We start from the raw sequence: 106081 nt of genomic DNA, 5'->3' as shown, positions 1-106081 counted from the left end.
ACAAGGCGTTACCATACAATCAGCACCAGCGTCCAAAGCTTCTTGGATGTGCATTCCTGCCATTTTAAAAGATTGGGTAGAGGCATAGCTGGAAAGAGGCCAACCGCAGCACTGTGTACGACCTTTATAATAAATTGGCGTTGCGCCTACCGTAGAAAACACATTTTCCATCCCTTCTGGGTGAAAAGGATCGTCGTAAGGCATGGATTTTTGTGCGCGCAGGAGATAACACCCGTAAAAAGCCGCGCACTTTAGTCGAGTTAGCTTGTGAGTGACACGTTTTTTAATTTCCTCTAAACCGTAATCTGTTATTAAGGCATAAAGTAGATGTTTGACTTGTGTGCTTCCGCTATAGGGCACACAACCTTCTTTTTCGAGCAAGCCATTAACTTGAGCAATATAAGCTGGGTTTGTTTTCTGGCATTCTTTCAAGCGCTCGTCAACATGACCAATAACACCTTGACAGGTACTACAGTGGGTTATCAATGGCAAATTCAATTCTTCTGCTAAAGCAATATTGCGAGCATTGACAGTATCTTCCAAAAGTTGAGAATCTTCTTTAAAGGTGCCAGAACCGCAGCAAGCAGCTTTTTTTAGTTCAAAAAGTTCAATGCCTAATGCTTTGGTAAGAGCAAGAGTTGACTGGTGAAGCTCTCGGCAAGCTCCTTGAGCAACACAGCCGGGGAAGTAAGCGTATTTCAAAGTATGGGATAGCATAGGAGTTGGTTAATTAGGAGCAGTCGCCTCCGACAATAACTGTTTTATCATCGCTCGTTTGTGTTGGTTACAAGGCTAATGATTCTGAAAGTGCATATCCTAAAAAAAATTAGTAAGAATTGCAAAACAGAACTCTTTACACCATGAAACGGAAGCGTCATCTGCCTTGTTGAATAACTGCTCAGGAACAAGGGAAGAATTTTCTTTCTTGAAAATCCTCTGACAGTATACGCGCGATCGCGCTTTCCGATAAGATGTATATGCCCAAAATCATGTAAGCCCACAAAGAGCAGATTCTAGCAACTGGGTAAGGAAATTTATTTATGAGCCAACCGGACATTTTTGAAAAGGTCAAGAAAATTGTAGCTGATCAACTCAGTGTAGATGCTGCGCAGGTCGTGCCACAAGCCAATTTTGCCAACGATCTGGGTGCTGATTCCCTAGATACCGTTGAACTAGTTATGGCTTTGGAAGAAGAGTTTGAGATCGAAATCCCTGATGAAGCCGCTGAGAAAATTACAACAGTTCAAGAGGCGGTGGATTACATCAACAAGAAAGTTGCTGCATCTACAACCTAAAAGAGCATTAGAGAGTGGGGAGAGTGGGGGATAGACGGAGAAATTTACAAAGGTAAAAGTTAGGTATTTTGTATTTGGTCATTTTGCGTTCAGCCGATGCTTAAATTCTAAAACGACCAAACAAGCTTAAAAACTTGAGAATTTTATCAAAACCTACCCTTAAAACCTCCCTTACTCCCCTTTACTCTCCTTTTGCCTCTCTTGGTTCTACTACATCCTCTTAACCTCTGCTCCTACACAAAGAGCAATTTTTGAACTGAGTTATGACAGATTTGAAACGTAAACGCGTTGTTGTAACTGGTGTTGGCGCGATTACACCCATTGGTAATACACCAGCCCAGTATTGGGAAGGATTAATAAGCGGACGTAACGGGATTGGCGAAATAACTGCCTTTGACGCCTCTCGTCATACCTGCCGTATAGCTGGTGAAGTAAAAGACTTCAATCCGCTTGAGTACATGGAACTCAAAGAATCTAAGCGCATGGATCGCTTCTCGCAATTTGGGGTTGCGGCTGCAAAACAAGCGCTAAAAGATTCACAGTTAGTGATCAATGACCTAAACGCAGAACAAGTTGGCGTTATCATTGGTTCGGGCATTGGTGGTCTTAAGGTTCTAGAAGATCAGCAAACAATATATTTAAATCGTGGTCCTGATCGCTGTAGCCCCTTCATGATACCCATGATGATCGCTAACATGGCGGCAGGTTTGACAGCAATTCATACCGGTGCTAAAGGGCCAAATTCCTGCTCGGTAACTGCCTGCGCTGCTGGCTCAAATTCCATAGGAGATGCTTTTCGCCTCGTTCAAGGGGGATACGCCCAAGCAATGATCTGTGGAGGTACCGAGGCAGCAGTTACACCGTTGTCAATTGCTGGGTTTGCCTCTGCTCGTGCACTTTCAACCCGCAATGATGACCCTGCTCACGCTAGCCGTCCATTCGACCGCGATCGCGATGGATTTGTTTTAGGCGAAGGTGCAGGGATTTTAATCATAGAAGAGCTGCAACACGCCCTAGCTCGTAAGGCTAAAATTTATGCGGAAATTGTTGGCTACGGCATGACTTGTGATGCTTATCACATGACCTCACCAGTGCCTGGTGGAAAAGGAGCGGCTAGAGCAATACAACTCGCACTTAAGGACGCAGGACTAACCCCAGAACAAGTAACATATATCAACGCCCACGGTACCAGTACATCAGCTAATGATTCAACTGAAACTGCGGCTATGAAAGCAGCTTTGGGTGACCATGCTTACAAGGTAGCAATTAGTTCCACCAAGTCAATGACAGGCCATTTGTTGGGGGGTTCTGGAGGCATAGAAGCAGTCGCAACCGTACTCGCGATCGCTAATAAAATCGTTCCACCAACAATCAATTTAGAAAACCCTGATCCAGAATGTGATCTCGATTACATTCCTAACCATAGCCGGGCTCTAGATGTTGAAGTGGCACTGTCAAATTCTTTTGGTTTTGGTGGACACAACGTCACCCTAGCCTTTAAAAAATACCCCTAAAGTCGGAGATTTAAAATTTGGGATTTTTGTATTCCGGCATAAGGCATGGTTAGTAGCTGGTGGTATTTTCAAATACAAACAGCCAATAGCCAAATTATCCCTTATACCGAGAATCTTCTCTACTTTGTTAAAAGAGTTTTAAATGCTCAAGCATATTTCAGTCCCTTTTGCAACTGATATGCAGGGGAAACTTTCATAAAATAAATTTAAAATCCTTAAAGATTCTACATTGAATACCTTGTTTGTCAACAAGTACCAATGGGATGATGAGGATACTACCTTGGGGAAATCTAAAAATAATTAGATGAAGAAAGCGAGAACTCTCTTGTGTAGGTTTCAGCCCCAGAGCTTATCTCGAGGGCTTGCCTTTAAACATTAGAAGTTTTGGACAGTTTGTCCTCGCTTTGTGCCTCCCCAAAAGTGGAAGCTAAAAGAGTGCTAACCCGTCTTAAAGAACAAGAGATTATGGCTGTTGCAACCCAAACCCTTGAAGAACTTTGTATCAACTCAATCCGCTTTTTGGCAATTGATGCAGTAGAAAAGGCAAAATCTGGTCACCCAGGACTGCCAATGGGCGCAGCGCCAATGGCGTTTGTGCTATGGGACCGCTTTTTGCGGTTTAATCCCAAAAACCCCAAATGGTTCAATCGCGATCGCTTTGTTCTATCTGCTGGGCACGGCTGTATGTTGCAGTATGCCCTACTCTACCTGACAGGTTACGACAGTGTTACAATCGAGGACATTAAACAGTTCCGTCAGTGGGGTTCAAGAACACCCGGGCATCCAGAAAACTTTGAAACACCAGGTATTGAAGTAACCACAGGACCTTTGGGACAAGGAATCGCTAACGGTGTTGGGCTCGCAATGGCAGAAGCACACCTAGCTGCAAAGTTCAATAAACCAGACGCTAAGATTGTTGACCACTACACCTATGTTATTCTGGGTGACGGTTGCAACATGGAAGGAGTTTCTGGGGAAGCTTGTTCTTTGGCAGGACACCTAGGATTAGGCAAGCTGATCGCTTTGTATGACGACAACCACATCTCTATTGATGGATCAACGGATATTTCCTTCACAGAAGATGTTGCTAAGCGCTTTGAAGCTTACGGTTGGCACGTTCTACATGTAGAAAATGGCAATACAGATCTAGACGCAATTCATAAAGCGATTGAAGCTGCCAAAGCTGTTACCGATAAACCTTCTTTCATTAAGGTAACAACAACTATCGGTTATGGCTCACCTAACAAAGCAAACACTGCTGGTGTACACGGGGCTGCTCTTGGTGGTGATGAAGTTAAACTCACCCGTGAAAACTTAGGTTGGGAATATCCACCTTTTGAAGTACCAGAAGATTCCCTCAAGCACTGGCGTAAAGCTATTGAGCGAGGTGCAAACCTAGAACAAGAATGGAACAAAGCATTTGCTGAATACAAAAGCAAGTATTCTCAAGACGCTGCTGAGTTTGAACGGTTGCTCTCGGGTAAACTTCCTGAAGGATGGGATAAAGCACTACCCACCTACAAACCAGAAGATAAAGCGATCGCCACTCGTAAAACCTCCGAAGCTACCCTCAATGCTCTCGCTCCAGCTTTACCAGAGCTAATTGGTGGTTCTGCTGACCTTACGCACTCCAATAATACTGAACTTAAAGGAGCAGGTGACTTCCAAAAAGGACAGTATCAAAACCGTAACGTGCGGTTTGGTGTGCGCGAGCATGGTATGGGCGCTATTTGTAATGGTATTGCACTGCACGGTTCAGGGCTGATTCCCTACTGTGCGACTTTCTTAGTCTTTACTGATTACATGCGGGCAGCAATTCGCCTGTCAGCTTTGTCACAAGCGGGAGTCGTTTATGTGATGACTCATGACTCAATTGCTTTAGGTGAAGATGGTCCAACACACCAACCTGTTGAAACTGTAGCATCTCTTCGGGCAATTCCTAACCTTACAGTTATTCGTCCCGCCGATGGTAACGAAACTTCTGGGGCTTATAAGGTAGCGGTTGAATATGCTAACCAACATCGCCCAACGTTACTCATTTTCTCTCGGCAAAACCTACCTCAGCTAGTTGGTTCCTCTATTGAGAATACTGCTAAGGGTGGTTACATCGTCACTGATAGTGAAGGAACTCCCGACATTATCTTGATTGGTACCGGGAGTGAATTACACCTTTGCACCCAGGCTGCTGAAAAACTCCGCGCTGAAGGTAAGAAAGTTCGTGTTGTCTCCTTAGTTTCTTGGGAATTGTTCGACGAACAGTCTGCTGATTACCAAGAATCTGTATTACCCAAAGCTGTTACCAAACGGTTAGCGGTGGAGGCTGGTTCTAGCTTCGGTTGGCTCCGTTACCTTGGCAGTGAAGGTAAGATAATTAGCGTTGATCGATTTGGCGTTTCGGCTCCTGGTAACGTGATTTTGGAAAAATTCGGTTACACCGTTGATAATGTACTAGCAAAAGCTAAAGAATTGTTGGGTTAATTAGCAACAGATATTTTGTGTTTTATCTAGGGTGGGATATATTTCCCACCTTTTTTATTACTTGAATATTCAGAGAATGCATAAAATAGTAGTCAGACTATTCAGGATTAAGCTAAATTTTTAAGTGTGAGGAAAATTTTAAGTATAAATAATTACAAGAATATCGGATTAATCATTAGTCGAACCACTAATGACTAATGACTAACCACTAAAGATTAATGGCTAAAAACAAAAATGCGTACTTTTCTAAAACAAACTTTTGCTAGCTTAGTTGGAAGCTTACTAGGATTGCTTATATTTTGCGGAATCGGAACTACTGGAGTCTTCTTGCTACTACTAGCTGTTGCATCGAGAGATACGAGTCCACAAGTAAAAGATAAATCAGTACTGGTTTTCGACTTATCTACAAATATCAGTGACAGTGTACCTACCTCTAAGGGATTGTTGCGTAAAGCATTATCAGATGATGATGATAAACTTTCACTCCATGCAGTTCTAGATGCTTTGGAGAAGGCACGGCAAGACAAACGAATTGTTGCTATTTACTTGGATGGTAGTCGAGCAGGTGGGAGTTCAACAGGCTACGCTACCCTTAAGGAAATTCGTCAAGCTCTTGAAAAATGTCGTGCAGCAGGAAAGAAAATTATAGCATACGGATTAGATTGGGGACAACGGGAATATTACTTAAGTTCAATAGCAGATACAATTGTGGTTAATCCTTTGGGTGAAATTGAAATCAAAGGGTTAAGCACACAACAGATGTTTCTAGCAGGAGCATTCGAGAAGTACGGTATAGGTGTTCAAGTGGTACGAGAAGGAAAATTTAAGGGAGCAGTTGAACCGTACATACTCAATAAACTGAGCCCTGAAAACCGTGAGCAAACTCAGAAGTTGTTGGATGATGTTTGGAGAGATTGGCGACTTACGGTAGGCTCAAGCCGGAAAATAGAGCCTCAAAAGTTGCAGGATATAGCAGATAATGAGGCTTTGCTATTGGCAGATCAAGCTAAAGCTAATCGTTTCGTCGATAAAGTAGGGTATTTTGATGAAGTGGTGGCTGATCTCAAGCAACTAACTGGTAGTAAACAGGAAGATAAAACTTTCCGTCAAATCAGCCTTAGTGACTATGCAGAAGTTCCGGGTAACTCTTTAGGTGTAGACAAAAATTCAAAAAATCGGATTGCTGTTGTCTACGCTGAAGGGGAGATCGTGGATGGCAAAGGTAGTGATGGAAATATAGGAGGCGATCGCTTCGCGAAAATCTTCCGCCGATTACGACATGATAACAGTATAAAAGCTGTTGTGTTGCGGATTAACAGTCCTGGTGGTAGTGCAACCGCTGCCGAAGTTATGCAACGCGAAGTGCGGCTGACTCGTGAAGTAAAGCCAGTGGTGGTTTCAATGGGTGATCTAGCTGCCTCGGGTGGCTACTGGATCGCAACTCACTCGAATCATATTTTTGCCGAACCAAATACAATTACAGGTTCGATAGGTGTTTTTGGCGTATTGTTTAATGCTCAAAAGCTAGCAAGTAACAACGGTATTACTTGGGATACAGTGAAAACCGCCCAGTACGCTGACACTCAAACAGTTTCTCGCCCTAAATCCCCGCAAGAATTAGCACTTTACCAACAAAGTGTTAATCGGATTTATAATATTTTTCTTAGTAAAGTAGCCCAAGGTCGCAAACTGCCACAAGAAAAGGTCGCAGAAATTGCCCAAGGACGAGTGTGGTCTGGTACTGCAGCAAAGGGAATTGGTTTAATAGATGAAATTGGAGGCTTGGATGCGGCGATCGCATATGCGGCTAAGCAAGCAAATCTTGGGGATGATTGGCAACTAAAAGAATATCCTAAATTTGGAACCTTTGAAGAACGCTTGTTTGGACAGATTCCTCAAGAAGTACACGCTGCTTTAGGGCTAGATAAAGCACAACTTAAATCTGCTGACCCCCTAACCGCTGAGTTCCATAAACTACAACAGGAAATCTCTATTCTGCGCCATATGAATGATCCTCGTGGCATTTATGCTCGCTTACCCTTTAATTTAAGGATTGACAGATAAGTCTGAAGAGGGAGCAACCCCTGCGGGGAAGTCAAAAGTCAAAAGTCAAAAGTCAAGGAGCACGGGGAGCGGGAAAACACAATCAATTAAATACTTTGATTGCCCAATGCCCAATGCGCAATGCCCCATGCCCTTGATAGTGACAAAAGGAACCTAACAGTGTAAAGTAATGTCAAGTAACCTAACAATGGATAAAATTTTTCACAACCCTCTATGGATAGAAAAACTAAACGCCTTTTGTTGCTTGTTATTTCTTGTAGTGTAACCGGTGTAATTTTAGGAGGCACCACAGGTTGGGCACAAAGCAATATGTGTCTACAAGCCAATAGCGTCACAAGCGAGTGCCTGACACAAAACCCAACCATTAAAACATTAGAGGGGATGAGTACTGGATTACTAGCAGGCTCTGGGGCAGCTTTTGGTGCAGCATGGCAACTTCGCAACCAGGACTAAATAAGTCTTAGGGCTTACACGCTTTATTAAGTCGGCTCTTAAACTAAAAAGATAAGAATCTTAACTAAAAAGGTCTGACAAAGCGTGCATCAGTCAGTATTAATCATATTATCTCTAGTAAGTTTTCTTCTGATATCTCCAGTAGGCAAAGCTGGTATTGCTGAAGCTGCTACTCCTGGTGGCAGGGAAGCGCCATCGTTTACCTTAAGTTCCCAAAAATGGAAAAACAGAGTCCTCTTAGTTTTTGCACCAACGACGGGGAGCAGTGCTTATCAGCAGCAAATGGAGCTATTTAACAAATATAAGCAAGATTTTGCTGAACGAGATTTAGTTCTCATTCAGGTTTTGTCAGAAGGGAAAAGTTATGCTAACGGACACCCAATAGACTCGGCTTCTGCAAGTAAGTTACGCGCTCGCTTTGGTATTGCCAAACAAGATTTTCGTGTTGTCTTAGTCGGTAAAGACGGAGGCACTAAGCGTACCGATAGTAATCCTATACAAGCACGTACTATTTTTAACGAAATAGACGCTATGCCTATGCGTCAGCAAGAAATGGAAAGGAAAAGCAGGTAAAAAGCCGAACATCGCTGGGAGCAATTTTGTACTAAGTGATGTGCTATAGTACATGCGAACTATTTTTACGCTAAAATGTCCAATTTAATTCTATTTTGGCATCGTCGTGATTTACGTGTTTCAGATAACACAGGAATTGCTGCTGCACGACAGCAAAGTGCAAAAGTTGTAGGTGTGTTTTGCCTTGATCCGAATATTTTAGAACGAGATGATGTCGCACCAGCTAGAGTCACTTACATGATTGGCTGTTTGCAATCACTACAAGAGCGATATGCTCAAGCAGGTAGCCAATTATTAATACTTAAAGCGGATCCAACTCAAGCAATTCCAAGGCTAGCGGCAGCACTAGGAGCTAAAGCTGTATTTTGGAATTGGGACGTAGAACCATACTCTCAAGTGCGCGATCGCACAGTACTCGATGCTCTTAAAGAAAAAGGCATTCAGTTTTTTGAACACAATTGGGATCAGATCCTCCACGCACCGGAGGATATTCGCACTGGCTCTAACGCCGCCTACACAGTATATACTCCTTTTTGGAAAAACTGGATTAGTAAACCCAAAGCTAAACCAGTAGAAATAGAAAATTTTGTCGGTTTGACACAACAAGAAAAGGATATTGCAACCCAAGTAGGGGTGATTGAATTACCTTCAGCAAAAGATTTAGGTTTCTGCTGGGATGGAGAACTAGTGATTGCACCAGGAGAAATAGCAGCGCAAGAACTGTTAGACGAATTTTGCAATTATCGTATTAATGAATATCAAGAACAGCGAAATTTTCCAGCCGTTGATGGTACATCGCAACTCAGTGCTGCATTAAAATTTGGTGTAATTGGCATTCGCACCGTTTGGCAAGCCACGATAGACGCGCTACAAAACAGTCGCAGCGACGAAACAACAGCTAGTATCCGCGCATGGCAACAAGAGTTAGCTTGGCGCGAGTTTTATCAACACGCAATGTATAATTTTCCAGAGTTAGCAAACGGTGCTTTCCGGGAAACCTTCAAACGCTTTCCTTGGGAAACTAACGATGAGCATTTTCAAGCTTGGTGTGATGGTAAAACTGGTTATCCCATTGTTGATGCAGCAATGCGCCAGATGAACGAAATAGGCTGGATGCACAACCGTTGTCGGATGATTGTTGCCAATTTTTTAACCAAAGATTTGCTAATTAATCCCCAATTAGGGGAAAAATACTTTATGCAGAAGCTGATAGATGGAGATTTATCTGCTAATAATGGTGGTTGGCAATGGAGTGCTTCTAGTGGGATGGATCCTAAGCCAGTAAGGATTTTCAACCCTGCTAGTCAAGCACAAAAGTTTGACTCAGAAGGTGAATATATCCGCCAATGGGTTCCCGAATTACGTTCTGTAGATACGGAATATTTAGTTACTGGAAATATTCCATACGAAATGAGAGATTCTCTTGATTATCCTCAACCCATTGTAGATCATAAACAACAGCAACGGATGTTTAAAGAGCGTTATCAACAGCAGAAACACCAATAGTTGTGTTAGTATAACAGTGAAAACACTGGGGAGACAGTATGAAAGACAAAAGGTTAAATGTCAGGATGTCTGAACGAAGATTAAATAAGCTACGCTTATACGCTGCAAATAAAGATAAAACAGTTACTCAGGTTGTTGAAGATTGGGTTGATCGTTTACCTTTACCAGAATCTAGCAATTCCTCAAGTACCTCGAAGCTTTGAGAAGAAAGAATTCAGGAGTCAGGAGTCAGGAGTCAGGAGTCAGGAGCTATTGGAGAGTGCATGAGTAATGGAGTTAAAATCCCTACCCGATTGATTCTGAATTCTGACTCCTTCTTTAAATATAAAGTTTTGTAACAATCAGCACTTCTCGCTCGAAAATTCTCAGTTTGCTTTTGAAGAACTAGGTGAACGCACTAGTTCAGTTTTAAATGTGTATCGATTTCAGGGAGCAAAAGCCGTTAAGTTCCATGGCAAAGATTTTTCAGCAAGATGATTTCCTATATGCTGTCACTGGTATACAAATATTTTAACCCTTGCTTTTTGACCAATTGTGTTTTCATATTAGCGCTGGTTTCGATAATGGCTGCCTTAGTTTTCTCTGTTTCACCTCACAATCAACAAGCTCTCATTATTTACACAGACTCATCAGGAGTCAGATAACCTTGATAAACTGCCTTCTCCCCATGCCCCATGCCCCACGCCCCATGCCCCATGCCCCATGCCCATTACCTTATCCAAAGTTAACTTTTAGCAACGACAAATCATCTTCAAAACTGGCTTTAGAGCTTAGGTTGATCAAATGTGATAGAACTTCCTCAAGGTTATGTGACTTGCCATAACGGGTGAGTAGATCAATAAAACCATCAAGACTCCACATATGACCATTTGGTAGCTGAAATTCATATATACCATCGCTAAAAATGTATAAAATAGCGCTTATATCAATATCATAGACATCTTGAACAAAGTCAGCATCGGGTAATAAGCCAATGGGGGCATTTAGAGAGTTTAAGTATTTAATGTTGATTTCTTGCGAATTTACGGATAGTAGTACCCCTGGAGGATGACCAGCGTTAGCGTAAACAAGCTGACGTTTGCGGCGATTGTACACACCATACCAGATTGTAAAGTATTTCTCGCTGTGTTTACTCATCTGGAAGTGATGATTAAGAGCCTGAAGAACTTCTCGTGGTTGATAAAAGTTAGTTTTGGGTAGAGATTGCGATCGCAACAGATTCAGCACAGAAACCGAGAGTAAGGCTGAACCTACTCCATGTCCTGAAACATCTAACAAATAAATCACCAAATGCTCATCATCAAGCCAATAATAATCGAAACAATCACCGCCTAATTGTATTGAAGGAATAAACAGCGCGTCTGTGTTTACAGATCCTATAAGCGGTGAAGGTAGAAGCGATCGCACATAATCGGCGGCTTCTGCTAATTCTGTTTCTAAAATTTGCTTTTGCGTTTGTAGATCCTGATTTAGGACTTCTAAAACTTGCTTTTGGGTATGTAAATCTTGATGCAATTGGTGCAGTCGTAATCCTGCTCTTACTCTTGCCTTTAATTCATTCATCTCTATTGGTTTAGAAATAAACTCATCTGCTCCTGCATCAAGTCCCCTAACTCGATCTTCCTCTTCTCCTGGTGCTGCTCCTTTAGCAGTCAGCAAAATAAAAAAAGTTGTTGCTAACTCTGGATCTGCTTTAATTTTACGGCACACGTCTAGTCCATCTAGTTCCTGCATCATCCAGTCACAGATAATCAGCGCAGGACGTACATTTTGTGCTGTTGTGATTCCTTCCTCGCCATTGCTAGCTACACTAATCTCGTAACCCTGATTTTGAAGTGTTTTTTTCAAAATCGTTCGCACAATCGGGTCATCATCAATAATTAGAATTTTAAAATTTTTTTCGGTCATAAAATTTAAGAATTTTTAACTTACTAAGGGTGTTTTTATTCCTTACTCATTAACAAAGCATGAATCTGGTTAAGAGATTCTTCTATCTTAGAAATTAAGTTAGTAGTACCTCGACGCTCTCGACTACGGGCTAGTTCTTCTAGTTTCTGTGAGGCTATGTTTATGGTTATCGCTCCTATGTTAGCGCTAGCACCTTTGAAGTAATGAGCTTCTTGCTGAAAACGTTCGAAGTCATTATTATTAATTGCCTCTTTAATTGTTTCTAAATGGGTATATGAATCTTCAACAAACATTTGCAACAATTCCATCTCAAACTCCAAGCTGTGGCCAGAAATTTGGTGTAAATGTTCCCAATCAATTGCAATTTCATGTACAATAATATCTCCGATATAAACTATTTCTTCAGACACTTTCTCTTCCTTTTGTTTATGTATAAACTTTGCCCAACGCTCTAGAGTTTGCGCTAAGATTTCTTTGCTGACTGGTTTACTAAGATAGTCATCCATACCTATATCTAGACACATTTGTTTATCCTCTTTCATTGCATTAGCTGTCATAGCAATGACGACAGGACGAAGACGTTTAGTAAAAGAGCTTTGGTACCTACGATGAATTTCTCTTGTGGTTTCTAAACCGTCAAGAATTGGCATTTGGCAGTCCATAAGAATCAAATCGTAAGGAATTTTTTCTAACAATTGCAAAACTTCTTCTCCGTTAGCAGCAACATCAGCTTCATAGCCTAAGTTCTGGAGCACCTTAATGGCGACTTTCTGATTCACGAGATTATCCTCAGCCAGCAAAATTTTTAACTTCAATTTAGTAGAAGGCTGTGAACCGATTTCCCTACGTCTATCTATGTCTCTCTGTTTTTCCTGGGGTTGAGGTTTACTTCCGAATAAAGTCATCATCGTATCGAAAAGCCGGGAGGGCTTCACAGGTTTGACTAAATAAGCGGCAAATCCTATTTTCAGTGCTCGTTGCACGTCATCCCGTTGATTAGTAGATGTAAGCATAATCAGAGGCACATGAGCGATCGCAGAATTTGCCTTAATTTGTTCTCCCAACATCAAACCATCTATATTAGGCATTTGCATGTCAACCAAGACGACGTCGTAGGGTGCTTTCTTTTGGTGAGCCATCTCAATAGCAATCAGCGCACTACTTGCATCCACCGCTTCCTCAACCAGCATTCCCCAACGAGTAGCTTGATAATTGACAATTTTGCGATTGGTAGTGTTGTCATCCACTACTAATAAGCGTCGATTGGTGAGAAGCAGATGATCCTCTTTCGATTCGAAAGGCTGAAGTTGCTTTGCAAAAGGAATCTTAAACCAGAACTTAGATCCACCTCCCAGTTGACTTTCTACCCCTATTTCTCCTCCCATCAAAAGTACTAACTGCTTACAAATAGCTAATCCTAAACCTGTACCACCATACTTACGAGTAGTAGAAGCATCCACTTGGGAAAAAGGAGTAAAAAGTTTCCGTTGATCTTCAGGGGTAATACCAATACCAGTATCTATGACGGAAAATAGAATTGTTGCAGTAGTTGGCTGTTGTGAACTTAATTCTACTCGTACTATCACCTCTCCAGTGCTGGTGAACTTAATAGCATTACCTGTAAGGTTCATCAAAATTTGCCGTAAACGACTAGCGTCTCCTTGAAGGTTGATAGGGACGTCATTATAGATGAGTGCTGCAATTTCCAATCCTTTGTTATGAGCTTGGGGAGCTAGTAATTCCAGTACGTCTTCAACACAGGTAGAAAGGTTAAAATCTAAAGTTTCTACAGCCATCTCCCCCGCCTCAAGTTTAGATATATCCAAAATCTCGTTGATCAGGGTTAATAGAGCATCTCCACTAACGCGAATTGTTTCGACAAAATCTTGTTGCTCAGAAGTTAGTGGAGTTTCTAATAAAAGTCCAGTCATTCCTAGCACAGCATTCATTGGAGTGCGGATTTCATGACTCATGTTTGCTAAAAAAGAACTTTTGGCTTGAGAAGCTAACTCAGCTTCACGACGCGCAACTTCTAGCTCTTTTCTCTGACGAGTTTCTGCTTCTAGCATTTGCGCTTGGGCTATAGCAATACCCACTTGATCAGCTAGTTCTCGTAAAAGATGAGTTTCAAAGCTTGACCATTGACGTGAGTTAATACATTGATGTACGATTAGCAGACCACAAAGATCTTCTTTGATCAAAATGGGAACGACCAAATAGGCTTTGACCTTAAACTCTTGCATTAATTGCACATGAGTTGCTTGTAATTCTCCTAAGTCAAAATCAGCAAGCTCTGGTACTTTGCCTTGACGATATTGCTGTAAACAGTATTGCTGTATATATTCTGCTTGAAAATAAGCATCAGTAATGCTTTGCCCTTTTATTGTAGGACAACCAGAAACAACCGCTTCTGTGATAATATTTCCTGATTGGCCAGGCAAAATTTGATAGATTAAAACTCTATCTAAATTAAGAATCTTTTGTACCTCTGTAACTGTGGTTTGGAGGATTTCTTCTATTTGTAACGATTGGCGAACCTTGAGGGTAATTTCGGTAAATAGTCGCGATCGCAAATTGTGACGATGAAGTTCTTGCTCTGCTTGTTTGCGCTTAATATATTGACCAATCTCGTTACCAATAGAGTTCATAACCATCAGCAAATCATCGTTACGTTGCAGAAGTTCTCTATTGAAGAACGTCATAACGCCAATAATTTTTTGTCCACTATGGATAGGAAAACCAAAAGCTGTTTGGAATCCAGCTTCGGCAGCTAAGGAATCCCGCAGAAAGTTTGGATCACGACTAACATTAATCAACCAAGCAGATTTTTTAGTACTCCATACATTACCAGGTAATCCCACACCTAGTGCAAAAGTTGTTTGGCGAGATTGTTTTACAAACTCTTGTGCGTTAATAGATGCTCTTTGCCAAATATCAAGACAGCGCAAAACATTTGCTTGTTCATTCACTAGCCAAATTTCGCCCAAATCCCACTCTAAACTCTCGCAAATTGCTTGCAGAATCCGAGGAGTGGCTTCGGCGATTGTCGAAGACTCTGCTAATACGCTAGTTACAGCATATTGGACACTTAAATGTTGTTCAGCTTTTTTACGTTCAGTGATATCAATACCAGTACTGATAACGTATTCTACTGACCCCTCATCGTCTTGCAGCATGGTGTTTGTCCACGCAATCAATCGCCGATTTCCATCCTTGGTACTCCAATAGTCTTCGTAATCCTTCAGTCCATAACCAGCTCGGAGCTTCTCAAAAACAGCTTTGATTAATTCCTCTTGTTCAGGAACTAGAAACACATTCCAAAAATACTTACCTCTGACTTCATCAAATGAGTAACCTGTTGTTTGTTCGCAAGCTTGATTAAAACGGACAATTCGCCCTTCTAGATCTAAAACAATAACCAAGGCGCTAACTGTATCCAGGACTGCTGAAATAAAGTTACGTTCTTTATGGAGTGATTCTTCTGTCAACCTATGCTCAGCAAACTCACGATAGATACACGAGTAAACCACAGCAAGAATTACTAAACTCAGGCAGATGGCAATCGCAATTGTTACAGTTAATTTATCAGCATTAGCTTTCACTGTTTCAATCTGTTGGTTAAACAACCCCTTTTGCTCATTATTCATCTCATTAATGAGCTTGGAAATCTCATCCATCTGGTTCTTTCCCTGGGACGGTGAGTATCTTAAGAGATACTGCTGGCGCAAATCAATTGCTTGCTTAAATTGTTCTAGCTGTCGAGCTATCAGGGGTTTAAGGGTTTTGAGATGTTTCTGCTGATTAACTTCATCTACTGCTAAATGGCTGAGATTATCAATTATCGGCTGTACTTTTTTAAGTCCTAATTGATAAGATTCTAGGTAACGCTTTTCTCCTGAGAGAATGTAACTACGTTGTCCAGTATCAACAGACTTAATATCGGAGAGCAGTTTATCCAGAGTATGAATTTTCTGTTGTGTGTTTTTTATCTCATGACTATTTTCGATCAATACTTTTGTCTCGTGAAAGCAAAGTGTACTAATCAAAATTAGAATTCCTGACGCTAACCCAAACCCTCCACTAATTCTTTTTAAGAATTGCCTACGTTTTTTACGTGAGTGTTCAGCATTACTATTGACCAGTAGCAAATTTGCTAAATTGCGCCTTAAGTCCATTTGTTTAATAACTTGACGACCTAAAGCTCGTAATCCTTCAATCTGTTGTGGAGACAGTTTTCTCGGTACATAGTCAATCACGCACAAAGTTCCCAATGAGTATCCTTCAGCATTAGTTAAAGGAACACCAGCGTAAAAGCGAATATTTGGATCCGACGTAACCAGAGGGTTTGTGTCGAACCTTTGATCAATTGTGGCGTCATCAACAATGAAAACGTCAGATTGTAAGATCGTGTGGGCACAGAATGCGTGTTCACGGGGTGTTTCTGATACTTCTAAGCCGACTCTTGACTTAAACCACTGGCGGTTTACATCAACTAAGCTGATTAACGCAATAGGAGTTTCACAAATATATGATGCTAAACGAGTGAGGTCATCGAACGCGACTTCAGCCGGAGTATCAAGTATTTTATACTGCAAAAGCGTCTCGATTCTTTGTGCTTCATTATCAGGTAGTGGTGCTTTCATCCTTGATTATTATTCACGGCTGAAATTAGTCAGTATGGGAAGTAAATAAACTTATTTTGTATTTCAATTAATGACAAGAGTTTGCCTAAAAGCGTTAGCGTAATTTTACTCAAAACTTTTGCCATTTTTAAATTGAGTCTGATTTTTTGACTGTAAATTTACGGTTCCGCTCTAATACTAGGTAACTCCAAGAAATAAATGGCCCAATTAACTTTTTAACTGGAACTATGAGATTCATCTCGAAGAGGTATAACTAGAACAAACCCAGCATAGTCGGCATAAGTACTGTTGACATCTATACTGTTGAGTTAGGAAATTAAACAGAAAAAATCACTATTGAAATGAAAATTACAAAAAAAAGGGAACGGGGAACAGGGAACAGGGAACAGAGAAATAAATATAAACTCCAGTTGTGGGTTTAAAGCCCACTTAAAAAAAGATGTTTTGCAACCTTGTAAGAGAAACACTTCAACGAAAAGCCACCCGCATTGTCAGGAATGTTTATGGATTGGTGAGCGCTCTGCTAAGTCTTTCAAGTGCATTAATCCGGCTTGTGGTGCTGCACGAGATGCAGATCATAACGCCTCGAAACTCACAGCACTAATTGGGGCAGTTTTTGTAAACCTGCCTGGAAATCCGACGGGTTTGTGTTGCTCGCTCAGTTGTAAGAGGGAGCAGGGAATATTCCTCTTTCATGCAAGGCTTGTGAAAAATTTTTCATTGGGACTGCCTTCTGCCCTCTGCCCTCTGCCTTTCTTGCTGACTCCTGACTCCTGAATTCTGACTCCTTGTCCTATTTATTTTGGTTTTGCCGAAAAAACTGCTAAATGTAACGGATTGCAACGTATAATTAAAACGATAAAATAATTAAAAAATATTAAAGAGCAGTAAGGTTACATGCGAGTAGCGATCGCCGGAGCAGGTTTAGCAGGACTTTCCTGTGCAAAATATCTTACCGACGCAGGTCATACTCCTGTTGTCCTAGAAAGTCGAGATTTAGTGGGGGGGTTGGTAGCGGCGTGGAAAGACGCTGACGGCGACTGGTACGAAACCGGGTTGCATGTCTTTTTTGGCGCTTATCCCAATATATTGCAGCTCTTTAAAGAGCTCAATATTGAAGATCGCTTGCAGTGGAAACAACACACTATGATCTTCAACCAGCCTGAGAAGCCAGGAACTTACAGTCGTTTTGATTTTCCTGACTTGCCAGCACCGTTTAATGGAATCGTGGCAATCCTACGGAACAATGATATGCTCAGCTGGGGTGAGAAACTCCAACTCGCTAAGGGATTAGTTCCGGCTATGCTTCGGGGGCAAAAATACGTCGAGGATACTGATAAGTATTCATTTTCTGAATGGCTGAAGCGACAAGGTGTAAGCGACGAAGTACAACAAGATATATTTATTGCAGCATCTAAATCGCTTAACTTTATTAATCCAGACGAAATCTCAGCTGTAGTCCTCCTGACAGCGCTTAGAGCCTTCCTTCAAGAAAAGAATGGCTCAAGAATGGCCTTTTTGGATGGCTCTCCTAATGAGCGATTGTGTAATCCGTTAGTAGAGTATATTACCGCCCGTGGTGGAGAAATACGGTTAAACTCACCGTTAAAGGAAATTCAAACAGATGAAAGCGGGAACGTGACTGGGTTTTTGATTCGGGGTTTGAATGGGGAAAAAGATTACTTATTAACGGCTGATGCTTATGTCTCGGCTATGCCAGTTGACCCATTAAAGGTAATGTTACCTACTCTATGGCAGAAGATGGAGTTTTTCCAAAAACTGGCAGGGCTAGAAGGTGTGCCTGTCATCAACTTGCAGCTCTGGTTTGACCGTAAACTGACAGATATTGACCAATTGCTATTTTCGCGTTCGTCTCTACTGAGCGTTTACGCTGATATGAGTAATACCTGTAGAGAATACGCTAATCCTGACCGCTCAATGTTAGAATTAGTTCTTGCTCCAGCAAAAGATTGGATCTCAAAATCCAATGAAGAAATTTTGCAGGTCACTCTTGCCGAGTTGGAAAAACTTTTTCCTACACACTTTGGGCAAGAAAATCCAGCAAAATTGCTCAAATATCATGTAGTTAAAACGCCCCGTTCAGTTTACAAAGCGACTCCAGGTTGTCAGCAATACCGTCCTGCACAGGAAACCCCAATTCCTAACTTCTTTCTAGCGGGAAGTTACACAATGCAACGTTACTTAGGAAGTATGGAAGGTGCCGTACTTTCTGGTAAGCTGACAGCGCAGGCGATCTCTGCCTCGAACTTAACTTCGGGCGTTTCTGCTGAAGCACTCTCGACGGAAAATTCTTCAAGCCTGCAACTGCAAACCCTTCAGTCTGCAACGAATGCTGCAACTGCCTGATTCCCCCTTATGCATGAAAACGACGATTTCTGTGGAAGAATCTTACCAACTATGTCGCCAGCTCATAGTGAAGTACTCCACAACTTTCTACGCCGGAACACTACTGATCAACAAGCAAAAGCGCCCAGCTATTTGGGCGATTTATGCTTGGTGTCGCCGTACAGATGAACTGGTGGATGGTCCTGCAGCTGCTATGACCACGTCAGAAACTTTAGACTTGTGGGAGCAGCAATTAAAATCTATTTTTGCAGGACGCCCAGTGGATAATTTTGATGTGGCTCTGGTAGATACCATCCAACGTTTCTCTATGGAGATTGAGCCCTTTCAGGATATGATTGCTGGTCAACGTATGGATTTGTACCGGAGTCGCTATCAAACCTTTGAGGAGCTATATTTATACTGTTATCGCGTTGCTGGTACAGTAGGCTTGATGTCAACGGCAGTGATGGGGGTTGATACTTCCAGAAACACAGCTCCGTGGAATAACAATCAACAGCCCTATATTCCTACTGAGGAAGCAATTACCTTGGGAATTGCCCATCAACTTGCCAACATTCTACGGGATGTTGGTGAGGATGCTCAGCGAGGGCGGATTTATATACCCTTGGAAGATTTGGCGCGATTCAACTACACGGAACAAGACTTATTTGCTGGAGTCATTGATGACCGTTGGCGTTCTCTAATGCAGTTTGAAATCCAACGGGCACGTGAATTCTACTCTAGGGCAGAAAAGGGAATTACTTACCTCTCTACTGATGCCCGGTTACCAGTATGGGCTTCTCTAATGCATTACAGTCAAATTTTGGACGTAATTGAACGCAATAATTATGATGTGTTCAATCGACGAGCTTATGTGCCTCAGTGGCAAAAATTACGTAGTTTGCCTCCGGCTTGGCTGCGATCGCAAGTCCTATAGCCATTGTTAGTAGTTAGTTTTTGGTGACCTGCTGCGTTGTTTTGACAAACAATTGGCTCTTATTAGGAACCCTCTTGGCAGTTCCTCTTGGTTAAACCTCCAATTTTGGACTGCCTCATCACTAACTACTAACTTTGTTATTGACATTTCCCAAACACGTGTGATACTATAGTATTCCAACACGCATGGAGAGGTGGCTGAGTGGTCGAAAGCGGCAGATTGCTAATCTGTTGTACGGCAGGCAACTCCGTACCGAGGGTTCGAATCCCTCCCTCTCCGTTTTTGAACATAGAATTCCTCAAAGAGTAGGGGCGGACATTAGTCCGCCCTTACTAATTTGTATGTTGCAAATCTTTAAGTAATTGAGCTTAACTGAGCTATTGCAGGTCAAGCAACTAGCTTCTTATCTTTAATTATCAGGGTTTTCCTATTCCCCCTTAATACTCTAGGAGGATGTTATGATTTATCCTTTAGAGCAAGGAAAGATTCGACTTATATCTTAGTCAGCACCCCGACCTGAAGGACGGGGCTTCTCCCAAGGGGAGACGCCGGAGGCGAACGTGCCTTAATCTTTAGGGATAGCTGACCCGCTTAAGTGCAAGAGCGCACTACGTTAAAGGGAAGCGTTTAAGTCCTACCTACAGAGCAAGAGCCAGTTTGTAGCTCTAGAACCAAGTGGTTAAACAGGTTTACCGGGTTAAGCCAGTGCTGCTTGGAAAGTACCGCCCTCTAACTTTGGCAAGGCTAACATCACCCCTTTTGGGAGGCTCATTTGAGCAAAACCATTATGTGTACAGGTGAGCAGCGCGCAGAAAGAGGGTTTCCCTCATAGAGCGACTGCGAACCCGAAGGGCTGAACAATTTGAAACGGTAATTGTCCCGTTGAAAGTACAACACAATAGTACACCGAGTTAAGTAAGCCCAAGGCAGTAGTGGTAAACAAAAAAATATAAAGCCGTCCTACAAGGACGGGGTTTCTACCCATTAATTTTGATGAAGATAAATTTTAGTTTGAAACTCTACATATAACAGGAGTAAGAATATATGCAAGGAATTCGTGCTGCCTTTGCCCTAACTTTAGCTACGTTAGTCACAGGTTTTCTAACAGCCGCTTGTGAAAACACAAGCCCTAATAATACCGCTGACAATGGCGGTACTGCCAGTCCGGCAGCCAACACCACCACAACAAGCACTACTAAGGGGTTAAAAATTGGTTCACTGCTACCAGCAACTGGTGATTTGGCTTCTATTGGACAACAGATGGCTGGCGCAGTTCCTTTGCTAGTAGAGAGAGTTAACGCTTGTGGTGGAGTGAATGGATCACAAGTTACCCTCGTGTCGGTCGACGATCAAACCGATCCTAAAGCTGGTGCATCTGGGATGAATAAATTGGCAACTTTAGATAAGACGGCTGGTGTGGTTGGTTCTTTTGCAAGCAGCGTTTCAACTGCGGCAGTTTCTATTGCTACGCAAAATAAAGTCGTTCTCATTTCTCCTGGTAGTACCAGTCCTGTGTTTACAGAAAAGGCAAAAAAAGGCGACTTTAAAGGCTTTTGGGCACGCACAGCTCCTCCAGATACATACCAAGCCCTAGCTTTAGCTCAACTTGCCCATAAAAAAGGTTATAAGCAAGTTTCTACAGTCGTAATTAATAATGACTATGGAGTTGGCTTTGAAAAAGCATTTGTCCAAGCTTTTGAAAAATTGGGGGGAACAGTCGTTAATAAAAATAAACCTGTTCGCTACGACCCCAAAGCCACTACCTTTGAAACAGAAGCTTCAGCAGCTTTTGCAGGAAAGCCAAATGCAGTACTGGTTGTGGCTTACGAAGAAACCGCTAGTTTGTTGTTAAAATCTGCTTATCAGCAAGGTCTAACTAAGGGTGTGCAGATTCTGCTTACAGATGGTGAAAAGTCAGATACTTTTGCGGAAAAAGTCGGCAAAGGTCCTGATGGTAAGTATATAGTGGCTGGTGCTATAGGTACTGTACCTGGTTCTAACGGTAAAGGATTAGAGGAGTTCTCTAAGCTTTGGCAATCCAAAAAAGGAGTGCCACCAGCACCATATACTGCTCATGCTTGGGATGCAGCTGCTTTATTGGTGTTGTCAGCACAAGCCGCGAAGCAAAATACAGGTGTTGGTATAGCTAGCAAACTTCGTGAAGTTGCTAATGGTCCTGGTACAGAAGTTAGTGATGTTTGTGAAGGGCTTAAGTTACTTCAACAAGGCAAAAAAATCAACTACCAGGGCGCTAGTGGTAACGTAGACGTTGATCAAAACGGCGACGTCGTCGGCGTTTATGATGTCTGGACAATTGGAGATGACGGCAAAACCAAGACGATAGACAAAGTGAGTCCGAAGTAGGGGATTGGGGATTGGGGATTGGGTACTGGGTAGTGGGTACTGGGTACTTCGTTTAATTCTTCCCCTGCTCCTCTGCTCCTCTGCTCCCTGCTCCCTACTCCCTACTCCCTGTTCTAAAAGCCTCGGAAGTTGTAAGCAAGTCCTAGCAATAATCCCACATCGGTGTCGCTAAAGAATGCTGCGTTTACAGCAGCTGTTGCTGTAAATTGACGGTTAAGAGGTACATCTATACCACCAGATACTAGGAATGCGGCTTCTGTGTTGTCGCCAGTTTTTATCGCTGCACCACCTCCGATATATGGTGCGAATGGTAGTGGTTCGCTAAATGCATCTGCTGAGCGGATGTTAAAGTCATAGGTAATAGGTAGTAGAATCACTGGATCATCGCCAAGCACTGCGGCTGGTCGTACTGAGAAGATTCTTGTTAGACCAATTTTACTTATGACGGTAAAGTTACCATCGCCTAAAGCTGAGCTGCCGCTTAAACCAACGTTTCCTGCAACACCGACATAACTGGCACCACCACGAGTTACTCTACCTGGGGTAACATTGATATCTGCTTGTGCCACACGAGAAGCAGATTGTTTGACTGTGCGTGTTGCACTAGGGAAAGATGATTGAGAAGTTGGTTGTGTGGACTGGGAAGAAAATGCCACTGATGAGGTTGCTGTTGTCCCTGGAATTGGGGTAACTACACGACTAGCAGTTTTCTGTTGAACACTTGTGGAAAACTGCATCTGTGATTGACCTAAATCTGATGATTCGGGCTCTGGCTTAGCTAGTGTAGCTATGGATTGTACTGAGGTTTGAGAAGAGACTGATGGGGTGAAAGCTTGATGGACTTCCTCAGCAGCTATATTGCTAAAAGGTGCTTCCGTTTCTGAAGCCTGAGTTAAGTGGAAAGTGCTTGTGCTTTTCGCAGTTTGGGCTACGGTGGATGAATTGTTTCCTAAGACTGCTAAAGCGGAAAAACTCAGTAACCAAAAAACTCCCTTGGGAGAAACAATAGTATTCACATTCACTCCTAAAAGAATATTGCCAAATAGAGATGATAAGTTTTTAGCCAATTTCCGGCAACTCTCAAAATTTAGCACCAAAATTTAGTTTCCACATCTATAATTCGACGGGAACTGAGGTTTTATATCTCCCTGGGAAAAAAACAAGGATTCAAACAAGGGCGTATCTTGCCCCACGGTCTCAAGATACACTGGGCAAGAGTAACAATAAATATAACTACTTTATTCATGCTTAACATATTAGCTTACACGTTATAGCTGTGAATGTCAATATTATGGTAATAATATTTATTTTTCATGAAAACTTGATAAAATGCTATGAGAATTTAACAATTCATGATACTTTAACTTTTAAGGCTATATCTATATCCTTTGTACAAAATAGTTTTCAAAGAGCTTAAAGGTGTTTTACTGTTACAACAGTAAAAACTTTGTAAAAAGGCTTGTAGTCCACGTTACCCTTACGGTTAACGCTATTTGCGACTAATGATGATTATATGTGCGGATTTGATTAATATCTGATGGGTAGAAAATGTAAAAGCTGGCTTATATCAACTGAATTTTGGGAAATTTATCCGCTAAGTCTGCTGTTTGACCGATTGCTAACGGCACTATCTCTTAGGGTAGGTGAAATAGTAGTGAATATCTCATAAAGATAAATTTTTTCTCTAAAATTCACGATCTTAAGCAGATAAATTGCCTTAAAGAAAACTTTAATAATTTAGCTGACTTGTATGCCTGATTTGTCATAAGTTTAATTTTTACAGACTCTAGATCCAGGGAAATTTCTATGGCTGCTGTATGGTTGCTGAATATATTAAGTCATTTCCGGTTGACTGATTGACAGCAGTATGATCACATGATTGCGTTATCCTTGGGGCAATCGAGTTTAGTACTGTCTAAAAAGCAATCTGTAATAACCACTTTCCAGTGAGTAATTTGAATAAACTCTCTAGCTCGGAAAAAGGATAAAAATTAAAATAATCTTTTTATTCTGTAAATTTCTCCCGAAGTCTCAGACTCAACCTGTTTAATTAGTCATCAGCTAAAACTATTCTCTACTATGCAAAAAGTTAAAATTCTGAATATAGAAATTAACAATTTATCAAAATCAGAATTTTTAGAAACGTTACGGTCTGGAGTTGTATTTACTCCAAATGTAGACCACTTAATGAAACTCCAAAAGGATTCAGAATTTCTGGAGGCATACAGTATTTCTGATTACAAAGTTTGTGATAGTCAAATCCTAATTTATGCTTCTCGTTTTCTAGGAAATCCTCTTAAAGAAAAAATATCGGGTTCCGATTTTTTTCCTGATTTCTACAATTACCACCGTAAAAACGAAAATATAAAAATTTTCCTTTTAGGCGCACGTGAAGGAGTAGCAACTACAGCGCAAACTAAAATCAATAAAAAAGTAGGAAGAGATATTATTGTGGGAACTTATTCCCCACCTTTTGGATTTGAAAAAAATGAGGAAGAATGTCAAAAAATATTGAAGATGATTAATAGTTCTGGTGCTACAGTTTTGGCGATAGGATTGGGTGCGCCAAAGCAAGAAAAATGGCTATATAAGTACAAAAATGAACTATCATCAATAAAAATATTTATGGCATTAGGTGCAACTATTGATTTTGAAGCAGGCAATATCAAAAGAGCACCAAAATGGATGAGTCAAATAGGATTAGAATGGCTTTTTAGACTAGTATCTGAGCCGAAAAGATTGTGGAAAAGATACTTAATAGATGATATTTTTTTCTTTTTTCTAATTCTAAAACAAAAGCTGAATTTATATGCAACTAAAGATGATCACGATAATAGATCAGTCTTGCAAGTAGCTGATAAATGATAGCATAAAATCCTTCCTGATCAGGAAGGATTTTATACTTGAATATGTACTTTACAAGTTATTACAGCAGTTTTCACCTAAATGAACCACACCGTTTGTAAGGGCGCAAGGCCGCAGCGCCCCTACGACTGTGGTCTAATTACCTGAAAATTGCTGTAACTTTAGAAATTTCTAAAATTACGAAATAACTAGAACGTACAGTTAATACATACCTGCTTTGTCTGCGACTTTATCTAAAATTCTACCTAAAGCTGCTCCTGCGGCTTCGCAAGAAAAATGTTTTTGGGCGTAGTCTTTAGCTCTTTGAGCAAGTTTATTGCGTAACGCTGAATCATTCCATAACAATGCGATCGCGTCCATTAGCTCATCAACAGATCCTGGTTCAACCAATAAACCTGTCTCACCATGCTGAACATAATCTTCTGCACCAAGACAGCGTGTTGCGATAACAGCACGACCCATATGCATAGCTTCTATGATTGTGACAATCCCTGCGCCTATGGCTTGTGGCTTTGGTAGTAAAGGTACAACACTTAATCTTGCCTCATGCGCTATGCGCAGACACTCTATTCTATCAATACCAAATGGTGTTTTGACTCCAGGTGGAATGGTTAATCCTTGTAAAGCTTTTGGACTTGAGCCCACAACTGTTGGTATCTTGAGCTTCTCCACTGCTTGAAATAAAGTAGGAAAGTCCCGATGGGCGGAACCAAGTGAAACGATAAAAGGATTTGTTGTATTCTCTGGAGCAGTTACAGGAAGTTCTTTTTCATGAATAGGGATAAATTCTATACGATTTAAAGGTATACCTAACCATTTGTGGTAAATATCAACTTCACGGCGTGTATGAACAATGAAGTAATCAATCTTGTTCAAACTTAGTTGGGCTAACTTACGTTTCACGCCACTATAGTAAGAGCCAATATTGAATTGCCAAGCAACTACAGGAATACGCTTACCAGTGATGCACTGTTGTATCCCTATCACAGCTGGTAGCTGAGGAAAAAGTGTGATCACCCCTCCCTCCGTACTTTTCATTGCTTTGAAACCGTGTTCCCAATAGATCAACCAATCCCTAGGTCCAGTTACAGAAGACTTCTTATTGTGCCAATTTTGTAATGGTACTGGACGCGGGACTATATTAAGTTCGTGTCGATCTCCTGGAACGAATTTGGTCAACCAGGGCTCGTTGGGCAAATTATATTGATTAAATTGAGGAGCAGCAACTGTCCAATACATAAGTTAATAAAGGTGATTGATTGATAAAAAGCAAACAGGTGCAAGATGTCCTGTTTTCATGCCTGCGGACTTTTGACACGATTATACAGTATCATATGATACTATATAATTAGTGCCTGTAACCAGATACTGTATATAGAATCTAACTCTTGATCAATTAACCAGCTTTTAACACTTGATTATGCGCAGCTTATATATCTGATTATTAAATTTTTGTCAGCTACTAACATTGCACGCGGTCTTACACTTGCGATTATAGGGAATAGAGATTATCAACGGAACAAATTCCCTTTAAAGATTAGATAAAGATTAGGTAAAATGAAAAATACATTGATAAAGTGATTTTTTTATCAACACCTAGGATACGTCAAAAAAATAATACTATTTAATTAAGTGAGATAGAAGTTTTACGTAAGCAGACTGATAATAAATCGCAGGTTCAGTCAGTTCCCAAATATTAGCATTGGCAGGGGTTTTACTTGTGTTATTTTCGTCAACATAGGCTTTCATTGGTAAGTTTTTATCAATACTTATTGAACCAGTATAGTTTTTGTTAGGTCCCCCTGGAACATAACCAGGAGCTGGTCCACATCGGCGATCCCCTGGAGCTTTGTCAAAAACCTTTTGTCCAAACCAAGCATGGTAATATCGATTCACTGAGTAGCTAGCGCCATATTTATACATATTACTCAAGTAAACTATTCCAAAAGGATTAACCCCATGAAGATAATGTAGATGATCTAAAGCTCTAGTTTCGTAAGACCGAGTTTGAGATGGGTTAACTTTATACAAAGCTGCGTCAAAGTTGGTATTCCCAATGTTGGCTTTAACTAAGTTACTACCCCAATGATACTGCTCGTTTGGCATATAAGCACGGTAGGGATCAGTTTCACCATCTTTTGTATCGCCATAAGCCTGGGGATTGTTCTTGATCTTTTCTGTAAACGTGCTGATAATTTTATTTTTAATTTCGGCGTCTCCGTTTTTAAAACGCGTGTATTGCAGCAAAGCATCACCCTGATGAGACTGATATTGCGACCAGGTATCATCATGGAATGCACTAAGTTGATTGATGTTCTGGCGGATATAGTCGGTATATTCCTGCTGCTTGTCCAACATAGATAGATAAATTGCAGCAACAACTCCACTCCCAATTTGCTCCTCGGGTTTTCGATCAGCATCACCAGACTTAATTTCCTGGGTATCGCAATTGGTGTTTATAGGATTGTTCCTAAACCATTTCCAAGCAGATCTGGCGCGTTGCGCAAGATCGTAACTATAACTTTGAAGTTGCGGGAACTTACCAAGAACAAGGCTAGCATGGGCAAACATACCGCTTGTCGCAATGGTTGAAGAAGAACATTTGGGAGCATAATATCGGGGACGGGTATCCTTACCAGGAGAAGCTGCATCCTTAAAATCAAGGGTACCAACTTTGATAAAAACTCCACCGTCTTTATCCTGCATTTTTTTGAGCCATTCCAGCTCAAACTTCACTTCATCAAGAAGATCAGGAAAATGATTACCAGACTCTGGTATATTAAAATCGTCAGTCCATATTGAAGGATTTTCCTGATAAGCGGTTAACAGTTGATGGACGACAGGTTCAGCAAACGTGACATATTTATTAGTGTCGCCAGCATCCATCCAACCACCGCTAACATTTCTAGCTGTTGCTGGATTGTTTTTATCGGTAACTAAGCGTGCTTCAGTATCCTGTCTTGGTTTCATAAAACCTGGTGTGTCAGTCCAGCAAGCATTTGCATAGGGTGGTTTCTTGGCAAATCCGCTACGCTGGTAAAAAAACATCTTTGTAGCGACCTTTAACGGGGTTTTATAAACTTCGTCCTGAATTTTAAAAGAAGGAGACTGAGTATTTTTCTTTGGATCAACAATCACGTATGAACCAGGAGTGGTGACTTTTGAAAAGTCAAACCACCAAGCTTTATCACCGGATTGTTTATGAGTCTCACCGTTATTCCAAACAGAAGGGACTCCAGAGAAGACAGTACGATTTGTTTTTATGTTTTTAACAATAAGGGTATGAGAAGGGGTAATCCCTTTATGAGCGTTAAACCCTGCTTGCGGATCCGCAATCACAGCGATTTTAGTATCTTGAGGTCGATAGCCAAACTGATCCACCATAATATAACTATATGGTTGCATAGATGCAGCACAGCCATGATTGACAAAAATAACCGCTGCGATCGCAGTCAATAAAACCTTTAGAGCATATCGAATAATTTTTTTCATCCAATAATCCTACACTATGTCAGAACTTGACCTAGATTGTAGGAACCATTTTAGATAAATGCTGATATCTTTCAACAGGTATGCCAGCTTTAGCAGATATCATGACAGCCGCATGGTGAGGCTGAATTTCTGCAAAGAACTTTTCGAGCTGTTCATCTGACATAGGCTCAGTGTCCCAGTATTCATGGACAATCTTTTGAGAATCATGATAATGCCCTGATTCTTCTTTAAGAAAATGATCAACAAATACTCCATATAGTACATACTCAGCAAGATTCCATGAATTAGCTAGAGCTTCAAGCCACTCTTTGCCAGAAATGCTTTCTAACTTTTGATATAACTTGAATACGTTATCACGTTTCCAAGTAACCACTTGAGCAATATAGCCAGGATCCGGGTAGACATTATTAGGTATACCAAGCAATTTATTTGCAGCTTGATGTCCTTTCACATGAGCTGGTGCATCGTAAGAATGTTCTCTAAAAAGCCTAACTAAGCCTGAGCGTATAAAGCTTGTTTCAAGGTTGAAAGGGCGTATAAACGTTACATCTGAATCAACAAATACCAAAACGTCTTCTTCTACACATTGAGCAGAGGATATTTTGACAATTTGCTGTACGATCCAATTGCGGAGAGGAAGGCTTTTGAAACTGAACCAACCGTTTTTGAAACCAGATATGCGTTGAATCCACCAAGGTAATAACGATTGTACAATATGAATTTTCGTATAAGGACTTTCTAGCTGGCGGAAAAGTTCTAGATCCCGACGTTCTACAATAATGTGATGGGTAACTGTTGGTGATACAAATTGCTGTATACTCCAAGATAGTAAGCGGCATCTTTCAAAATCTGGAGCATAGCTAGGAGTAACGATGGCAAAATCAAAGTTCTTCATTTAGCAAATGTAGTTAAAATTGGAAGTAAATGAAAGGTGAGGAATTGTGAGAGCCTAAAATCAGTAATCCCAATATCAAAAAACACATGAAAAACATGCCTTTAAAACTAGTTAGCTTTAACTTGAAGCCTTGACTTAACTTATTACCCCAGAAATCTACTAAAACTAATAAGGGAAGACATAAAAATACTGAAGTCGCATACCAATTAATGCCTACAGTAGAGGTTAAACAAAACAATTTTTGGATAATACCTAGTGAGACAGAGAAATTGGTTGACCTAAAGAAAACCCACGTTAGACACACAAACGTCAAGGTGAGCAGCCAAGCAATTATTTTGTATGGGAATGAATTGAGTATATACTTTTTTTGTACATTGTCTATATAAAATTTATGAATTGCCAAAGCAATACCATGCAAGCCACCCCATACAACAAAATTCCAACTCGCACCATGCCACAAGCCTCCTAATAACATTGTAATTAAAAGGTTAATATACTGCCTTTTCTTTCCTTTACGATTACCACCCAAAGGAATATATAGATAATCTCTTAACCATGAAGAAAGAGAGATATGCCATCTTCTCCAGAATTCTGTGACACTTTGAGAAATGTAGGGAATATCAAAGTTTCTTGGAATATCAAATCCCAAACATTTTGCTGAGCCAATTGCCATATCAGTATAACCACAGAAATCGCAATAAATTTGCATAGCATAAGCTATGACTGCAAGCCACAGTGTGATCGTACTATAAGAGAGGGGATTTTCAAAGACAACGTCTACAAAAACTGCTAGATGGTCAGCAATCAAGACTTTTCTAACTAGACCCAATAAAAAAATTTGTATACCAAGGCTTACATTGTCTCGCTTAATAGTGATATCATGTCTAATCTCCGGTAAAAACTGCTTTGGTTTTAATATTGGGCCTGCAATTAAATGGGGAAAAAACGCTACCAGAAGTGCAAAATCCCAAAAGGTCTTAGCTGATTTGTTCACTCCACGGTAAATATCAATGGTATAACTCATTACTTCAAAAGTAATGAAAGATATTCCTACTGGCAGGATAATACTCAATAAAGGAAGCTTAATATTCAGAGGATTAAAAAGAAAATTTGCTGAGTCGATGAAAAAGTTAAAGTACTTAAAAAATCCCAGGACACCTAAGTCAAATACTATACTTGCTATCAACAATTGATTTTTTTGTTTGTTATCTTTACTACCCTCAATTTTTAAGGCTGCGTAATAGTTTACACCAGTTAATAGCAACATTAAAATGGTAAATCTGTAATCCCAATACCCATAAAAATAATAACTTGCTAGTACAAGAATAATTCTTTTAATTGAATTTGATTTTATAAAAATCATCAATAAAAGAATAACAGTAAAGAAAATAAAATATTCTATGCTGGAAAATATCACTTTGCTATCTTCTCCTTCAAAAGATTTGTCAGACTTTCAGCAATGATCTCATGACCTATTTCGTTTGCGTGTCCTGTTCCTGGGATAGTGTTATTAAAACCGAAAGCTGTCTGGTGAGTTAATTCATAAGATTTTAAAAAATCTTTCCTGGGATTGACGAATTTCACATTATGTTTTTGACTAAATGTCTCTAGCAAATTCCCTATTGGAGAAGGCTCTTCATTCAGATTATTGTAGTGAATAAAAGGAAGATACAAAATCACTAATTTATCTTGATATTTATTTTTTAGTTGCTGAACTACCCAATCTGCAAGAGGGGTATAGTCTTGCGATCTTAATATTTTTTGAAAATCTTTCTCTTTATCTTCTTTTTTTCCTTCTTTAACAAAGAAATTTTTTAAGTTATCTCCGCCAACTCTCACAACTGAATAGTTGAGGAGAAAACTAAGTTGTGGCGTTTTTTTGAGAAGAAGCTTTGATAAAGCATTATCGCTAGAAAAGTCTTTTATATATACTATTTTGTAGTTATTATTGTCTTTTGTTACATAAAATTGCTTTCCTTTATCTACCATAAATTGAGTAAAAGATACATCATCAATCTGTACAACCACGAGATCTGGTTGAATAGTAGACTTATAAAAGTCAGCAAGGTAAATAAACTGAGCAGGTGAAGCGCCATCTCTGCCAGCGTTGACGGTAGTTACTAATTTTGATTTAATATGATTTCTTAGTTTCTCTTGTAGTAAATGAGTGTAAGTTTTGTCGTCTGCTACCTGAACGGCTTTTGTATTTGAATCCCCTAGAGACAAAATTCTATATTCATTTTGAGCTTTTGATGAGATTTCATCTCCTCTCATTCCTAAGCTGTTGATTTTTGTCCTGCTAAATCCTTCTTTCCCAACGACAGAAGTTCCTGGCTTATTAATTCTTCCCATTACTGGGTGCTGTGTAAATCCTGGGCTTTTTTCCATTGTCGTTTGTAAGATAACTTCCCACGCACATAGTGCACACATAATTGCTGCTGCGCCTTTGAGAATAATTTTCATGCTGGGTTCCTAATTTTTTTAAGCGAAATAAGCCCTTTAATTTAATGGTTATCAAAAAATGCTTCTATACAAGAATATAATATTCTATGTTAAAATATTATAAATTTTTTAAAAAGATATTTCTCAGGAGGCAAAGAGTATTACAGTCACTACGGACTATCTTTCTCTAAACTTTATTCAAGGTGTTTATATTCCTGATAAGGACTTCCTAGTAAACCTGAAAAGGTTCCACATCCTCTATATATTCGTAGTAAGGCTTTGACAAATATATGTTTCTGGAAGGTGAAAGATGGAACAAGAAGCAAGACTCCGATCAAAATCAATGCACTACCCTTTGCTACACGTATTGCTTGGACTTTAATTAAAGGTTCAAACTCTCTTTCACATAAGCTGTGTGTACCCCAAGTTCGATAACCCCGTAGTAAAATCCACTTCATATTGGTACGGCTGTCGGATATCCATTCGTAGACTATAGCGTTGTCTGCCCAGACCATTTTGTATCCCATATGGTAGAGACGCATAAAGAAGTGGCAATCTTCTCCACCAGTTATGGCAAAACGATGATCAAATACCTGCTCAAATTTCTTAAAAATTTCAGATCGTACTATTACATTATTAGTAAATGCGACTTTCAACAGACAACCTGTAGGATAACGACCCGATTCAAAAAACTTTCCTCTTACAACCCAAGCAGGTGCTTCCTTTGTAAAATGGGGTAAGACAGGTCCAGTTACGACATCAGCATTATAAATCCTTTGAACAGATAAAAGTTCACTTAACCACGATGGCTCGGGAACTTCATCATCGTCTATGAAAGCTACAAATTCTGCATCGTCACTAACATTGGCGATCGCTTTATTCCGGACGTATGAAATACCGCGCTGTGGCTCAATATAGTATCTTAGAGACCATTTAAAGTTTGGGGTGATTTTTTCACAAACTTCTTTAGCAGACGCGTTCGCATCATTATCTACTACAACGACTTCTATATTGATCGTACTAGTGCTAACATTTAGGTGATTAATCCCTTTTAGTAAGCGTTGTAATCCTTCCGGACGTTTATAACTTGCTATACATATAGCAACTAACATCTTTGTATAACCGTTAGAAATAGTGTTCATTAGATGCTGTTACATCAATCCATTCTTCTTCAACAAATCTATTTCGATACTCAATCTTAGCTACCTCGTTCTCAACTGCTGTTGAGAAAATCACCATCACATAAACAATCCAAAAATTACTGTTACTTGCGAGTAAAGTACTTTCTGTAATGTTGTATGCCATAAAGTAAGTCAGATATAGTAATGGCCAGACTCCTTCTAAAGTTTTTGTTTTACGTAGCAAGCTGATTGCTCTGAAGCACCCGATCACAAAAGATACTAAAAATAGTCCTAGTCCCGCTATACCTAATTCTGCCAGGAGATCCATGAAACCATTGTGGGCATAAGGGCATTCCCACCCAAGAGTACGCCAAACGTAAGCTGAAACTTCGGTATCCCACCCTAACCAGAATCCATTGAAACCATAACCGAATAATGGGCGTTTTGATATCATCTCTATCATCACAGCCCATATATCCGTACGCCCTGTCAAGCTTAAATCTTTCCCTAAAGCACCAGCGATAACTTCCAAGTTATCAAATAGTAACAGACCTGTGCCACCGGTTACAAGTACCACAAGGATTAATAATGGTACCACGTGATTGTATTTACCTCGTAGAGCTTTGTAGAGAGGCAAAATCAATGTCATTGTTATACAAACAACAAGAGCTGATTTAGAGGTCGAAAGTATAATTAATACAACTGAAAGAATAAAGCCTGCCCAAAAAATCCAACGGCGTTTGGGTTCAGAGGTAGAATCCCCAGTAGCTAGTAACAAAAAAACCATACTACTGAAGGCCATAAGACGACCTAGTATGTTCTTGTGCGTCATAATACCGCGCCAAGCTCCTTCGTGAACTCCTCCCTCTTGATATGTCATTAGTCCATAAGATGGCACTGCAATTGCAGACACAAAGCTCAGTACAATAATGACACCTAATGGCCAGGCTAATAAATGCAGCTGCTCTCTTAAGCTGTAACGTGTAGATACATATGCTCCAAAAACTGTAGAGCCTACCAGCAGTAAAGAGCGACGCGGTGTCATTTCTGGGCTCATTGTCCACTGTATCGATGCTACAGCTAGTGCTACTAGTAGCCAGATAAAAATTTCTTTGGAAGCAACACGTGTAAAAGTCTTGCTCCTTGCAACTATTAGCACTAAAGTAACAGCATAGATGGTCATAAACAAAATTGGAGTGAATGGATCCACTGGTTGACCACCAGTTTCTTCATTGTCTAAAAGAGATGGTATTAGGGCAGCTGTGGAGAGGAAAAAACCAAAGCTCACAAAAACCCTTTCTGCAAAACTTTTAAGTCTGACCATAGCAGTGACGTTTGTGTTCCTTAAGTGCTTGTGCACTCACGCAAAAATATGATTTAATAATAAATACTTCTCAATTCTTATGTTGCTCAACCGTTTTCTTGGAAAAATGAAGAGACCATAAAAGCTGACCCGTTCCTAGCCCAAGGACTAGGAAAATTTTAACAGAGGAACCTTTCTAGATCCTAGTCTATCGCAGTCAGGTTGTGTCAATTTAGACCCTTCATTTACGACTCGCTTAAGTACTAGAGTGGGCAATGTTCGGTCAAGGAATATTTGAGTTTTGCAACTCTTGCGGTCAATTTATTTTTCGGTATGGACATAACATGCTTATAAGACGTACAACAGTAAAAACACTTGATCCTAATGAAAGGATACATGGACAAATGGTTACTTTTCTCTATAAGCAAAAGCTTTAAGCCATCTTTTACTTAATCTTCATGATTATGAGCTTTTGATAAACTTTTGATGAACGATAGGAGTATGACGGAGTAGGCAGGATATGTTGTATTGTAGAGACAATTGCCATAATGATTAGTTATATTCTAGATTACCATAGAGAGCATGTAAATGAGATTAACTCAGTTTAAAACTCGCCTAAGATAACAAAATCTTCGATATTAATCGCACTTTTTGAACAGTGATTTACTGTATGTCTTAGTTAAACTGTATCGAAATACACATTGCTAGCTGACTGTTAGTGCTTAAAGATCTATTATGATTGCTATTAGCTACAAACCAGTTTACAGACAAAAGAAACATTTATCAACAAGCCGCTATTGTACTTGAAACTGTTGGGAATAACAGCACAATGCCAATTAAGGAACAAAACCTCCAGCAGCAAAGAAACAATTCTTATCCAAAACAGATGATGCCATCTTGGAACAAGAGAATACCAGAAGCTGAAGAACAGAATGCCGGTTTAGGTCAGGTTACAGCAGTATTACGTCGTAAAATAGCTGTGATTGTTAGCGTCACAGTTATTGTTACTACCGCAGCAGCAGCTTGGACTTCAACTCGCACTCCAGAATATGAAGGAAAGTTTCAACTGTTAGTTGAACCTTTAAAATCTTCGGAAAATGAATTATTGGTTCTACTATCAAGAACGTTACAACAGAATGTAAACGAAATCACAAAACAAAACAAGACAGATCTAGATTATCAAGCTTTAGTTGAAGTTTTAAAGAGTCCGAAAGTAGTGGCTCCAGTAGTGAGTAAACTTCAAAGCCAATACCCAGATATAAAGTACGACCAACTTGTTGGTAACGATGTGGATGGAAAAGCTGTTTCTCGAATAGGTACACTCAATATTAATCGTATAAAACAAGGCAAAGAATTATCTAGAGTTATAGAGGTTCGCTATCGAGAATCCAATCCCGACAAAATCCAAACTGTATTAAGCGAGATATCGCAAGCTTATCGCCATTACAGTTTAGAACAGCAGCAAACGAATTTAAGCCAAGGAATTAAATTTGTTGATCAGCAAGTTCCAAAAGTACGACAACGTGTTAGTAGTTTACAAAGAGACTTGCAAGCTCTTCAGCAGCGTTATGGAGTGTTTAACCCTGAACTACAAGGTGACCAACTGCTGAAAAGACAGGATGAAAACGTAGCACAGATAAGAGAAACTGAGAAAAAACTAGCTGAATCTAAATCACTTTATGCTTCTTTACAAGGTCAGTTAGGAATGCAGCAAAATGAAGCGATCGCTGCATCCGCTTTAAGTGAGTCCCCCCAATATCAGCAGATACTCACTCGTATCAGAGACATAGAAGCAAAAATCGCTACAGAATCAGCTCGCTTTCGGGAAGACAGCCCAATTATACAGTCTTTGCGTGAGCAACGAAATCAGCTCTTACCTTTACTGAATCAAGAAGCGAGAAATGCTGTAGGAAATAGCATCAGTAACGCCAGAAATCTTCCACAGGTTGGGACTTATCAAAATACTGTTCGAGTTGAACTTATCCAACAACTCGCTAACACTGCTAACCAAATTCGTTTACTAGAAACGAGTCTTCAAGCTAACTATCGAGCGCAACAGCAATTAAATCAGCAAGTTAAGGAATATCCTGTTGTTTCAAGACAGTATTCTAACATGCAACGAGATTTGCGTGTTGCTACTGATACACTAACCCAAATGCTAGGTAAAAAAGAAGCACTGCGGTTAGATGCTGCTCAGCAGGAAATCCCTTGGGAGCTAATTATGCCTCCTACAATACCACGTGATAAAACAGGCAAACTGATAGCAGTGTCACCTAATCATCCGCGTGATATTATCTTAGGTGCAGTTGCGGGGTTACTTTTGGGTATTTTAACTGCCTTTTTCATAGAAAATGCAGAAAGTGTTTTACATGATTTTGATGAAGTAAAACGTGCAACAAAACTATCTGTGTTAGGGAATATCCCTTTTGAGAAAGATCTCAAAAAAGAACTTAAAAAATTACAACTAGCAGATGTAAGCTATCAGACTAGAAAAAAAGGAACAGGGGAGGATGTCAAACGTACTGTTAAATCTCGCCAAGAAGAGGCATCAACATTCAAACTAGCTTTTTACTCTCTTTACAACAAAATTCAATCTCTGGGATATGAAATACCTATCCGTTCAATGGCTATTAGCTCAGCTGGAAGCAGTGTAGGAAAGACAACAGTTGCAGCAAATATAGCACAGATAGCAGCAGAAACTGGTAAAAGAGTATTATTGATAGATGCCAATTTACGCAATCCCCAACTGCATCATAATTTAGGTATAGTAAATGCGAAAGGACTGAGCGAAGTACTTTCAGATGGACTAGATTTAAATGATGTGATTGCACAATCACCCAACGATGAAAATCTCTTTGTTGTCACAGCAGGTCAAGTACCTCAAAATCCTACTAAATTGTTCTCTTCCCAAAGAATGCAACGCTTTGTGGAAAAGTCACAAGAGGAATTTGACTTAGTCATTTATGATACATCAAAACTGATGGGTTCTTTAGATACCCATATCCTAGCTCAACGCTTGGATGCAATTGTATTGGTTGTGGGTTTGGGTAAAACAGATCGTAACGCTTTTCATCAGGCGTTGGATGAACTCAAAACCTCTCGCCTTCCAGTTTTAGGTATAGTGACAAATCATCCCAAACTATAATCTGCCTTACAAGTTCTAAGTTTGAGAGAGTACAATTGGCAGCTTAACCTAGCAGTTCCTAATTGGTACTCATCACAAATTTTCTTCGTCAAAAAATAGTGAATTTCATACAGAAACTAACCGAGCAAAGTAAGAAAAAACTATCTAACCAGTTCATTCGTAATCTCAGCTGGTTAGGCATATCAGAAATAGTCTATAGAATAATCCGTCTGGGATTGGTAGTCATTGTAGCCAAGTTTTTGACTCCTTACGACTATGGTCTAGCAGCAATCTTGATGACAGTGAGAGAATATTCGATAACATTTGCAAACGTAGGTATCACTGCAAAAATTATTCAAGCTGAAGAAAAAGAACTAGAGGATTTATGTAACTCTGCTTATTGGTTGAACTGGACAGTTTTTGGAAGCCTATTTATTCTTCAGTGTCTTGCGGCTTTTCCTATTTCTTTGTTATACAAAACTCAAGACATTATCTTACCAATTTGCGTCTCAGGATTAGTGTATCTAATTTGGCCTGTGACAAGTATTCAAAGAACTTTAATTCAGAGGGAAAATCGCTTTAAAATTATAGCTGTTACTGATAGTACGCAAAACTTGATAACTACGTCACTTGTAGCTTTATGTGCAGCCTTAGGAATGGGTGTTTGGTCATTTGTTACCCCATTAGTATTAGGTGCACTTATAGAAACTTTTATGTACTACAGATATCATCCCTGGCGTATTAGTAAAAAATTTACGACAAAACATTGGGGTGAGATCTTTACTTTTGGAAAAAATATTCTTGGTGTTAACTTATTTAGAACATTAAGGAATAACTTAGACTATTTAATTGTTGGACACTTTATAGGTGTTAAAGAATTAGGAGTCTATTTCTTTGGATTTAACACAGGGTTAGGCATTAGCTTAAGTATTATTAATTCCATAAATTCAGCAATACTCCCCCATCTATGTTCATCACGCAATGATTGGGCTGTATTCAAAAAACGCTACTTTAGTAGTTTGAAAACTATCGCTTTGGTGATTATTCCTTTTGTTTTATTACAGTCCAGCTTAGCTCCTTTTTACGTACCAATTGTTTTTGGTGAAAAATGGATAGCTGCTACTCCCATTTTGATATTGATCTGCTTATCCGCAATTCCCAGACCTTTTGCTGATGCTGCTTCACAACTACTAGTAGCGATAGATAAACCTGAATTAGATTTGCGTTGGCATGTTATATTTACTGGCATATTTACAATGGCAGTATTAATAGGAGTTTATTGGAACGTCATTGGCGTGGCTGCATCTGTTCTGCTAGTCCACATGATATGTTTGCCCATATTTACCATTTGGGCTTCAAATTATGTTTTTCCAAAAAGCAAGGATTTATAGGAAGTCAGCACCCATGACTTAAAATCGTCGGCTTCAGGCGACGAGTTTAGGTTTCAAACCAAAAGGAAAGGTATAAGTATTTCGACTAAATACCTACACCTTTACCTTCCTTCTTTAAGAATCCGCCTTTTTTGACTACCTCCTATACTTTTTAAAGCCAGCGCCTCTATTTGGCGATAAAAAGGTCGTGGGATCACAAACAGTAAGTAAGCAGCAGCTAAAGTGATGAATGTGCGGCGTGGCTCCTCAATGATGATGCGCCAGTGGGTGGATAATGCTTGGTGAGCCATTTTCACAGATGTGGGACCTGCTTGCAGACGTACAGCCCAACGGGCTAATTTCCTCAACTCGTAGGCTTTAGCAGCATTTCCATGCTGAGCAATCAAATCTGGAGCATAGGATCGCGTCTTTTCCAAGACTTTTTCCAAATCCTCTATCTGCTTACTTAAGTTTGTGGAAGCCCCTTGAGAATTGACTCGGTACTGCGTTAAAGGTTGAGGAATACCCTCTATTTGCCAGTTAGTTTGCAAAGCAATCCTTAGCCAGCATTCCACATCCTCAAAATGACGCAGTTGCTCATCAAAATAACAATTTTCCTGAAATTTAATTGCTGCAAAAACCTCTTGCCTAATCACTGGAGCGGAGCCATTACCTATTGGGTTACGGCGAAGTATCAGTGCGGGTGTAATGTCTTTTAGTTTAGGCATTTGGTAAATACCTAAAGGTTTTCCTGCTTCATCAACAAAAGCAGAACGACTAAAGCTTAACCCAACAAGCGGAGAATTTTCCAGATGTTCAACATGTTTTTCCAGCTTTTCTGGTGACCACAAATCATCTCCATCTAAAAAAGCCAAATATTCTCCTTGAGCATTGCGAATTCCTGTATTACGCGCTGCACATACTCCACCATTTTCTTGACGAATAATTTTAATTCTGTTATCTGCAAATTGCTGACAAATTTCTATACTTTTATCAGGAGAGCCATCGTCAACAATCAGTAATTCAAAATTTTTATAAGTTTGAGCCAAAACTGACTCTACTGTAGCAGCTATATATTTCTCTACTCTGTAAACTGGGATTATTACAGAAACTAATTTCATCTTACAAATCCTTTTTAAATGCCTAATTTTGGGAAAAACATAATTTTAAGCCCAATTTTTAAACAAGGGCAAGCAAATCATGTGGGCTAACCAAACAGATGTAGCTAAACCAAGGAGATTTCCGTACACATCGATCCAGTTTAACCAGTATCCACAGTTTCGTAAAGCCTCCAGTTCTTGTTCTTCTGCCTGAATAATTTTCACGACAATTCCTTACCTGTTCTTCAAGGCACCTCACCTATGAACCCATCATCCTCTAGTTCATCAAAAATTTACGAAACCTTTTCATTATAAGGATTAAGTAAAGTCTATTTTCAATAGCCACTAGTGTAAGGTTTTAGGTATATACGTACAAGTCGATCTAACCGTGGATAGACCAACTTCGTATAATTCTTTTATATTCTAAAGAGAAGATTATATGTATATACTGTATACTGAAGAAAATTTCGTTTTCTCGACCCTAACTCATTAATATGCTGTGACTTTTAAGGCTCGTTGAAAAGGTATTTGCTGTTATTATTATGATACTTCCACAACTCCTTTTATCGAAGAAACACGGGGCATATAGACACTGCGTAAGCGGTATATTCATGTAGGCAAAATTAAGAACGGAAATCAGATTTGTAATGAAGATTACCTTAGTATGTCAAGATATACCCTATCCACCAAATCATGGAGCACGGGTAGATATATGGCGCAGGATAAAAGCCTTCTCTAAGGTTGGTGTGCAGATTCAACTTATATCCTGGTATCGCAACTCACCAAAACCAGAGGAAATAGTTGAGATTGAGAAGTATGTAAAAGAAATTCATTTGCTTCCCTTTAAAAGTGGAGCAAGCGCTATTGTTCGGAGGTTAATTGACCTATTGACTTATCCCTTGGAAGTGACCTCCAGAATTGTTAGGGGAAAAGAGTTAAGCAAGCTGGTCAAGGATGTTTCTGTTTTTCAGCCTCATGTCATTTGGTTGGATGGTATTCATGCTGGGGAGTTTGTTACTGAACTTAGCGAACACTTAAATATACCTATCATTACTCGCTCTCACAATATAGAACATCTATACTATCGTCGTTTACTCGGTTCAACCAGAGACTTTCGCTGTAGACTAAAAAGGTATTTTTCAGTTTCTCACTTGGAGGGGTACGAAAAAAGTTTACTGAAAAATAGCGCTTTATTTTATGACATATCGGTAGATGACCTCAAGTTCTGGCAAGACCAAGGCTTTACCAATGGGCGTTATTTACCGCCTATAGTTGAGTTTTCCTTAGACAAGAGTCTAGAAACAAACAGCAAGCATGAAACAGAAAACTCGGAGTATGATATTGTCTTCTTAGGCAACCTTTATACCGATAACAATGTAGCTGGTATAGTTTGGTTTATTACTCAAATTTTACCTCTTATTCTTTCTAAATTACCCAATGTTAAAGTGCTAATAGCAGGTTCAAATCCTGTTAAGGAAATTAGGAAGCTATCTCAGGAACAAACAGGAGTGCATTTGAGTATTAATCCTGTATCCTCAGCAGCAGTTTACAATTCTGGACGTGTTCTTATTAATCCGGTTTTAGTAGGGAGCGGTGTCAGTATAAAGTCTATAGAAATGCTGAGTGCTGGTAAACCTATTGTCTCTACACCTCAAGGCGTAGCTGGTTTACCAGAAGAGGTGAAGAAATATTTTCAAATCGCTGAGAGTGCTGAATCTTTCGCAGGAGAAATCATCAACTTGTTGACAAATTCTCAAAAGGTTAATATTGATAGAACATTGCTGGAATCGCTATTCGGATATGAGATTATTGAAAGCGTTGTGTCCGATATTAAGTCTTTACATTTAATTAATAATCCACCTAAATGTTAATTAATTGAAAGGGAATACCTAACGCACCTTGAATTTGTGGCGTTGCGTTAGGGACTTCGTCCTAATACAGCGTACATTAAAATTTTTAACATAGGAGATCACCACCGGCATCTCCCTTGCGAGTGGGCTTTACAAACCGGGAAACCTTTAATTTTATTAACCAAATAGCCAGCGAATTTTTTTCACTATCTTATCTACGTTTTTCGGGCGGGATTGCTGCATCAATAACCAGTTAATGACTGGTTCGGCTAACCCTTGGGGCATAAAAGCAACCCACAAGAACCAAAAACTCAAAATCAGTTTTCTTTTCCAAGATGAGTACCCTGAATATTTCCAGGTAGCCCAACAACCTTTCCAAGCTAATCCTAGCCTAGAATCATAGGGGACTGGATGATTTCGGGGATCTAGGCGCAAAGAAGCTATCCTACACCGCAAATGGAAATAATTGCGAGAATCGACACTATTAGTCACAGCATACCCAAATTCATTAGCTTTTTGTGCCAAAATCTCAAACTTCAGAAAGTCGTGCTTGATTGACTTCCAACATTGCTCAGCTTGTATTTTATTCCTCCCAGATAAAGACCACGCATTAATGGTATGTTTCCGATATCCCCCAAGTGGTTGTTCTATAGATAAGATCTGTCCATAGAAAGGTATGAGAGTAGTTATATACCCGTCAGCGCAGATGCGAAAATTCATCTCTGGCATTGGCAGAATTTTAGTCAAAGCCTCTCTAGAAAAAGCATTGCCGCTGGTTACCAACCCACTGTAGCTTCCTTTTGATAGCAAAATCGGTAATACATTGCCACTATCAAGCTGAATTTCACTACAGGGGTAGATATCTAAAAATTTTCCTACCGTATCAACCAACTCTAAACGATATTGGACAATTGCTAAACCTGGTTTCCAGATTGCAACCACTTCCTGGGCTGTTTTTGGAAAAAGATAGTCATCCGCATCTAAAAAGATAATTATCTCTCCTTTAGAAGCTTGAAAGCCGACATTAAATGCCGATGCTTGTCCACCATTGTTCTTTAATATGGGAATAATTTGCGTACCGTAGCTATTAATAATTTCTGGAGAGTTATCTGTAGAGCCATCATCTACCACAATCACCTCTGTGTTTGGATAGTTTTGGCTTAATGCACTATCAATTGCTTGCCTTATAAATTGGCTATAGTTGTAATTGTTAATAATAATACTTACTAGCCGCTTAACCATAAAATTCCACTTTATAAGGTTTAAGTATAGGAATATACACCTATCGGCGTATAGAATTTGCTTAATAAATTACTGAAAATCCTTAACTTTTAAGACAATGCACATGAACACCAAAAGCAGTCTTCGGTTGGTGCAAACCCTATACGAGATTGGCCAAAACTATTTGAAATTAAGCAGAGTTCCTGATGTTTATAATTTGCAGCTATATGCTTTGACCTTAAAGAATATCGAAATTATTATACACTAAATCTGCTAAATTAATAACCTAAATTTGCGATTACTTCAGCAATTGACTGAGATATAAAAGGCAATATCAAGCGATTACTAGCATTTGCTTTACCTTCCGTAAATACAACTACTAAGTAGGGTTTTTGATCTGGTAATTCTATATAAGCAGCATCGTGGCGAACTTGACTTGTCCAACCGGCTTTTGACCAAATTTGGGCATTTTTAGGAAGACCACCCCCCAAAAATCCAGTTATCTGATCTTCTTCAACGTTAGTCGGCAAATCCAATACGTCTCGTTTCATGAGCGCCATCATTGTTTGCGATCGCGCACTAGATACTGCCACCCCACCAATAATACTATGCAGTAACCTAGCAGTAGCATTTGTTGTCAACATATTGCGATTTTCTAACAACTCGCCCACAAAAGCCCGTTCTCTCCCATAAGGACCATCGCACCAAGTTTTCTGGCAGACGTTAACTGTCTCCATTTCTGGCCAACCCAAAGACTGCAAATAGCGATTAACAATATTGCGCTGATACTTCCAAGTCTCAAAAGGTCCGATTGGTAATTCTGGCCCTGATGTAGTGCCAGTCAAGATATCCACAACTAAGCTAGTAGCATCGTTACTAGACTCTGTAATCATATCACGAATTGCTCTTTCTAATTCCTTGGTTGTGGAAATCATATTTTTATCCAGCCATTCCTGAACAGCCACCAGATAAAATAACTTGACAACGCTTGCAGGATAAATTCGATCAACACCACGATAATTAAAACCACGGTAGCGGTGATTCCAAAAATCTCCAGGAGTCACAGCACCACCTGTATTTACTAATACAGGTGGATCGTAGACAATCCATGTCATAGCAATTTGATTACGAGCTAACGTTGGAAATGCTTCCCAAGTAGCCTCTAAAATGCTATTACCCAAATTTTCGAGTTGTTCGTCTTTTTTTAAAAAAATCATTGTTCTTTCAAGGATGTCACTGAATTTAAATTCCACAATCCACAATCCAACATCAGGAGAGTATGAGTGTCTAGCCGAACTAAACTTATATGATTCTCCCAATTGCGATCGCTTGGCAACTCAAGCTGCAACTAAGCGACATTTGCGGATAACATCAAGCAATGTACAGACTGCCGATGCAACGTCTATACAAGTGTGTTTGTGTGAAGATGATTATCCTGCGTGGTTGTCACTTTCAGATTTTAGTTTGTTACAAGCGAGCAGTAAACCTTATCAAGCTAAATCATTTTCTGAAGCCGAGATTCAAAAACTCCTCCCAAAGGTCATCGACTTCACACAAAAAGCGATGCAAAAATCAAATCATTACCTTTGGGGTGGTACGATAGGGCCAAATTATGACTGTTCTGGGTTGATGCAAACTGCATTTGCTTCTGTAGGTATTTGGTTACCTAGAGATGCTTATCAGCAAGAAGGCTTCACCCAGCAGGTTCATATTGACCAATTACTCCCAGGAGACTTAATATTCTTTGGCACTTCTCAAAAAGCAACTCATGTGGGGCTGTATTTGGGAAATAATAGTTATATCCATAGTTCAGGAAAAGATATAGGGCGTAACGGTATTGGAATTGACCACCTTTCGGAACAAGGAGATGAGGTTAGTCAGTCATACTATCAGCAGCTACGTGGTGCTGGAAGAGTGGTCAGAAGTTACGAACCCGGAAGCGCTGAGGACGCAAAAAAAATATGAGGAGTGGCTTAGTTAAGAGTGAGATTGTTGAAAACAATGGGGGGATTTCGTCGAGTGTCCCAAGCGTTTCAGTCGTGGTACCAGTGTATAACGAAGTTGAAAGTTTGCCTCATTTGCTGGAGGCGATCGCAACAGCTTTAGCCAAGAGTCAGTTAACTTACGAAATCATTTGTGTAGATGATGGCTCCACAGATGACTCAGCGCGGTTCCTCAAAGAACAGGCGCTTTTACGTAATGATTTAAAAGCAGTCCTGTTACGTCGCAATTACGGTCAAACTGCGGCAATGGCTGCTGGGTTTAATTACGCACTCTCGCCAGCTATTATTACTTTGGATGCTGACCTTCAAAATGACCCAGCAGATATCCCCACTTTATTGGCAAAGTTAGAAGAAGGCTACGATTTAGTAAGCGGTTGGCGGCAAAACAGACAAGATGGTGCAATGAGACGATTGCTTCCTTCTAAAATTGCCAACTGGCTAATCCGACGTACAACTGGAGTAGATATTCATGATTATGGCTGTTCTCTCAAGGCCTATCGTACAGAAGTCGTACAAGATCTCAACCTTTATGGGGAACTGCACCGATTTATTCCAGCTTTAGCGTATATTGAAGGAGCAAGAATTACAGAAATACCCGTACGCCATCACGCCCGTCGTTTCGGTAGGAGTAAATATGGCTTGTGGCGGACATTTCGTGTATTGATGGATTTGTTAACAATTTTGTTCATGAAGAGGTTCCTGACAAAACCAATGCACGTTTTTGGGCTTTTAGGTTTAATGTCGATGGTTTCAGGGACGGTGATTGGAGTTTACTTGACTTGGGTAAAATTTGGTTTGGGCCACAACATTGGTAATCGCCCTTTGCTAGTATTGATGGTTATCCTACTAGTGACGGGAGTGCAGCTATTTTGCTTTGGGTTATTAGCAGAGTTGCTGATGCGGACTTACCATGAATCCCAGGGAAGACCAATATATCGTGTGCGAGAAGTAGTGACCAATCGTAATAAATGATGCGACAATATTAATATTTAGCCAATAGTCAATAATCCTAGTATTATTGACTATTGACCCTGACAAATAACTTCCTTCTACTGTGAAAGTATTTCGTGCGTCTGACTTTCCACTACGGCGGGACTACATGCCGATCTTATTTACAGCAGGCTTATTGTACTGGTGCGGGATGGCTGCATTATTGCCAACTCTACCGCTCTACCTTGATAGTGTGGGGGCAAATAAGCAACAAATTGGGATTGTTATGGCTAGTTATGCCATCGGATTGTTGCTGTTCCGCCCGTTTTTGGCTAAATTAGCAGATGCACGTGGGCGTAAGATTGTTTTGCTCATTGGGATGATAGTAGCGGCGATCGCACCTCTTGGCTATTTATTCGTTACATCTGTTCCCGTATTATTTGCCTTACGTACCTTTCATGGCATTAGTATCGCGGCTTTCAGCACTGGGTTCACTACGTTAGTAGCAGAGTCAACACCCCAAGACAAGCGCAGTGAGACAATTAGTTACATGACTCTGGTAAACCCCCTTGGCATGGCAATTGGCCCTGTTTTAGGCAGTTATTTACAAGCCGAGAGTGGTTACAAAATTTTATTCTTAATAATTGCTGAACTCGCTATTGTGGGGATGTTGGGTACATTACAAGTCCTTAATCCACCAGTTCAACAACAACAGGCAAATAGTGCTAAAGACGAGCCATCTTTGCGTATCTTGGCTAGTCCCAGAGTCAGAGTTCCAGCCTTAGTATTGTTGCTAGTTGGTTCGGCTTTTGGTGCTTTAAGCTGCTTTGTCCCATTATTCATCAAATCAATTAACGTTAATTTAAGCCCTGGTTTATTTTACTCAGTTGGGGCAATTTCCAGTTTTGGTATAAGAATGTTTGCTACTCGTGCCAGCGAACGCTTAGGTCGTGGTTTATTCATTACCCTCAGCCTAGTTTCTTATACTTTGGCTATGGTGTTGCTTTATTATGCAAACAGCCCAATTTCGTTATTGTTCGCGGCGCTACTTGAGGGAGCCGGTGGTGGTACGTTAATTGCTATGATTGCCACAACAATGGCAGAACGTTCACGACCAAAGGAAAGGGGTCGAATTTTTGGTTTGTGCATAGGCGGATTTGATTTCGGTATCGCTCTATCTGGTCCATTATTTGGTTTTCTAGCTGAGCGACTGGGATACCGCAATATGTTCGGTTGTGGTGCTGTTGTAACCTTAGTAGCGCTACTTTTGTTCTTGATTTTCTCTAATAAAAGTCTATTTAGTTCTTTACGCTTTGCTCTTGGTCTAGGTCAAGATACCTACGGCTTGAAACAAATGAAAAACTAAAAATTAAAGATGTGGGGATTATCTCACATTTTTAATTTTTAGTTTTCAATTAAAAAACGGGCGAGGAGGGATTCGAACCCCCGACACCGTGGTCCGTAGCCACGTGCTCTAGTCCACTGAGCTACACGCCCTTGACAGAAATATATAGTAGCACACCCTAAATAAATAATGCAAGAAAATTTTCCAATTAATTCAAAATTAACTCATCTGGATAATCAGGGCGGAATTCAGATGGTAGATGTGTCTAGTAAACCAGTTACTGTACGCCAAGCAGTAGCTTCTGGTCAAGTGCGTATGCTGCCTGAAACTTTTAGGGCTATTGAGGCGGGTAATGCACCCAAAGGAGATGTTTTAGGGACTGCAAAACTAGCTGGGATTATGGCGGCGAAACAAACAGCGTCCCTAATTCCCCTGTGTCATCCCTTACCCTTGCACAAAATAGAAGTTGAAGTCATACCTGATCCGGAACTCCCAGGTTATCAAATTCAAGCTACAGTAAAAACCAAAGCCGAGACAGGTGTGGAAATGGAAGCGCTAACTGCTGTCTCTGTAGCTGCACTTACCCTTTATGACATGGCGAAAGCTTTAGAAAAAACGATTCAGATAGAGTCAATACGTCTAGTAAGCAAGACAGGCGGAAAATCAAGCGATTGAGAAAGTCAATAACCCCACCGCAAGGCGGATGGGGCTTGTAAGAGGCAAGTCTTACGTGTTTTTGTAGTTGGATTGGATTAACTTCAGCCATTTTGAGTCATCGCTAAAGAACATACTTATCCTGGCAGGTGGATGTATTTGCTACCTCTATCAAACGTATTAATCCCGTACTGTCAAATTTCATAAAATCTCTCTGGGATTCGCTACATGTGAGTAGATCGAATGCGATCGCACCCAATCCAAACAAATCAGTACGAAAAAATTTTCAGAATACGTAGATATTAAAACCCTTGCAAATGGATAAAAGAACATCACGTCTATATAATTTTCCCGATGCCTTGTCATCTACCCGCAGATCTCTCAGGAAGCATTTTTCAGTATTTTAAATCATTTTTTATACCAGTAGTTTAAGTAATAAACATGAAGTTTTTTCGTGTCTTTAAACAAGACTACTACTAACAACAAATAACACATTAAATTATTGGTTTGACTTAGACAAAAAATATTTACAAAAAAATCATTTATGCTTTAACGAATAAGCTAGAAGGTTCCCTTTTTTCTTGAGTTAATAAGTACCTGTTATAAACCGCATACAAGTATAAAATATTATTATTTTAGTATGAAAAAATACATTTAATCCTGTCCTCTGCTGACTGCTGACACTCCGATGCTTAGGAAGGCTGTCAGACAATAGTATACTGAGCCTAATTTATTTCTAATGCAACGTTAGAGGTATTGATAACTTTTATATATCTTTAACTTGTTACTAATGAAACATTTACGTGTATAATTTTCCTGTCGCTTAAATCACACTATTAGCAGATGCAGATAACAAATGCATATGCTTTTGGAGGGCAACGTACACTTACACCTATCTCGGAATCAATAGTATTTATGCGTGTAGCAATAATTGGATGTGGCTTTGTAGCTGACTTTTATATGAGAACAATCAGCTTATACCCTAATTTAGAGCTAGTGGGGGTAATGGATCGAAATAGTGCTCGCGCATCAAAATTTTCTACCTTTTATTCAGTTCCTAAGTACAACACTTTACAAGAAGTGCTTTCTGATCCTAAGGTTGATATTGTCTTAAATTTGACGAATCCTAGCAGCCATTACTCAGTATCTAAGGCTTCCTTAGAAGCTGGTAAGCACGTCTATTCCGAAAAACCGTTAGCAATGGATTTTTCAGAGGCAAAGGAACTTGTAGAGATAGCAGAAAAACAGGGGTTATATATTTCCTCTGCGCCATGTAGTCTTCTAGGAGAAACAGCCCAATCAATCTGGAAAGCTTTGCGAGAACAGCAAGTGGGAAAAGTTCGACTTGTGTATGCGGAAATGGATGATGGACTAATTCACAAAGTACCTTACAAGAAGTGGGTTAGTAAATCAGGCACTCCTTGGCCCTACAAAGATGAATTTGAGGTTGGCTGTACCCTAGAACACGCTGGATATTATATCACTTGGCTACCAGCATTCTTCGGACCAGCAGAAACTGTGACTGCATTTTCTGATTGTTTGGTTCCAGACAAACTCTCTGATGAAATATTAGATGTGCAAGCACCAGATTTTTCTGTAGCTTGCATTAAGTTTGCTTCTGGTGTAGTTGCAAGACTGACCTGTAGCATTATCGCACCTCACGACCACGAACTAAAAATTATTGGGGATGAAGGGATAATTAGCGTAAAAGATTGCTGGCACTATGAAGATCCGGTTTATGTTCAGCGGCGGTTAACCCTTCGACGAAAAACAATTGAGAATCCTTTTAAACAAAATTATCCCCTTGTACGCAAGATAGGTAAAAAAGGCGAATACAACGGTCGCAAGCATATGGACTATTGTCGGGGTGTTGCTGAGTTAGCAAATGCTATTGCTGAAAAATATCCTCCTTACCTGTCAGCTAAATATTGTCTCCATACCAATGAGATTGTCTTGGCTATCCAAAACGCTTGGACTACTGGAGCTCCATATAAGGTTACAACGTCGTTTCAGTCTATAGCGCCTATGCGATGGGCGAAGTAGTCAATCAATTGCTACTTTGTTATTGGCATTTATTGGGTAACGCTTGTGCTGTGCTTCACTCAGCCTACAATTCTCCTTAACCAAGAACTATTGGGACAGGAGTCGTTGATTAATCAATGTTCAATAAAACATTTAGAATTGTGAATGTAGTATGTCATCTCAGTCAAAAACTGTTCGTTGGGGAATCCTAGGTACGGGATTAATAGCTAGACTATTTGCTGAAGGATTGCGCTCTTTACCTGATGCTCAATTGTTAGCAGTCGGCTCAAGAAAACTAGCAACTGCTCAAGAATGTTCTCGTCAACTGAATATACCAAGAGCATATGGCAGCTATGAAGAATTAGTTAAGGATCAAGATATAGATATTGTTTATGTTGCCACCCCTCATTTCAGGCACAAAGAGGACTGTATCCTCTGTCTACAAGCAGGTAAAGCTGTCCTTTGTGAAAAACCTTTTACAGTTAATGCTCAAGAAGCACGTGAAGTCATCGCCATAGCCCGTGAAAAACAATTGTTTTGCATGGAAGCAATGTGGATGCGCTTTATGCCCTTGATACAGAGAGTCAAAGAAATGATTCATGATGGTGTCGTTGGCGAAGTGCGGATGTTAAAAGCTGACTTTGGCTACCCTGTTGAGTTTAACCCCGAAAATCGTTTTTTTAATCTCAAATTAGGTGGAGGTGCTTTACTGGATCGGGGGATCTATCCTCTTTCTTTGGCGTTTCAATTGTTAGGTACACCATCTCAGATTGTTAGTCAAGCTTCAATTGGTCAGACTGGGGTTGATGAACAAGGAGCAATTCTTTTAAGCTATCCTCAGAATCAATTAGCCATCCTATCGACGAGCCTACGTTCTCAAACCTCAAATGAAGCAGTTATTATCTGTACGCGGGGGCAAATTCGCATTCACGCACCGTTCTTCAAACCTCATCAATTATCAATTAGCTACTTTTCTGAACCAAGTTCTTCTTCCTCTGCTTCGCAGTCTTCAGGATTAAAGCAGAAATTACCATCTTTTATCCAACAAAACAAACTCTTAAAGCGCTCGTACCTAGAGTTGAAGAGCTTTATCTCGCGCAAGCAAGCAAAAAACATTGTGCAACTATATGACGGTAATGGCTATAACTACGAAGCGGCTGAGGTGATGCGGTGTATAAGAAATGGCGAAATAGAAAGTAAGATTATGCCTCTTGATGAAACACTCAAGATTATGGAGACTATGGATACAATTCGTGGTCAGTGGAATTTGAAATACCCGTGTGAGTAAGATTTGTCGGGTTTGCATCTACTGAATTATCAAAAAACTCGGGTCTCAAACCCCGTTCTTCTAGGACGGCTTCGTGTTAAAATTTAACGATGTCAGTACAAGACATTTAAATAAAACCTACTCCCGGACTGGGAGGAAGTCTACGCCCAAAACACTGTAAGGAGACACGCCAAGTGCTACCCTTCGGGAAGCCTCCCTCCGTTCGTCTGCAAGCCGGGAAACCCTAGTCGAGCACTGGCTTATCAGTACGCCCTTGAGGCAAACGTACTGAGCCTGGGAACTAGCAAAAACAGGATATTAAGACTGAAAGGTCTTAAGAATCTTCGTCTCTTTAGAGCGGAGAGTGTCAAAGTAATGTTGAAAGATTACTATAAGCTTGTAAATCTATGCCTCCTCGTTGGCCTCGTAAACCAGACCGCAATGATCCAGCTTATCGCAAGCTAGATGACCGGATGAATTTTGCTATTCATGTAGCGATCGCCGCCGCTATTAATTCTGGGCTGTGGTTTTTCCACAACCTAAGATCTGCTAGCTGGGAGTGGTTACCTTGGGTAACAACAGGCTGGGTAGTGGTTTTATTGGTACATCTGATTTATATTGCTGCGATCGCGGACTACTCTGAGACACCTACCAAATCCACCTGAAGATGGACTACATCCGCTAGGGTGATTGTAACCTGTGGTGGTATTTAGTGCAGTTGCTAAGCGCAATAATATTAAATAGAGTAAGACACCTTACTCACAATTTAGGATTATTGTTATGGCTAACACCAACACTACAGAGCTACTAGAAGCCCTAGCATCTGATATAGGCGAAAACGTTTACATGGATGTTGCAAAATGGCATCTTTATCTATCAGATGCCAAACTGCATACTGTAGTTGCTGAAAAGATGTATCCTCTAATTACATCAAAATCCGTAGAAGAAGACCAAGTCATTAAAGTATTGCAATCTATCCCAGTTAAAATTGGCGGCGGAAGGCGGGAACTTTCCATACTGGATTTTCTGCCGATACAATGCCAAGTCCATCTAATAGATATTTTAGAAAAATATCAGAGAGAAATCTAATTCATTTCAAAATTTGCTTTAGTTGTTACAAATCAGGAGGCGATCGCTATGCTTTTACAAATTAAAGATTCAGGTGAATTGGTAAAGATTTCAGATGTTCAAGAATTGATTAATCCTAATAGGGATACTGTTCAGGCAAAAGAACAACAAGGTGAAGAAGAACAGCAAACAGATTCTTATAAAAAAGAAACCCTCGTTTTTCCCTCTGGTGAAAATCTACCACGTTGCTGGATAGATGCCAATTATAGAAATGCGACCGCTTAAAGGGTACTGGGGATTGGGGATTGGGTACTGGGTACTGGGTACTGGGTGCTAGGGACTGGGATTTTCCCGATCGCTAACACCATTCCAAGGCTTTGGTGCGTTACGGACTTAGTCAAGGGCGCATCCTACGCCCTTACCAATTTTGACTCAATTTCAGACGAGTTTAAATCACGACCTATAAAAACTAAGCGAGTTTGTCTGGTTTCTTCGGGTTGCCAAGGGCGATCGTAATATTGATCAAAGCGTGTACCTACGCCTTGAATCACTAAGCGCATAGGTTTATTTGGTGCTGCAACAAAGCCTTTAATTCGGTAAATTTCCTGCTGCTGTACCAACTCTTGTAGCTGAGAAACCAACTTTTGGGGGTCAAAGTCACGATCTAAAATTAGATGAGTTGAAGTGATCTGTTCGTCGTGCTCGTGTTCTTCTTCAATGTCGTGGTGACTAGGACGAGTGTCTAGATTGTCTTCTACTGCGGCTTGTAAACCCAGTAGTACCTCTGGGGAGATTGTCCCTTGATTGCTCTCTACAATTTTAACTACCCTAGGCAATTCTTGTTTAATTAACTGCTCGACTTGAGCTTTTGTTTGTTCATTTACTAAATCAATTTTATTCAACACCACCAAATCGGCGCACGCAAGTTGATCTTCAAACAGTTCTTGCAATGGTGTTTCGTGTTCTAGACTATCATCTGCTTGCCTCTGGGCTGCTACTGCTTCTGGATCGCTAGCAAAGGTTCCAGCCGCTACTGCGGCACAATCCACTACAGTAATGACGGCATCAACTGTAGCACTAGAGCGAATTTCTGGCCAGCGAAAAGCCTTCACCAAAGGTTTTGGTAATGCTAAACCAGAGGTTTCAATTAAAATGCAATCGATGCTATCCCGGCGCTTGAGTAACTGTTGCATGGTAGGTAAAAACTCTTCTTGCACAGTGCAGCATAAGCAGCCGTTCGTTAATTCAAAAATATTGGCAGCATCTTCATCGGTTCTCTCGTCCTCTGGACAAATCTGACAAGATTTCAACAATTCGCCGTCTATACCGAGTTCGCCAAATTCGTTGACTACAACCGCGATGCGGCGTCCCTGATTGTTTTGTAGTAGGTGGCGGATTATGCTGGTTTTACCGCTACCCAAGAAGCCTGTGATCACTGTAACAGGAATTTTTGCTGCCATTTTGAATTTCAATGATTTACAAATCAGTTATCGGTTTGACTGTTCACTGGTAACTGTTCACTGATAACTGTTAAAGACAGTAGGGGCAACTCTCCTAAGATTGCCCTAGCACTTAGGGTAATCCTAGGGGTGCTGCCCCTACAATTCACTATTATATGGGTTTGTCGTTTTTTTTAATCGGCAGTTGCTAATTCTGTACTGCCTGCTGAACGACGGCGTGTTAAGCTGTTGAAGAGCATTAGACCAATGGCTTTAACTAAATTGCCTTCTAATTCTTGGAACATTTTCATGTTCATACCAAAGGCAGCGTTAGCTTCATCGACGATGCGATCGCACGTTGCATCATCAACTGGCAGTTCATCCAAAGCTTGACGGTACTTAGCTTTAAATGCCTTTTCGTCTGGTATATTATCAAATTCATAGAAAGCAACACCTTGCCCATCAGCCATATTCATTGCTGTTTGAGCAATACCTTTGAGAATTTGTCCGCCAGATAAATCACCAAGGTAACGGGTGTATGAGTGGGAAATTAAGAGTTCTGGTTCTTTTTCAGAGATTTCGCGGATACGCTTTACGTAAGCTTCTCCTGCTGATGAGAGTTGGATTTGCTCTCGCCAGTTAGGACCGTAGTAATATGTAAGGTCTTGCTCTAGGGAATGTTTACGATTGAGTTGCTCAAAGTAAATTTTGGAAACAATAGGATGATTACGATGCTTCTCCATCTCCTCTTCCATTGCGGAATAGATGAAGTAGAAGTTAGCAACTAGCTTCCGATAAGAATTTTTCTCTACAACTCCTTTTAAAAAACATTTGACAAAACCGACATTTTCTGCCATTGTGTGGGATTTTTTAGTTCCTACACGCAATTTTGACGCTAAATTGCTGCTCATGCTAAAATTCTCAACTTTAAAAGGTTAACGCGCTGCCAGCTTAATTAGCTGACGGCAATAAAAGCCATTAAAAGGCTAGAGTAGAGCTCTTTAATGAGAATTGTCTACGAAAATATGTCAAGTTGTCATAATTTGTATTTTTTCGCAACAATAGGCAGCGATTCTCTCTTCGCCTCAGTAGTGGTTCAGTACAATAGATGTATATGAGTATGTAGAAACTCTAGCAATGGATTCGCGTTCTGGCAATGACTTCTCCTGACATAGTTACACTCCCTGCTTTAAAGTTCCCACATCTTTAAGTTTTGTATTATTCCCTAACTTTCACCACAGATGGAGAACTCTGCTTCCCTGCTCCCTGCCCCCTACTCCCTCTTCTCAACCTTGACATTCCAATTACGACCTCATACAATCGTCGATTATTCTATAGTCAAAAAATTCCCCTAATCTTTACAATTACTTTACGAAAATAGTCAGTACTTTTACAAAGAAGTAACCAGTGAGTATAAATTTGTAGAAACAATTTTAGATAGTATATAGTCGTGATAATAAAGTTATCACAAAGCAATTGTTAAACAAATATAGAACGTGTTATTCTCCAGTGTGGCTGTGTGGAGTATTTTAACCTATGGTTTCATCTATAATTCAGGCTCCGTGCATTCTTCAAGGTTCTGTCTCAAAAGCAGAAGATAATTTTGCGCCCAACCTAATACCATTACCAGCAACTCCTCTATTCGGTACAGATGGTATCCGTGGAAGAGTTGGTGATTTGCTAAGTGCTCCTTTAGCATTACAAGTTGGTTTTTGGGCAGGTGTTGTTTTACGTACACATGCAGGCGAAGCAAGACCAGTTATTGTCGGACAAGACTCAAGAAACTCCAGCGATATGCTGGCTATGGCTTTGAGCGCAGGGTTAACCGCAGCAGGTTTAGAAGTTTGGTATTTAGGATTATGCCCAACTCCCTGTGTTGCCTACCTCACAAGTATTAGTGATGCTATAGGCGGAGTTATGATCTCTGCTAGCCATAACCCACCAGAAGACAATGGGATTAAAATTTTTGGTGCGAACGGCGCTAAGTTACCCCAAACATTACAGTCAGAAATTGAAGCGATGTTGCGGGGGAAAGCGTCATGTGGAATTAATATTGGTAATTACGGACGGCATTACTTACGCAAAGAGTTAATCAAAGATTATGCCGAAGCATTAAAAAACCCGTTGTACGGTGCAGTTGATCTTCAAGGAATGAAGATTGTCTTAGATTTAGCATGGGGGGCAGCAGTTGAGTTGGCTCCATCGGTATTTAGAGAAATGGGAGCAGAGGTGATCTGCTTGCATAGCGAACCAGATGGCGATCGCATCAACGTTAATTGCGGTTCCACTCATCTAGAAACTCTTCAAGCAACAGTTAAGGAATCTAAGGCTGACTTAGGCTTTGCCTTTGACGGTGACGCGGATCGCGTTTTGGCGGTAGATAACACTGGACGACAAGTAAATGGTGATTATATCCTCTACTTGTGGGGACAGAGTTTACAGCAAAAGCAAGAATTGCCAGATGATTTAATAGTTTCCACTGTAATGGCAAACTTGGGCTTTGAAAGGGCGTGGAAACAACTAGGCGGCAAATTGATTCGCACAGCAGTGGGTGATCAGCACGTTCAAGCAGAAATGCTACGGACAGGAGGAATGCTGGGTGGCGAACAATCTGGTCATATTCTCTGCCGTCATTATGGCATTACCGGAGATGGTTTGTTAACAGCCTTACATTTAGCAGCTTTAGTGCAACACAAGGGTGTTTCCCTCTCAACAATGATTGATCAAAGCTTTCACACATATCCGCAACTGTTACACAATGTTAGGGTAGAGGACAGATCAAAGCGTCTGGGATGGAAAGACTCTCAAGAGATACAACAAGCGATCGCTCGCGCTGAAGCTGCAATGGGTGATTCTGGTAGAATTTTAGTCCGTGCTTCTGGTACCGAACCAGTGATCCGAGTGATGGTAGAAGCCGAAGCAGCGGAACTTGCAAACTACTGGACAAATGAATTAGTGTCACAAGTTCAGCAGTATTCAGCTGCATAAAAGCAAGTAACAGAAAAAATGCTTTTTTCCTGTAGGGGCGAATCGCTGTTCGCCCCTAAACCTGTGTTGGTACCTGCGTGATTTTTTTATTTACCAATAGGTATACATAGTGCGTTAATGTAGTGTAGCGCATTGTTACTGCCATGCTGACATCAAAGTTAAAATCCAAAAAATCCAAAAAATCCAAAAAAACAAAAAAGCATTCAACACAGGAAACGCCAACTCTTAGCCTTAAAGAACGTGCTGCAAAAAAGCGCAAAGCTGCTCAAGCACGTCAAGAACTTATCAAATTGATCACCAACAGCATTTTTGTTGCAATGTTCTTAGGCATTCCTGCTGCTTTTGCAGGAGGAATTAAAGCAGTTCTTCCCACTATATTAGGAGTTATCTGCTTATCCCTGTCTTATAAATACCCTAGAGAAGCTCTTTTTGCATTCCTTATTTATATACCTTTTGGAGGAACTATCACTTATTACCTTGGTAGTAGCCCTGTACTCCAATTGGCAAAAGATACCTTTTACGTTCCAGCACTAATAGGAATTTGGCAGAATTGCCGTAAGCAAAATCTTCCCTTGATTATTCCTCAACAAATTAAAACTCCACTCTTCATTTTATTAGGATTTTGTCTGATAACGCTGCTGTTTGTTAATGGTGCACAGCAACTTTTCCCAGATACTTCTGTATGGAGGCAACAACAAGCTAACGAAAAACCCTTCCTCATGGGAATTCTAGGGTTAAAAGTATTTTTAGGTTATTTGCCACTCATTAGTTGTGCATACTACCTAATTCGTAAAAAGAGGGATTTTCTACTTTTATCCCGGCTACAGATTGCCATGATCATTGTTTGTTGTGTGCTGGGCTTAATTCAATATCTTTTACTACTAAAGGGAACATGTCAAGGCACACGAAATTTAGAAGGAGCCGCTTTATTTAAAGCATCAATTGCAGCACGCTGTTTTATTGGTGGGTCTTTAGTGTATAGTCCTGAGCAAAATATGATCCGCTTACCAGGAACTTTTGTTGCGCCTTGGCAATGGGCTTGGTTTTTAATTTCTAGTACCTTTTTCACCTTTGCCACTGGTTTTAGTGACCCCTCGTTCATTTGGCGGGTTATTAGTTTAGGTTCTACAGCATTGGTATTTATCAATGCTGTTATCTGTGGTCAGAGAATTGCTTTAGCCTTAGTGCCTATCTGTTTCGTTGCGCTACTGATACTGACTGGTCAAATTGTCAACCTTAAACGATTTCTCCCTATAGGAATTGGACTTGTTCTAATTCTAGGATATGCAATGGTAAGCAACCCTGACGTTGTTGCAGAGAGAACGGCTAGTTTTATTGATCGTTGGAATGCTGCACCTCCATATGCGTTTATCACCCAGCAATTTGAGGAGGTTTGGAAGAATGTAGGTGGAGTTTTCGGAAGTGGTTTAGGTCGCGCTACAAACTCTGCTCGTGCACTTGGTAGTACTAAGCTGGTAGAAACCTATTACCCGAAAGTGCTTCAAGAAGTAGGACCATTCGGACTTTTAGGATTTGTCGTCTTAGTCACAACCTTAACAGTCGTTTGTTTTCAGGCTTATCGTTCAATAAAAAACCGTAATTTCCGTAGTTACGCAGGGGCTCTGTGGGTGTTTATACTGTTTATTAGTTACAACACTTACTATTACCCTTTAGATGTTGATCCCGTGGCTGTCTATTACTGGTTTTTTGCCGGAGTTCTGTTGAAATTGCCAGTTTTAGACAAACAGGAGAAGCTACTTGAAAATTCTCAGCAAAAATCAAACCAAAAAACTTTAAAAACGAAGTCTTATCTAAATTCACGATCATTAGAGGTGACATAAAAATGGCAAAGGTTCTGATTACAGGAGACAAACACCTCAGTATTTCATTCTGAATCCTGAATCCTGACTTCTGAGTTCTTTTTATATAATTATCTTCTAAAAAATAATGAATTCTTGTCCTTTAATATCAGTTATTATCCCAACTTATTGTCGTGAAGAAACACTACGAAATAGTATTGTAGATGTCCTGAAACAAGACTACCCAAATTTTGAAATTTTGGTAGTGGATCAAACTCCGAAACATCAACCAGAAATAGAAGCTTACTTAGAAGAATTAGCCGCAGTAAGTAAAATAAAGTGGTTTCGGTTACAATGGGCGAGTTTACCGGGCGCGCGGAATTACGCTATAAGGCGATCATCTGGTGAAATTATTTTGTTTATTGATGATGATGTACAGTTACCTGCGGGATTTTTAGCAGCTCATGTGAAAAACTTTTTGGAAAAGCCGGATGTGGGGGCTGTTGCTGGGCGAGTATTTGACAGAATGAAGTTGGGTGACTCTGGAGGAAAGTTACAGATTGAATATCTTCCTCCTCAAGCAATGGATCCAGGAATTGCTTGGTACTATATCGATTTAGTACATACTATCAAACCTCAGCAAGTCCTCTCAGCAAGGGGTTGCAATATGTCCTTTCGGCGTGAGATTTTTACTAAGTATCAACTGAAATTTGATGAAAGATTTCGTGGTAGTGCAGTTCGAGAAGAATCTGATTTTTGTTTACGGCTCCGACAGACAGGATATAAAATTTGGTATGATCCGGAAGCTTATTTAGTTCATTTAGGCGAAGATACCGGAGGTTGCCATGATATTAGTACGCGATCGCTCGAGTATCAACTCACTTTCTACCACAACCATTTCTTAATGGCATTGAAAAACCTTACCGCTACCCAAGCTTTACGCCTCTACGCGCGTTTATTTGACTGCCACGTCCTCGGGCGTCCTCCCTGCCACAAAAGCGGTTCTCCTATCAAAATAATCACTCGTGGATTCTTCTATATTTTGGGCTTTTTTAAAGCTTTAGGTACAGTTATTCAATCAGTGTGGAACGATGGTCAAACTTACACACATTTAGATAGATAGGGGCATGGGGCATGGGGCATGGGATAATGGGTGGAGTGGGAAAAATTACAAATGAGAATAATAGTAGCTAGCCATACTTATATTGTAGATCTCAACTGTGAAAAACTACGTGCTTTATCACAGCTAGAACCAGAAATTGAAGTTACGGTTATCGTTCCAAAACGATGGAAACCTGGCGGTGTTCAAAATAAAATTATTACAACTCAATATCGAAATGAGGGAAAATTCCGTATTATTCCTATATCCAATTTTAGTCTAAATCATCAAGGGCTCTTAACATTTGGCCTTGATTTGATATCTTTATTACGCCAGTTTCGTCCTCACATTATCCAGGTAGAACAAGGTTCTAGAGCATTAGCTCATGGGCAAATGATAGCTCTTAATCAATTTTTGGGACTAAAGGCTAAAAATGTATTTTTCACGTGGTGGAATCTTCCTTATGATCTAAAATTTCCAATTTCTTTGATAGAGAAATATAATCTTAATAAGAGCCATGGTATTATTTCAGGTAATCAAGATGGTGCAGAAATTTTAAGACAGCGTGGATATAAAGGTCCTATTAAAGTTATGCCTCAACTCGGGGTCGACGAAAACTTATTCACTGCTAAACCACAGCAAGAACTGGCAGCTAGGCTAGGTATTCAAGACAATGAATTTGTTGTGGGTTTTGTTGGGCGTTTCGTTCAAGAAAAGGGTTTATTTACCCTTTTGAAGGCTTTAGTAATTTTGAAAGAAAAATCTTGGAGGTTAGTTTTACTTGGACGTGGACCATTACAAATGGAGTTGATGAGAAAAGCCGAGGAAGACAAAATTCAAGATAGAATAATCTGGATAGAGAGCGTCCCTCATGACCAAGTGTGTAATTATATTAATTTGATGAATACTTTAGTACTACCTTCCGAAACCACTTACGAATTTAAAACTTTAACTGCTGCAGGGTGGAAAGAACAATTTGGTCATGTTTTAATTGAAGCAATGGCTTGTAAAATACCTGTCATTGGTTCCAACTCAGGAGAAATTCCTCATGTGATTGGTCAAACGGGTTTAGTATTTCCTGAAGGCGATGCTCAAGCACTTGCTAATTGCTTAGCTCAATTAATGGAAAAATCTGAATTAGCCCAAACTTTAGGTGAAATGGGTTATCAACGGGTTATGTCTAAATATACAAATAAAGCTTTAGCAAAACAGCAATTAGATTTTTATAAGGAGCTTATTGGTTGATATGGTATTGTGAACCCTGTAAGGATATTATCTTTTACGGATGAAAATTGTATAGACGACAGCCAGAATACGATAGTATAAGTTAAAATCACTATACCAATTTTGCTTAATATTAACAAGCTAAACTGTAAAGTATTTGCTTGAGGAGCTTGAGAGATGGGTAAATCGGCATCAACACCAGATTCTTTTTGGGAATATCACAAGTGTTTCCAACGTTGCCATCAAGCGAAGACAAAGCTTGAAGAAACACTTGCTACAATAGCTGAGTATGACGAAGCAAATCCAGAAGCAGATGAGATAATCAGCAGATTATTGGAAGAAGCTGCTCTGATTGCTTTAAATGCTCGCCCGCAACAATGGGACTTTAATTCGGAACCAATAGATATAGAAGCTTTTGAGCCAATAGAGCTAGAAGAGGACGATTTCATTGACTACCACCAGCTTCAAACATAAAAACGGGAATTGACTTTAAGGAACTACAACTTTTTAGCTATTCCCTTAAAAAATTCTGCTAGCTGGCTTTCGGTCAAATCTCCAGCCGCAAGCATTTCGATCATCACCGCCGCTTCGACTTCTTCAATTATCAAAGGTGCATCATTAAATAGCAAGAATGTTAAGGCTACAGCCAAACCTGTACGTTTATTACCGTCTATGAAGGGGTGGTTGCGGATTATTCCATAAGCATAAGGCGCAGCAAGATCGTAGAGATTTATATTTTCATCGTAAGCTAACAAATTCTTAGGTCGCGTTAAAGCAGATAGCAAAAGCCCTTGATCACGCACTCCAGGTAACCCCCCATACTCTGCAACTTGCTGAGCATGAATCACTTGAACTACGTTCAATGGGATCCAAGTGGGTTCTTTCATTGAGCTAATTTTTTAAAAGCATTGCGGTAGCGCTGATTGACCTCTTTATAGACGGTCATCCATTGCTCAAATTCTGGATCTTGCGGTATCAGTTCCACTCCTTTGTTTGTCTCTACCACAGTCAGCAGATCACCTTCCCCAACTGCCAGTTTGTTAACTAGCTCTTGAGGAAGAATTAGACCCAAACTATTGCCAACTCGACGAACTTTAACTGTGGTAGCCATATTTATCAAGCAACTTGTTATAACGACTATTATAACATCTTGAGAAGGAAATGGTATTACATGTAACTTACAATGGGCGTTGTGTAAATTTAAGTACTTTCTATGTACTGGGGCGGTATCTTTTATTGTATTGTGTTATTTAGTAACTTTTGTGTGCTAGAATGCGCGTCTTGCAAATCATTCCTTCAATTTCTCTGATTTATGGTGGTCCAAGTCAGATGGTACTAGGACTAGCGATCGCATTAGCACGTCAAGGAGTCGAAGTCACAATTCTCACAACTGATAGTAATGGTGATACTGGTCAAAAACCTCTGGATGTACCCTTAAACCAACCAATAGAACAAGATGGCTATCGAATAATTTACTTCCGTTGTGCGCCTTTTCGTCGCTACAAATTCTCTTTTGATTTGCTCAAATGGTTAAATAGCCATGCGCATGAGTTTGACATAGCCCATATTCATGCTTTATTTTCCCCTGTAACCAGTGCTGCTGCGGCTATTTGTCGTCAGAAAAAGCTGCCTTATATTCTGCGTCCATTGGGAACTCTTGATCCAGCGGATTTACAAAAAAAACGCCAACTTAAACAGATCTATGCAGCAATTTTAGAACGTTCTAATTTAGCTGGTGCAGCCGCAATTCATTTTACTAGCGTTCAAGAAGCAAAAATATCAGAACGGTTTGGGGTGTCTACAAGGGATTTAGTGATTCCCTTGGGTGTTAAGCCACACACAGCAGAAGATCAAGCTAGTGCAGTACGTGAGCAGTTTGGGATAGCTCAAGATGTACCTTTGGTATTGTTTATGTCGCGGATTGATCCCAAGAAGGGTCTGAATTTGCTGATTCCTGCTTTAGAAAATATTTTAGCTCTTGGGTTAAAGTTTCATTTTGTTTTAGCTGGGACAAATCCCCAAGATCCAGGGTATGAAGAAAAGATCAGGTTTCAAATCGAATCCTCACCGCTGCGATCGCACACCACGACGACTGGTTTTGTCACAGGCGAGTTCAAATCTGCACTCTTGCAAGCTGCTGACTTATTCGTTTTACCCTCATATTATGAGAACTTTGGCATTGCTGTGGCTGAAGCAATGGCAGCAAAGATACCAGTCTTAATATCAGATCAAGTGCATATTTGTCAAGATATTTGTGATAGCCAATCAGGATGGGTTAGCCAATTAGATGTCACACAAATCACTAATTTACTTTGCCTAGCTCTACAAAATCCCTTAGAACGGCAAAGACGAGGATTAAATGCTCAAGAGTACGCCCTGAAACATTACAGTTGGGATGCGATCGCTCGCCAAACTATTGACGCATATACTGAAATTTTGTAGGGTTGCAAACCCATAATATTACCTCATTTTTTGCCACTTAGTTAAATAACTTAAAATTTTGTATAAAACAGCGAAAGCCCAATCGAGAAACCGGAGTTCATATTTCCATGGCAAGATATAATACATAAGATATTTTGACCGCAGGGAATTGCACATGACTCTCCATCTAGGTGATACAGTACCTAACTTTACCCAAGCCTCCACACACGGCGATATCAATTTTTATGAATGGGCAAACGATAGCTGGGTAGTGTTATTCTCCCATCCAGCAGACTTTACCCCTGTTTGTACAACTGAACTAGGACAAGTTGCTAAACTCAAGCCAGAATTTGACAAGCGCAATGTTAAAGCTATAGCGCTTAGCGTTGATGATGTTAACTCACACAAAGGATGGGTGGGAGACATCGAAGAAACTCAGAAAACTAGCCTTAACTACCCAATTTTGGCAGACTCAGATCGTAAAGTTTCTGACCTTTACGACATGATTCATCCCAACGCTAACCCATCTTTAACAGTACGCAGCGTCTTCGTTATCGATCCTGATAAGAAACTGCGCCTGAGTTTCACTTATCCTCCTAGCACTGGACGGAACTTTGATGAAATTCTTCGGGTGATCGATTCGCTACAATTGACTGACAATTATAGCGTTGCGACACCAGCCGACTGGAAAGATGGTGATGATTGTGTGATTGTCCCATCACTGAAGGATCCAGAAGTTCTCAAGCAGAAGTTTCCAAAAGGATACACAGAAGTTAAGCCTTATCTGCGCTTGACTCCTCAGCCTAACAAGTAATCTTGCCGTTAAATCACTTATTTGCGGTGCGTTACGGACTTCGTCTATAGCGCACCCTACAGTACGTAACCTTGTTGAGCAATCAAAACGGATTCCTTATTTTGTTGTTTATATACACATATTAACTTGATAATGGATATTAAAAATGGATTTGTTGCTACTGTAGGCAATACACCCCTAATTCGCTTAAATAGCTTTAGCGAAGAGACTGGTTGCGAAATTCTTGGTAAAGCAGAATTTCTTAACCCTGGAGGTTCCGTTAAAGATCGCGCTGCACTCTACATTATCAAAGACGCTGAAGAAAAAGGAATTCTCAAACCAGGTGGTACAGTGGTAGAAGGAACCGCAGGCAATACAGGTATTGGGCTAGCACATATCTGCAACGCTAAAGGGTATAAATGTTTAATCATTATTCCTAATACCCAGTCACAAGAAAAAATGGATGCTCTTAGAGCATTAGGTGCAGAAGTTCGTCCGGTTCCTGCTGTACCCTACAAAGACCCCAACAACTACGTCAAATTATCTGGTAGGATTGCCCAGGAGATGGAAAACGCTATTTGGGCAAATCAGTTCGATAATTTAGCCAATCGCCGTTCTCACTACGAAACAACAGGCCCAGAAATTTGGAGACAAACAGATGGTAAAGTAGATGCTTGGGTAACATCTACGGGTACAGGTGGAACTTATGGCGGTGTAGCGATGTTCCTAAAAGAAAAAAATCCTGCTATTCAGTGTGTTGTTGCTGATCCAATGGGTAGCGGACTTTATAGCTACGTCAAAACTGGCGAAATTAATATAGAGGGCAATTCGATTACCGAAGGCATCGGCAATAGTAGGATCACAAAAAACATGGAAGGTGTACCAGCCGATGACGCTATTCGTATCCATGATAAAGAAGCTCTACGGGTGGTTTACCAGTTGTTGCGGAAGGATGGTTTATTCATGGGTGGTTCCACAGGTATTAACGTTGCAGCCGCTGTTGCTCTTGCAAAAAAAATGGGACCAGGACACACCATCGTTACCATTTTATGTGATAGTGGTTCCCGTTACCAGTCGCGCATATTCAACAAGGAATGGCTAGAATCAAAAGGGTTGGAAGCGGCTTTTGAGTAGCTAGCGACATGAGTAACAACAAAACTATCCGTGTTTGCCAAAATCGGACTTGTCGGAAACAAGGTGCAAAGGAGGTTTTAGCTGCTTTTAAAGCATCACCAGTTTCTGGAGTGAATGTAGAGGGTAGTAGCTGTTTGGGACAATGCGGTAATGGACCTATGGTGCTGGTCTTGCCTGATATGGTTTGGTATAGTGGAGTCCAAGCTAGTGAAGTGCCTGTGGTGATAAAACAGCATTTGCTCTGTGGTGAAAAAGTGACACAGATGCTCTATTATCGGTTTCATCCTCAGGCATAGGCTTTATTAATTGCTCGTAGAGGACTCAACTATTCTCTATATTGACTCAAACGAGATATCAGGATGAATATTCAACAGCTGCGCCAATCCTTAAAACTCAAGTGGGTGAATTATTACTATAAAAATCGCTCTTGGCTCACAAAAATGAAGATTTGGGCGACTTATGATGGTCAACGTCGTCCTTCCTCTGGTTTTATTCTGGCTACTCTGTCTGCTTTAGAGCCGCAGATGGAGCAGCTTTTTCCTTTTATACTAGAGCTAAATAACAATCCGGATCAAATAATCTCAGCATTAGGTCTAAACTTTAATCCTGAAGAACATTTACATTTGGTAAAAGATAATTTTGTAGCTGATAACCAAGAGCAAAGCGAGTCTTCTTCAGATCAAGTGGTTACTGAAAAACCCTCGCCTCATATACGCAATCACCAACCTTCGGGTTTCAAGAAAGCTACTACTGAAATAAAAAAGCCGACATCATCGATCGCACACGTTAGTGCTGATCATAGTGAATCTCCTCCCAGCTCGATTTCAGAAAGTACAGATGTAGAACCAATTGCTATTGATACTAATGTCCAAAACAAAGGTAGGCCTATTCTACCAATTAGACTTACCAAAGGCGAAAACAATTCGGTGATATCAATTGCCGTTGCTGGAATTGAAACTAAAAGTAAGCCTTTAACCTCAGTAGCCGTTGCAACTAAAAATGGAAATAACAGCAATGTTGTGCTTTCAAATGCTGTGACTACCAAAATACAGAGAAAATCTTTACTTTCAACTGCTGTTGATTGTGAAACTCAAAGCAAAAATAAGCTTGTCACGATACAGACGAGAGATGTTGCAACTAACGAAGTTAGTCTATCATCTACGACTAAATGTTGTAAACTGGCTAACTGGATAGATGACTTTTGTCAGGGTAAGGAATGGGATCGAGACGAAGCGGGTTTCACACCATTTTGAAATTTCTAATTTTCTGGATATGCATGTGAAACAAAAGGAATTTCTACTACTTCACCTTGAGCTTCTGCTACACGAACTTTCAATCCAGCACCCCCAGCCTTTGTGCGGATATAGCCCAGTCCAAAATAACCATCAATGGTTTCAGTGTAACTAGTCAGTTTACCGATTTTTTCATCTTCTAGTGTAATCAGTGTTTCTGGCGCAACAGGAGCGCTAAGACGAATACCCCAGAGGTTTTGTTTGATCCCTTTGTATGTGTTTAAACGGGCGATGGTTTCTTGTCCAATATAACAACCTTTGTTAAAAGAAATTGTTTGCCACAAACCTGCTTCTAAGGGATTGTAATCGTCGGTGAGCTCATGATCTGGCGCTGGACGACCTTGTAAAATTCGTAACACTTCCCAGGCGCGATCGCTCATCGGTACTGCGCCTAAGTCAGCAATTTTATTCCAAATTGTTTCTTTGTCATCGGCTGAAATAATCAGAGTGTACCCAGAGCAAGCTAAGCCACTACCCACAATAACCCGAACATCCCGATCAAGAACACTGATGAGTTGATGATTTCCATATGGTTGACCGATAATCTCTTTTGCACCAAGTTTTTCTATGATGTCGTGACTACTAGGTCCTAATAAACTAAGAGTTGCTGTCCCATTTGTTACATCCTCTAATTCCACCTTATCAGCAAAGAAGATGTAACGGTCAAGCCATTGCATCAAAAACTCACGGCGATTAGGTGAAACCAATAACAACACCGCATCTTCCATAGCGTATACACTGACCAAGTCAATAGTGCGGGCAGTAGATGTTACCATGACCGTATCACAGCCTTGTCCTGGTTTAAGCCCTTGAATATCGTTGGTGCTTTGGTTGTGCAAAAAGCGGAGACGATCATCATTCTTAACTTTGATACGTCCCCAAGCAGAGCGATCGCACACAGCAACAGAATTTTCTACTGCTTGAATCGCTGCTACATCATTGGCATCAATTGTCGATATTGGCATAATTGTAAAACTTTACATTCAGTCTAATTTTAAGCCAGTGCGGACGCTTTGACGAAATGCTCTAAGTGCGAGGGTTGTTCCTGTAGTTCTTGCCATTTCCACAAACCTAGGAATTTCTTGAATAACTGAAAAGCCTGGAAAAATCAAACTTGTTTCGGACTTAACATATTCATCCTCTTGCAGTAAATTGATTTCTAGCTTGCGATTTTCATAACGCCAAATTTCTGGTACTTTCAATGCACGATAAGCACTGACCTTAGTTTTTGATGTAACATCAATTTCAATGGCTAAGTCGGGGGGAGGATCAACGGTTAAGTCTATCCGCTCTTTACCTATCATCAGCTTGTAGTTTTGAATATAAAAACAATCATCTGGTTCTACCCCCGCAGCCATATCTTCTCGCTTAAAAGTTGTGGAGCCGAGAGGTTCCCAGCACAAATCAAGTTCATCCAGCAGAATCTTTACCAAGTCTCCAATAATGACTTTAGCTTTTTCATGCTCTGGAAGCGGAACCATAATCTCCAATATACCTTGACTGTATGCAACTCGACTGCTACGGTGTTCTCCTAACTCAGCTAGAACTGCTTCAAATTCTTTCCAACTTATCTCCTCCAATATCACGCGCTGACCTAGCGGGACTTGAATTTGTTTGAGTTGCAGTGTCACCATAATATCTGTGAGTTTTGGATAAGCCTATTTTAGCAGAATGGGGCATAGGGCATAGGGTAATGGGTAATGGGTAATGGGTAATGGGTAATGGGTAATGGGTAATGGGTAATGGGTAATGGGTAAGAAATTTATCCCTATTCCTAAATTATATTTTTCTGTTTCTATGCCCCATGCCCCATGCCCCATGCCCCATGCCCCATGCCCCATGCCCCATGCCCCTATTACTCTGGTAAATTTGCAAACACCTGCTCGACTAACATCTTAGCCTTGGAGTCAACGGAAGGCCAATTGACATCGCCTGTTTCGTCAATTAAACTTGTATCAATATTAACTGCTTTTTCTGCGTGGCTGTAATCAAGAAAACACACTTGGTAGCATAGGTCCCACAGATCGACCTTGACTATTTGGTCTTGACGTTGTAAAGATAGATGATATCCTGGATGGGGTACTGGTAGGCGGGAAAGAGTCTCTCTAATGCCCACAGCTTCTTGTGGTGTAGCAGCTTCCAGTTCTTGAATTAGCTGGGTTACGGCCTCTTTAGTTTCCTCAGTTGTCCCAACAGGCCAAATCAGTATATCCTGGTAACTTCCTTTCCAAGAGGATACCTCAAGCAGCTTGCGAATATTATCGACAACACGGATAAATATAGGTTGCATGAGGAGTTCAGCTTGCTGCCATGCAGCTGAGTCAGAGATTCTAGGTGGCATGGTTAGTAAAAAGGGAGCAGATAAGAAAAATTAACAACGTGTTTTTTAAAAAACTGGACTTTACATCAAAATCTTTTCCCAAGATAGCGGATTTTGTTGAAAAAGTTTTGGAAATATTGATTACCACCCTAGATAACGGGTGCTAAACCTGGGGAGTGAAATATGATAGGCAAGTTGCTAGACCATCGTTACCAAGTACTTAGAGTCCTCGCTACCGGAGGATTTGGTCAAACATACATTGCCCAAGATACCAAGCGACCGGGCAACCCGATCTGCGTTGTCAAGCACCTCAAGCCTGCTAATTCTGAACCTAAAGTGTTTGACACTGCTAAGCGCCTGTTTCGCAGCGAAGCTGAAACCCTTGAAAAACTAGGTCACCATGACCAAATACCCCGGCTTTTAGCTTATTTTGATGAAAACCAAGAATTTTATTTAGTTCAAGAATTTATAGAAGGACATGCTTTAAGTGATGAACTGGTAAGTGACCAACGCTGGAGCGAAGGTCAAGTTATTCATCTCTTGCAGGAAGTTCTAGCTATATTAATATTTGTTCATAATCAAGGTGTGATTCACCGCGATATTAAACCAGATAATATCATACGTCGGGCATCTGACAAGAAATTAGTTTTGGTAGACTTTGGTGCTGTAAAACAATTGCGAGCATCTTATATACAGACTTCACCAACACTGGTGTTTACGGGAGCAGTAAATCCGTCAGTAACTGTAGCAATTGGTACACCTGGATACATGTCCACGGAGCAAGGGCAAGGGAAACCTCGTCCTAATAGTGATATTTATGCTTTAGGTATCATTGCTATTCAAGCATTGACGGGCGTACCGCCAATGGATTTACAAGAAGATCCTCAGACTGGTGAAATTCTTTGGCAACAAATGGTGTCTGTAAGTGACGAATTCGCAGCAGTTTTGACGAAAATGATACGTTATCACTTTAAAGACCGTTACCAAAGTGCGTCCCAGGTGCTACAAGCATTAGAATCAGTGTCTCCTGTTTCTGAGTCTGATGAATATCCTAAACATTCTGGCTACCAACTAACCCAATTTAAATCTCCACAATCTCGCCAGAAAACCATTGCTCTTGCTCCAGCATATCCGGAGGCTCCAGCAGCAGCAATTGCCGAACCTGTACACAAAAGTTCTGGCAAACTCGACTTATTGCAGGTATTAATTCTGATAGGCTTGGCAGCTAGCGCGGCGGTTATTTCTCCCATTGTCGTGAAGAATGTGCAAAATGTCGTTGCCGATATGACTGGGAATAATTTTTCAGCAGGGCAAAACTGCGTAGCTGTGGTGGCGGGTAATTCCAATATGCGTTCTGAGCCTAGTTCTATTAGCTCTAACACTATTGTGAAAACTTTAAAGAATGATACTAAATTTGAGGTTACAGGTAGGCGAACACAACATGGTTGGGTAGAGGTTAAGTTTGACCCTAAACGTAATGCTTGGGCGCATTCAGATGTGATTAAGAATAATGAAGAATGGCCTTCTTGTTTACGAGATAAGGGGATCGCAATGAAAACATTAGATGATAATGACTTAATTACTACTCACGCGATCGCCAAGGGAAAATCAAAACTAAAAACTCGCTCGCAAGAGTCAGCCCAAATTTCACCCTCAGCATCAGAGAAATCACAACCAAAGAAGGAAGACGCTCAAGCTTTAGCACAAGCTAGGAAAAAATATGACTCAGGGGATTTGCAGGGAGCGATCGCCTTAGTACAATCATTAACCTCTAATCCTTCCGCCGCTAAAGAGACAGCAGAGATGGTTGCTCATTGGCAACAAGACTGGGCTAAAGCTGAGGCTGTGTTTAATGACATCAACACTGCAATTTCTCAAAGACAATGGGATAAGGTTTTAGTTTATAAAGACCATCACGAAAAATTGCCCAATATTCAATACTGGCGAGATAAATTGGAACCATTGATTAAGCAAGCTACTGAGAACGTCGCCAAACAGCAGGTTATTCAGGGAGCAGGCAGCAGCCCCTTTGGGGAAGTCAAAAGTCAAAAGTCAAAAGTCAAAAATTAGGAGCAGAAGACCAATAATTAGTCTCATGCTCGTGCCCATTGTATCACCCCATGCCCTATGCCCTATGCCCCATGCCCTATGCCCCATGCCCCATGCCCCATGCCCCATGCCCATTCTTCACCGTCCTAAAGAAGCATCGAAAAAGTATACTCGGTCACAATATTGGGATTGACTAGTACAAACTGCCTCTATAGACACGTTGCTAATATTGTTAACGTTCAATGAGAACGAAGTTTGTCGTGCAGGTGAAACAGTGCGTGTTTCAACTACTTTACCATCTAAGTAAACCTTAACTTGTACACCAGGACTGAATCTATCATTATCACGCATTCCAAAACCCAAGTTTAGAGTTTGAAATCCTTGGTAATCGTTATTGATGGGCTTAATGTTACAGGTTATGGAAGCATAGCGTGATCCAGGACCAAGATAAAACCGACTTGAATAAACGGCTTTACCAATAGAAATATCAAGGTTTTGGTCGCGCACGCTACCGACTCCACTGTCAACACATCTTGCTCGCAACAAGGAGACAGAACCACTGGAATGCTGTGCTTGTGCAATTTTTCTTTCCGACGTTACGAAGCCAAGTGCTAAAACAGCACTGAAGAAAACTGAAACGATACACTTAGTTTTTTGCATTAGAACCTAAAACGTGATGTAAAAATTACAAGTGTAAGTACACACAAGAATACTTAATCACCATTAAAATTTTTTTCGCCAGAAGGCATCAGTGAATATACTTGAATCGTTTATTCGTACTCAGATTCGTATTCAGGTATGTTAGATTGAACGAAGGAATCTGAAGTAATGTGAACCAATACTCACGCTAAAATTCTTATAGGACTAAAGATAGATATAGATATGTGTCTGAGTGGAGTTTACTGACGAAAGTAAAGTGAGAATATTTGGGTGGATCTTATAATTGACCGTTCTTTTTTTTAAGATATATTGCAATCCGTGTACGAGTTGTAAACTTCCTGATTAAAGCAGGGAAAAGGACACTCCAGATAGGAGGATACGGGTTTTAGTTTTTACATAAATTATATAGGACTGCTATATGAGTCGGTTAGTTGTTTTAAACTTGGGTCAAGGAAACTTACGTGATGGCTTTGCTAACGTTACCGCAGAACTGGGAGAAGCAAACAACCCCTACCAAATGAAATTTACTGCTAGTTTACCAGCCGCACCACAGATTTCCGAACTCTACCATCATTGGCGTTCTCTTTATTGGGCTTTTTATCAACGTCTAGGTTTTCGTATCTATACAGAAGGAGATGATCAACTTGAAATACAAGAATCTTATATAACTAACGTGTCTCAAATTGATCTCCTAGGTTTGTGCCAGATGTTGTCAACAAAGATAAATGTATGGTTGAACTCAACGAAGTTTCGTAAAATAGATCAGCAATTACGCACACAGTTAAAACCGTCTGAAGAAATTGGCTTCATTATTGAAACCAATGATAATTTACTACGACGACTTCCTTGGCATTTATGGAATTTTTTTGATGATTATCCTTTAGCTGAAGTTGCCTTAAGTGCTGCAGAGTACCAGAAAACGCAAAAAGTAACTGAAAATTACAACCAAGGCGCAGTAAAAATTTTGGCAATTTTTGGTAATAGTAAAGGAATTAATATTAGCCGTGATCGAACTTTTTTAGAGCAATTATCAACTAAAGCAGAAATTAAATTTTTAGTAGAGCCGGATTTAGAAAATCTAAATGAGCAACTATGGCAGCAAGGTTGGGATCTTCTCTTTTTTGCTGGTCACAGTTATAGTTGTAAGCAACAAAAAGGGTTTATACATATTAATCAAACAGACAAAATTAGCCTTGAGGAATTAAGATATGCTCTTAGACAAGCTATCAGTCGCGGGTTAAAGCTAGCAATTTTTAACTCCTGTGAGGGTTTAGGATTGGCGCAACAGCTTCAAGATTTGTATATCCCACAAGTTATTGTGATGCGTGAGCCTATTCCAGATGTGGTGGCGCAAATCTTTTTTAAGCATTTTCTAGCAGAATTTACCCGTGGAAAATCTTTATACGTTGCGGTGCGTTCTGCACGAGAAAGATTGCAAGGATTAGAGAGAGATTATCCCTGCGCCACTTGGCTCCCCATTATTTTTCAGAATCCAGCCGAACCTCTGTTAACATGGTCAAGCTTTGGAAGTGCAGCAATATCAAAGCCAAGAGAAAATCTGGTAGAACCTTCCATTGAAAACCAAGACGATATATCCCCTCGGTTCCCTAGTGGTTCAGTTCCTATCGACTCCCCTTTTTACATTAGAAACTCTAGTATTGAAGCACAGGTTAATAAAGAAATTACTAAACCAGGAGCTTTAATCAGGATTAAAGCTCCTAGAGAAATGGGTAAAACATCTACGCTATTGAGGATTTTGGATTATGCTGCTAGTCTTGGTTACCACAGGGTTAACTTGAACCTGGAGCAAATCGACCAAACAATTTTAAGCGATCTCAATCGATTTTTACGTTGGCTGTGTGCGAATGTTACCCGTCAGCTCAATCTTGAACCAAAATTAGATGAATATTGGGATGAAGATATTGGCAGTAAAGTAAGTTGTACTCTGTATCTGGGTAGATATATACTAGAGCAACTTAAGTCGCCTGTGGTTTTAGCATTAGATGAAGTGAACGAGCTTTTTGAGCATCCCCAAGTCGCAAAGGATGTTTTACCGTTATTGCGTTCATGGTATGAAGAAGCGAAAAAATTACCAGTTTGGCGCAAGCTTCGTCTTATTGTGGTTCACTCTACAGAAATTTATGTTCCCCTCCAGCTTCATCAGTCTCCCTTTAATGTAGGTTTACCAATTCAGTTAAAGGGTTTCACTCAAGATCATGTTGAGCAATTGGCTCATTCCTATAAGCTGAATTGGAAGGATGGTGAACAAGCAAAACTTTTGATGGATATGGTTGGAGGACATCCAGGATTGGTTCATTTAGCAATCTATCACCTGAGTCTTGGAGACTTGACTCTAGATCAATTGCTGGAAAGTGCTCCCACATCGTCTGGCATTTATTACAATCACTTGCAGCGTCATTGTGCAACTTTACAAGAACAGCCAGAGTTGGCGATCGCACTTCACAAAGTTATGAATTCTACCGACCCTGTACCGTTAGAACCGATTGTAGCATACAAGCTAAGTAGTATGGGTCTGATTAAATTAAATCACAATCAAGCCATACCTAGTTGCCAATTGTATCGTCAGTATTTCCAGTAAAATGATTACAGTAATTGAGTTGCACTTGCTCGTATTTATATGTATCGGAAATCTGTTGGAAAAAGGAGGAGGACAAGGTAAAGCAAATAACATACAAAGACGCTGTTAATCCGCTTATCAGTAAGATAAAATCAATTTATACATTAGGCTTTTCAAAGCTCAACTATATTTCTTAAGTATATGTTTGTTATTTAATTTACTTTCTGATTACTTGTATGCTTCATGTTAAAAAATGTATATTTTGTCCACACCCGTATTTTTTTTACACACTAGAGGCGGTATTATAAAATTCGGTTGGGCAAACTAGAGATTATTTATAAAGTAAACATTAGGACGTTGTAGCTAGCGGAAAACACTACGTTATGTGGTTTTCCTGACTTGTGAACTTCCTACGATAAGCTTCCCACAGGGTAGCGAGTGGTTTTTAGTTATAACTGAAGCTTAAAATTTACGTTATAAATAGGCTCTTAGGTATTAGTAAGTATTAACTCATAAGCAAACTCCTGTTTTAGGAGGAGTTTTTTTCAACGAAAACTCTCCAATGAGTCATTGCTGTTTATGAAACGTGTCTAGTACTGAATTTGTGTGATTTGGACGGATTCGAGCCTAAAAATTAAGCCGTTGATCGTGGTAGTCTAACAAAGAACCAAAACGATGCTCAACAGACCGTATTTCAAACCCTGTTACTCCGTTAAAACTATAGAGCCAGATAATGTATTTTTCTTATCTGAGAAACAAATAACTTGGTTGAGCGATCGCCTATGTTACCGCTTAGCTTCTTTAATCGATGGTCATCGCAATATTGACGAAATTATTGAAATAATTCAACTAGAACTATTAAAAGACCAAAAATCTTTTGAAACAACTAGCTTATTTTTCCAGAATGCTCTTGATATTACTATTAAAGCCCAGCACGCACTGCTAAAAATGGAAAAACAAGGCTATCTTGTTGAACAAGATGAATCATTACCATCACACTTAGCCATCTTCTGCAATCATCTAAACATCTCACCTGCCAAGGCTTATCAACGACTACAATTGAAAAAAGTCGCAGTCAAAGCTTATGGTTCTCTTCATACAGAAGACTTTATTGCCATCCTTAAATCTCTGCACATTCAAGTAGCCGACGAAGGAAACCTCACAATAGTCTTAACAGACGACTACCTCGACCAAAATCTAGATAAGTTCAACCAACAAGCATTACAATCCTCATCCCCGTGGATGCTAGTCAATCCTCTAGGAACAAAAGTCTGTATTGGACCTTTATTTTATCCCAACAAAAGTGCTTGCTGGGAATGTCTAGCACATCGATTACGAGATAATAGACCAATTGAAGGATTTATCCAGAGACATCAAAATATTTCCTCCCCTCTACCCCCTCCTTTAGGGTTCTTACATTCTACAATGCAAACTGCCCTTGGAATGGCAGCTACAGAAATCTTTAAGTGGATTGTGCAAGGAGAAAATCAACAATTAACAGGAAAGTTGTTGACTTACGATACCCTGACTTTTCAAACCCAAGAACACTCTTTAGTTAAGCGTCCTCAATGTCCTAGCTGTGGAGAGATAGTTTATAAATTTACAAAGAAACCCTTACCTGTTGTTTTAGGACATTCCAAGAAAACTTTTACCGCCGATGGGGGACATAGATCTTGCTCGCCTCAAGAAACGTTAAGCAGACATCAACATCATATTAGCCCTATAACAGGTGTTGTTAGAGAACTGAACAAAATACCAGGGAACGAGTTAATCCATACTTATGTTGCTAAACACCATTTCCTGAACACGTTTGATGATTTAACCAGCTTACGTCAGAACCTCCAAGGTAGAAGTGCAGGAAAAGGTAGAACCGATCTACAAGCTAGAGCAAGTGGTTTGTGCGAAGCGATTGAGCGATATTCAGGGGTATTTCAGGGCGATGAAATTAGAGAAAAAGCCAGTTACCACCAAATGGGAGACAAAGCAATTCACCCAAATACCTGTATGAACTTCAGTGAACAGCAATACCAAACGCGAGAACAATGGAATCTTCAGTGTGAGAACTGGTGGTTTCAAAAAGTCCCTGAACCTTTTGATCCTGATAGAGAAATTGATTGGACACCAGTTTGGTCATTAACTAACCAAGAATTTAAATATCTTCCAACAGCTTACTGCTATTACGGCTATCTTCAACCACACCAACCTGATTGCTGGGCTGACTCCAACGGATCTGCAGCAGGGAACACCCTCGAGGAAGCTATCCTCCAAGGGTTTATGGAGTTAGTGGAGCGAGACTCTGTTGCCTTGTGGTGGTATAACCGTCTCAAGAAACCGCAAGTGGATATAGAGAGTTTCGATGAACCCTATTTTCTCAAACTGAAACAATATTACCAAAACCTGAATCGCGAGCTATCGATCTTGGATATTACTAGCGATCTCAATATTCCCACTTTTGCTGCTATTACTTACAGAACAGATCGAGAAGTAGAAGATATTGTGCTGGGTTATGGAAGCCATTTTGACCCAAAGATTGCTATTAGTCGAGCTTTGACTGAAGTCAACCAAATCCTACCTCATGTTTTATCTGTAAAAGCTGATGGTAGTACCAAATATCCCTCACCAGTTGATCCCCTAGCCCTAAAATGGTGGAAAACAGCAACTTTAGCTAATCAACCTTATTTAGTTCCTGATGAAAACATGCCAGCTAAAGTCTATGCAGATTATCGCCAACTTGCAAGCGACGATTTTCTAGATGATATAAAGTTATGTCAAAAAATTGTTGAAAACAACGGCTTGGAATTGCTTGTTTTAGATCAAACCCGTCCTGATATTGGGTTGAGAGTCGCGAAGGTAATTGTTCCAGGAATGCGCCACATGTGGAACCGATTAGGTTCAGGACGGTTGTATGAGGTTCCAGTAAAAATGGGTTGGTTGAAAAAGCCATTAACAGAAAATCAACTTAATCCTATTCCTATGTGGATGTAGGCTTTATGAAGAAGAATTCAGGAGTCAGGAGCCAGGAGTCAGAATGAAGTTGTTGGTTAAACCCTTGTCTACTCGTTACCATGCAGAGGGGTTGAAAATGAGTGCTAAAACACCATCCGGTTATGGGTAGTGTATTCTGACTCCTGAATTCTGTCTCCTGACTCCTTTTTATTATCAATTTTATTACCCTATGTTGAATGGATATTCAGTTATTGATGCTGATTCTCATGTCGTTGAACCCTCAACCGTCTGGACTAAGTACTTAGAACCTGAATTTAGGCACTTAGCTCCCTCACCAGATATGAGGATTAAAGGCGAAGAGATTGTACAGAAAGTATCAAAGCAAGTTCGCGAAGAAGGAAATAAGCAAATGATGCAGAGTCATCCTAATGCTTATTTGAATCGTTACAACCCGGAATCCCATGTTCAGGCAATGGTGCAAATGGGAATTGATATCGCATTCATTTATCCAACTTACGGGTTGTGGCTTTGGGCAATTGATGATATGCTGCCTGAAGAAGCGGAAGCATTCACCCGTGGGTATAACACTTGGTTATATCAAGAATTTTGTAGCTATGCCCCAGATCGGCTTAAAGGTGTAGGAGCAATTAATCTCCATGCACCAGAGAAGTTAGTGCAACAATTGCATGAGATAGCTGAATTTGGTTGGAAAGCTGTTTTTTTACGCCCTAATCCTGTAAAAGGAAGAATATTAAGTGATCCCGCATACGAGTCATTTTGGAAAGAGTGCGAGCAGTTAGGAATAGCAGTCGGGATTCACGAAGGAACTCATAGTCGGTTAGTAACTACAGGAGCACAACGGTTTCACACTCGTTTTGCTCTACACGCCTGCTCTCATCCAATGGAGCAGATGATGGCGCTTTTAGCCTTGATTGAAGGAGGGGTGTTAGAGCGCCATCCTCAACTAAAAGTTGGTTTTTTAGAGTCTGGCTGTGGTTGGTTGCCTTACTGGCTATGGCGACTAGATGAAGAGTACGAGAACTTATATTGGGAGGTTAAGGATAATGTCAGGATGAAGCCTTCAGAGTATTTTCGCAGACAGTGTTTTATTGCTATTGAGCCTTATGAACCTTATTTAGCTGAGATTATCCAATATATCGGCTCTGATAACTTAATTTTTGGTTCTGACTATCCTCACATGGATCATAAGCCAAACATCGTTAAGAAAATCATTGAGCTTGAGACGCTGTTATCTAGAGAAACAGTGCAAAAGATTATCTGGGATAATCCGGTTCGGTTCTACGGCTTAATTTAAAGCTTTTTTTTGAAAAAATGTCTAATTGCTTTTGATAAGGAGAAAAAAACATGTTCGGACAACGTATTTTATTTGAAAATGTCAGTAATCTTGCTGTTGATAATGAACTCAACAATTCGCGTGATATCGATTCGACTGAGGCTGACGGTAATCAACAAGTCTATCCTTTTCTCCGTCGCCTTTGTATGCAAGCTAAACAGATTTCTCAAATTATTGCTTATATCTGGCGCTGGGCTGAAGAAGATGTCAATGAGTTTAGTGAACAAGTTGACGCAGCAAAACGACTAAAACGCTACTTTGATAACCCTAATGAACCAGGAAAGGATAAGAAACCAGAACGTTTGAAAAAATTGTTGAGTACTGATCCTAGAAAATTTTTAGATGGAAAAAGTGACCTGGAAGAAGGTGAATTATTGGTTAAGGTTTTTGGAGAAGATAGAATTAGGACTGATAATTTTCCTATATTTACGCAGGAGGAAGCGTCGATTTATTTGTTTACAGTTAATGTAAATGCGTTTCAAGGTTCTCTTGCAGATCCTGATGTAAATGGACGTAGATTAATCAAGTTTCAAATTCCCTATCCTCCGTCTCCAAAACTTGGCGAAGCAACAGTTACTAAACAAGAATTGGAGGAGTGGATCTCTAACACAGAGAACGATGTATTCTTCGCCGATAGCCCTTATATTCCTACAACCTGTTCTTAATTGAATTCAACAAACTCATTCCAAGTAAATAGAGGTTTGTAGAACTTCTCAAACGAGGCATGGAATTAAATCCTTGCCTCATTGCTTATTGATTGCTAAAAAAAATTATGATTATCAAAGACGCTCAAAAGCTTTTACCAAATACAATCGACAAAAACTTACTCATTCCAAATATGGTACTTGAAGTACCACCTCACGGTATCCCGCTACATGCAAAAAGTATAGAACGAATTTTGGCAACAGTTCAATCTGACAAGAAGGTAGTGATTTTCCAACCTACATTACCAGTGGCTTCAGAATTAGGTTTACCCTCATATCCGCCATTAGCTTATTTATATCCTCAAGAGTTAAGCGATATTTTTAGCCAGTTTCGTCAAAGGTTTGAAAGCAAAAATCAAGCTAATTTATTAGGTTCTATAGGCTTCAATATTATTTCCGAAACCAGCATTGAAGAACAACTCCATTACTTTGCCGATCATTATGGAATAGCTGTAAAACCATCTTACGTTAGGGTAATCGTAGGGAATACCTGTAATCTCAAATGTGTTATGTGTCCTTATCATAGTCCTGCGCTTAAGTCAACGCATACAACAGATTTCTTTACAGGTAATAAGGTAATGCCTTGGAAAACGATGGAGCGTCTGGCGAGAGAATGTGGGGAACAAGGAATTGCGATCGTAATCGGTAATGTTGAAGAACCAATGCTCCACCCCAACATTGTAGATTTTGTTCAACTTTGTAGACAAAAAGGAGTTCCCAAAGTTCATATAACTACAAATGGTCAACTGCTGGATGAAAGACGAGCTAAAGCATTACTGGAAGCTGGTATAACTAGTATTGATATTAGTATCGATGCCGCTGACGCAAATACTTACTGGGAAGTGCGGGGAGGCAATCTCCGCCGAGTCGAATCTAATATAATCAATTTTATTCAGATCCGCGAGCAACTAGGTGTTTCTTGTGAGGTAAGGACATCTTTTGTCAGAAATCAGAATGTTACCCTTGAGGAAGAAGAAAAATTTCGACAACGTTGGCTAAAACAAACAGATGCTGTTTGTATATTGAACTTAGCAGAGTATAAAGAGGCTAATATGCATCTTGACAGAATCAACAATACTGTACAAGATTACATCAAATATTACATTGAAAAAGCTAACGGGCGGTGGTCGTGTTTATTTCCCTTCACGGAAATGGCTGTTCTCCCTGATGGTAGGATATACTACTGCATTGAAACTTTATTTAGACTGGGTTTTGATAAAGATATTGTGAGTTTGGGCGACTACAACACAGAAACTTTACAAAATATTTGGCGCGGCAATCTATTTAATCAACTTAGACATGATTTAATTATTAATAATTTGTCTAATAGACTAGTATGCAAAAGTTGTGAGATGTGGATGTCGCAGGTTGTTTATAGATACGTAAAGAACAATCTGCAGGTTACGAGTACCATGGTTACTGAAATCTATCAAAAATCTTTTCCAAAAAGGATTTAAAACATAGTTGTATTAATATTACTCTCTTATGCAGAATATAAAAAAATATCAAATTATTCAAAAAATTTATGAAAGTGATAATTCCCTAGTTTATCGAGCTATTCTCAAATCTGATAATCAACCGGTTATTCTTAAGCTCCTTAAAGAAAATTACCCTACTCCTTCAGAACTTACCCGATATAAGCAGGAGTATGAAATTACTCGTTCTCTCTCAGCAGATTGTATTGTCAAAGCTTATGACTTACAGCGATACGAAAACAGCTTAATTATGATTCTAGAAGACTTTGGTGGGGAATCATTAAAATTCTTAATATCCAAGCACCAATTTTCTCTAGAAGAATTTCTTAAGATTGCTATTAAAACCACTGAAAGTTTAGCAGCTATTCACAGTGCGAATATTATACATAAAGACATTAACCCTTCTAATATTGTATATAATCCAGAAACAGAACAACTCAAAATCATAGACTTTGGAATTTCCACCCGTTTATCTCAGGAAAACCCAACGCTTTGTAATCCTAATCAATTAGAAGGAACTATAGCTTATATTTCTCCAGAGCAAACCGGTAGAATGAACCGCTCAATAGACTACCGGACAGATTTTTATTCTCTAGGTATTAGTTTTTATGAACTACTAACCCAGCAACTTCCTTTTGAAAGTACCGACGCTATGGAACTGGTACACTGCCATATAGCTAAACAACCTGTACCACCCCATGAAAGAACTAGTGGAATTCCCTTCACTGTTTCTAACATTGTAATGAAATTGTTAGCTAAAACCGCAGAAGAACGATACCAAAGTGCTTGGGGAATAAAAGCAGATTTAGAAACTTGTCTTGATCAATTAGAAACGCTAGGTAAAATCTCTCAGTTTCATTTAGGGTGTTATGATATTTCTGATAAGTTTCACATTACCCAGAAACTTTACGGACGAGAGCTAGAAGTTACTCAACTATTGACTGCCTTTGAACGAGTTAGTCAAGGTTCTACTGAAATGATGGTGATTTCTGGTTATTCAGGAATTGGTAAGTCCCTCTTAGTTAATGAAGTTCACAAACTGATAGCACGCCAGGGGGGATATTTTATTGAGGGTAAGTTTGATCAGTTGAAACGTGATATTCCTTATGCTGCATTTAGTCAGGCTTTCCATGAATTAATAAGACAGCTATTAGCAGAACCTGAAGCAAGACTACAAATCTGGCAACAGCAAATTTTAGAAGCTTTGGGTACTAATGGTCAAGTTATTGCCAATATAATTCCAAAAATAGAGGAGCTCATCGGTAAACAACTTCTATCGGACGAGCTACAAGCCTCTGAATCCCAAAACCGATTTAATTTATTGTTTCAAAAGTTTATAACTATTTTCGGTAAAAAAGAACACCCCTTAGTTATCTTCTTAGATGATTTACAATGGGCAGATTTGCCCTCCCTAAAGTTAATAGAACTCTTGATGAAGGATGAAGATAGTCAGTATATATTGATGATAGGAGCATATAGAGATAACGAAGTTAGTCCCCTACATCCCTTAATACAAACATTAGAGCAAATTAAAAGGACAGAGACTACAGTCCAGCAGATCGCGCTTCAACCTTTAGAAATTAATGATATTAACCAGTTAATTGCTGACAGTCTAAGCTGCTCACTAAAATACTCAAAACCTCTAGCAGATTTGGTAAATAAAAAAACTCAAGGTAATCCCTTTTTCCTCACCCAATTTCTCCAAGCTTTATACAAGGAAAATTTATTGTTATTTAACTCTAACCTCAGTTGCTGGCAATGGAATATTGAAGAAATTGAAAGAACTACAATAACTGATAATGTAGTTGATTTGATGGTTAGTAAGATTGAGAAGTTAGACGGGAAGACACAGAATATTTTAAAATTAGCTGCCTGCATTGGAAACAAATTTAGTTTAAAAACTCTCTCATCTATAAATAAAAAATCCCAAAACAAGACAGCTTATGAACTTCAGCCAGCGTTACAGGAAGGGTTAATTGTTCCATTAAGTGATGACTACAAAATTCCTCTTCTATGGAGTCAGGAGGAAATGTCGAGTAGTTCTTCATCTCGAGACTCTAATTTCATTCCTAAATATCCAGAATTAATTATATATAAATTTTTACATGATCGAGTTCAGCAAGCTGCATATACCTTAATTACAGCAGCAGATAAAAAAAAGGTTCATCTTGAAGTGGGTTTTACTTTATTAAAAAATACTACACAAGATAAGTTAGAGGAAAATATTTTTGATATTGTAAATCAAATTGATCAAGGATATGAACTAATTAGTGATGTTTCTAAGAAATATGAATTGGCTCAATTAAATCTTAAAGCAGGTAAGAAAGCAAAAGTTTCAACAGCTTATGGAGTGTCTTTAAAATATTTAGATACTGCACTAAAAATATTACCATCCAATAGTTGGTTGACCCAGTATAAATTGGCATTTGAAGTTTATGTAGAAACATTAGAATCTCTTTACTTAAATTCAAAATTTTCTGAAGTTGAAGAACTTTATGCAATTACTTTACAACAAACTAAAAGCACTTTAGATAAAATTAAAGTATACCTGATTAAGATACAATCTTATTTTGCCCAATTTCATCAGCAGAAAGCAATAGACATAGCTAGAGAAGCATTGACAGAAATAGGTGTAAATATACCTCAAGAAGAAAGTGAAATAGAAAATCAAATAAAAGAAGAACAGGAACTGTTAAAAATTTTATTGACAGACAAAGTAATTGATGATTTAGCTAGTCTCAAACCGATGAGCGATCCGTATAAGATTGCTGTCATATCAATATTACAACAGATAGTAGGTGCTGCAATACAAGTTAATTTTCGTTTATACATTCTAGTTATATTAATCCAGATTAATCTTTGTTTAAAATATGGAAACCCTATCGATGCTGCTAATATATATAGCCTTTATGGCATGATTCTATGTGGTGTAATCGAAGATTTTGATTTGGGATATAAATTTGGTCAAATTTCTCTAAAGTTGTTAGATAAATTTAATAACTATAAATCAGAAGCTTTTGTTACGCATTTATATTATGGATTTATATGGCATTGGAAAGAATCTATCAGAAATAAAATAGCAGAAGAAAAATTACTGAGTGGATTCCAAAGAGGTATAGATACTGGCAATCACGAGTTTGCTTCTTATGTGTCTATAAGCTACTGTATTGTGAAAATTTTTAGAGGAGATCCCTTAGAAGATATTAGACAGACTTGTAAAAAATTCACAGATATAATTAAAAAAATACAACAAACATATTCTTTTTATTACATTAAAATATGTAATAGTATAGCGCTCAATTTGGTAGAAGGATACAACAAAAGTGTTTTGATAATTGGTAATTCAGAAAAGGAAGAAGAGAATTATCTCAATGTATGGCTCCACGATAAGAATGAGTGGCTTTTATTTATTGCTTATCTGACAAAAACAATCGTTTATTTTTATTTTAAACAATATGAACAGGCTCTTGCTCACCAAATTAAAGCAAGTCAATACTGGAAAGCCTGTACTGCATATTTACCCGCGCCACAGTATAACTTCTACTCTTCTTTAACATTGCTTGCTTCTTGTAAGAAATCTAATACAAGACAAAAAAAACAATTACTACAACAAGTAAAAGAAAATCAGAAAGTGATGGCAGTCTGGATGAGTCATTGCCCAAACAATTTTAAAAATAAATATGATTTAGTAGCAGCCGAAGAAGCACGAGTATTAGGTAAAAAGTGGGAAGCTGAAGAACTTTATGAACAATCCATTCAAGGCGCTAAGCAATATGAATTTATCCATGAAGAAGCTTTGGCTTATGAGCGAGCAGCAGAATTTTATCTTTCAATTGGAAGAAAAGAAATTGGTCAACTATATTTAAAAAATGCCCATCACTGCTATACTCTCTGGGGTGCTAAAGCAAAAGTCGAGCAATTAGAATTGGAATATCCTCAGTTGTTTTTAGCAGCTTCTAAATCAATTTCAGCTTCCAATCTTAGTACAACTTCTTCTCTATCTAGCAGTAAAGCAGAAATTTTGGATATCACCACTGTTATCAAAGCCTCCCAAGTTCTTGGTGGTGAAATTAAGCTGGATAAGTTGCTCGAAAACTTAATGAAAACGATGATTGAGAATGCTGGTGCGCAAAAAGGCTACCTGATTCTCAATAAACAAGGTAATTGGGTGATCGAAGCCGAAGGATCTGTAGATTCTAATAACATCACTATATTACAATCTATCCCAATAGATTTTGTTGCTCCTGACACTCAGATACCCTTGCTATCGGATGCAATCATTAACTATGTTGCTCGCACTCACGAAAATGTCGTTCTAAATAATGCAACTGATGAAGGACAGTTTACCCGTGATCCTTACATTACCATCACTCAGCCAAAATCCATTCTCTGCACTGCTTTGTTGAATCAAGCTAGACTAAGCGGTATTTTGTACTTAGAAAATAATTTGACAACAGGTGCATTTACAAGCGATCGCGTCGAAGTCTTAAAAATCCTTTCCGCTCAAGCTGCTATCTCCATTGAAAATTCGCGCCTCTATCGAGAGTTAGAGAATTATAGCCACACTCTAGAAGAAAAAGTGGAAGCAAGAACCCAAGAATTACAGGAGAAAAATCAGGATTTAGCAAATCTCCTACAAAAGCTAAAAGCTACCCAAGCTCAGATTGTCGCACAAGAGAAATTGGCTTCTCTGGGAGCATTAACAGCTGGGATCGCCCACGAAATCAAAAATCCCTTAAACTTTGTTAATAACTTTGCTGAACTTTCCATAGAGTTAGCCCAAGAGCTTCAGGAAGAAATTGACAGTCAAAAAGATAATTTAGATCCCGAAACCGTAGAATCTATCGAGGAAATTCTCGATACTCTCAGCCAAAACGCTAAAAAAATTAATGAACATGGCAAAAGAGCTGATAATATTGTACGTGGTATGTTAGTGCATTCTCGAGGGCAAACTGGTCAAAGGCAGCTCTGTGACATTAATGCCCTGCTAGCAGACGCTGTTAATCTAGCTACGCACGGGATGCACGCAAAGGATCCTAGTTTCAACATTGTGATAAAGGCAGACTACGATCGCAATCTTGGGCAAGTTGACATCATACCCCAAAGCATTAATCGTGCTTTTATAAATTTAATTAACAACGCTTGCTATGCAGCGCATAAAAAGAGAATCTCTTTACAGAAAACGCAAGATAGCCAGAGTGAGGGGTTTTTACCTACACTTTCGGTTATTACTAAAGATTTAGGTACGCGAGTAGAAATCCGCATCCGTGACAACGGAGAAGGTATTCCGCAGGAACTGCTGGAGCATATTTTCAATCCCTTTTTTACGACTAAGCCTCCTGGCGAGGGCACTGGGTTGGGTTTATCTATTACTCATGATATTATTGTCCAGCAGCATCAAGGGGAAATTAAAATAGACACGCTAGTAGCGGATTATACAGATGTCATTATCATCTTGCCTAAAATTCTTTCTGAAAAGAATTAACTAGCAAGTCTTAAAATAAAAAATATAAAGTGAGTACATAAATAAAAAAATTCAAAAATGAAAGTAATGGTTGTAGACGATGAACAAGATGTACAATTTTTGTTTAAGCAGAAATTTAGAAGAGAACTTAAGCAAAATCAAATAACATTAGATTTTGTTCTTTCTGCTCAGGAAGCACTGGAATTCTTACGCAATCAACTAGCGAACTGCGTCGTTCTGATTATAGCAGATATTAACATGCCTGGCATGAACGGCCTAGAATTACTCAAAATCGTCAAAGAACAGTTTCCTCATTTAAAAGTTTTTATGATTACTGCTTATGATGATGAGCAAAAACACCAAATTGCGAGAAAATATGGCGCTGATGAGTATATCACAAAACCAATTGCATTTGACAACCTTAAGGAAAAAATATTCAATTTGCCTCAATAACGAGCCTAAGTCTGTCTCTCGTGAATGTGGAAAATCGCCGAACCCTGACAAACGAGAAGTGGAGTATGCTCATTGACTAATATTTAGTGTTAGGAATATCCTATTAGATCAAATTTAAATTATTATATTTCATAATTACAAAAGAAACTATGCCAGCTAAAATACTGGTTGTGGATGATGAGCCTGACTTAGAATCTCTATTACGCCAAAAATTTAGAAAAAAAATTCGGGAAAAGCAACTAGATCTGGTGTTTACACACAATGGTGTTGAAGCGCTCCAAAAGCTAGAAGCTGATCCAGAGATAGATATAGTCTTAACAGATATTTACATGCCCGAAATGGATGGGCTAACTTTACTATCTAAGCTCAACGAGTTATACCCCATCATCAAAGCAGTGATTATTTCTGCCTATGGCGATATGGACAATATTAGAACGGCGATGAACCGGGGTGCATTTGACTTTCTGACTAAGCCAATTAATTTTCAGGATTTAGAAATCACCACCTATAAAACTATACAGCACGTGCAGCAGATGAAAGCTGCTTGCGAACAGGAACGTCTAGCACGAGAAGCTCAAGCAGAATTACTAAGCCGTTTGCAACAAGAGGTTATTGAGCGGAAGCGAGCTGAGGAAGCATTACGTGGAAGCGAGAGAAGGTTGACTCAGTTTCTCGAAGCTGTACCAGTAGGCGTATTTGTCTTTGATGCTGAAGGTAAACCTTACTACGCTAATCAGATGGCGCAACAGATAATGGGTAAGGGAATCATTAATACGTCTACAACTAATGAATTAAGAGAGATTTATCAAGTTTATCGTGCAGGAACAAAAAACATATACCCTAATGAAGAACTACCTTCTGTGCGAGCACTAAAAGGCGAAAGTGTAACTCGTGACGATCTGGAATTCCACCAAGCAGACAACAAAATTATTCCCGTAGAGGTTTCCGGTACCCCAGTTCTTGATGAGAACGGTAAAATTGTCTATGCTATAATAGCTTTTCAAGATATCACCCAACGTCGACGAGCAGAAGCTGAGCGTATTCAGTTTACTCAAGAACTGGAACTTAAGAATCTCGCTTTGCAGCAGACAAAAGACGCATTAGCTGAGTCTAACCGGACTTTAGAGCAAAAAGTAAAAGAACGCACGCAAGAACTTTTACAAACCCTAGAAGTTCTTAAAGCTACCCAAGCGGAACTAGTGCTTGAAAACGCTTTACTCAGGAGTGCTGAAGATTCCTCATCCTTTGACTACCAAATCGGGGGTAGTTTGCCTATGGATGCTCCCACTTATGTTGTGCGATCGTCAGACCGTCACCTCTACAAAGCCTTGAAGCGTGGAGAATTTTGTTTCATCCTCAACGCACGACAAATGGGCAAGTCTAGTCTTATGGTAAGCATGATGCATCACCTCCAGCAAGAGGGGTTTCTGTGTGCCGCAATTGACATGACCCGTATCGGTAGTGAAAGTGTTACACCTGACCAATGGTATAAAGGTTTGGCTGTAGAGTTATGGCAAAGTTTCCACTTGCTTGGCAAAGTAAATCTGAAAGCTTGGTGGAATGAGCAACTTGATATTTCTCCTGTTCAAAGGTTAAGTCGATTTATTGAAGAGATTTTATTAGTTAATACTAAGATAGACGATGGCACTCCTCCACAAAATCTGATAATATTTTTAGATGAAATTGATAGTGTTTTAGGTCTAAGTTTTCCAATTAATGACTTTTTTGCCCTGATTCGCTTTTTTTATAATCAGCGCAGTATTAATCCAGATTATCGGCGTTTAACATTTGCTTTGTTTGGAGTTGTCACCCCCTCAGACTTGATCAGTGACCATCAGAGAACACCTTTTAATATTGGTCAGTCAATTCAACTCGAAGGTTTTCAATTGCATGAAGCCCAACCTCTGCTTCAAGGCTTGAAAGACAAAGTGAGTAACCCACAATTAATTCTTAAAGAAGTTTTGGACTGGACAAGTGGTCAGCCTTTTTTGACTCAAAAGGTTTGTAAGCTCATCCGTAGTTGTTCTTCCCCTATTCCCGCTAACGCTGAGACTGAGTGGATGACAAATTTGGTTCAGACTCATATCATAGACAATTGGGAATCGCAGGATGAACCAGAACATTTAAGAACAATCCGCGATCGCATCCTCCACAGTGAGCATCAACCTGTCCGTCTACTAGAACTGTATCGGCAAATTTTGCATAGCTCAGAAATTGTTTCTGTTGATAGCCCACAAGAAAAGGAATTGCTTTTGTCCGGCTTAGTAGTTAAACAAAACGGTTATCTGAAAGTTCATAATCGTATTTACGAACTGATATTTAATAGCAATTGGATCCAGCGGCAGATATACTGATTAAATCTGTCAACACTAGTTTTACCAAGGTGATGTCTACGCAAAATCTATCGTCTGAGCAACACTTAAGAGAAAATACAAATGCAAAACCATCTCCGCCTCTTTTGAACTGGGTGCAACCTTTAGTATTGCTTGCGGCACCTGGGATTTGGCTGTTACTTTTGTTAGTAGTGCCAACAGTGCTAATTCTTGAGTTAAGTTTTGTACCAGGAATTAGACCAGGAGATGTGGTAAATCCTAGTGGATTGGATAACTACATACGGATATTTGACCCTCTTTACCTGCGAGTCCTTAAGCGATCGCTCTTCTTTGCCCTTAATACTACATTAATTTGTTTAGCATTAGGTTTACCCGTTGCTTATTGGATCGCTCAAATAGCCCCACAGCGCTGGCGAAATTTACTTTTGATTAGCTTTGTTTTGCCTTTGTGGACTTCCTCGTTACTTCGCTCGTATGCTTGGATTACAATTCTCCGTCCTACTGGATTACTCAATAGTTTACTTAGCAGCGTAGGCTTACCTACTTTAGATATACTTCACCGCAGTCCCTCTGTGTTGATTGGCATGAGCTACAGCTTGCTACCCTATATGGTTTTGATTTTATACGCATCTTTAGAAAAACTAGATAAACGTTTGCTAGAAGCCGCCGCCGATTTAGGCGCGAATCCCGTGCAAGCTTTTTGTCAAGTTACCGTACCTCAAACCATTACTGGGATTTTTGCTGGTTCTTTTTTGGTGTTTATCACTGCATTAGGAGATTTTGTCAATCCAGAATTACTTGGTGGTGCTTCTAGTATGACAACCGCACGGTTAGTTTATAACCAGTTCCTTGGTGCTACCCAAAATTGGGGTTTTGGTTCAGCTTTAAGTATGATGCTAATTTTGGTTGTTAGTATTGCGATCGCGCTTTTAATTAGGTTGGGTAATGTCTCACCTAAGAGATAGGCTAGAATACGACCATACATCGAATCAAAACTGTAAACACCATGATTGCTCAAATGATGGTTCAACCCTCATCGTGGGTAGAATCTGGCGTACAAATCAGCAAAGTTAGAGATTTATATTTATTCAAGTTTACCCCAGAGCTACAATCGCGCCTTGACCAACTGAGCGAGAAGAAAAAGGCTGATATGCTGACATTGGAAGAAGAAGCTGAATTAACCGGGATATTAGAACTTGATCGCATTTTTACTTTGCTCAATGCTAAAGTTATTGGCGGATCATGACGGTTAATGAAGCAACCAGAAGATTAGTTAGGGAACGGGCAAAGTTTCTCTGTGAATATTGTCATATTTTGCACCTGGGCTGTCAGCCAGTCAGCCAGCCAGCGATTTAAATCGCTGGCTGATAGCTAAAGTCCTCTTAAGAGGACTGCTCAAGGATTTCAGTCCATTTCAATGGACTTAAGCTATTAGCCCGGAACTTCAGTTCTGGGCGGGATATCGGGCTGATTCAAGATATCAGCCTACCAAAAGGGGCGTAGATAATTTTTCAGCCAATAGAAAGGACTGATCATACTGCTGATGTAAAATTCCATTTCGCAAAGTGCAATAAGATCAGTTTGTAATTCACCTCTATATTTCATGGAATGTTTTACAACACGGCGGAGGTTGCCAAAAATAGTTCTGATAAACACTATTGGCTTTTGCCATTCTTCGGCATTGATAAAGCGTAGCTGACAAGTACACAGACCACAACCGCGAGATAGGCTCAATAAATAATCCTTTTCTAATCGCCAATGCGGTATTTGGTGATAGGTATGCATTTTGGGATTATACCAAATTTGCCAGCCAGCTTTATGGATGTAAAGCAACGGCTCATAGTCATCCCCCTGTACAAGAACACCTGGTAATTTTCCTGTTAGTTTAGGTTTTACAGGAACATTCTCAATCCATGCTTGTTTACGAACTACTAAACAAGCAGCCGGAGGAAGTCTTAAATTATCTGCATCAAATAAAAAAGGGTTATCCCCGTGTTCTCTGATAGCTAAAAAAGCTTGTATTCTTTCAAAATTGTTGGGTGGTTTAACTTGATAATCACCATGAATTTGACCACTCCAAGCACCAGCTTGAGGATGTTGTTTGCCAAAGGTGTAAGCTTCTTTGAGCAAATCAGGTGCAGGCAGGTTATCATCATCTAAAAATGCGATGTACTCGCCTTTTGCTTCCCGTACAGCTAGCAATCTTGCAAAGGCTGCTCCCTGTTGTGTTTCACGTAAGTATCTTAATGGAAAATTTTCATCCCAAGTTGCTTGGTAATTCTGAATTAGCTTAGCCGTATTATCGGTGCTGTTGTTGTCGATGACTAGCACTTCACATGTGATGTGTTGTGATTCAATGTGGGAACGCGCTATTGCAAAGCACTCTCGTAACCCATCCAAAATTTTTGGTAATCGAGCCTCTCCATTATAGGTTGGGATGGCTACAGTAATATCTAAACGTTGAATTGCTATTTTATTCATCTAAAAAAATTTCTTTACTCACTGCTCATTGATTATTTCTTGTTTTTCCTTGGCGGTTTTTTTCAAATAACCTTGTTTCCATAAATAAAAAGGACTAATAAAACTACTTAAAAAAAGTTGCATTTCGCAAGCAGGAACTAATTCTGTTTTGACTTTTAGACGATATTTGAGTAAGTGAAAAATTATTTTACGGGCGTCGTTAAGCATATAAGCAAGAAAAGCAACTGGTCTAAACCAAGGATTGATATTCACCATTCGCGTAACATAACGGCTTAGCCCAATACCCCGAATAAACGGAATCAAATACTCCCTTTGTAAACGCCAACTTGGTATTTGATGATAAATTTTCATTTCCGGATTGTACCAAATTTCCCATCCTGCTTTTTGAATGTAAGACAACATTTCTAAATCTTCACTGGTTAGCATATTGCCAGCGACTCTACCTGTTAAAATAGGGTAATTTGGTACGCTTTCTAACCAAGCTTGTCGACGAACAACAAGACCAGCGGAGGGAGGAAGCAATCTTTTGTGAGGCTCATACAGTAATGGCAAATCGCCCCTTTCTGTAATGGCTAAAAATGGAGCGATCCGTTGAAAGTTTTCTGGTGGCTTGACTTCCCACTCAGGATGGATTTGGCTAGCATAAGCTCCTGCCTTTGAATACTTATGACCAAAAGCATAAGCTCTTGCAACCCAGTTTAATTCTGGGTAGTTATCATCATCTAGAAAACCGACTAAATTCCCTTTGGCTTCTTCAATAGCACGTTTACGAGCATATGCTGCTCCTTGCTTGGGTTCAAAGTAGTATTTTAAGGCAAAAGGAAATTGCCAATATTTTTGGTATTTTTGTACTAGTTTAGCTGTATTGTCTTTGCTGTTGTTATCTACAACAATAATTTCCCAGGAGAAGTCTTCAGTGCAAAATTGCTTTTGCAGTCTTTCCAGCAATTCAGGCAACCGAGTTTCACCGTTGTATGTTGGTATGGCTACAGTAAAGTCAATTTGTGTAGTCATTAGACTCGCTAGAAAAGCATTTTACACATTCATTTTAAAGTGTAACATGATTTGAACATCCCGTCTTTTCCCCGATTTTTAATTCCACAAAAAAATGTATTCCATATCACATGTAAGAATAATATCTTTCCCAAATTAACTAGTTACAAGCATTTTGATCAGCACGAGTCGCACCTAGTAAAGTGTCAACACTGACGCAGGCTTTATAATTACCTTTACTTCGAGGCATGAAAGTAATTTTACCGAGTTGGCTTGTATCTGCTATGGAACCATCGTAATTAAACTGTAAACGATAGCTTGTTGTTGATGTAGAAGACCCAGTAGGCGTAAACTGAAATTTAATATCACTAGAGCCTTGTCCAATTAAAGCCTCATTGTTTGCACCTTGACAATCGTTAGTAGAAGGGACAGGACCAACATAAGAAAGTACTTGAGTACCATTATCACTTAAGCAAACTTGCCAAGAGGTTTTTGCTCGCCGAGCATTCGCTTGTGCATCACGTATTAATGCCACAGCTTGACGCTTTGCTGTAGTTAAGCGCTGTCTGTTCATGAATCCTAGCCAGCCAGGAACAGCGATCGCCGCTAGCACTGCGAGCAAAGCAAGCACTGTCAGTAGTTCGATGAGACTAAAACCAGCTTCGGAATCCTTTAAAAACAGTTGCACGTACGGCGCACCACCAAAAAATCTCTCTACTCTATTCCCTCTATTTAGTTGTTTGTTCATTTTATTATTGGGGAGTTTTGTTAATAACACCACGAATAAGTACTTGAGTTTGTAAAGCTGGACGGAAACTATCATTTGTAACAGATGGTTTCCCGTTAGCATTACCCCTCAAATAAAGAACCACATCTTGGTTAATACCACTTGGAGTTGTGACTACTGTTGTCGTAGTTGGAACCACACTGCTTATACAGGCAAAGAAACTATTAGAACTAGCAGTTGTAGATGTAGACTTAGGAGTAGGAACTTTCGTTGAATCACATGCAGGAACCGTAACAGTTGCAGTTGGAGAATCGACAAAATCGACTAAAACATCAGGAGAATTACTGCTTAATGGTGATTGAGATTGTAGGTTCGTCCCGGTTTTAGGATCAACCGGCCAAGTTTGGAAAGTGGTACTATTCTCAACCGAAGGGTCTACATATCCTTCAGATTGGGTAAAGCTGCTAAGAGTCTTATATTTGCGCAAAGCGTACCTGGTAATTCTAGATTTTCCGCTCCAAGTGTTGCTTGAGTTAGCAGTTGATTGGAGATAAACTACCAATGTGTAGGTGCGGCGCTTAACCTGAAGATCCTGACACTCCTGTTGTTTTGATGTACTTACCCCAGTACAATTAGGCATGTCGTTATCAGTAACTGTTTCCGCTTTCCAAAAAGCTAGAATAGGCGTTTGATTAGTAAATGTAGGGATATAATTAAGCAGACCTGGGCAATAATTGGCGTTTCCAGCAGATCCTTGGGCTGTTGTCTTCATACAATTGCCGTCATAGACATACACAGCCTCACGCAATTCTCTGGCGATATAGTCTAGAGCCATTTGCATTTCCTGTTGAGTTTCACTGCGAGCTGATTCTTTGGCATCAGCTTGCAACAGATCTACAACCAGATATAACAGAACCGAAATAATCAGAAACGCAATTATGAGTGCTACTAAAAGTTCAATCAGGGTAAACCCCTTGTTTTTGTTCCTTTTAGAATAGACCCATAACCAATTCAATAACAATCTTAGATTTTTTGTACGCATTTTCTATCTCCACTATGAGCGAACAAAGCAAAAGTAAAAACTAAAACTCCTATTGCTCAAGTAGGCGATGGAGAAGGTGTTGCTAAAAAATTCCTATAATTAGTTAGAGAATCTTTGAGATCGTTGCGCACTATTAGAGTATAGACTACAGCTAAAGGATACTTACGCTGATTTCCTTGCTCAGTGGTGAGTTTAAGTGAGGCTTGGGTTGTTTGTAAACCTGATTGTCCGTTAGCCAGCGCTGAGTACACTCTTACCCCCAAGTAAAATCCAACTGTTTGAGATGGGGTTCCAGCCGCTAATGTTTTTGTACGGAAAGTTTGTACATAAAAGTCAGGGTTACTCCCACTATTTACTTTGAAGCTGCAAGCACCAGAACTTGCACTTGCAAAATTACTTGTGCAGGAACTAAAGGTTGTAGGTGCAGCTACTGCATCGGGTTGACCTGTTCCTGCATCAGGCGGTAAATCGGTATCAGTGTAATTTCCCTTCTCGATCAATGCTCGTACTTGATCAGCTTGGCGTTGAGCTAGCTGCATTGCTTGTTGAGCTTTTTGATTTTGAATACGAGTAGCTACAGCTAGAAAAATCGGAGGAGTGATTGCTACAACAACTATGGTAACTATTATGATTGCCATCAGAGATTCCATAATTGTAAATCCTTGTTCGGAAGGATTTTTTGCAACTAGCTTTTGTAACTTAATATGACTTTTTAGCCGTGTTGCTTGATATAAGTTCCTTAGCATATTGTTTTCCTTTAGGTTGCAGTTTTAAGCAGCTATGTAGGTATGTAGGTTGGGTTGAGGAACGTAGTTGAGTATGTAGGTTGGGTTGAGGAACGTAGACGCCCAAAGCGGCTTCCCGCAGGGTAACCCAACATTTTTAGAAACCCGGTATTTTTAAGAGTTTGTTGGGTTTCACTTCGTACCCCTACGGGGAAGCAAGCTACAACCCAACCTACAATTCTCAACCCAACCTACAATTTCCTATTCCCTGTAAATTGTATTCAACTACTTAAGAACAACTAGCAATAGAATCAATCTTGTTTCCATCTTTGTCTTTTGCACAGCGTAGTTTTAAGATGTATGGGTCATCTAAGGCTAGTTCATTGTAAATTTCACTGCGGGTATTCCCTGGAATGGTAAAGCGTCGAGATACTGGACCAGCCGTTTGATATTGCAGCGCAACATCATAACCCCAAAGTCGGTTTGGTGGTAGAAAGTACCAAGTGTACTCACTGTCGATCGCACTTTGACCAGGTTCCCAAGAATCTTGATCGAAAGTACCAGTGGCTTGGGTACTAAATTTTAATTGTATGAAAGCTCCAGATAGGAATAGATTCTGTCCACTCCAAGTTTCATTTAACCGAGGGAACATGTGAAAGCCGCCATAAGATTGGAGAGCACGAGATGGGATTATATTTTGGACTATAGTTGCATTCACGCGAGTTTGAGTGGCACTAGCAACACATTTTCTATTGCTACCCACACCACAAGCCCCATCTTGATCAGAGAATCTCAGGTAGCTGTGGGAGTAACTAGAGTCACCCGTACTGAGAAGTTCATATTCTTTAGTGTTACTAGAAGAACAAGGCGTCGTACTATTACTGACAGTACAATAATATGGCTTGCCATTTTGGGAGATTATAATTGGCGAGGTAGCGTCATAGGGATTCTCTCGTACCCAACTACTACTATTAGCAGCAGTATTAGTGCCAAACACGGTGTTATTGGTGATGGGAAAGTAAGGACGATTTTGGTTGAGGTAAGAAGTAAAGTTAGCACCAGTGCTACAACCATAGCTATTAGCTATGTTAAAACTTGGATAAGCTCCAGGATAAATAATTCCATCTTCGATACTGCCATCACAGGCGTTACTTGACAGGATAGTAAAAGAATCAGCTAAAATCTCTGTAGGACGCCAGTAATCTGTTGAGGGTTGAGCAAAATTCGTATCTCTCGTAGTCCTCTGGTAGAATGATGTGTAAGGTGAACTGTTGTTGTCCCAGTTAGTTGGATCCAGTTTTTGCGTGAATTCCTCCAATAATTTATTAGAGGCGTTAGTACCATCACTACTATGCAGGTTTAAATCTCCCTGAACATAAACAGGATTATCTGAAATAAATGACATCCCAGCAGAGTTTGTACCACGATTTATACTGGAGCCATTTTTTAAACGGAATCCATAAGGACGACGGTCTGGATCAGGATAATAATCTACAGGTTTGGTACTAATACCAAGACTACTAGTGATAGTTGGATCGCTAAGACTGCTAGGTTTTGCATTCATTGCTGCTCCTGCAGGTCTGGCGATCGCATCTTCCCGAACCGCATCTTCCCGAAAAGTGTAAACAATACCATTTGGAGGAGGAGCATTAGGATCGGTTGCAGTGGTATCGTTAACTGGTAGCCACTTGTCACCACCAGGAGCATTTGTGCTTTTCAGCAAGTTTAAATCTAGATCCAGCACTCGCACGCTCATCATTTCCCGACCGTTAAATAAGGCAGCATCTTTGAAGGCAACTTGGTAGTATGTCTGGGAAGCTGTTGCATCAATATACTTGACTAAGTTATTTAACCCTACTTGATTACTATTGGGTAAACTGCCCGGTTGACCAGGGATAGAATTTATTTGTGTTGTAGTAAGGGCAAAATTTGGGGTGTTCCAACTAGCTGGGAGAGTTGGCTGTGTACTGATAGTTGATAAATCTGTGTCGCTAATGAGTTGGTAACGGTCAGTTAAAGATGTTGGGTTAACTCCTGAACCTGTGATGTATGAGTCTGATCTGTCTTCAGCATGGTTACTTGTTGGAAAAAGGTAGTACAAAGCTGTGTACTTGTTGGCCGTTGGACACAATATGTTAAGAGAAGTCGCAGTAGAATTAACAGTTGTAAAATCGCAGGTGTAACCAGTACCATTCAGGCGATCGCGTTTTACTTGTTCCTTAGTAGCAACTAGCCTTGCTAGGTTAGCTAAGTTATGACTCGTCCCTTCCAACTGATTGATAGCATCCTCTGGTGCACTTGCAGTAATACTACTTAGTGCGGTATTTAACTCATCCAACAACTTAACAGATGAATCAGTCGTATCCCAGTTGAGGTTGTAATCGTATGCGTTGAGGTAGCTGATATTATAAGACAGCATTCCTAACATACAACTTGCCGTATCCATGTAAGATTGATCGGCAATACTAGAACCCGAAAGAGAGCGACGCAGATTGGAAAAATCGCCATACTGTGTCATTACAGAGTATGGGTGCATAACGCCTGTTGCTGCTTCTTGAGTAGGAGGAAAAGCACCCTTGGGATCTCCAGCAAAATTTGCTAGATTGTTTAGCGCTTTAGTGAGAACAGTACTACTGGTAGGAACACTAAATTCCCAGCCATTAGTTCCTCTACCCATGAAAAAATTGCTAATAATAGGGGAATAGTTGCTCGCCGTAGTTGTTGTCACACCTGTGGTTTGGTTAGTTGTAACAACATTTCGTTTGAATGTTATAGTTTCAAACGTAGCACCCCATTGAAGTGTTTTTGCAGTGCCTGGATGGACGGTAGTTGCTATGCAAGCAACAGGAGTAGTTCCACTTCCACTCTTGTAATGATAGACAGCAGTTGCTTGAACTGCAGCTAGATTATCTCTTTGGGTACGACGTTGGAGAAACTCGTGTTCTCTACCCATACCACTAGGCGTAACAGGGTTTGTGGGAAGCGCTAGCGGATTACCCAATTCCAAGCGCTGTCCGACAATCACTCGCAAACCCCCTGTAACTGCTCGTCTTTCCCAATATCCATCTAAACCTAGAGCTTCTGGACTTCTTGCATCTGGAGGTGTATTCCTAGTCAGAGCGCTATAATTTGCATCAGTAGAAGTGATAGAATCGCCAACTTTTTTCCCTGTTGGTATTGGGAGTTGACTTGTTGATATCGATTTACCATCGTAAGTAGGGTTTGGTCCATAGCGATCGTCAGCCCGATAAGTATCATCTAAATAAGGTGGAGTCGCGTCTTCATTGAAAACCCTTTTTTTAGTGTAGAGAGTTCCTGTTATCCAATTAGTATCTCTATTTGTTGCGTTTGTTTTATCTGTTCCTCGGGCTTGAAAAGTACCTTGTGTAAACAAAGCTACTGGATCGACAGCATAATCAGCTGTATTGGAAGTTTGAGCAGAATCTTTTACAGAATCTGCTGATAATGTAAATGGTTGATTCTCTGTTGGAGCAATACCAGTTCCATTAAATAAGTCAAAATTTGTTGTAGCACCATAGTCTTGGCGATTGAGTCTGCCTGCTATAAATTGACCTTGAAAAGTAATATTACCAGAGCTATCAGTATACTGACCTGCTGTGACTTTAGAATCATTTGCAGAAGTATTGACGCAAGAAGATGGAGAGCTAATTAAGTAAGATTTAAAATTACCATAAGGTCCAAGGAAGATACTACCATCACTATGCATAGCCCCATTCCATCGGAAACTTGGTCCCTGAAATAGTTCTATGTCACCACGGAAGTAGGCCCCCCATTTATTACCTTTATCGGCTTGTTTATCTTGTTGTAACTCTAAAGTCGATACAGCTCTATTTGCTTTATTCGCATTATCAACAACCAACGCCGTGACTTGAAAAGTTTTGGCTAAGCTTGCAGAAGTAATAGGTTCCCAATCTTTTTCATTTGATGCTAATTGAATTGCACCACCGCAGCTATTTGTAGATGAGTTAGTCGTGTTGACTGGACCATTACGAACAACAAGGTAAGGAGCCTTGGTACTAGCACTATCTTTTACACTGGCTACAGTAGTACCACTTGAATTTACTGCTTGTTTTCTAAAAATAATTGCGTAAGCGATGGTTTTGTTATTTTGTGTAAAATACCAGCCAATGCCAGGATTATTATTGGCATCTTTGAAATTTGATAGCCGCGTCTCATCAGGTAGTGTATAAGTATCAGTACCACTGCTTGGTGCTTCAAGCATACTCTGGAGAGTGCTATCTGAAGGTATCCCAGCCGGTAAACGAGTATCCTGTCTGAAAAGGTACTCCAGTTTCGACTTGGCTCTGTCAATTGCTGGCGTAGCTGAATTATAAATAACCTGCTGCTGTCGTTCGCTGATAACTTGACTGGTGCGAGTGAAAGTGCGGAAAATTATCGTTGTGACTACTAAGGTGACAACTAATAGCACCATAACTGTTGTTGGTAGCACAAACCCACTTTGAAGATACCGTCTGCGGCGACTTCCAAGGAAAATTCGCAACAGGCGGAGAATTAGGATTTTGATAACTTTCTTTAATTTGACAACTTTTTTTATAAAGCCCGTGGCAAATGCTCTGGTGTATCTGTTCTTGGTCATAGATGTGCTATTAGAACCAAAGTTATGTGCTTTTTTATGGCACGGTATTCCAGCAACGACATCGGGATTTTCCCTTGTCTGCTGATGGTATGAGAATACCCATTTGCTTAGAAAAACTATCAACGCTGTCACAACTTGCACATTGAGAGGAATCGACGAGGATTTTTCCAGTCGCGCTTCACTGTGAGGGGGAATCGGTGTTATCGTGTATTCTCAGGGCGAATGCTATACCCTGCGGGAAGCCATAGGCTACGCCCCTACAAATCCGTCAGGAAATAAGAGCAGCGCCATTAATAGATTACAGTTAACAATACCCCACTTGTATCACCTATCTGGTCAATTAAATCATCAATAGAATTACCTGTAGCTAATAATTCACCATCTTTTACTCCTACCCATTGATTGAGGTAGTGGCGATCGCGACGCTGCTGACTTACCCAAGCACGACTCTTTTTCAAACTTTGGTGATCTATATCATTTCTACGCTTTACTGTTACCGTGGTTGGTGCAAGAATATGAGCAGTGGTCTTAATGTCCTCATTATCTGGGTAATGCTTAACAGCTTCAATCGAAAGCTGCTGTGCTGACGACAAGTTACCCGTCGATAAGGCGGTTCGCATAGCGTTAATATAATCTTCTGGTGTCTTGTCTGTCATATACAAATAGCTCATTTATTCTATTTTTACATCCCAGAGATTGTGGAAGCAACGCAAGATTAGGGTTTTGAGTTAGATTCAGAAGATTTAGCGAATAATAACGGCAATAACGCACCTGCAACAGCAGCACAAAACGAGAGTAGCACTGTGATAGCATCCTTAGAAAGATATTTTGCTAATCGGAAATTGCCCGACGGGAATTTCTCGAATTGATAGAAACGATTATTATCTATAAATTTCCCCAAAAAAGTCGAGAGGAGATTGAGCAAATGTTTGGATTTAGTGAGTTGAAACAAACTAAAGTTTATCAAGAAGCCAAGGAAGAAGGAAAAATAGAAGGCAAACTAGAAGGAAAATTAGAAGGAAAATTAGAAGGCAAACTAGAAGGTAAATTAGAAGCAGTTCCTTTTATGTTGAATTTGGGTGCGACTGTAGAACAAATAGCTGAGGCGTTAGGTTTAGATGTTCAGGTAGTTCGATTGGTAGCAGCGAAAACTAATGCTAAGCAAGAATAAAGCAACTAAGTAGATCGGCGAAAAAAATTAAATATATATGAAGAAAAGTAAATTAACTGTAGGGTGCGTGATAGGAAGCCGTAACGCACCTGGAATTTGTGGCTGAATTTAAACCCTCCTCTACAATGCAGCGGTGCGTTACGGCGCAAAAATTAGTGAATTGGTGGAAAACCATACTTTGAAATGCGCCTAACACACCCTACCCCTTATCATTGCATCGGCTTACCACACCTTAACTGACGGACACCACTACCGTTACAAAGATTAAATTTGCTTAATATTTCGTTACGATAAGGACATCAAGAGAGGTGAAAAGAAACCTCTTGAACCTAAAATCGCTGGTGAACGTTATGAATGGAACGATTCGCGTTGGAAACCTGTTTGGTATCCCCTTCTATGTACATCCATCCTGGTTTTTAGTTCTAGGTTTGGTAACCTGGAGCTATAGTAGTGGATTAGGAGCGCAATTCCCTCTATTGTCGGGAGGATTGACGTTAGTACTGGGATTGATGACAGCGTTATTGTTATTTGCTTCTGTCGTTGCTCACGAATTAGGACATAGCTTTGCAGCAAAAAGGCAGAATATTGATGTAAAATCAATAACTCTATTTATATTTGGTGGTTTAGCAAGCTTAGAGAAAGAGTCTAAAACTCCAGCAGAGGCATTTTGGGTTGCGATCGCAGGTCCATTAGTTAGCCTATTACTATTCGCTATATTTTTAGCTATTGGTTTTGCTACAGCTGCATCAGGACCATTTGCAGCAATTCTGAGTGTATTGGCTTCTGTTAACTTAGCATTAGCACTATTTAACCTCATTCCTGGTTTGCCTTTAGACGGTGGTAATATACTCAAGGCAATTGTATGGAAAATTACAGGTAATCCTTATAAGGGAGTGGTTTTTGCAAGTCGAGTAGGGCAAATATTTGGTTGGGTGGCGATCGCATCTGGATTACTACCACTACTACTATTTGGTAGCTTTGGTAACTTTTGGAATTTACTAGTTGGTTTCTTCTTATTGCAAAATGCAGGTAATGCAGCGCAATTTGCTAGAGTTCAAGAACATCTGACAAACTTGACAGCAGTTGATGCTATTACCCCAGACAGCCCGATTGTATCTGCTAATCTTAGCCTAAGAGAGTTTGCTGATGAACAACTCTTGAATTCGCAAAACTGGCGTCGGTTCCTGGTAGTTGATGATAATGGACAACTGGTAGGAGTCATATCTGTTGATGACTTACGTTCTATTCCTAGTAGACTATGGTCAGAAAAGCAAGTTATAGATCTCATACGACCAATTGAAAAATCTATCACAGTGCAATCTGATCAACCTTTGTTGGAAGTCGTAGAACTACTGGAAAAACAAAAGCTATCTGCGCTTCCCGTGGTTCGTAACAATGGCGCGTTAGTTGGAATCCTCGAAAAAGCTTCTGTAATTAACTTACTGTACCAAAAAACACAACCTAATCCTGCTTGAGTATTGGGCATGGGGCATGGGGCATTGGGCATTGGGCATGGGGTATTTACTCGCTCCTCTGCTCCCCTGCTCCCCTGCTCCTCTGCTAAGAGCTCCCTATTTACTATCCCGTTTCCATCCCCAACTGATCATTGATATTAATTCTTGTAAAGAAAATTGATTGATAATCTTTGCTAGTTGCTTAAACTGATAAAATTTTTGTAATGCTGATGGATCAGTAGGATCTAGGGTAAAAAACTCGCAAAAAAGGTCAAAATCTTCACAGATTTTTAGGTAAAAACCGTTAAAACCACTGACAAAAGCTTTTGTGACCTTTTCCGCTCCGGAGTTGAAGTAAGTGACGGACTGATCTACACGGTTGTAATCATTCTCTGAACTGCTGAGTCGTTCGAGTTCAGACAAATCCTTGATTAACTTAAATTTGCCTAGCATCATGCGATAAGGGATCCTCCTGCGTTTTGAATGTTCTCAAGGAAGCTATCTTGTTACACTCAAGTATCAAGTTAAATTATGAAACAATTTTGACCCACGGTAAAGTTTATGTCATTGATTACGTAAGTACATCGACTTTTAGATGGTTGACAAGCGTTACAAATGATGCAAATATCACTCAACCAGGCGTACATAAACAAAATCAAGCTCGTTGTCGCAGCACGTTTACCAATGTGGTGAACTCTACAGGAGGGGTGGCGGTGACTTCGATCCAATTGCCAAACACTGGATGTTGTAAACTTAGTTGCCAGGCATGGAGCGCTTGACCAGGCAAATTGACCCCCACTGAACGACCAGAACTGTACACAGGATCGTTGACAATGGGATGATTCATGTAGGCGCTGTGAACACGAATTTGATGAGTCCGTCCGGTTTCTAGTTGAAAGTGCAATAATGTATAGTTTCCTAATCGTTCTTTAACTTTCCAATGAGTCACCGCAAGTCGTCCTCCTTGTTCTGTTGAAACAACTGCCATTTTTTTGCGGTCAACTGGGTGGCGACCAATAGGCACATTGACGGTACCACTTTCTGTTTTAGGCGCGCCATACACAACCCCAAGGTATTCTCGGCGTGCTGTTTTGGCTTTTAGTTGCATTTGCAGATGTTGATGGGCAATTTCAGTTTTGGCGATCGCGATCGCTCCCGTTGTATCCTTATCCAGTCGATGCACAATTCCCGGGCGCTGAACTCCTCCAATTCCAGGTAAATTCGGGCAGTGTGCTAAAATGGCGTTCACTAAAGTACCATCTGGATGACCAGGTGCAGGATGAACAACTAAGCCTGCGGGTTTGTTGAGAATAAGTAGAAAATCATCTTCATACAGAATATCGAGAGGAACATCTTCTGGTTGTAGCTTGAGTGGTTCGGCGGCTGGTATTTCTAAAGTAATGCGATCGCCTACTTTAACCATTGTCTTTTTAGATGTGCAGACCTTGCCATTAAGTTGGATGTGACTTTGTTCGATTAACTGTTGAATGCGAGAACGAGATAAATCTGGTAGATGTTGAGAAAGGTAGCGGTCTAGGCGATCGCTGTTTTCTTCAACTTGTAACAATATTGGTTGGCTGTTGATCACGTCTTGATATCAAAGAGGGGACAGCGAATAGAGGGGACTTGAACCCTCATTAATTCGGCCACAACATCATTTATAGCGGTTTTAAGTTATGTTAAACAAATCGAACGATAGGGTTACACAGCCGTTTATCTCTACAAAGATTATCTGGCGATGAAATTCTTGAGTCCATAAATACCTTGTCGTTTATCCAAAACTCTGGGAAAAATGAAACGGCAGGTTTTTGCACCCTTAGATCAATCCAGCACAGAGAATGCGAGATCAAAGTTCTTTGAAAGAGGATAAATCATTATGGGAATTTCGACCACCGTAGAAAAATATTTAGTCTCGTAGAAACGCCAGCGACCTCGACAGGGGTGCTAAACTAGGGATTACATCTGTTTTTACTAGAATTGACCAACAAAGTAAGGGTGGTAAGATAGTTCTTATGAACAGCAAGAAACATGTCGTTTTAGCATTGGTGCTGAAAAGCACTATTGTCTTTTTGCCTTTTCTCATCTCTGTTGGTCTTGCCAGTGCCCAGCCTGTACTTTCTGCTCAAGAGCAGGAAAAACTGACGCAAATGCAACAAGCAGACCGAATTCGAGAACAAGTCGAAGCAGATGTTGATCGTGCTTTTGGTCGTACAGGTATTTTACTAAATATTTGGCTAGTCATACTGACGCTGTTTCCAGTGGCAGTGATTGCTTCTTTTTGGCTACTAAGACGGGTTGTAATCCGTGAGATTGTCGATAAAGCCATGGAACAACTTGAAGAAGTGGGAGAGTTACAAAACCAGCTAGCCGCTGTTCAACAACAAGCCGAAAGAATTATAAAACAATCTAAAAGTATAAGTAATGACTTAGAAAACGAAGTTAGAGTACTGAAACAAAAGATACAAGCAGAAAACGAAAACTTTGTATTTACCAAGTCAACTATAAATCAATCTAAAGAACAATTATTAATAGAGTTAGAAGGAATAATACAGAAATCAAAACAAAATATAGAAGATTTAGAATCGGGATTTGCGTCCGAAATATCTGAGTTAGAAACGAAAACAAGACAAAGAAGTAATACAACTATTGAAAAGATTGGTAAATTAGAATCAGACATTGGCAATCAAGTTTCAGAAATACAATTAGGTATTCAAAAACAAAAGGATATAGTTCTTGAAAAGATAGAACAGTCAAGACTAGATTTTACTAGTCAAATCTCTGGTTGGCAGTCAAAAACAGAAGAAGAAAAAAATATAATAAGAGAGAATCTACAAAAGATTCAATCAGAAGTAGAAAAAGAAAGAGACACAACAATAGAAAACTTACAAAAAACCCAATCAGAATTACAAGAAGAAAAAAATATAGTAATAGAAAACTTACAAAGAATTCAGTCAGAAGTAGAAAACGAAAGAGAAACAACAATAGGAAATTTACAAAAAGCTCAATCAGAATTTTTATCCCAACTCTCTTCTTGGCTAGTTGATGCAGAAAAACAAAAGAATCTAACTATAGATATTTTTGGAAAACTAGCAGTAGAATTTAAGTCTCAACTGTCTGGATTTCATTCGGACGCGCAACAGGAGAAGGATAAGATTTTTAGTGATTTAGAAAATTTGCATTCAGAATTTCTAGTCCAAATTTCTAAATGGCAAATAGATGCGCAAAAACAAAAAGACTTAGTTATTGAAAATTTAGAAAAAACAGGATCAGAGTTTACATCTCAAGTTTCTGACTTACACATAGATGCTCAACAACAAAAGGATTTAATTGTCCAACGTATTGAAAAATTAGAATCAGAGTTTGTAGCTCAATTATCTAAAATAAAGACAGATACTCAACAACAAAAGCAGAGAATTATTCAAAAAGTTTCTTCAATGAAACCTTCTTCCATACCAGTTATAGAAGCTGTACCAGTTATAGAAACTGTGAAGGGAGAAGAACCAAAAGAAAAATTACCTAAACAACCAGGGGCGTTAGTTTTATCTGAGAATGAGGAAAAATTAACGGCTGAGGATTATTTGAAACAAGGAGAAACTCTTTTTTCTCAAAAGCGTTATGAAGAAGCACTCGCAGCTTATAATAAATTAGTTAAACTGCAGCCAGAAGAACCTATTGGGTGGCTGAAAAGAGGCTTAACTCTAGGCAGGTTGAAACGCTATAAAAGTGCCCTCGCCTCTTATGACAAAGCAATTCAACTTAAGCCTGATGATCATCAAGCTTGGTGTGATCGGGGAGTTATGCTAGGCTATTTAAGAAGACATGAAGAAGCTTTAGCATCTTTTAGTCAAGCGACAAAGATTAAGCCTGATGATACAGTTGCTTGGTTGAACCAAGGACTTGCTTTAGAAGAGTTAGAGCGATACGATGAGGCGATCGCATCTTTTGATAAAGTGCTTGAATTTAAGCCTGAGTCGTATAAAGCTTGGAATAAGCGAGGCTATACTCTTGTTAGGTTGGGGCGCGATGAAGATGCGATCGCAAGCTTTGACAAGGCTTTGGAAATTAATGCTAACGACGCCAATACCTATTACAATAAAGCAGCTTGTTATGCACTACAAAGACACGTAGAGCTAGCCGTCAAAAATTTACAACTAGCAATTAACCTCAATCCTAGATATAAACAAGATGCAGA

Annotated in this window: 80 protein-coding genes and 2 tRNA genes; 49 read left to right on the top strand and 33 right to left on the bottom strand. The window is 39.8% G+C overall.

The window, feature by feature from the left end:
• The coding region (locus G4P69_RS14325; protein WP_243902963.1) for a CoB--CoM heterodisulfide reductase iron-sulfur subunit B family protein at nt 1–717 on the bottom strand (717 nt) is incomplete at its 3' end.
• A 323-nt stretch (nt 718–1040) separates the two neighbouring features.
• On the opposite strand from G4P69_RS14325, the gene acpP reads away from it, so the two are divergent.
• The 8 genes from acpP to G4P69_RS14285 all read left to right on the top strand — a co-directional run bounded on the left by acpP (nt 1041) and on the right by G4P69_RS14285 (nt 10086).
• Nucleotides 1041–1295, top strand: coding sequence for an acyl carrier protein (acpP, locus tag G4P69_RS14320; RefSeq protein WP_208350402.1), 255 nt, complete (start codon nt 1041–1043; stop codon nt 1293–1295).
• Nucleotides 1296–1558: 263 nt separating this feature from the next.
• Nucleotides 1559–2809 carry a beta-ketoacyl-ACP synthase II gene (gene fabF / locus G4P69_RS14315; RefSeq protein WP_208350400.1) on the top strand — a complete coding sequence of 417 codons (1251 nt, stop codon included), beginning with the start codon at nt 1559–1561 and terminating at the stop codon, nt 2807–2809.
• A 465-nt stretch (nt 2810–3274) separates the two neighbouring features.
• Entirely contained in the window at nt 3275–5287 is a 2013-nt protein-coding gene (gene tkt / locus G4P69_RS14310) for a transketolase (RefSeq protein WP_208350419.1), read from the top strand.
• A 234-nt stretch (nt 5288–5521) separates the two neighbouring features.
• Nucleotides 5522–7351, top strand: coding sequence for a signal peptide peptidase SppA (gene sppA, locus G4P69_RS14305; protein WP_208350396.1), 1830 nt, complete (start codon nt 5522–5524; stop codon nt 7349–7351).
• 213 nt (nt 7352–7564) lie between these two features.
• Complete coding sequence (locus tag G4P69_RS14300; protein ID WP_208350391.1) at nt 7565–7804, top strand: hypothetical protein; 240 nt, start codon at nt 7565–7567, stop codon at nt 7802–7804.
• An 84-nt stretch (nt 7805–7888) separates the two neighbouring features.
• Nucleotides 7889–8377, top strand: coding sequence for a DUF4174 domain-containing protein (locus tag G4P69_RS14295; RefSeq protein ID WP_208350386.1), 489 nt, complete (start codon nt 7889–7891; stop codon nt 8375–8377).
• 75 nt (nt 8378–8452) lie between these two features.
• On the top strand, nt 8453–9883 hold the full coding sequence (locus tag G4P69_RS14290) for an FAD-binding domain-containing protein (protein ID WP_208350382.1): 1431 nt from the start codon (nt 8453–8455) through the stop codon (nt 9881–9883).
• 38 nt (nt 9884–9921) lie between these two features.
• Complete coding sequence (locus G4P69_RS14285; protein WP_208350380.1) at nt 9922–10086, top strand: hypothetical protein; 165 nt, start codon at nt 9922–9924, stop codon at nt 10084–10086.
• Between the two features lie 511 nt (nt 10087–10597).
• Here G4P69_RS14285 and G4P69_RS14280 read toward each other — a convergent pair.
• Nucleotides 10598–11791: a SpoIIE family protein phosphatase gene (locus G4P69_RS14280; RefSeq protein WP_208350371.1), complete on the bottom strand. Its 1194-nt coding sequence runs from the start codon at nt 11789–11791 to the stop codon at nt 10598–10600.
• Nucleotides 11792–11826: 35 nt separating this feature from the next.
• On the bottom strand, nt 11827–16434 hold the full coding sequence (locus G4P69_RS14275; RefSeq protein WP_208350366.1) for a response regulator: 4608 nt from the start codon (nt 16432–16434) through the stop codon (nt 11827–11829).
• Between the two features lie 897 nt (nt 16435–17331).
• On the opposite strand from G4P69_RS14275, the gene pds reads away from it, so the two are divergent.
• From pds to G4P69_RS14255, 4 genes are all read left to right on the top strand, one after another.
• Nucleotides 17332–18801, top strand: a complete 1470-nt coding sequence (gene pds / locus G4P69_RS14270) for a 15-cis-phytoene desaturase (RefSeq protein ID WP_208350357.1) — start codon at nt 17332–17334, stop codon at nt 18799–18801.
• Nucleotides 18785–19717 carry a 15-cis-phytoene synthase CrtB gene (crtB, locus tag G4P69_RS14265; RefSeq protein WP_208350354.1) on the top strand — a complete coding sequence of 311 codons (933 nt, stop codon included), beginning with the start codon at nt 18785–18787 and terminating at the stop codon, nt 19715–19717. The genes pds and crtB overlap by 17 nt, the downstream gene beginning before the upstream one ends.
• Nucleotides 19718–19904: 187 nt before the next feature.
• A tRNA-Ser gene (locus tag G4P69_RS14260) sits at nt 19905–19996 on the top strand.
• Nucleotides 19997–20761: 765 nt separating this feature from the next.
• Entirely contained in the window at nt 20762–22081 is a 1320-nt protein-coding gene (locus G4P69_RS14255; RefSeq protein WP_208350352.1) for an ABC transporter substrate-binding protein, read from the top strand.
• 113 nt (nt 22082–22194) lie between these two features.
• Here G4P69_RS14255 and G4P69_RS14250 read toward each other — a convergent pair whose 3' ends face one another.
• On the bottom strand, nt 22195–23148 hold the full coding sequence (locus G4P69_RS14250; RefSeq protein WP_243902962.1) for a hypothetical protein: 954 nt from the start codon (nt 23146–23148) through the stop codon (nt 22195–22197).
• A 1012-nt stretch (nt 23149–24160) separates the two neighbouring features.
• Here G4P69_RS14250 and G4P69_RS14245 point away from each other — a divergent pair.
• Nucleotides 24161–24946, top strand: a complete 786-nt coding sequence (locus G4P69_RS14245; protein ID WP_208345386.1) for a WecB/TagA/CpsF family glycosyltransferase — start codon at nt 24161–24163, stop codon at nt 24944–24946.
• Between the two features lie 201 nt (nt 24947–25147).
• On the opposite strand, the gene G4P69_RS14240 is transcribed toward G4P69_RS14245, so the two are convergent.
• The 7 genes from G4P69_RS14240 to G4P69_RS14210 form a co-directional block, all read right to left on the bottom strand.
• Nucleotides 25148–26125: a glycosyltransferase family 4 protein gene (locus tag G4P69_RS14240; RefSeq protein WP_243902704.1), complete on the bottom strand. Its 978-nt coding sequence runs from the start codon at nt 26123–26125 to the stop codon at nt 25148–25150.
• 441 nt (nt 26126–26566) lie between these two features.
• On the bottom strand, nt 26567–28438 hold the full coding sequence (locus G4P69_RS14235; RefSeq protein ID WP_208350348.1) for a glycoside hydrolase family 9 protein: 1872 nt from the start codon (nt 28436–28438) through the stop codon (nt 26567–26569).
• 31 nt (nt 28439–28469) lie between these two features.
• Complete coding sequence (locus G4P69_RS14230; protein WP_208350346.1) at nt 28470–29333, bottom strand: DUF6492 family protein; 864 nt, start codon at nt 29331–29333, stop codon at nt 28470–28472.
• A gap of 13 nt (nt 29334–29346) precedes the next feature.
• The gene (locus G4P69_RS14225) at nt 29347–30750 is read right to left on the bottom strand and encodes an MBOAT family O-acyltransferase (protein WP_208345959.1); all 1404 of its coding nucleotides are present in this window, start codon (nt 30748–30750) and stop codon (nt 29347–29349) included.
• Entirely contained in the window at nt 30747–31796 is a 1050-nt protein-coding gene (locus tag G4P69_RS14220; protein WP_208350344.1) for a hypothetical protein, read from the bottom strand. The genes G4P69_RS14225 and G4P69_RS14220 overlap by 4 nt, the downstream gene beginning before the upstream one ends.
• Before the next feature lie 173 nt (nt 31797–31969).
• Nucleotides 31970–32917 (bottom strand): glycosyltransferase family 2 protein, encoded by a 948-nt coding sequence (locus G4P69_RS14215; protein ID WP_243902961.1) that lies wholly within the window; start codon nt 32915–32917, stop codon nt 31970–31972.
• Complete coding sequence (locus tag G4P69_RS14210) at nt 32901–34184, bottom strand: O-antigen ligase family protein (protein ID WP_310833783.1); 1284 nt, start codon at nt 34182–34184, stop codon at nt 32901–32903. Before G4P69_RS14210 ends, G4P69_RS14215 begins: the two co-directional genes overlap by 17 nt.
• A gap of 754 nt (nt 34185–34938) precedes the next feature.
• Between G4P69_RS14210 and G4P69_RS14205 the strand changes: the two genes are divergently transcribed.
• Nucleotides 34939–37344 (top strand): GumC family protein, encoded by a 2406-nt coding sequence (locus tag G4P69_RS14205; RefSeq protein ID WP_243902960.1) that lies wholly within the window; start codon nt 34939–34941, stop codon nt 37342–37344.
• A 98-nt stretch (nt 37345–37442) separates the two neighbouring features.
• The gene (locus tag G4P69_RS14200; protein ID WP_208345024.1) at nt 37443–38714 is read left to right on the top strand and encodes a lipopolysaccharide biosynthesis protein; all 1272 of its coding nucleotides are present in this window, start codon (nt 37443–37445) and stop codon (nt 38712–38714) included.
• Nucleotides 38715–38815: 101 nt separating this feature from the next.
• Here G4P69_RS14200 and G4P69_RS14195 read toward each other — a convergent pair whose 3' ends face one another.
• Nucleotides 38816–39814: a glycosyltransferase family 2 protein gene (locus tag G4P69_RS14195; RefSeq protein ID WP_208345021.1), complete on the bottom strand. Its 999-nt coding sequence runs from the start codon at nt 39812–39814 to the stop codon at nt 38816–38818.
• Nucleotides 39815–39859: 45 nt separating this feature from the next.
• Nucleotides 39860–40018 (bottom strand): hypothetical protein, encoded by a 159-nt coding sequence (locus G4P69_RS14190; RefSeq protein WP_208345020.1) that lies wholly within the window; start codon nt 40016–40018, stop codon nt 39860–39862.
• Between the two features lie 422 nt (nt 40019–40440).
• Here G4P69_RS14190 and G4P69_RS14185 point away from each other — a divergent pair, with 422 nt between their 5' ends.
• Nucleotides 40441–41664 carry a glycosyltransferase gene (locus G4P69_RS14185; RefSeq protein WP_208345019.1) on the top strand — a complete coding sequence of 408 codons (1224 nt, stop codon included), beginning with the start codon at nt 40441–40443 and terminating at the stop codon, nt 41662–41664.
• 156 nt (nt 41665–41820) lie between these two features.
• On the opposite strand, the gene G4P69_RS14180 is transcribed toward G4P69_RS14185, so the two are convergent.
• Both G4P69_RS14180 and G4P69_RS14175 read right to left on the bottom strand, forming a co-directional pair.
• A complete protein-coding gene (locus G4P69_RS14180; RefSeq protein WP_208345018.1) occupies nt 41821–42885 on the bottom strand; it encodes a glycosyltransferase family 2 protein in 1065 nt (354 codons plus the stop codon).
• Nucleotides 42886–43142: 257 nt separating this feature from the next.
• On the bottom strand, nt 43143–44081 hold the full coding sequence (locus tag G4P69_RS14175; RefSeq protein WP_208350340.1) for a serine hydrolase: 939 nt from the start codon (nt 44079–44081) through the stop codon (nt 43143–43145).
• A 13-nt stretch (nt 44082–44094) separates the two neighbouring features.
• Between G4P69_RS14175 and G4P69_RS14170 the strand changes: the two genes are divergently transcribed.
• The 3 genes from G4P69_RS14170 (at nt 44095) to G4P69_RS14160 (ending at nt 47163) form a co-directional block, all read left to right on the top strand.
• Nucleotides 44095–44829 (top strand): C40 family peptidase, encoded by a 735-nt coding sequence (locus G4P69_RS14170; protein WP_208350338.1) that lies wholly within the window; start codon nt 44095–44097, stop codon nt 44827–44829.
• Nucleotides 44826–45839, top strand: a complete 1014-nt coding sequence (locus G4P69_RS14165) for a glycosyltransferase family 2 protein (RefSeq protein ID WP_208346591.1) — start codon at nt 44826–44828, stop codon at nt 45837–45839. The genes G4P69_RS14170 and G4P69_RS14165 overlap by 4 nt, the downstream gene beginning before the upstream one ends.
• 82 nt (nt 45840–45921) lie before the next feature.
• Nucleotides 45922–47163, top strand: coding sequence for an MFS transporter (locus tag G4P69_RS14160; RefSeq protein ID WP_208350337.1), 1242 nt, complete (start codon nt 45922–45924; stop codon nt 47161–47163).
• A 57-nt stretch (nt 47164–47220) separates the two neighbouring features.
• Here G4P69_RS14160 and G4P69_RS14155 read toward each other — a convergent pair.
• Nucleotides 47221–47294 (bottom strand) — tRNA-Arg (locus G4P69_RS14155).
• Between the two features lie 37 nt (nt 47295–47331).
• On the opposite strand from G4P69_RS14155, the gene moaC reads away from it, so the two are divergent.
• From moaC to G4P69_RS14125, 6 genes are all read left to right on the top strand, one after another.
• Nucleotides 47332–47817 (top strand): cyclic pyranopterin monophosphate synthase MoaC, encoded by a 486-nt coding sequence (gene moaC, locus G4P69_RS14150; protein ID WP_208350336.1) that lies wholly within the window; start codon nt 47332–47334, stop codon nt 47815–47817.
• A gap of 894 nt (nt 47818–48711) precedes the next feature.
• Nucleotides 48712–49839 carry a Gfo/Idh/MocA family oxidoreductase gene (locus tag G4P69_RS14145; protein ID WP_243902964.1) on the top strand — a complete coding sequence of 376 codons (1128 nt, stop codon included), beginning with the start codon at nt 48712–48714 and terminating at the stop codon, nt 49837–49839.
• A 151-nt stretch (nt 49840–49990) separates the two neighbouring features.
• Entirely contained in the window at nt 49991–51106 is a 1116-nt protein-coding gene (locus G4P69_RS14140) for a Gfo/Idh/MocA family protein (protein WP_208338559.1), read from the top strand.
• Nucleotides 51107–51492: 386 nt separating this feature from the next.
• Nucleotides 51493–51750 (top strand): 2TM domain-containing protein, encoded by a 258-nt coding sequence (locus G4P69_RS14135; RefSeq protein WP_208338560.1) that lies wholly within the window; start codon nt 51493–51495, stop codon nt 51748–51750.
• Nucleotides 51751–51865: 115 nt separating this feature from the next.
• Nucleotides 51866–52174, top strand: a complete 309-nt coding sequence (locus G4P69_RS14130) for a DUF3181 family protein (RefSeq protein WP_208338561.1) — start codon at nt 51866–51868, stop codon at nt 52172–52174.
• A 48-nt stretch (nt 52175–52222) separates the two neighbouring features.
• Nucleotides 52223–52438: an acetyltransferase gene (locus G4P69_RS14125; protein ID WP_208338562.1), complete on the top strand. Its 216-nt coding sequence runs from the start codon at nt 52223–52225 to the stop codon at nt 52436–52438.
• Nucleotides 52439–52563: 125 nt separating this feature from the next.
• On the opposite strand, the gene cobW is transcribed toward G4P69_RS14125, so the two are convergent.
• Both cobW and G4P69_RS14115 read right to left on the bottom strand, forming a co-directional pair.
• Complete coding sequence (gene cobW, locus G4P69_RS14120; RefSeq protein WP_208338564.1) at nt 52564–53613, bottom strand: cobalamin biosynthesis protein CobW; 1050 nt, start codon at nt 53611–53613, stop codon at nt 52564–52566.
• A 173-nt stretch (nt 53614–53786) separates the two neighbouring features.
• Nucleotides 53787–54503, bottom strand: a complete 717-nt coding sequence (locus G4P69_RS14115; protein ID WP_208338566.1) for a biliverdin-producing heme oxygenase — start codon at nt 54501–54503, stop codon at nt 53787–53789.
• Nucleotides 54504–55128: 625 nt separating this feature from the next.
• Between G4P69_RS14115 and glmM the strand changes: the two genes are divergently transcribed.
• The 5 genes from glmM to G4P69_RS14090 all read left to right on the top strand — a co-directional run bounded on the left by glmM (nt 55129) and on the right by G4P69_RS14090 (nt 61176).
• On the top strand, nt 55129–56580 hold the full coding sequence (glmM, locus tag G4P69_RS14110; RefSeq protein WP_208338568.1) for a phosphoglucosamine mutase: 1452 nt from the start codon (nt 55129–55131) through the stop codon (nt 56578–56580).
• Nucleotides 56581–56723: 143 nt separating this feature from the next.
• Complete coding sequence (gene hpsL / locus G4P69_RS14105; RefSeq protein ID WP_208338569.1) at nt 56724–58421, top strand: hormogonium polysaccharide biosynthesis protein HpsL; 1698 nt, start codon at nt 56724–56726, stop codon at nt 58419–58421.
• 106 nt (nt 58422–58527) lie between these two features.
• The gene (gene hpsN, locus G4P69_RS14100; protein ID WP_208338570.1) at nt 58528–59502 is read left to right on the top strand and encodes a hormogonium polysaccharide biosynthesis glycosyltransferase HpsN; all 975 of its coding nucleotides are present in this window, start codon (nt 58528–58530) and stop codon (nt 59500–59502) included.
• A gap of 51 nt (nt 59503–59553) precedes the next feature.
• Nucleotides 59554–60723, top strand: coding sequence for a hormogonium polysaccharide biosynthesis glycosyltransferase HpsO (hpsO, locus tag G4P69_RS14095; protein WP_208338798.1), 1170 nt, complete (start codon nt 59554–59556; stop codon nt 60721–60723).
• 156 nt (nt 60724–60879) lie between these two features.
• The gene (locus G4P69_RS14090) at nt 60880–61176 is read left to right on the top strand and encodes a hypothetical protein (RefSeq protein ID WP_208338571.1); all 297 of its coding nucleotides are present in this window, start codon (nt 60880–60882) and stop codon (nt 61174–61176) included.
• Nucleotides 61177–61199: 23 nt separating this feature from the next.
• On the opposite strand, the gene G4P69_RS14085 is transcribed toward G4P69_RS14090, so the two are convergent.
• Nucleotides 61200–61589 (bottom strand): type II toxin-antitoxin system death-on-curing family toxin, encoded by a 390-nt coding sequence (locus G4P69_RS14085; protein ID WP_208338572.1) that lies wholly within the window; start codon nt 61587–61589, stop codon nt 61200–61202.
• A complete protein-coding gene (locus tag G4P69_RS14080; protein WP_208338573.1) occupies nt 61586–61813 on the bottom strand; it encodes an AbrB/MazE/SpoVT family DNA-binding domain-containing protein in 228 nt (75 codons plus the stop codon). Before G4P69_RS14080 ends, G4P69_RS14085 begins: the two co-directional genes overlap by 4 nt.
• 161 nt (nt 61814–61974) lie before the next feature.
• Here G4P69_RS14080 and hpsP point away from each other — a divergent pair, with 161 nt between their 5' ends.
• The 5 genes from hpsP to G4P69_RS14055 all read left to right on the top strand — a co-directional run bounded on the left by hpsP (nt 61975) and on the right by G4P69_RS14055 (nt 66303).
• Nucleotides 61975–63144 carry a hormogonium polysaccharide biosynthesis glycosyltransferase HpsP gene (gene hpsP, locus G4P69_RS14075; protein ID WP_208338574.1) on the top strand — a complete coding sequence of 390 codons (1170 nt, stop codon included), beginning with the start codon at nt 61975–61977 and terminating at the stop codon, nt 63142–63144.
• A 154-nt stretch (nt 63145–63298) separates the two neighbouring features.
• A complete protein-coding gene (locus G4P69_RS14070; protein ID WP_208338576.1) occupies nt 63299–63937 on the top strand; it encodes a peroxiredoxin in 639 nt (212 codons plus the stop codon).
• A gap of 132 nt (nt 63938–64069) precedes the next feature.
• A complete protein-coding gene (locus G4P69_RS14065) occupies nt 64070–65050 on the top strand; it encodes a cysteine synthase A (protein WP_208338578.1) in 981 nt (326 codons plus the stop codon).
• Between the two features lie 8 nt (nt 65051–65058).
• A complete protein-coding gene (locus G4P69_RS14060; protein WP_208338581.1) occupies nt 65059–65346 on the top strand; it encodes a (2Fe-2S) ferredoxin domain-containing protein in 288 nt (95 codons plus the stop codon).
• Nucleotides 65347–65409: 63 nt separating this feature from the next.
• Nucleotides 65410–66303 (top strand): DUF5331 domain-containing protein, encoded by an 894-nt coding sequence (locus tag G4P69_RS14055; protein ID WP_208338582.1) that lies wholly within the window; start codon nt 65410–65412, stop codon nt 66301–66303.
• 5 nt (nt 66304–66308) lie between these two features.
• Here G4P69_RS14055 and ygfZ read toward each other — a convergent pair whose 3' ends face one another.
• From ygfZ to G4P69_RS14040, 3 genes are all read right to left on the bottom strand, one after another.
• Complete coding sequence (ygfZ, locus tag G4P69_RS14050) at nt 66309–67307, bottom strand: CAF17-like 4Fe-4S cluster assembly/insertion protein YgfZ (protein WP_208338584.1); 999 nt, start codon at nt 67305–67307, stop codon at nt 66309–66311.
• Nucleotides 67308–67325: 18 nt separating this feature from the next.
• Entirely contained in the window at nt 67326–67976 is a 651-nt protein-coding gene (locus G4P69_RS14045; RefSeq protein ID WP_208338586.1) for a Uma2 family endonuclease, read from the bottom strand.
• A 221-nt stretch (nt 67977–68197) separates the two neighbouring features.
• Complete coding sequence (locus G4P69_RS14040; protein WP_208338588.1) at nt 68198–68683, bottom strand: hypothetical protein; 486 nt, start codon at nt 68681–68683, stop codon at nt 68198–68200.
• Between the two features lie 162 nt (nt 68684–68845).
• On the opposite strand from G4P69_RS14040, the gene G4P69_RS14035 reads away from it, so the two are divergent.
• A complete protein-coding gene (locus tag G4P69_RS14035; protein ID WP_208338590.1) occupies nt 68846–70732 on the top strand; it encodes a protein kinase domain-containing protein in 1887 nt (628 codons plus the stop codon).
• 117 nt (nt 70733–70849) lie between these two features.
• Here the strand turns inward: G4P69_RS14035 and G4P69_RS14030 are convergent, their stop codons facing one another.
• A complete protein-coding gene (locus G4P69_RS14030; protein ID WP_208338592.1) occupies nt 70850–71371 on the bottom strand; it encodes a hypothetical protein in 522 nt (173 codons plus the stop codon).
• A gap of 418 nt (nt 71372–71789) precedes the next feature.
• On the opposite strand from G4P69_RS14030, the gene G4P69_RS14025 reads away from it, so the two are divergent.
• The 10 genes from G4P69_RS14025 (at nt 71790) to G4P69_RS13980 (ending at nt 89924) form a co-directional block, all read left to right on the top strand.
• On the top strand, nt 71790–73970 hold the full coding sequence (locus G4P69_RS14025) for an AAA-like domain-containing protein (RefSeq protein ID WP_208338594.1): 2181 nt from the start codon (nt 71790–71792) through the stop codon (nt 73968–73970).
• A 654-nt stretch (nt 73971–74624) separates the two neighbouring features.
• The gene (locus G4P69_RS14020; protein WP_208338596.1) at nt 74625–76934 is read left to right on the top strand and encodes a TOMM precursor leader peptide-binding protein; all 2310 of its coding nucleotides are present in this window, start codon (nt 74625–74627) and stop codon (nt 76932–76934) included.
• 190 nt (nt 76935–77124) lie between these two features.
• Nucleotides 77125–78210, top strand: a complete 1086-nt coding sequence (locus tag G4P69_RS14015; RefSeq protein WP_208338598.1) for an amidohydrolase family protein — start codon at nt 77125–77127, stop codon at nt 78208–78210.
• Nucleotides 78211–78260: 50 nt separating this feature from the next.
• Complete coding sequence (locus tag G4P69_RS14010; RefSeq protein WP_208338600.1) at nt 78261–78914, top strand: hypothetical protein; 654 nt, start codon at nt 78261–78263, stop codon at nt 78912–78914.
• Nucleotides 78915–79021: 107 nt separating this feature from the next.
• Nucleotides 79022–80410, top strand: a complete 1389-nt coding sequence (locus G4P69_RS14005; RefSeq protein WP_208338602.1) for a radical SAM/SPASM domain-containing protein — start codon at nt 79022–79024, stop codon at nt 80408–80410.
• Between the two features lie 28 nt (nt 80411–80438).
• The gene (locus tag G4P69_RS14000) at nt 80439–85913 is read left to right on the top strand and encodes a trifunctional serine/threonine-protein kinase/ATP-binding protein/sensor histidine kinase (protein WP_208338604.1); all 5475 of its coding nucleotides are present in this window, start codon (nt 80439–80441) and stop codon (nt 85911–85913) included.
• A gap of 57 nt (nt 85914–85970) precedes the next feature.
• Entirely contained in the window at nt 85971–86345 is a 375-nt protein-coding gene (locus G4P69_RS13995) for a response regulator (RefSeq protein WP_243902082.1), read from the top strand.
• A 149-nt stretch (nt 86346–86494) separates the two neighbouring features.
• Nucleotides 86495–88699: an AAA-like domain-containing protein gene (locus tag G4P69_RS13990; protein ID WP_208338605.1), complete on the top strand. Its 2205-nt coding sequence runs from the start codon at nt 86495–86497 to the stop codon at nt 88697–88699.
• 32 nt (nt 88700–88731) lie between these two features.
• Nucleotides 88732–89643: an ABC transporter permease gene (locus G4P69_RS13985; RefSeq protein ID WP_208338606.1), complete on the top strand. Its 912-nt coding sequence runs from the start codon at nt 88732–88734 to the stop codon at nt 89641–89643.
• Between the two features lie 41 nt (nt 89644–89684).
• Entirely contained in the window at nt 89685–89924 is a 240-nt protein-coding gene (locus tag G4P69_RS13980; RefSeq protein WP_208338607.1) for a hypothetical protein, read from the top strand.
• A 239-nt stretch (nt 89925–90163) separates the two neighbouring features.
• Here the strand turns inward: G4P69_RS13980 and hpsE (G4P69_RS13975) are convergent, their stop codons facing one another.
• From hpsE (G4P69_RS13975) to G4P69_RS13945, 7 genes are all read right to left on the bottom strand, one after another.
• A complete protein-coding gene (gene hpsE / locus G4P69_RS13975) occupies nt 90164–91159 on the bottom strand; it encodes a hormogonium polysaccharide biosynthesis glycosyltransferase HpsE (protein ID WP_208338609.1) in 996 nt (331 codons plus the stop codon).
• Nucleotides 91160–91177: 18 nt separating this feature from the next.
• Nucleotides 91178–92173 carry a hormogonium polysaccharide biosynthesis glycosyltransferase HpsE gene (gene hpsE / locus G4P69_RS13970; protein ID WP_208338610.1) on the bottom strand — a complete coding sequence of 332 codons (996 nt, stop codon included), beginning with the start codon at nt 92171–92173 and terminating at the stop codon, nt 91178–91180.
• 139 nt (nt 92174–92312) lie between these two features.
• A complete protein-coding gene (locus G4P69_RS13965; RefSeq protein ID WP_208338613.1) occupies nt 92313–92900 on the bottom strand; it encodes a prepilin-type N-terminal cleavage/methylation domain-containing protein in 588 nt (195 codons plus the stop codon).
• Between the two features lie 4 nt (nt 92901–92904).
• Complete coding sequence (locus tag G4P69_RS13960) at nt 92905–93921, bottom strand: PilW family protein (RefSeq protein ID WP_208338615.1); 1017 nt, start codon at nt 93919–93921, stop codon at nt 92905–92907.
• Nucleotides 93922–93977: 56 nt separating this feature from the next.
• On the bottom strand, nt 93978–94667 hold the full coding sequence (locus tag G4P69_RS13955) for a hypothetical protein (RefSeq protein ID WP_208338617.1): 690 nt from the start codon (nt 94665–94667) through the stop codon (nt 93978–93980).
• A 268-nt stretch (nt 94668–94935) separates the two neighbouring features.
• Nucleotides 94936–99264 carry a hormogonium polysaccharide biosynthesis protein HpsA gene (gene hpsA / locus G4P69_RS13950; RefSeq protein WP_208338619.1) on the bottom strand — a complete coding sequence of 1443 codons (4329 nt, stop codon included), beginning with the start codon at nt 99262–99264 and terminating at the stop codon, nt 94936–94938.
• Nucleotides 99265–99554: 290 nt separating this feature from the next.
• Entirely contained in the window at nt 99555–99920 is a 366-nt protein-coding gene (locus G4P69_RS13945; RefSeq protein WP_208338620.1) for a hypothetical protein, read from the bottom strand.
• A gap of 209 nt (nt 99921–100129) precedes the next feature.
• On the opposite strand from G4P69_RS13945, the gene G4P69_RS13940 reads away from it, so the two are divergent.
• Nucleotides 100130–100435 carry an Rpn family recombination-promoting nuclease/putative transposase gene (locus G4P69_RS13940; protein WP_243902083.1) on the top strand — a complete coding sequence of 102 codons (306 nt, stop codon included), beginning with the start codon at nt 100130–100132 and terminating at the stop codon, nt 100433–100435.
• 350 nt (nt 100436–100785) lie between these two features.
• Nucleotides 100786–101910, top strand: coding sequence for a site-2 protease family protein (locus G4P69_RS13935; RefSeq protein ID WP_208338624.1), 1125 nt, complete (start codon nt 100786–100788; stop codon nt 101908–101910).
• 96 nt (nt 101911–102006) lie between these two features.
• On the opposite strand, the gene G4P69_RS13930 is transcribed toward G4P69_RS13935, so the two are convergent.
• Together G4P69_RS13930 and G4P69_RS13925 are read right to left on the bottom strand one after the other, a co-directional pair.
• A complete protein-coding gene (locus tag G4P69_RS13930) occupies nt 102007–102345 on the bottom strand; it encodes a hypothetical protein (protein WP_208338626.1) in 339 nt (112 codons plus the stop codon).
• Nucleotides 102346–102544: 199 nt separating this feature from the next.
• Nucleotides 102545–103477 (bottom strand): RluA family pseudouridine synthase, encoded by a 933-nt coding sequence (locus G4P69_RS13925; protein ID WP_208338628.1) that lies wholly within the window; start codon nt 103475–103477, stop codon nt 102545–102547.
• Nucleotides 103478–103901: 424 nt separating this feature from the next.
• Between G4P69_RS13925 and G4P69_RS13920 the strand changes: the two genes are divergently transcribed.
• The coding region (locus G4P69_RS13920) for a tetratricopeptide repeat protein (RefSeq protein WP_208350326.1) at nt 103902–106081 on the top strand (2180 nt) is incomplete at its 3' end.

Origin of the sequence: Aetokthonos hydrillicola CCALA 1050, assembly GCF_017591665.1 — a bacterium.
Lineage (GTDB): Bacteria > Cyanobacteriota > Cyanobacteriia > Cyanobacteriales > Nostocaceae > Aetokthonos > Aetokthonos hydrillicola.
The sequence above is the reverse complement of the archived record's forward strand: the minus strand, read 5'-3'. Positions and strand labels throughout refer to the sequence as shown.

Excerpts from the sequence above, each read along its gene's own strand:
- hpsP (WP_208338574.1), top strand. The coding sequence starts at position 61,975 with ATGCGCGTCTTGCAAATCATTCCTTCAATTTCTCTGATTTATGGTGGT.
- G4P69_RS14220 (WP_208350344.1), bottom strand. The coding sequence starts at position 31,796 with ATGAAAATTATTCTCAAAGGCGCAGCAGCAATTATGTGTGCACTATGT.
- G4P69_RS13995 (WP_243902082.1), top strand. The coding sequence starts at position 85,971 with ATGAAAGTAATGGTTGTAGACGATGAACAAGATGTACAATTTTTGTTT.
- G4P69_RS13930 (WP_208338626.1), bottom strand. The coding sequence starts at position 102,345 with ATGATGCTAGGCAAATTTAAGTTAATCAAGGATTTGTCTGAACTCGAA.
- G4P69_RS14090 (WP_208338571.1), top strand. The coding sequence starts at position 60,880 with ATGGGTAAATCGGCATCAACACCAGATTCTTTTTGGGAATATCACAAG.
- hpsA (WP_208338619.1), bottom strand. The coding sequence starts at position 99,264 with ATGACCAAGAACAGATACACCAGAGCATTTGCCACGGGCTTTATAAAA.
- acpP (WP_208350402.1), top strand. The coding sequence starts at position 1,041 with ATGAGCCAACCGGACATTTTTGAAAAGGTCAAGAAAATTGTAGCTGAT.
- G4P69_RS14195 (WP_208345021.1), bottom strand. The coding sequence starts at position 39,814 with ATGAAATTAGTTTCTGTAATAATCCCAGTTTACAGAGTAGAGAAATAT.
- moaC (WP_208350336.1), top strand. The coding sequence starts at position 47,332 with ATGCAAGAAAATTTTCCAATTAATTCAAAATTAACTCATCTGGATAAT.
- G4P69_RS14015 (WP_208338598.1), top strand. The coding sequence starts at position 77,125 with ATGTTGAATGGATATTCAGTTATTGATGCTGATTCTCATGTCGTTGAA.
- tkt (WP_208350419.1), top strand. The coding sequence starts at position 3,275 with ATGGCTGTTGCAACCCAAACCCTTGAAGAACTTTGTATCAACTCAATC.
- G4P69_RS14085 (WP_208338572.1), bottom strand. The coding sequence starts at position 61,589 with ATGAAAGAACCCACTTGGATCCCATTGAACGTAGTTCAAGTGATTCAT.
- G4P69_RS13955 (WP_208338617.1), bottom strand. The coding sequence starts at position 94,667 with ATGCTAAGGAACTTATATCAAGCAACACGGCTAAAAAGTCATATTAAG.
- G4P69_RS14300 (WP_208350391.1), top strand. The coding sequence starts at position 7,565 with ATGGATAGAAAAACTAAACGCCTTTTGTTGCTTGTTATTTCTTGTAGT.
- G4P69_RS14130 (WP_208338561.1), top strand. The coding sequence starts at position 51,866 with ATGGCTAACACCAACACTACAGAGCTACTAGAAGCCCTAGCATCTGAT.
- G4P69_RS14235 (WP_208350348.1), bottom strand. The coding sequence starts at position 28,438 with ATGAAAAAAATTATTCGATATGCTCTAAAGGTTTTATTGACTGCGATC.
- G4P69_RS14245 (WP_208345386.1), top strand. The coding sequence starts at position 24,161 with ATGCAAAAAGTTAAAATTCTGAATATAGAAATTAACAATTTATCAAAA.
- G4P69_RS14005 (WP_208338602.1), top strand. The coding sequence starts at position 79,022 with ATGATTATCAAAGACGCTCAAAAGCTTTTACCAAATACAATCGACAAA.
- G4P69_RS14115 (WP_208338566.1), bottom strand. The coding sequence starts at position 54,503 with ATGAGCAGCAATTTAGCGTCAAAATTGCGTGTAGGAACTAAAAAATCC.
- G4P69_RS13945 (WP_208338620.1), bottom strand. The coding sequence starts at position 99,920 with ATGACAGACAAGACACCAGAAGATTATATTAACGCTATGCGAACCGCC.
- G4P69_RS14170 (WP_208350338.1), top strand. The coding sequence starts at position 44,095 with ATGTCACTGAATTTAAATTCCACAATCCACAATCCAACATCAGGAGAG.
- sppA (WP_208350396.1), top strand. The coding sequence starts at position 5,522 with ATGCGTACTTTTCTAAAACAAACTTTTGCTAGCTTAGTTGGAAGCTTA.
- hpsE (WP_208338610.1), bottom strand. The coding sequence starts at position 92,173 with ATGACTACACAAATTGACTTTACTGTAGCCATACCAACATACAACGGT.
- G4P69_RS14025 (WP_208338594.1), top strand. The coding sequence starts at position 71,790 with ATGAGTCGGTTAGTTGTTTTAAACTTGGGTCAAGGAAACTTACGTGAT.
- G4P69_RS13960 (WP_208338615.1), bottom strand. The coding sequence starts at position 93,921 with ATGCGTACAAAAAATCTAAGATTGTTATTGAATTGGTTATGGGTCTAT.
- G4P69_RS13980 (WP_208338607.1), top strand. The coding sequence starts at position 89,685 with ATGATTGCTCAAATGATGGTTCAACCCTCATCGTGGGTAGAATCTGGC.
- hpsE (WP_208338609.1), bottom strand. The coding sequence starts at position 91,159 with ATGAATAAAATAGCAATTCAACGTTTAGATATTACTGTAGCCATCCCA.
- G4P69_RS14140 (WP_208338559.1), top strand. The coding sequence starts at position 49,991 with ATGTCATCTCAGTCAAAAACTGTTCGTTGGGGAATCCTAGGTACGGGA.
- G4P69_RS14230 (WP_208350346.1), bottom strand. The coding sequence starts at position 29,333 with ATGAAGAACTTTGATTTTGCCATCGTTACTCCTAGCTATGCTCCAGAT.
- G4P69_RS14020 (WP_208338596.1), top strand. The coding sequence starts at position 74,625 with ATGCTCAACAGACCGTATTTCAAACCCTGTTACTCCGTTAAAACTATA.
- G4P69_RS14125 (WP_208338562.1), top strand. The coding sequence starts at position 52,223 with ATGCTTTTACAAATTAAAGATTCAGGTGAATTGGTAAAGATTTCAGAT.
- G4P69_RS14185 (WP_208345019.1), top strand. The coding sequence starts at position 40,441 with ATGAAGATTACCTTAGTATGTCAAGATATACCCTATCCACCAAATCAT.
- G4P69_RS14065 (WP_208338578.1), top strand. The coding sequence starts at position 64,070 with ATGGATATTAAAAATGGATTTGTTGCTACTGTAGGCAATACACCCCTA.
- G4P69_RS14280 (WP_208350371.1), bottom strand. The coding sequence starts at position 11,791 with ATGACCGAAAAAAATTTTAAAATTCTAATTATTGATGATGACCCGATT.
- G4P69_RS14175 (WP_208350340.1), bottom strand. The coding sequence starts at position 44,081 with ATGATTTTTTTAAAAAAAGACGAACAACTCGAAAATTTGGGTAATAGC.
- G4P69_RS14255 (WP_208350352.1), top strand. The coding sequence starts at position 20,762 with ATGCAAGGAATTCGTGCTGCCTTTGCCCTAACTTTAGCTACGTTAGTC.
- G4P69_RS14275 (WP_208350366.1), bottom strand. The coding sequence starts at position 16,434 with ATGAAAGCACCACTACCTGATAATGAAGCACAAAGAATCGAGACGCTT.
- G4P69_RS14145 (WP_243902964.1), top strand. The coding sequence starts at position 48,712 with ATGCGTGTAGCAATAATTGGATGTGGCTTTGTAGCTGACTTTTATATG.
- G4P69_RS13985 (WP_208338606.1), top strand. The coding sequence starts at position 88,732 with ATGTCTACGCAAAATCTATCGTCTGAGCAACACTTAAGAGAAAATACA.
- G4P69_RS14135 (WP_208338560.1), top strand. The coding sequence starts at position 51,493 with ATGCCTCCTCGTTGGCCTCGTAAACCAGACCGCAATGATCCAGCTTAT.
- G4P69_RS14180 (WP_208345018.1), bottom strand. The coding sequence starts at position 42,885 with ATGGTTAAGCGGCTAGTAAGTATTATTATTAACAATTACAACTATAGC.
- hpsN (WP_208338570.1), top strand. The coding sequence starts at position 58,528 with ATGAATTCTTGTCCTTTAATATCAGTTATTATCCCAACTTATTGTCGT.
- G4P69_RS14290 (WP_208350382.1), top strand. The coding sequence starts at position 8,453 with ATGTCCAATTTAATTCTATTTTGGCATCGTCGTGATTTACGTGTTTCA.
- G4P69_RS14030 (WP_208338592.1), bottom strand. The coding sequence starts at position 71,371 with ATGCAAAAAACTAAGTGTATCGTTTCAGTTTTCTTCAGTGCTGTTTTA.
- G4P69_RS14165 (WP_208346591.1), top strand. The coding sequence starts at position 44,826 with ATGAGGAGTGGCTTAGTTAAGAGTGAGATTGTTGAAAACAATGGGGGG.
- G4P69_RS14215 (WP_243902961.1), bottom strand. The coding sequence starts at position 32,917 with ATGAACACTATTTCTAACGGTTATACAAAGATGTTAGTTGCTATATGT.
- G4P69_RS14035 (WP_208338590.1), top strand. The coding sequence starts at position 68,846 with ATGATAGGCAAGTTGCTAGACCATCGTTACCAAGTACTTAGAGTCCTC.
- G4P69_RS14060 (WP_208338581.1), top strand. The coding sequence starts at position 65,059 with ATGAGTAACAACAAAACTATCCGTGTTTGCCAAAATCGGACTTGTCGG.
- fabF (WP_208350400.1), top strand. The coding sequence starts at position 1,559 with ATGACAGATTTGAAACGTAAACGCGTTGTTGTAACTGGTGTTGGCGCG.
- G4P69_RS14010 (WP_208338600.1), top strand. The coding sequence starts at position 78,261 with ATGTTCGGACAACGTATTTTATTTGAAAATGTCAGTAATCTTGCTGTT.
- G4P69_RS14045 (WP_208338586.1), bottom strand. The coding sequence starts at position 67,976 with ATGGTGACACTGCAACTCAAACAAATTCAAGTCCCGCTAGGTCAGCGC.
- crtB (WP_208350354.1), top strand. The coding sequence starts at position 18,785 with ATGCTGCAACTGCCTGATTCCCCCTTATGCATGAAAACGACGATTTCT.
- cobW (WP_208338564.1), bottom strand. The coding sequence starts at position 53,613 with ATGGCAGCAAAAATTCCTGTTACAGTGATCACAGGCTTCTTGGGTAGC.
- hpsL (WP_208338569.1), top strand. The coding sequence starts at position 56,724 with ATGCTGACATCAAAGTTAAAATCCAAAAAATCCAAAAAATCCAAAAAA.
- G4P69_RS13965 (WP_208338613.1), bottom strand. The coding sequence starts at position 92,900 with ATGAACAAACAACTAAATAGAGGGAATAGAGTAGAGAGATTTTTTGGT.
- hpsO (WP_208338798.1), top strand. The coding sequence starts at position 59,554 with ATGAGAATAATAGTAGCTAGCCATACTTATATTGTAGATCTCAACTGT.
- glmM (WP_208338568.1), top strand. The coding sequence starts at position 55,129 with ATGGTTTCATCTATAATTCAGGCTCCGTGCATTCTTCAAGGTTCTGTC.
- G4P69_RS14000 (WP_208338604.1), top strand. The coding sequence starts at position 80,439 with ATGCAGAATATAAAAAAATATCAAATTATTCAAAAAATTTATGAAAGT.
- G4P69_RS14285 (WP_208350380.1), top strand. The coding sequence starts at position 9,922 with ATGAAAGACAAAAGGTTAAATGTCAGGATGTCTGAACGAAGATTAAAT.
- G4P69_RS14055 (WP_208338582.1), top strand. The coding sequence starts at position 65,410 with ATGAATATTCAACAGCTGCGCCAATCCTTAAAACTCAAGTGGGTGAAT.
- G4P69_RS14070 (WP_208338576.1), top strand. The coding sequence starts at position 63,299 with ATGACTCTCCATCTAGGTGATACAGTACCTAACTTTACCCAAGCCTCC.
- G4P69_RS13990 (WP_208338605.1), top strand. The coding sequence starts at position 86,495 with ATGCCAGCTAAAATACTGGTTGTGGATGATGAGCCTGACTTAGAATCT.
- G4P69_RS14040 (WP_208338588.1), bottom strand. The coding sequence starts at position 68,683 with ATGCCACCTAGAATCTCTGACTCAGCTGCATGGCAGCAAGCTGAACTC.
- ygfZ (WP_208338584.1), bottom strand. The coding sequence starts at position 67,307 with ATGCCAATATCGACAATTGATGCCAATGATGTAGCAGCGATTCAAGCA.
- G4P69_RS14080 (WP_208338573.1), bottom strand. The coding sequence starts at position 61,813 with ATGGCTACCACAGTTAAAGTTCGTCGAGTTGGCAATAGTTTGGGTCTA.
- G4P69_RS13935 (WP_208338624.1), top strand. The coding sequence starts at position 100,786 with ATGAATGGAACGATTCGCGTTGGAAACCTGTTTGGTATCCCCTTCTAT.
- pds (WP_208350357.1), top strand. The coding sequence starts at position 17,332 with ATGCGAGTAGCGATCGCCGGAGCAGGTTTAGCAGGACTTTCCTGTGCA.